Origin of the sequence: Pseudomonas sp. Pf153 (assembly GCF_001269775.1) — a bacterium.
Taxonomy (GTDB): Bacteria; Pseudomonadota; Gammaproteobacteria; order Pseudomonadales; family Pseudomonadaceae; genus Aquipseudomonas; species Aquipseudomonas uvaldensis.
The window spans coordinates 230,385-345,727 of the sequence record NZ_LHVL01000013.1 but is presented as its reverse complement, the minus strand read 5'-3'; the positions used below and the strand labels follow the sequence as shown (position 1 = coordinate 345,727).

Sequence of the window (115,343 nt, the reverse complement as noted above, 5' to 3'; positions counted from 1 at the left end):
TGGCGTTGGGCTTTTTACTTCCCGCTTTTCACTGCCTGCTAAAGAGTGCCGGATAGGATTACCGGCATTCTTTTTGTCTTTTCGGCAAGCGCTTGTTGGGCGGCGCGCAAGGCAATTCCGCCGAAGGACGCGCTGGGATCCACATAGCGCAACGCCGATTTCATGTCCTTCCAGCCCACATCTCCCATCAATCCCTTGATGTCCTCCCTTCGCAGACGCTCAGGTCGCAAATCCGCGCCACATCGAGTGACTGCTGTACAACTCCTCTGGCATTTCACCGCTGATGGCTTTCGTGTTCTCCACCACCAGCCTGGTCAGCTCATCGCCCCGAAAACCACGCTTGCCCTTCAAGCCAGGCGACCGCTTGCTCCGGGTGCTTGAGCAGTAGCGGGACGGCCTGTCTGACCTGTGCAGGGTTCACGGCCTTGAGGTCTTTGATCATTTGGCGGAATCACTCAAACAGTGTATGGTTCAACCATATCATTATGTACTTACATAATACGTAACACGGTACGAAATCGTAGGAGGTCCCATGGCTAGAGGCGGAATTAACAAAGCTGTAGTGCAAAAGGCACGTCAGGCGCTGCTGGCCAGGGGAGCCAACCCCAGTATCGACGCCGTGCGCGTAGAGCTCGGGAATACGGGGTCCAAGACGACGATTTCCCGCTACCTGAAGGAGCTTGAACCGTCCAATTCAGAGCCTGTGAGTTCACGTGAGCGCATGGGCGAAACGCTCAACGGTATGGTGCAAACGTTGCTGGATCAGTTGATGGAGGAGGGGCAGGACGTCATCTCCCAGGCGACGGCGGCTTTTGAGCAGCAGCGGATCGTGCTGGAAAACCAGATCATCGAGCTCAGGTCGGAACTGGCCAGTGCTCAACGGCAATTGGCCACCCAACAGGCCGCGATAGAGATGCAGAGCGCTGAACTCGCAACCACCCAGTCCTCGCTCCAGGCTGAGTTGACGCGCAACGCCCGCATCAGTCAGCGCTGTACCGACCTGGAATCCCTGGTCGCTGAAAAGGACAAACACCTCCAATCGCTGGAGGAAAAGCACGTTCAGGCTCGCGGAGCGCTAGAGCACTATCGAGAAGCGGTGAAGGAGCAACGCAATCAAGATCAACGCCGGCACGAGTCTCAACTGCATGAGATGCAGGTTGAGCAGCGCAAGTTGCGAGAAACCATCGCCGTAAAACAGGACGATCTGACGCGACTGAATCGCGACAATGAACGCCTCCTCGGTGAGACCAGGCAGCAAACCAAAGCCCTGCACACGCAGGAAGCCTTGGTTCAGTCGCTGAATACTCAAATTGAGGCGCTGCGCCAGGCTGAGGCGAAGACCGTTGGGGTGACTGAACACCTCATGAAGCAGATCTCGGCTCTGCATGGAGAGATAAAGGCGCTCCACAAGGCCGCCGCCGTAGCCGATCTGCGTGAGCAAGAAACATTGGCGCTGGTCGCGTCGCTTCAGAAAGAGAATGAACAACTTCGCCAGGCTGAGAAAGAAAAGTCAGTCTTGGAGGAGGGCGGCGATGCTGCCTCAGGGGCAGAGAAGAAACAACTCGCCGGGCACACCAAACCTTCGAAACGACCAAGGAGATAAAACATGGATCAGCTCACAGGAAATCCGCAGGGCCATGAAAGCTCGTCAGCTTGGCAATTCGCTCATCAGCGTCTCTCCCAGATGCTGATGGACAGGGTTGAGCCATTTGGCTCTTTGATTCCGATCATGAAGCTGGATGCCGCCGACAACAGGGAACACCGGTCGACATTCAACGTCACCGGGCGGCGAACCGGTTAAAAGCGTCCCAGCTTGAGGGGGTATTCGACCACGATGTAAACCCGGTCGATGTCATCGCCGCCCTGAGCGCTGTTGGCCCGATGGGTCACCTGGGACACCTGCACGGACAGATCCTTGGCCGGTCCCGATTGCACGGTGTAGTGCAGATCGATATCCCGCTCCCAATGACGTCCGCCGTTCCCCTGTTGCGGGACGAACTGACCGGTATCCGGGTCAAATGGGTTGTACGCCCCACCTTGAGGGGCATGGGTGCCGTCGATGCCGCGGCCGGTGACGTAGCGAGTCATGAATTTCAAGCCGGGGACGCCGAAAGCGCCCAGGTCGAGGTCGTAGCGGGCCTGCCAGGAGCGCTCGCCGGCGCCGTTGAAATCTGCATACTTGATGGAGTTGGCCAGATAGATCGAGTCGCCGCCCACAAAGTCGAATGGCGTGTCGCCGTGGATTTTCTGATAGGCCAGCGTGAATCCCTGGGCGCCGAGGGTGTACTTGCCGGACAGGCTGTACGCCGTGTTATCAATCCCGCCGGCCACGGCGTTGCCGTAATCCTGGGTGTGGTAAACGTTGCTGTCCAGGAAGAACCCGGATCGCTTCAGATGCAGGTTGGCATAGTACTGACGCCAGGTGTCGCTCAGCTCGGACGCGTACAGAGCACCGCCCAACGGCTGGTCTTCGAACAGTTGGGCTCCGAGAAAACTGATGTCGCCAGTGGCGGTGCTCACCCCATAGCCGCTGAAGTCCCCTTTGCTGGTCGAGGCATCTTGGTTCTTGAACGCAGTGAAGTGCCCGGCCTGCAAATGCACGTCGTCGAACTCCTGGCTGTCGAGCAGAAGGCCCGTGGCGTACTCCGGCTGCAGGCGTTTGTCGGCGGTGTCGAACACCGGGGTTTCCACGGTCATCTCACCGTAGGCCAAGGTGGTTCTGGACGTGCGCAGTTTCAGCGCGCCACCGGCGCTGGAGAAGTCGCTTTCACCGCGGCCATCCGCATCCAACGGCAGCAATCCAGTGCCGGAATGGCCCTTGCCGCCATCCAGTTTCAAACCGAAAAAACCATGGGCATCGACACCGAATCCGACATTGCCGGGGGTAAAGCCGGAGACAAATGTGGCGATGAAGCCTTGAGCCCATTCCTGCTTGTAGCTTTTGTTCGCCGGGGAGGGGGATCGGTAGTCATTCTGAAGGAAGAAATTGCGGCTCAGCACGTCAAGGGTTGAGCCGTCCATGAAGCCTAGCGCCGATGGCTCGGCAGCCTGGGCTGTGCTGCAGGTTCCGATTAGCAACATGGATAACCAGAGCTTGGAGCGTGGCCATGGTTGCGCGCGAGCTTTATTGCTGCAAAGGCTGCAGGGGTTCAGTGCTTGGGTTGCGGTGCGCATGCTGTAGCCAGTTCGGTGACGAGGGCCCGATTATTGGCCGCAGGGCTCTGGCTGGTGAGTTAAACGTTGTTAATTCTGCGTGGGTACGACTCATCAGGCTAAAGCTAGCGCAAGCTCGTATGGCATTGAACGCCTCGCAGCGCCTGTCCTCCAATCACTATCAGAAAGAAGAAGGAGAACCAGCATGCAGCCTAAGACTGAAGGACTTGAAGAGCAGGGCCCTAGCAGCGTGCCCTACATAAACGATCCAGATAAGCCGACTTCGCCGCCCTTGAACGATGCCGACGCCACTAATGGAGCTGAGGCGGAGGAAGATATTCAGGACGATGCTGAATCCATTTGAATGTGAGGAGCAAGGCAATGGAAAACTATCACCTGAGCCCTTCTGCGGATGGCTGGGAACTTAAGAAAGTCGGCGCAGAGCGCGCTTCCAAAAAAGCGGCCACTAAGCAGGAGTTGGTGAGTTCTCTGACAGATTTCTTTGATGGCAAAACCGCCTCGGTAAAGATTCACAAAGCCGACGGCACCATCGAGGAAGAACGCACCTATCCGCGTTCCGCTGACCCCAGGCGATCGAAGGGGTGACCCCAGTTTCTGCTGCCGACCTTGGTATTGAGATTGATGCTCGGAGCGGCCACGGAGTGTATCGGTGGCTGCTCGCCAGCTTTCTGATCGGTAAAAGGATTCGTTCCTCTGTCGCCGTCGAGGCGTACCGGAACCTGGTTGATCGATATGGCTTGGATACGCCTGCAAAGCTCGCCCGATGCTTACATCGGGATCTTGTCAGGTTCCTCGGGCAAGCGGGCTACGCACGATACGATGAATCCACGGCGCGACGACTGCACGAGCTTGGTGTGGGGCTGGATGCCGGACTGGAATCTCGGATGAATGCTTTGCAGAGTGGGTCAATGAAATCAGCTGAGTTTGAGCGATGGTTGCTCAGCTTCAATGGCATCGGGCCGAAGACGTTAGAGATCTTCAAGCGCGGAGTTGCCCTGGGAGACAAATGACGCGTGGTGTCGCACGTCTTCCCTACAACGATTGCTTACAGTGCGAGGTCAAGCCCGGTTTAGGGTACTGTCGATGTTCCCCGCAAACCGTTGGTGAAGTCCAAAGCATAGAGGCGGGTGCTCAAATTTAGTTTAATGCCGTGCACCTGCACACGACCGGCTGCTAGATAGGATTGAACATGTTGGTAAGGACGCTTTTGACCGTTGCGTTTTTGATAATGGCTACTGCAATCACTGGCTGCATCCCTTGGACGAGAGAACGCCCTGCTTACGCCGACCTCTGTGAAACAAAGTTTCAATTCAAGGTGCCCGGTCCGGATTCTGAAAGGACTATCGTTTTGCGCACCTATTTGTACGACTACGACGCGCAATGGTCCGATGAGCCGTTTGAGCAGCTGTACTCGGTGAAGTATCCCGGCAAGAAGTACCCCCAGCCTGAGTTTTATGTACAACTGATTGCATTCGAGAAAGGCAGCCAGGGGCTGTTCAGTTCCGAAACCTTGGAGACCCCGATCCTCTACGACAGCCGACAGGCTTATATAACGTTTGAGGATGGATCCCGGCTTGGCGCAAGGCCCGAAATCCACCTGGGTTCGTTGACGTACGATTACCCACTCGAAGATGAAAAGTACTCCCGCCAGTCGCCCTATAACATCAATAGCGATGAAGTACGACGCCGCATCCCCAAGATCACTAACGACAATCATCACGGGTCTGTCTATGTGATTTTCAAGACCAGCGCCTTCAATGCGAACTCCAGGTGGAAGATCAACCTGGGAACGTTGGAGGTCGAGAACCATAAGGTGGAAATTCCGCAGCTTGAGTTGTGTTATCACCCGGTCAAGAAGTGGATCGGTATCGAGCCGCTGATGCGTCCGTGACAAGCGCATCTGGAACCACTGCGCAAGCTCGACGAGCTAGTGGTCTCGCAGGGGCAAGGCTGCAAGCAACTGCAATCCTCCCGCAGGATATGCTCCAATGGCATCCTTCATTGATTACCGAGACCTCATCATGGCTGACGCCCCCGACCAAGCCTTCTACGACCGTGCAGACGCCCATATCGAGCTGTCAAACGAACAGCTCAAAACCTATGGAAATCTCGGTGGGGTCAGCGCATCCATGATGTTCGGCACCACGCGCTTCAACGCGTGGGCGAGCGCGCAAAACTTCAAGTCTGGTGCCGAAATGGCCGATGCGCGGGAAGCACTGTTGAAGTATTTCTGCGATCAGTACCGGATGATGCTTGAGGATAATCTGGATGATCACATCAACAATTTCAGTCAGTACATGCAGGTGAAATAGGTTCGGGTGCCGAGACATCCAAACCTGCTCGGCAGCGCACAGAATCCACTACCATCAGACCGCTTTCGATAGTCCAAGTCTCCGAAACGGCTAGGGCACCCCAATGGAACCAGGGAGAAATGGATGTACGTCAATCAAAAATCTGGTCGGTTTATCTTGCTGGCCGGCGCATTGCTGATCAGCGGTTGCACTTCGTTTTTACAGGGTAAGCAATATGTCGTTCCCGGCCCCGGCGATCCCGCTGCAACCGTTCGCCTCAAGGCTGGAGGAGGGGCGAGGCTGGATGCCATGACCTTCGGCGACAACGGATGTTATGCCGGTTATACGGTTCTGCCCTCTAACGGGGAATATATTGAATCCCGGGTTGCCGTGGACAAGGAGCTGATACTGACTTACTGGCAAGTCGCAGGCAGCAGCGCTTGCAAGATCCCGTTCTCATTCAAACCGCAGAATGGAGCCACCTATACCTTGACCTCGGGCTCTTGGACCGAGCCTAAGACAGGCATTCTTCCGATCTTCAACCGAGACGAGTCTTACTGCGGGGTGGCGGTCATCAAGAAAATCGGCGAGCAGGAGAGTGTCGAGCCCATCCAACAATTGCAGATCAAGACTGGGTTCGGGTGCCTTAGGTTCGTTAAATAAGGACATTTTCCGGGTTTCCTGGAGATCCTGGTCTTGCGCACTGAGCTCGCCATCGTTGAGGGTATAAGCGGTGGACATGTTCAACCTCCTTGAGCACAGGCATCCAGCGCTTGGGTGATGTCGGCCAGCAGGTCCGCGATGTCTTCAAGGCCCACCGACAAACGCACCAACCCCTCGGAAATCCCGTGGTGCGCACGCTCTTCAGGCGTGTAGGTGGAATGGGTCATACTGGCTGGATGCTGGGCCAGGGACTCGGCGTCTCCCAGGCTGACCGCGCGGGCGAACAATTCCAGTGCGTTCATGAAACGCCGGCCGGTGGTCAGGCCGCCTTTGAGTTCGAAGGCGATCATGCCCCCGGGCAACTTCATCTGCCTCGACGCCAGGTCGTACTGAGCAAAGGAGGGCAGGCCGGGGTAGGTGACCCATTCGACGGCCGGGTGCGCTTGTAAATACTCGGCGATCACCTGGGCGTTGCTGCAATGGCGCTCCATGCGCAGTGACAGGGTCTTGAGCCCGCGCATCAGCAGAAAAGCGTCCTGAGGCGACATGACCGCACCGGTCAGGTCCTTGAGGCCTTGCAGGCGAATGCGGCCCGCCAGTGTATGACTGGCAACCACGATGCCGGCCGTGATATCGCCATGGCCACTGAGGTACTTGGTGGCCGAATGCACGACTACATCCGCACCCATTTCCAAGGGGCGTTGCAGGTATGGAGTGCAGTAGGTGTTATCGACCACCAAGGTGACGTTCCGATGATGGTGGGCAATCTTGGCCACCGCGCAGATGTCGACCAGCTGCATGTTCGGATTGGCCGGGGATTCGAAGTAGATCATGCGCGTCGAAGGACTGATGGCATCGCGCAGTTCGGCCAGGTTGGACATGTCAACATGGCGCACCTTGACGCCAAACTCGCCGATACCGTGGTGCAGCAGGGCGAAGGTGCAACCGTACAACGTACGGCTGAGAATGATCTCGTCACCGGGGCGCAGCAGGGTCCAAAAGGTCGCGGCAATGGCTCCCATGCCGGAGCTGAAGGCCACCGCCGCCTCGCCGTTTTCCAAAGCCGCCATGCGTGACTCCAATAGAGCCAACGTGGGGTTGGAGATCCGCGTGTAAAAATGCCCGGATTCTTCGCCGGCGAAACAACCGGCGCCGTACTCGGCGGTAGGGAAGGCGAACGTGGAGGTCAGGTAGATCGGCGGGATCAGTGCGCCGTTGTTGTCCAGCGGGTTATAGCCGTGATGGATGGCGCGGGTGGAAAAGCCCAGTTCATTGTTTTTATTGTTCATGTTGAGCGCTCCTGTATTTCCTACAATGCTATGCTCAATTTCAACAAGAAAAATTCCAAATTGACCCAGGAATAACCAATCAATTGGAATAAACGCTCCGGAAAACACAGTTTGGAGGCAAGACATGCCCAGTGGTCTGGATCGTACCGACAAAGCCTTACTCGCGGCCCTGCAAGGCAACGCCCGGCTGACCATCGCCGAACTGGCCGAACATGTGGCCCTGACCACTTCGCCGTGTTGGCGACGGGTGAAAATTCTCGAAGAGAACGCAGTGATTACCGGCTACCAGGCGATTCTTTCACCCAAGGCGCTCGGCTACGGCGTCACCGCATTTGTCAGCGTGATGATGGAGTCCCACAGTCAAGAAATGGCCCGATCCTTCGAACAGCGCCTATTGGAAATCCCGGAGATCGTCGCCTGCCACAACGTTTCCGGACGCTATGATTTTCTGCTGGAAGTGGTGGCCAAGGACCTGGAGTCTTTCGGCGAGTTTGCGCGAGAGGTGCTGCAAACCTTGCCCGCGGTCAAAGAGATCTATTCAAGTTTTTCGTTCAAATCGGTCAAGCCCTCGCGAGTGATCCCGGTGCTGGGCTGAGCGCGGTATTACCTGGGGCAGAGGACTCAGACAAGTGAATAAACAGTGATACACACATTGTTTAACATAATATACATTATGCGTACCTTTGTATGGAGCTACCGGGCTTCCCCTGAGCTGGATCGTAATCAGCGTTGGTGATTTCAAGGGATTCAGCTCAAGAGCCTGAGCTATGGTGATTTTAATCCTGCATCGATCACGCAATTTTCATCCGTGCACGAAGCGCGACTGTTTGTTCTCTACAGGTAAGGTCTAACGCACGACAGCCGCTGCTAACTATGGCCTGCTATAACGCAGCGCATCTACGACTAGACTAAATGCCGGCGATGGCTGTCGGCGGCTTGGGTAGTACAGGTAGTAACCGGGAAAGAATGGGCACCAATCCTCCAGCACGCGTACCAACCTGCCTTCCTCTATATGGGGGGCGAATTCATCTTCGGGTAGCCAGGCGATTCCCAATCCGGCCAGCGCAGCCTCCACAATATTGGGCGAAGTGTTCAAGATCAGCTGTCCACCCACACGGACATTCAACTGTTTGCCCTTGCGTTGAAAATCCCAGACGTAAAGCCCTCCTCCAGACTGCATGCGCATATTGATGCAGTTGTGGCCGATCAGCTCACGAGGGTTCCTGGGTTTCGGGCGATTCGCAAAGTACGCCGGGGATGCCACCACCGCCATGCGCAACTGAGGCCCGATGGGAATGGCGATCATGTCCTTGTCGATGGTGTCACCCATGCGCACCCCGACATCGAAGCGATCAGCCACGATGTCGCGAAAGCCGTAGTTGATGTCGAACTCGACCTTGATGTCTGAATATTCCAGCAGCAAGGGCGTGAGCTTGGGCAGCAGCAAGGTGCGCTGGATGTGATCCCCACAGGTAATGCGCACCGTGCCGCTTGGTTTGTCGCGCAGGGCCGACAACTCGTCCAGTTCCGCCTCGATCTCGTCGAAGCGATTACCAATGGCGTTCAGCAGGCGTTCTCCCGCCGCAGTGGGCGAAACGCTACGCGTCGTTCGGGTGAGCAAGCGGATCTGCAGTCGTGCCTCCAAGCCGCTTATCGCCTGACTCAATGCCGACTGCGTCACGCCCAGTTGGGCGGCGGCGCGAGTGAAGGTGCCCTCGCGCGCGACGGTTACGAAGGACAGCAGGTCGTTGAGGTTACGTTTGATCATGGCCGAAGTTTCCCACGAATCATTGATTAGAAGAGCTTATAGCTCCTTTAAGTATTGATTAGCTAGTAACAACAAGTCGCATGCCCGAACATTCACTCCGAATAATCAGCTTTGTTCTCCTTGGGAGTAGCAATCCCTGACCTCTCCTCGCCGCCCTCGCCGCATCGGTGGTTTAAATCTCAGAAACCCAGGTTTGCATGACAGCCAACACAATCAATACCGTCAACGAAGTCCCCGAGCAGTCGGACTCCTGGAGTGGCGTCCTGGCCATTTCGGTTTGTGCCTTCGCGCTGGTCGCATCGGAGTTCCTGCCGGTCAGCCTACTGACGCCCATCGCCGATGACCTGGATGTTACCGAGGGTATGGCAGGCCAAGGCATTGCCATCTCGGGCGCCTTCGCCGTGCTCACCAGCCTGTTCATTTCCGCACTTGCCGGCAGCCTGAATCGCAAGACACTGTTGCTGGGACTGACTGCGACCATGGGCATATCCGGTGGCATCGTCGCCCTGGCGCCAAACTATGTAACCTACATGCTCGGTCGGGCACTGATCGGCGTGGTGGTAGGCGGTTTCTGGTCGATGTCGGCAGCCACGACGATACGCCTGGTGCCAAGCCGTGATGTGCCGCGGGCACTGGCACTGGTCAATGGGGGCAACGCATTGGCCACAGTGGTTGCCGCACCGCTGGGCGCTTGGCTCGGAACTTTCATCGGTTGGCGCGGTGCCTTTCTCTGCCTGGTGCCAATCGCCCTGCTCGCACTGGTCTGGCAATGGAAAGCGCTGCCATCCATGCAGGTCGCCGTGCGCAGTCCCGAGTTGGGCAGTGCGTTCAAGGTCTTCACCCTGCTCAAGCGCCCCACCGTCTTGATCGGCATGCTGGCCAGCAGCCTGTTCTTCATGGGCCAGTTCTCCTTGTTCACCTATGTGCGACCGTTCCTGGAGACGGTCACCGATGTGCATGGCACCAACATTTCACTCGTACTGCTAGTGATCGGTGCGGCGGGCTTCATCGGCACGCTGCTAATCGGGCGGGTGCTGCAGCGGCGCTTCTTTCAGACGCTGATAGTCATGCCATTGCTGATGGCTTTGATTGCCGTGGCCCTGACAGCCTTCGGTCATTGGGCTGCCATCGTTGTCGTCCTGCTGGGGCTGTGGGGGCTGATCGGTACCTCGGCCCCTGTCGGCTGGTGGTCCTGGATTGCCATGGTGTTTCCCAAGGATGCCGAAGCAGGTGGCGGCCTGTTCGTTGCTGTGGTGCAACTCTCCATCGCCCTGGGGTCGATCCTTGGCGGCCTGCTGTTCGACCATAGCGGCTATCAAGCCACCTTCTTTAGCAGTGCGGCCATGCTGGTGTTAGCAGCCTTTCTCTCTCTCCTCACCTCGCGCTCGCCGATGCGGCAAGCGAACTGAGCCCACTGCCACGTCCGGAGGGTCTATGACCGCGAGCCTCGTTATCTCCCATAGCAGCCACAGCCAAACGCAGATTGAAGGTCGCTCCGCACGAGGCGTGCGTGCCCTGCGCATGCTGGGCCTGCTGTCCAGCCTGTTCACCCTCGGCGGGAACGGAGAGGCGTTGGCCGGTCCCCGCGTCATCTCGACTCATGCAACAACGGCAACTGTTCAATCGGAGGAGTCTCGTATGTGGATGACCGTCGGCGAACGTCGCTTCGCCATTACCTTGGCCGACACCGAAGCTGCTCGCGCCTTTGTCGCCGTGCTGCCGCTCACGATCGACATGCCCGATCTGAACAGCAATGAGAAGCACGCCAAACTGCCGAAGGCGTTACCTACGAGCACCATTCGGCCCGGCACGGTCCACAACGGCGATCTCATGCTCTACGGGGCGCAGACGCTGGTTGTCTTTTACCTGACATTCGATTCGAGCTACTCGTACACGCGCCTGGGTCGTATAGACGACCCTACAGATCTGGCTCAGGTGCTTGGCAGGGGAACCGCGCGAATCACCTTCTCAAGGGATTAACTTTCCTGCAGCGACACAGTTTTTCATGAGCACCCGACACCCAATGCGACAGACCGGCAGCCAAGCGTTGGCCTACGAAATGAAAGCGAACAGTTCTGCGCATTTGCACCAATCATCAACTACGCGAAGGAAAACACGATGAACGAAGCAACCCTGAATCTGACGAGCATCAAATCGCGCAGGACTCTCCGGGATTTTTTCCATGGCTCCCTCCTTGTTGGCCTGGCTGCGGCCTTCGGAGGTGAGATGGCGCAGGCGCAAGCGTCCCCGACAATGGTCGAGATGGGCGGTCTGCAACTGACCCAAGAATGGGACAAGGTATTTGCCAAGAGCGAGAAGGTCGATCATCAGAAGGTAACCTTCAAGAACCGCTACGGTATTACCCTCGCAGGCGACCTGTATCTACCGAAAAATCGAGGCAACCAACGGTTGGCAGCGCTTGTCGTCGGCGGCCCCTTCGGTGCGGTGAAGGAGCAATCCTCGGGCCTTTACGCGCAAACCATGGCCGAGCGCGGCTTCGTCACGTTGGCTTTCGACGGTTCCTATACCGGAGAAAGCGGCGGTGAGCCGCGTAACGTCGCTTCGCCTGATATCAACACAGAAGACTTCATGGCCGCGGTAGATTTCATCGGCCTGCAATCCTACGTTGATCGTGAGCGCATAGGCGTCATCGGCATTTGCGGCTGGGGCGGTATGGCCTTGAACGCCGTGGCGGCCGACAAGCGTGTCAAGGCTGTCGTCGCCAGCACCATGTACGACATGACTCGCGTTATGTCCAAGGGGTACAACGACACTGTGACCGCCGAGCAGCGCGCTCAGACCCTGGAACAACTGAGTCGGCAACGCTGGGACGATGCGCAGAACGGCAAGCCAGCCTACCAGCCGGACTACAACAAGCTGAAGGGCGGCGAGCCGCAGTTCCTGGTCGACTATGCCGACTACTACATGACACCGCGGGGCTACCATCCGCGTGCGGTCAACTCGGGCAACGCCTGGACGATGACTACGCCACTGTCGTTCATGAACATGCCGATCCTGACCTACATCAAAGAGATTTCGCCGCGCCCCATCCTGTTCGTTCACGGTGGGAACGCTCATTCGCGTTATTTCGCCGAGACCGCCTATGCAGCTGCTGCAGAGCCCAAGGAACTGGTGATTGTTCCGGGGGCCAACCACGTCGACTTGTACGACCGCGTGGACAAGATTCCTTTCGAGAAGATGACAGCCTTCTTCAGCGAGCACCTGAAATCAGACGCAGGCAAGTAAATAGTCATCCATTCAAGCCACGGCCAGCGACGAGCAGTAAACCGGTTGCGGTGCAGGACTCTCCGTCTGTTCAAGATGACGGGCGAAGTACGAGCGCAACCAACGCTCGCGAGGATCTGCATGGCTGGTGCCACGCCATGCCATGGCGAGGTCAGGGCTCAAGAGCTGCAGTGGCGGATACTCGGCACGCAGGCCGTGGAGCCGTGCCATTGCCCGGGCGGCATAGTCGGGTACAACAGCGAGCATGTCGCTACCGGCCAGCAATGCCGGTAAGACGCTGAACTGAGGTACCGCCAGCACTACGCGGCGCTGCCGGTCGTGACGGGCCAGAACGCGGTCGACCTCGTCGCTGACTTTTCCCTGCGAGGACACTGCCACATGTGGTCTCCGGCAGAATTCATCGAGACTCATGGGGCCCGCAGCCGAGTCGGCGTACAGCAACATCGGCCGCACCGCGCGCAAACTTCGGCAATGGGCTCTGGCCGGCAGTTCCCGGACCTGAGCGACACCCAGGGAGATGTCCCCTGCAATGAGCAGCTGCGGCAGTTGCAGCGCATCCACGCGGTGTACTACCAGAGTGATATTTGGCGCCTCGCTTCTCAAATCCTGAATCAGCCCAGGCAGCAGCGCGTATTCCACTTCGTCGCAAAGCCCAACGTGAAAAGTCTCCTCGCTGGTGTACGGGTCGAACTCCTGTGCGCAACTGAGCGCCAGGGCAACCCCCTCCAGCGCGGGTCCAAGAAGGACGTGGATTTCTTCCGCGCGCGCGGTGGGCTCCATCACTCGACCGGTGCGAATGAACAGCGGGTCGTCGAACATTGTCCGTAGCCGGCTCAGCGCGCTGCTGACGGTGGCTTGGCCGAGGAACAAGCGTTCGCCCGTCCGAGTGACATTGCGCTCGCGCATCATGGTCTCAAAGATAACCAGTAAGTTGATATCGGCATGTCGCAGGTCATTTCTGTTCATTTTTTATCAGCCCGATGAAGTTATTTTCCAATACCTCGTTGTGCCCGGTTACTTGTGGTTTCGGTACGACTTGAAATTATTCACATCCCAAGCTGAGTGTCAGTTGTACATGGGTTCAATAGGATCGTCCGTTGGATATCCAGATTAATACTTATGTATTGCTTTACAGGCTCCGCCCCCCTGGATGAGGGCGCGCTACCCTCTTCCACTGAGCCCCATAAAGGCATGAAGCGGAACCGATCGACTAGATGCCAAAGTTGGCTGACCTATACATTTGTATAGTTTTCTACAACGGATGCGTAATTGTCATACACCCATGTAGAGATGTGCCTGGAAGCTTTTCTCCCTAGGATTGAGTTCACAACCGATGACAGTAAGACAAACTAACTGATTCATCTGAACCCGCACCTCAACGTAACAGGAGAAGACCATGGCCATGTACCTGAATAGCTTCGCCCAGCCCGATGGCGCCACGCCGGCTCAGGAGTTGGTGCCATCGCGCTACGCTCTGCGCTTGGGCGAGGTCGATATATTGGTGGTCAGCGACGGCGTGCTGCCGCTTCCGACCGAAACCATGTCAACCAACGCCGACCCCGCTGAGCGAGCGGCCTGGTTCAAGGACATGTACCTGGGGCCGGACATGTTCGACTGGGCGCTTAACGTGTTGGTAGTGCGCAGCGGAGAGCAAACCATTCTGGTCGATGCTGGCCTGGGCAACCAGTTCCCCGGCTTCCCTCGCGCCGGGCTGTTCCCCAAACGCCTGAAGGATGCAGGTATCGATCTGTCATCCATCACCGATATCGTGATCACCCATATGCACATGGACCATATTGGCGGGCTGTTGGTCGATTCGGTCAGAAAAAGCCTGAGGTCGGACGTGCGCATCCACGTCACCGCTACTGAAGTCGACTTCTGGAAAATTCCCGACTTCAGCCTGACCGAAATGCCGCAACCGGTGCCAGACGTACTGCGTCGAACCGCCAACGAGTTCATCGCGCACTATGAGGACTGTCTGCAGATCTTCGAGGACGAACATGAAGTAGCACCCGGCGTGGTTGCAAAGCTTACCGGCGGCCACACTCCTGGTCACTGCATCGTCTACGTGGACTCAGGTGGCGAACGCCTGACCTTCGCCGGAGACGCCCTGTTCCCGGTAGCCTTCGACCATCCGGAATGGCACAACGGCTTCGAGCACGATCCGCAAAAGTCAGTCGATGTGCGGGTACGGCTGTTACAGGAGGCAGCGGCAAGTGGTGAGTTGTTCGTCGCCACTCACCTGCCCTTCCCCTCGCTCGGACATGTAGCCGTAGACGGCGATGCATTCCGCTGGATTGCGGCCCACTGGGACTATTGAGTCGATGCTGTTGGCCTCTGCCTCTGTCGGTCACCTTGTGGGCGTCAGGACAGAGGCCTTTTTGGAAATATTGCCTGATACATCTTCTTCTATCTCTTTCGGGCATTACTGAAAGCCGCAAATCTGCCTGCCCATCACTTCAAACTCATCATCCTTTATGCGAGGGACAGATGAAACATGCACAATCGACTTCAAACACGATGGTTCTGAGAATTGGAGCTATTGCTCTTGCGGCGCTGTTCTTTGTCGTAGACACGTTGACCTCACTTGACGTCGCCATTGCGGTGCTCTACGTGGTGGTCATACTGATTTGTCTGCGACTGTTCTCCAAATGCGGCGTACGTATCATTTGTCTTTCCTGCATTTTCCTGACTGTGGCGGCGTTTTTTGTCTCACATGGCCTGAAGTTGGATTCAACAGCGTTCGTCCGTTGCCTGGTGAGCTTATCGGCTATCGTCATCACCTCCCTGCTTGCCTTGCAAATCAAGACCACCGATGACGAACTCCGGGAACAGGTTCGACTACTTGCGCAGACCCATGACGCTATTGTCGTGAGAGACATGGATGGACGAATTTCAACATGGAGCCCCGGAGCGGAAGCCTTGTATGGGTGGTCCCGTGAAGAGGCATTAGGGCGCGATTGCCAAGCCTTGCTTCATACTCAGCTTCCCATTACCCAGGAAGAGTTGATGTCAGTATTGTTAGCCAAGGGTAGTTGGGAAGGTGAGTTGACTGAACAGTGCCGCGATGGCAGGACAGTCATCGTGACCAGTCGATGTACGCTGGCTGTATCCAATGACGGCACTCCCATCTCGATTCTCGCTACCCATAATGACATTACCGCACGCAAACACGCCGCCGACGCACTGAGGCGCAGCGAGGCGTTTCTGGCTGGGGCTCAACGCGTCAGTCGAACCGGCAGTATTGGCTTGACGGTGCCCGGTGGTGAAATGTATTGGTCAGCGGAAGCCCTGAGAATCTTCGAATTTGAAGAAGGCACCCACCCTGCCCTCCAATGCATCCTGAATAGAACTCACCCGGACGACATCGAGCCCATCAAGGCGATCATCTCGAAAGCCTTTGAGCAAGTTCCCTATCTGAAAATTGAACACCGCCTGGTCATGCCGGATGGCCGAATCAAACACATTCATATGAATGCCGACTTAATGAAGGGGCATGCAGGCGAATGCGAGTATGTCGGGGCTGTCATGGACGTGACAGCAGCCAAGATGGCTGAAGAAGCCTTGCACCGCGCACAAACAGAATTGGCCTATGCGACTCGCCTGAGTGCGCTGGGAGAACTGGCCGCATCCATTGCCCATGAGGTCAACCAGCCATTGGCGGCAGTCACCACCTACGCTGAAGCCGGTTTGCGCTGGCTGGATAGGGATGTACCCCATATTTCGGAAACCCGTAGCGCCATGGAGCAGATACTGGGACAAGCTCGAAGAGCCAGCGAAGTGATCCGGCGAATTCGGAGAATGTCCAGGAACGTCGATCACTATCGAACGACACTCGATCTACGGGAGGTGCTGCTTGAGTCGCTCGAGCTGGTCAGACACGAAACCCGACGAAGCAAGGTTCGACTCGAATATCACTTCGACGACGCGCTTCCGGCCATTCATGCCGACAGGGTTCAACTGCAGCAGGTGATCATTAATCTGATGACAAACAGTGTCCAAGCCATGAGAGCAAATCGGACCAGAAACAGATTCATAAGAATGGAAGCAAGTCTCCAGGCCGCGGATACGATAAAAATTCTGATACAGGATTCAGGCCCGGGTATCTGCAAAAGTGCCATGTCGAAGTTATTCCTGCCATTATTCACCACCAAGATTGATGGAATGGGCATGGGACTTTCCATATGCCGATCAATTGTCGAGGCTCATGGTGGAAGTATCTGGGCCGATAACACACCAGATTCCGGCGCTGTGATTTATTTCACCCTGCCTGTAGCCAGGGTCATCGATAAACAAACCATCCACAACATTTGACTCAGGGCCATTGATATACCTGTGTATCATTTCCGTGAAAGAGTTTTGCATCTAGTCTATTGATATAGCTTGAGTTCCCTTGCTCACCGAGGTGCATTTGCGTGCCCATATCTATACCCCTGATCGCCGTCGTCGACGACGATGATGCACTTTTGGCCTCTATTGATAGTTTATTGCGATCCGTAGGCTACAAAGCACAACTATTTGCCTGTGCAGAGGATTTTCTGGCATCCGAGGACGTCGACAAAACCGACTGCCTGATGACTGATATCCATATGCCGGGCATCAGCGGCTTGGAACTACAGAATAAACTCACCAATCTTGGCTATACATTTCCAGTCATTTTCATGACGGCCCACGCTGAAGTATCAGTTCGCAATCAGGCTATTGATCGAGGGGCCATCGGCTTTCTCGTGAAGCCTTTCAACGGCCAGGCGATTCTCGACTGCGTCGAAGATGCGTTGGCCCGCTCAATCAAAAACGCCGATGGGTAGGCGGCCAACTTCCGGTCGCGCATAGAGATAGCCTTGCATCAACTCGACACCCAGGTTCAGAAGCGCGGCACTTTCCTCGCGGGTCTCGACACCTTCGGCTATCACAGTGATTCCCAGGCGCTTCGCAACCAGGATGATACCCTCGACGATGGCTTGCTTGACCTGATCCTGGTCGATGGTACGGGTCAGCGCCATGTCGATCTTCATGATGTGGGGTTGGAACATGGCCAACAGATTGAGGCCCGAATAGCCTGAACCGAAATCATCGATCGCAGTGGTGAAACCCTGGCGTGCGTATTCCGTGAAGATGGACTTGAGGTGTTCGGGATCGTCCACCCTCTCCCCCTCGGTCACTTCGAACATGAGCCTTTGCGGAGGGAAGTTGGTCAGCCGCGCAGCTTCCAGGGTGGCGCGAATACAGGTTTCGGCGCGATACACAGCGTTTGGCAGGAAGTTGATACTCAACAGGCAATCCGGAATATCCAGCATACCCAACCTGGCCGCCTCTTCGATGGCCTTGACGCGACACGCCTGGTCGAACCGGTACCGATTGCCGTCATTCACCCTGCTCAGAATATAGCCGGCCGATTCGCCATTAATCCCTCTCACCAGGGCTTCGTAGGCAAACGTTGCGCCGGTCCTGACATTGAAAATGGGCTGGAACGCCATGGTGAATTCAAACCCGAGCGCCCCATGGTCGCGGCATTCGGCGCAGCTGATGGATTTGAACGTTTGACTTGAGAAGTGCTCGGTCATGATTGAATTCCGTCGCGGTCGCGGGTCGTCCTTGCCGTTGCAAAGAACACTAGCCAACGCTTAGCGAATAGGCAAAGACCGGGTACTCTGAAATTTTGCCAGGATGTGTGCTCAGTGTTCCAAGAATGGTACCCATGCCCCTTTAACAGCGTCCGTGGCTGGATCGGACTCAATGCCTGACCTGATGTGGGCCGTATCCGGCTATTTCGGCCTGTTCTTCGCCGCCATGGGAGCCGCCACGCTGTTGCCCATGCAGTCCGAAGCGGTACTGGTCGGGTTGCTACTGACCGGCCAGTACGCGACCTGGGCACTGCTGGCGGTGGCTGTCACCGGCAACGTGCTAGGTTCGGTGCTCAATTGGCTGTTGGGCCGCTCTATCGAGCATTATCGGCACAAACGCTGGTTCCCGGTCAGCGAAGCCAAGCTGGAGAAAGCCCAGCGTGCCTATCAGCGCTATGGTCGCTGGTCACTGTTGCTCAGTTGGGCACCGATCATCGGCGATCCAATCACCATGATCGCCGGAGTCCTGCGCGAACCCTTCTGGCGCTTCATGTTGATCGTTACGCTGGCCAAGGCCAGTCGCTATCTCCTGCTCGCTGCGTTGACGCTTGGCTGGTTGGGTCAAGAATAATGGCTGTCGTTTCACGGATGTCCGGACCTCTTGGTCGAATCCCGAGTCCCACAACGACGGCGGCCCCATGTTCAACCCTCCCCGACCGGACGCATCACCCTGCAGCCCTCAGGCTTTTTTGCGAAGAGCCGCTCGGGCAGCAGGAAGTACGCCAGCGCAGGCAACAGGATCAGGGCGCCGAGCATGTTCACCAGGAACATGAACGCCAGCAGGATGCCCATGTCGGCCTGGAATTTGATCGGCGACCAGGCCCAGGTCGCCACTGCAATGGCCAGGGTGATGCCCGTCAACAGCACCACCTTGCCAGTGAACAGCAAGGCGCGGTAATAAGCCTCGGACAGCGAGGCGCCAGCGCGCATGTGGGCCAGGATGATGCTCAGCACGTAGAGTGCGTAGTCGACGCCGATTCCAACGCCGAGGGCGATCACCGGCAAGGTGGCGACCTTGACGCCCATGCCCAGGCCAACCATCAGCGCCTCACAGAGAATCGATGTGAGCACCAGCGGCAGCACCGCCGCCAGTACAGCCCGCCATGAACGGAAGGTCACCCAGCACAGCAGGATCACCGCGCCATAGACCCAGAACAGCATTTCGCGCATGGCCTTTTTCACCACGATGTTGGTGGCCGCCTCGATCCCGGCGCTGCCGGCCGCGAGCATGAACTTCACCTGCGGCAAGTGCTGTCTGGCGATGAAGGCTTCGCTGGCCTCGACCACCCGTTGCAACGTGTCGGCCTTGTGGTCGGCCAGGTACACGTAGAGCGAGAGCAGTGAGCATCCCTGGTTGAACAGCTCCCGTGGCGCACGGGTCTGCACCGCACCCAGGGCGCCATCGTTGGGAATCAGCTCGTACCACTTGAAGTTACCCTCGTTATAACCGGCGGCGGCTATCTTGCTCAGGGCCGCCATAGAGTTGGTGGATTCCACCCCGGGCAGTTGCTCCAGTTGCCAGGCCAGGGCGTCCACAGCGGCCAGGGTCGGATAACGGGTACACTGGTCCTCCGGGGTTTTCACCATGACCACGAAAATGTCCGAACTGGCCGCATAGTTTTGCGTCATGAAGGCGGCATCGCGGTTGTATCGCGAGTCAGGGCGCAACTCCGGGGCACCGGGATCGAGATCACCGACCTTCAGGTGCAGGCTGATGGCGAATCCGCCCGCCGCCAGTGCCAACGCCACCAGACAGGCGCCGCATGCCCAGGGGCGTCGGGTGAACAGATCCAGGAGACGCCAGAGCGGATGTTTGACGCTGGCGGTCAACGCGGCGGTTTCCGCCCGCAGGCTGCGTGCTGCGGCCTTGGCTCCTACACCGATGTAGCTAAGCAGGATCGGCAACAGGATCAGGTTGGTGAAAATCAGCACCGCCACGCCGATGCTGGCAGTGATCGCCAGATCCTGGATGACCTGAATCTTGATCACGATCAGCACGGCAAACCCCACCGCATCGCAGAGCAGCGCGGTCATGCCAGCGGCGAACAGGCGGCGGAAGGTATAACGGGCAGCGACCACCCGGTGCGTGCCGCGACCGATGTCCTGCATGATACCGTTCATCTTCTGCGCGCCATGGCTCATGCCGATGGCGAACACCAGAAAAGGCACCAGCGCCGAGTATGGGTCCAGGTCATAACCGAGGGTCGCCAGCAAACCGATCTGCCAGAGCACCGCCACCAGCGAACACAGCACTACCAATGCCGTGCTGCGGGCGCAACGGGTGTACCAGTAAAGCACCGCCACGGTGACCACCACTGCGATGACGAAGAACAGCATGACCTGCGCCAACCCGGCGATCAGGTCGCCAATGATTTTGGTGAAGCCGGTGATGTGGATCTGGATCCGCTCGTTCTGGTATTTGTCGCGCAGGGTCTCCAGTTGCCGGGAGAACTCGCCGGCGTCCAACGCCTTGCCGGTGGCCGGGTTGATCTCCAGCAGTGGCACGAAGATCACGCTGGACTGGAAGTTGCCAGCCACCAGCTGCCCGATCTCACCGGAACGCGCCACGTTGGTGCGCACCTCCTCCAGGCTGGCCGGCGAACCGTCGTAGGTATCCGGAATCACCGTGCCGCCATCGAGCCCCTCTTCAGTCACGGCTGTCCAGCGCGTGGTCGGCGTCCAAAGGGACTTCATGTAGGGTTTGTCGACCCCCGGCAGTAGATAGATTTCATCGTTGAGCCTGGCCAGGACATCCAGGTAGTCCTTGTCGAAAATGCTGCCGTCCTTGACGGCCACGGCAATACGAATCGAGGTGCCGAGGCCGCTCAGGTCACTGCGCTGCTCCAGGAAATTGGCAACGTAGGGATGGGAGGTCGGGATCGTCTTTTCGAAACTGGCATTGAGGCCGATCTTGCTGGCTTGGTAGCCCAACACCAGGGTGACCAGCAGGCACAACAGAATGACCCACGGTCTGTGATTGAAGATGGCGCGTTCACCCAGGTTGCCGGAGCGCGGATCGAAGTCTTCCAGGCGGGCGATCACGACTTGCTGTTCGAGGGAGAGATTAGGGATATTCACGTCATGCTCCGCATACGGCCCGCTAGGGCACAGGCAAGTGATTTCAGCGTTGCGCCGAGAAAAGATCGGGATTGAGGCGGATCACACCGCCCAGTCCGACGCAGATCAAGCTGCCGTCGGGGGCCGCCACCAGGCCGGCAATGGAGGTGCCGACCGGCGCGGACAGGGATCGAAAACGGCCTCCCCTGCCCGCGCTGAGCAACAGGTCTCCTGCCTGACTGGCCAGCACCAGCGCTCCGTCCGGCAAGGGCGTCGCGGCCGATAAAGCCACTTCCAGGCCGGTTTGCAGGGGGCGCCAACTGGCGCCCTGATCACCCGACCAGAAAACGTTGCCACGCAGACCGAACGCCACCAGCTCGCCGCGAGCATTGCCTTGCACGCCGAAGAAGCTGCCCGCATAGGGAGACTCGAGCGCCTGGAAACTGTGCCCGTTATCGTTGGAGCGCAGCAGCAAGCCCCGCTCGCCCACCATGAACAGCGCATTGCCGGCTGCGCGAATGCCGTACAGGTTCAGGTCCTCGGGGTTGTCCACCTGTTGCATCCAGGGCCGCCAGCTTTCGCCACCGTCCTCGGTGCGCAGGATCAGCCCATAGGCCCCCACGACGTAACCGTTACGAGGGTCGCTGAAATACAGGTCGAGAAATGGCTTGTCAGGGCCGTCGGCCACCAGCCGCTCGGCATCGCTCAGGCGCTTGGCGTCGCCGTCTTGTCGAGCCGACACCAGAGCCAGCTGCGCAGCGGCGTTGCCATCGAGTTGCTTGCTCCAGGTTTCGCCGCCGTCCGTACTGCGCAGCACCACGCCCATATGACCGACTGCCCACCCCTGTTGGGCCGAGACGAATTGCACAGCCGTCAGGCTGACGCTGACCGGCACCTGCGCCTGACGCCACGTCGTCCCGGAGTCGTCGGAGAGCAGAACGATGCCACGCTCGCCCACCGCCACCAGCCGTTCACCTGCGCGGGCCACCGCCAGCAACACGGCATGGCTGGCCTTGGCGCTCTGCATGGCTGGCTGGTCGAGCAAGGCAATCCGTGGATTGGCCGCGGCCCAGCCGGGCGCCAGCGAAAACATCAGCAACAGGGCCGCCGACAGTGCCCGTCTGAATGAAAAATTACCGATCATGCCCGCTCCAACCGCCCATGAATTGATCCATACCCAACGCGCCGATGCTCGTGCCCGGCGCGTGGTTCAACGTCTTAGCGCAGACTGTCGTTGGCCATCGCATCCGGCGTGAAGAACGACGCCGGCGGCCGCGGATAACTCTGGTATTGCACGTCCAGATCGTTGGCCGACGAGTTCAGGAAGTAGGCGCCGGTCTCCAGGTTGTAGCTGCCCCACTGCATTTGGGCGGTCAGCACCGGCATCTCGGGGGCCAGCAGTGTCAGCGAGTAGTTATGCCGTCCCAGCTTGCCTTGGGCGTCATAGCCATCGACCAGCAGCACTTGCCAGGAATCCTCATCCAGGTAATAGGTGCGCTTGGGCACCACGTGACGCTTGCCTTCGCGCAGAGTGGCATTCACCACCCAGACCCGGTGTTTTTCCCAGCGCACCAGATCGGGGTTCAGGAAGCCCGGCTTGACCAGGTCGTCGCTCTTGGCCGCCGCCGAACGGTTGTTGTTATAAGGCACCAGCAGCTCTTTCTTGCCTTCCAGCTTCAGGTCGTAGCGGTCGGTCGGGCCGAAGATCATGAACGCCTCGTCGAAAAAACCGACGCCGGAGGTGACGAAGTCCGGGGTGTCGTAGGCGATGTTTGGCGCGCGCCGTACCCGACGCTGGCCCACCAGGTACTGCCAGGCTGCACGTTTGCCTGGGTCCATATCCCAATGGGTCATCAGGCCTTCGCCGGCCTTGGAGGACGGCAGCTCGGTGGCCAGTTTGCCGATCAGGAATTTACCGTTGAACGTTTCCAGGCTCCCCTCTTTGAAATAGTAAGGATCCTGGTACCAGAACCGTGCCCGTGTAGCCTGGATTTTCTTGCCGCCAGCGGTCATCAGCCAAGTATCGAACGGCGCATAGAAGGTGTCGGCGCCCTGCCAGGACAAGCGATAGTTCCACAGCGCCTCGGTGCCGTTCTGCGGCAACGGGAACGGAATCCCGCCATAGGCGCCGCTGACTTTCTCGGTTTCCACCTCGACGGTGGCGCGGGTCGCGTTCTTCAGCGTGTTGTCATACACCCACTGCGGGGCAGCGGCACTGCGGTGGGTCGGGTAGACGTCCAGGCGATAGCCCGGATATTTCTGCATCAAGGCCTTGGTGCCATCGGCCAACAGGTCGGCATATTGCGCCATGTTCGCGGCGCTGACGGTGTACAGCGGCTTTTCGGCGGCGAACGGATCGGCGCGTTTGTCGCCGTTCTTGTAACCGGCGGGTACCTGGGTGTAGCCGCCCGTCCACGCCGGGATACTGCCGTCCTTGTTGGCCGCCCGCTCGGCGCCCAGGGGGGTAAGGTCTTTGTTCAGCCGTGCGGCCTGCTCGGGGGAAACCGCCGCGTGCACGAGGCCGGCACTCAACAAGGCAATGGCCAGGGCCGGGATACGCAAGGAAGATGGGTTTTGCATAGAGAATGAAACCTCTTATTAGAATGTGGTTTTCACGTACATGGAGACGAAATCGCGGTCGGCCAGGGATTGCGCATAGCTGAAATTGCCGTCCTCGCGCAGCCCCGCCCCGGTCTTGCCAAAGAAATTCACGTAGTTGATGCCGAAGTCCCAGCGCTGCAGGTAGGTGGCCTTGACGCCGATGCTCCAGTCACCGGCATGGGTATTGCCAAAGCCTGACTTGCTGACCGCCGATGAACGCCCGTCGAGAACCACGCCAAACCCCACCGGCACGCTGATGTCCAGCGCGTCAGCCACCTGGAAATAGGCCGGTTCGGCCAGCACTCGCAGTGCGGTGGCGTCGCGGGTGGTGTTGGAGTCCAGCGCAGCACGGTTCTCAGTGACGCTGAGGGTGCGGTTCCAGGCCAGCTCAGCGAGTACCGAGCCACCGTCCCACAAGGCGTTGGGCGGCAGCAGGTAAATGGTCGAAAGGTTGACGTGGGCGGTCTTGCCCTTGGCGTACAAGGCGTCCCCGCTGTTGTCCGCCGCCGTGCCGGGCGCGATCACTTGCAGGTTGCTGACCAGGGGCGCGTCCCACCGCACCGAGGTTTCGCCGGCGAAGTTGAACGGGCCGTAGGCGGTGGAGAAGCTGGCTCCGACGGTCTTGATGTCTTCGGCATAGACCTGGCGGTAGGCCCCCAGGATCGGCAGTCCCGTGGCAGCCGCCGCAGGCCCGTCCAGGTAGGCATACAGCGCACTCGGTGCCTTGTCGTGGTATTTGGCGGCGTAGAAGCCCAGCTCCAGCTCGGTGCCTTCCGGTTTGTAGCGCAATTGCATGCCGCCCTGCCCCGAGTTCCTGGCCTCGATATCGGAGGCATGCACGGTGGTGTTGCCGAACACCTCGGTCCAGTCGCCTGAACCCTTGCCGATACCGTCGTTGTCACTCAGGTAGCTGCCGGCGCCCGGAAGATTGGAACGCTCCCACTCGAACTGATAGTAGGCCCCCACCGATAACTGGGGGGTAATCTGCAGCTGCCCGGATACCTGATTGACCGGACGCAGGATCTCCTTGAACTGGGTGCCCGGTACGCTGAGCAACTTGACCACATCGGTGGGACCCTGGGCGGCGGCGATGCCGTTGCCCCCGTAGAACAGGCTTTCGCCATAGATCAGGCTGTGCCGACCGAGACGCACGGTTCCCTGGCTCGCATCGCCGACGTTACCGCGCAGGAACACGAAGGCATCCAGTATCTCGGCGTCACGCCCATGCAGCTCGCGGGTATCGTCGAGAAAGTGCGGGTTGGCGCTGTCGTCGGTGTCCTGGTTATAGACATCGTCATACCACGCTGCACCGCTGAGACGCAGGCCATAGTTTTCCTTGCTCAGGTCCATCTCACTGAACAGGTCCAGCCGGTTGGAAACCAGCCCGCGACTGAAATTTCTGTCGCCCTGGCTCTGGATCGAGGGGTACAGGCCGCCCGCCGTCGGCGCATTGGTCAGACGGTCGTCGGCCCCTTTCAACCGCCAGGCCTGGCTGTACTTGAGGGTGTTGTCCCAGCGCAGGCGCCAGTCACTGTCGCCCAGGTCGATCTGAGCGGCCTGGGCTTGGGAAGCCAGGCCGGCGAGGCAAGCCGAGAGAGCCAGGGCCGAACGTTTGAAGCCCGGATAGCGTCGAGAGTTGTGCATGGAGTTCCTCATTGTTCTTGTTGTCTGGAAACATGTTTTCTTGGAAAAAACGGCAATGAGCTGCACGCAATGCGCAGTCGGTGAACCCTCGTTCAGATGTAGGTGGAGGCCAGTCCCCCATCGACGGGCAGGTTGATACCATTGATCCAGCGCGATTCGTCCGCGCACAGGAACGCAATGGCGACAGCCACCTCATCGGCGTAGGCCGGGCGTTTCATGCGATGGGCGTCGGCCTCGACGCGCGACTGACCGAGCATGCTGACGAATTCGCCGAGGATGGGCGTGAACACCGGGCCCGGCGCCACGCTGTTCATACGCACCGAGTGTTCCATGAACCAGGGTTGCGCCTGCAGGTAGGTCCAGACGATCAGGGCTTCTTTGAAATACTGGTAGCAACTCTCCTTGGGCACCGGGTGCTGGGCCAGCCACGCTTGTCCCTGGAAGAAACCCTCGATACGCGCCAGTTCCTTGTGTAGATCCAGGCGTTGCGGCCACTGGGCCCCGAGGATCGACGCCACATTGACGATGCTGCCCCCCTCGGCGATGCGCGGCAGTACCGTCGTGCAGAGATGGCGCAGGCCCAGGTAATTGACGTAGGCAACCCGTTGCGGATCGGCAGTGCCCGGCACCCCGGCGATGTTGCACAGCCCATCGATACGCTCTGGCAACCGACGCACGGCGTCGTCGATCGCGTCGGGATGGCTGAGATCGGCCAGGACGAACCCATCCAGGCTTATGCTTGGCTCGTTGCGGTCCATGCCGATGACGAGGGCGCCACGGGCACGCAGGGCCCTTGCTGTCTCGGCGCCAATACCCGAGGAAACCCCGGTCACGACGATCTTCTTGTTGGTCAGCTTCATACGGGTCTTCCCGGTTGATGCTTGTGCAACCCCGCACAAGGGTCGCCAAGTCATATTATTATTGCCGAATAGTTAATATCGGTAACTAGTTGTAGCAAGCGATATGCCATCTCACGGAAAGGACAACCGGACCGCTCAAGCACGGGGTATACAGGGATTATTGGGTATTCAAGCTTTCACGCGGCGCGCTGCCACCTGAGAAAAAAGTGATGATTTCAGCAAATTCATGCTGCACTATGCGGAATATGATTACTCACATTAAGGGTTTCTCATGGCAAACAAGCTGATTTCCCTGGCCGAGCTTTCCGGCGAAGCCAAAAAGAAACCCGCCCGCGGTGCCAGTGAGCAATTGCCGCCAGGCGCCTCTCCCACGCTGCAAGACCTGACCGAATGCCTGATGTTCAGCCCCGGCGACGGTCGCATCTGGTTGAACGGCGCCCGCATGCTACTGATGCACAGCAGCGGAATCGGCGCATTACGGCGTGAGTTGATTGAAAGCATGGGACTGTCGCGCGCCCGAGGCATCATGTTGCGCACCGGCTACCATTGCGGCGCCCGCGACGCGGCGCTGATCAAGGAACGTTTCCCCGAGGCCGACTTCCTCGCCCTGTTCGCCGCCGGCCCGATCATCCATGCCATCGAAGGCGCGGTGAAGGTCGAGCCGGTGCACTTCGAATTCGATATGAACCTGGGCACCTATTACGGCGAATTTCTCTGGCACCATTCCAGCGAAGACGACGAACACATCGCCCAGTTCGGCATCGGCACCGAACCGGCCTGCTGGATGCAGACCGGCTATGCCACCGGATACACTTCTGCGATGGTCGGCCGGCTGATCCTCTATCGCGAAGTCGAATGCCGTTCCACCGGATCGAACATCTGCCGGCTGATCGGCAAGCCCGCCGAAGAATGGGACGATGCCGAAGGCGATCTGGCGGACCTCAACGCCGAACCTTTTGTCAGCACCAGCGGACGTAGCCCGAGCTCCCACGGCCGTGGCGACAAAGGTGCACTGCCGGCCGAGCTGCAAGCCGCTCACCAGCCCACCCAGGACAGTGACATGGTGGGTATTTCTTCAGCCTTCAACGCGGCTTGCCATATGCTGCGTCGGGTGGCTCCGACCCAGGCGACAGTGCTGTTCACCGGTGAGTCCGGGGTCGGCAAGGAAATGTTTGCGCGGATGCTGCACCGCATCAGTCCGCGCCATGACGCCCCCTTCGTCGCCATCAATTGCGCCGCCATCCCGGAGAACCTGATGGAGTCGGAGCTGTTTGGCGTCGAGCGCGGCGCTTTTACCGGCGCAACCCAGTCACGCGCCGGACGTTTCGAACGCGCCAACGGAGGCACCCTGTTTCTCGATGAGATCGGCACTCTCAGCCTGGTGGCTCAAGGCAAGCTGCTGCGCGTGCTGCAGGAAGGCGAAGTCGAACGGGTGGGCGGCAGCCGGACCCTCAAAGTCGACGTACGAGTGGTGGCCGCCACCAACGTCGACCTGCGTGCCGCCGCGCAACGAGGGGAGTTTCGCGAAGATCTGTTCTTCCGCCTGAACGTGTTCCCGATCCATTTGCCGCCGTTGCGTGAGCGCAAGGAAGACATCCCGCTGCTGATGACGCACTTCCTGCATCGCTTCACACGGCTGCATGGTCGCCAGATCAGCGGCTTCACTCCGCGCACCGCCGACACGCTGCTGGCCTACGACTTCCCAGGCAATATCCGCGAACTGCAGAACCTGGTGGAACGTGGCGTGATCAGCGCGCCGGATGGCGGTGCAATCGACCTGGCACACCTGTTCACCAGTGGCGAGCGACTGGCGCAGCCGATGTTCTCCATTGGAAATCGAGGGCAACTGGCAGCGTCGCCCCATGACCAGGCCCCGGCCTCCCGTACGGTGTCCGCGCACAAGGACACAAGCCACGAGGCGATCCAGGCGCTGTTTGGTGACAAAGACCTGAGTCGATTGTCGTTACAGGAGGTCGAGGACACCTTGATCGATCATTGCCTGCTCGAGGTCAAAGGCAATGTCTCGGAAGCAGCCCGTCGCCTGGGCCTGACTCGTGCCCAGTTGTCCTATCGGCTGTCACGGCGTGACAGTGGCGAATAACCGATAGCGATGGGCATCCCCTGCGGGAGCAAGCAGGCCCGCTCCCGCAAGGGTCATGAGTGATGTTGCGGATGGATAAAGCAGCGCCCGAACATCTCGAGGACGACATCGACTCGCTGGCCGATCTGTTCATCCGACCAGCACTGCTGGACGCCCAGGGTGAAGAGCTTGAGCGGCTGGCAGATCAACAGCGCGTCAATCAGCTCGACCGCCGGCTCGACATCCTCCTGGACAAGCAGCCCCTTGCCGGCGGCCTTGCCCAACCAACCGCGCAACAGGCTCAGGCAACGCTCGGCTCCTTCCTGATACCAGATCCTGGCAATGCCCGGCGCGCTCTCGCGTCCTTGCGCGGCCATCAGATAGAGGCCCAACGCCAATGGAGACAGTGTCAGGCGCGCCCACAGCGTCAGGTACATGCGCAATTCGCTGAGCAGGTCCCGCGCACAGTCGATGCCGCTTTCCAATAGCAACTCAAGCGTCGACAAGTCCCGGGCGACCAATTGCGACAGCAACGCTTCCTTGCTCCCCACCAGCAGGTAGACGGTTTTTTTCGAGATCCCCGCGGTTCGGGCGATGGCGTCCATGGTGACATTGGCAAAGTTGCCGCTGCCGACCGCCTCAGCCGCCGCGTCCAGCAACAGGCTCATCTGCTCCTGACGACTGCGCATCGGTGGACGGCCGCGACCGCGCCTGACAGGTTGCTCGGTGGTTTCAGGCATAAGCGCTCTCGCTATCGTTCTCCTCCCCCGCCCCGCTGCGGAATGCCTCGCGCAGGGCATCCTCAACGAATTGCCAGGCCTGCTGCGCCGAAGCATCCGGCCCCAGATGGGTGAACATATGGTCACAGCCAGGGAACATCTTCGCCTTCACCGAGACCCCGGCCTCGCGCAGTTTGTGCCCATAGGCTTCACCTTCGGCTCGAAGGATATCGTACTCGGCGGTGATGAGGGTCGCAGGCGGCATGCCCCGCAATGCCTCGACCGTCGCCAGCAGTGGCGAAACCAGCGGGTCCCGGGCCTGGGCCGGATCACTCAGATAGCAACTGTTGAAGAAACGCACCAGGCCCGAGCCGAGTAGCGGCTTATCGAGGGACGAGCGCTTGAGCGCCGGGTCCTGAAGCAGATCCAGAACCGGATAGTCGATGACTTGATGCACCACCCTGAGCCCCTGATGCCCCCGTGCCAGGTTGGCCACGCCAGTGGCCAGGTTGCCGCCGGCGCTGTGGCCGCCGACGGCGATGCGTTGGGGATCGATTCCCAGGGTCATCGCCTGCTCGGCCAGCCATTCGAGCACCCTGAAACTTTGGCGCAAACCGGCAGGAAACGGATGCTCGGGCGCCAGGACGTAGTCCAGGTTGACGACCAGGCACCCGAGGTTGTGCGCCAGCCGACGGCAATAGCTGTCGTCATGTTCGGGCACACCCGCCACGAAACCGCCGCCATGCAGGTTCAGGTACACCGGCAAAGGGCTTTTGGAAGTTGCAGCGGGCCAATAGAACAATGCCCGCGCTGGCCCCCAGGCCGTCGGGATGTCGATTTCGTCCACCGTGCGCAGCGGGGACTGCGCCGCGTCGTACGTAAACTTGGGTTTCATGCGTTTGGCCAGGGCGCGCAACAGCTTGGCCTTGACAGTCTTCAATACGCTCATGGTCAGGCTCCCGGGCGGCTCACTCGGCCGTCAACAATTGATCCAGCAAACCGTGAATCATCGCGCCGTAGGGCGCGCGCATCGCCAGGTTGGACTCCCCCGCCGGGCTCTGCACCACCACCGCCTTGGCATGGCTGAAGGTACGGAAGCCATAAACGCCATGATAGGCCCCCATGCCGGAGTGACCGACACCGCCGAATGGCAACGCCTCGAACAGCACATGGCTCATGACATCATTGATCACCACCGCGCCTGAGGTCGTGCGCTTGAGCACCTGCTGGCGCTCGTCGGCGTCCTCGCCGAAGTAGTAGGCTGCCAACGGCCTTGGCTGAGCATTGACGTAATCGATGGCGCTATTGAAGTCGCGGTAGGTCTTGACCGGCAGTAACGGGCCGAAAATTTCTTCACGCAGTACCTGCATTTGCTCGCGGGTTTCGAGCACCAGGGTTGGGGCGATCTTGCGGACTTCGCGATCGCTCAGGTCTTCCTGAGCCGGATTGATCTCGATCAGCCGCGCGCCCTTGGCACGGGCATCGGCGAGGTAACCTTGCAGACGGTCGAAATGGCGCGAGTCGATGATGGAAGTGTAATCCGGGTTGTCCCGCAGCGTCGGGTACAGCGTGCCGACAAAGCGCACCGCCTCTTCGACGAAGTCCGGGAGCCATTCTTCCGGCAACAGCACATAGTCCGGCGCCAGGCAGATCTGACCGGCGTTGAAGGTTTTCACGGTCAGCACCCGCTGAACCGCTGTGGTGAGATCGGCGCTGCGCGAGACCAGCACGGGCGACTTGCCGCCCAGTTCCAGCGTCACCGGTACCAGGTTCTCCGAGGCGGCCCGCATGATATGGCTAGCCACTGCCGTGCCGCCGGTGAAGATCAGGTGATCGAAGGGTTGCGCGCTGAACAGCGCCCCGACCTCGGCGTCGCCCAGTACCGTGCTCAACTCGTTTTCATGGAAGTAACGACCCACCAGCTCAGCGATCAGCGTCGAGGTGCGCGGAGTCAACTCCGAAGGCTTGAGCATGGCCCGGTTACCGGCGGCGAAAATACTCGCCAACGGTCCGAAGGCCAGCACGATAGGGAAATTCCACGGACTGATCACCCCTACCACGCCCAATGGCTGGTACTCGACCCTGGCCTGGCACCCGGGAAACGGGGCGGGATGGGACTGCGGCTGCATCCATTGGGCCAGGTACTCACGACAATGCTTGAGACTCGCCACCGAACCGGCGATATCGGACAGCAGCGTCTGCTCGCGACTGCGATGGCCGAAATCCGCGGACACCGCTGTGACGATCGCTTCACGGTTGTCCAGCAACAAGGCAATTGCCCGATCGAGGCGATCACGCCGCAGTTCAAGGCTCGCAGGCCCTTCGTCCAGGTGAGCCTGCTTCATGCGTGCGAGTGTTGCAGGGAGTTGTTCGGCGTGAGTCGCCGGGACTGAGTGACCGGGAATGCTCATGGTGTGGGTACCTGGTAATTGTTATTAGACAGTACTATTTATCGGAAAAGCAGCGACCTTCTGCCGCCTCGCAGGCTGAGTATGGCAAAAAAAACGGCAAAGAAAACCCCAGAGTTTCCTAATTTTCATTGTTGTAAAGGCAGAGAGATGCCCGAAAACAGGCGAAAAAGGTGAAGAAATATGGAACGCAGCCGTCAGGAACAAGCCTGGCGGTCCGGGATTGAAATTTTTAAAACAGGCGCCCTAAGCTGGCAATAAATTAATCAACATAACTATGCGAAAGCAACCGACTGGCACCGCGTCGATAAAAAAAGCCCCGTGACCAGGGCGGTACGGGGCAAAGGGATTTGGTTGGTTGCGGCCAACCAAAGGAGCACAAACAAAACGTTCGAACCGGTCAGATGCAATCCTGCGCGGCACGCTCAAAACTCGACGGCAAGAGGCTCGAAGCCAACAGCCGTCGTTCATAGATAAAAACCTTGCCGCCGTTTCCGGCCTTGTAGGCCTCCAGCACGTTGTCCGCCGCGACTTTGCTCGGCACGACGATCCGGTAGCTGCGTTGCGTCTGCGAGACGGTCGGGTTGAGTGTACTGCCCTGTAATTTCGGCACGACGCAATCGGCGTATTCGGCAGGGGTCTTGTCGGTCACCAAGGTCAGGGTCGGATCGTTTGGCGCGGACGCACAACCGGCGAGCAGTACAGAAGCCATCGCCAGGACCGGAATGAATAAAAGGCGCATCGGGCTTTCCTGAAAATAAAGAGCGGTTCGTTATGCGATGGTGGCGATTGTCCAATGCTCGGCAGCGAAGCAGAACTTGCTTTGCTTGATGATCACTATCACTTCAAGCAATAGTTATGGCATAGACCTTCCCAGCCGACTCCTATTCAATCGTGACGTTGGCCCTGCACGGTCATTGACCGTGCAGGGGCCGTTCACTTTTGCGGCTGCAGTGATTGCCGCGAGCAAACGCCGCAAGCAAACGCCGCAAGCAAACGAAAAGGAACGTCCCATGAATGAAACGTCCTACACGCCTCCAAAAGTCTGGAAACACGAAGCGCCCTCCGGCGGTGAATTCGCCAATATCAATCGCCCCGTCGCAGGTCCAACCCACGAAAAAAACCTGCCTGTCGGCAAGCATCCACTGCAGCTCTATTCCCTGGCCACACCCAACGGTGTGAAGGTGACCATCCTGCTCGAGGAACTGCTGGCACTCGGGCACACCGGCGCGGAGTACGATGCCTGGCTGATTCGCATCAACGACGGGGACCAGTTCTCCAGCGGTTTCGTCCAGATCAACCCGAACTCAAAAATCCCGGCCCTGGTGGACCGCAGTGTAGAACCGTCGATCCGTGTCTTCGAGTCCGGCTCGATCCTTTTGTACCTGGCAGAGAAATTCTCGGCGTTCCTGCCCTCCGATCTGGCCGGTCGCACCGAAACCCTGAACTGGCTGTTCTGGCAAATGGGTTCGGCCCCTTACCTGGGGGGAGGCTTCGGACATTTCTACGCGTACGCACCGGAAAAGTTCGAGTACCCGATCAATCGCTTCACCATGGAAGCCAAGCGCCAACTGGATGTCCTGGATCGTCGGCTTGCCGAAAGCCGATACCTGGCTGGTAACGATTACACCATCGCCGATATCGCGGTCTGGCCGTGGTATGGCCAGCTGGTTCGCAACAACGTGTATTCGGCTGCCGAGTTTCTCAGCGCGCACGAATACACCCATGTGCAGCGCTGGGCGGAAGAAATCGCCAAGCGGCCAGCCGTCATCCGCGGACAGCGCGTCAACCGGACGTGGGGGGATGAGGCCAACCAGGTGCCGGAGCGGCATGCGGCCCAGGATCTGGAATGATCGTGGAGACGGGCCTGCCTGACTGACTGTCCGGCCTTGAATTCAATTCAACAATCATGTGCCGCCCTTGCCGCTTATCCAGCTCAGGATGTCGATTGATACTGGCCCCATCAATCGACGCAAGAGGCTCCCATGAAACACCCATCCCTGCTCAAAAAAACCGTGTCCCTCGGCATCCTGTTGACTGCGCTGCAAGGTATACCCCAAGGCGCGATGGCGGCGAATGCCGGGCAATCCGCAGCCACGCCTGCGGTACCGGAGTTGATCAACCCAGGCCAATTCAAATGGCAGAAAACCATTCCCCAACTGGGGGATAGATCCCCTGAATACGCCATCCTGCACGCAGACACCGAAACCGGCCTGACAACGTTGATGTTCCGCACACCCGTGGCGGTGCACATCAAGCCACACACCCATGCCCGCGCAGAAACCCATGTGGTACTGGTGGGCGGCACTCATGTCTTTGCGTCTGAAGGCGTGCGCTATGACATCGAGAACGGTGGTTTCTTCCGTGCGCCCGGCGGAGTCGTACATGAAGCCTGGCTACCGGCCGGGTCACAGACGTTCAACATCCTGGAGAGTGGTTGGGTCGTGGACTGGATCAACGGCGGTCCGTCTGCCGAGGACGTTGACCAATACCCCCCGAAATCCACTGGTAAGCGTTGATCGGATCACGAGGAAATCACACATGTCTGAACCATTGATCATCATTGCCCGCGCACGGGCGCGACAGGGCCTGGAAGCGCAGATGGTTACCGCCCAGAAGGCACTGGTCGCCGCTACCCGTGGCGCTCCCGGCTGCATCAATTACGAACTGCACGTGTCCAACCATGAGCCCGGCCTGGTGACATTCTTCGAACGCTGGGCGTCCGTGCAAGCCTGGCAGCAACACATGCAAAGCGAGGCCGTACGGACATTCCGGGAAACAGCCGGACATTGCATCGGGGATTTCGAACTGGAAGAAATGCACCAGGTGGCATGACCCATCACTTCTGGCAAAGCCGCAGTCCGAACACTGCGGCTTTCGTCGTTCAGCCCATCCGCCCGATAGAACTGAGGAAGGGCCCGATCCGCTCCACCATGAAGTCAATGAACACCCGCACCCGCTGCGGCATGTAGCGCTGGTTGCTGAAGATCGCATGGATCTCTTCGGTGTCTCCGGGATTGTAGTCCCCGAGCAGCTCGACCAGGCGCCCCGCCGCCAGATCATGAGCGACGTGAAACAGGCCCAGGCGGCTGATGCCCAGCCCGTTGATTGTCAATTGGCGCATGGTTTCGCCATTGTTGGTCAGGACGTCACCGCGGACTGCCAAGTAGTGAGTGTGGCCTTCCATCCTGAACGGCCATTCATCCCGCGAGCGCCGGAAATTGAAATTGAAACAGCGATGGTTCACCAGATCTCCAGGGACCCGTGGTACGCCGTGACGCTCCAGATAAGCCGGTGAAGCGACCACGGCGCGGCGACTTTGGCCCAGGTTTCGCGCCCGGAAGCTGGCATCGTCCAGCGGGCCCATGCGGATCGCGACGTCGATACGTTCGCGCTTGAGGTCCACCAGCGCATCGGTCAGTGACAGATCGAGTGTGATGTCGGGATAGCGCTGGTTGAAATCACTGATGATCGGTAGCAACTGATGGGTGCCGAAGGGGACGGAGACGTTGATTCGCAACAATCCGCCGGGCATCACCGCTGTCCCCACGGCGTCCTGTTCCGCCTCCTCGATGTCATTGAGGATGCGTATGCAACTGTCGTAAAAACGTCCTCCCTCATTGCTGATGGTCAACTGCCGCGTGGAGCGCTCGAAGAGGACAACGCCCAAGCGCTCTTCCAGCCGCGTGATGAGCTTGCTCACGGCAGATGGCGTGATGTCCAGCAGCTTGCCGGCTGCTGAGAAGCTGCCGGTTTCGACCACTTTACTGAATACCAGCATTTCGCCGCTTCGGTTATCCATGCGTACTCTATCTATGAATTGATTTCCGCAATCATATTCCATTACACGGTCTTATCAACATAACAGCCGCTCCCCATACTTTCTCGCAAGCGAAACGATTCGCTCAACGACCTCGATCGCAGGAGAACAGAATGAACCTTGAGTTAAACGGCAAGACAGCGCTGGTCAGTGCTTCGACTTCAGGCATCGGCCTGGCTATCGCCACGCAGTTGCTGGAAGATGGCGCCCACGTCATCATCAACGGCCGCAACGGCGATACGGTCGCCCGGCAGGTCAGTGAACTGAATCAGCGCTTCGGCGGCGAACGCGCCCTGCCCCTGGTGGCGGACCTCAGCCAGCCTGGCGGTGAAAAACTGGCCGCCGCGGCCTACCCGCAGATCGATATTCTGGTCAACAATCTGGGCACCTACGAACTGAGCGACTTCTTCAGCACTCGCGACGAGGACTGGCAACGCATGTTCGAAACCAACGTCTGGAGCGGCGTACGGCTGGCGCGCACCTACATGCAGGGCATGCTGGAACGGGGCCGGGGCCGGGTCGTCTTCATTTCCAGTGAAGTGGCACTGACGCCAATGGCGTCCATGGCTCACTACAGTGCGAGCAAAGCCACCCAACTGTCGATTTCCCGTAGCCTGGCGGAGCTGACCAAGGGCACCGCCGTGACGGTCAATGCCGTGCTGCCAGGGCCGACCGAGACGGACAGTCTCAAAGGCTTCATCGAGTCGGTGAGCCCGGACCTGTCCTACGCCGAGGCCGAAAGGAAGTTCATGGCAGAAAATCGTCCTTCATCGTTGATCTACCGTCTGGCGAAACCGGCCGAAGTCGCCAACGTGGTGGCCTTCCTGGCCAGCGACCGCGCCGCGGTCATCAATGGCGCGGCGATTCGTGCAGAAGGAGGCACGGTCCAGACCATCGCCTGATCGCGCGCAATACCGCCACAGCGCCAGGGCGGCATGTCCCGCCCTGGTCCGACAGTAGCCAATACTCTATTGGCGCCCCTCACAGTTGACCATCCAGGCAACGCCGAAACGGTCTTCGAACATGGCGAAACGTTCCGCCCAAAAGGTTTTTGCCAATGGCATATGCACCCGGCCGCCTGCGCTCAAGCCCTGGAACAATCGCTCGGCCTCGTCCACGCTGTCGACGTTCAGGGATACCGATACGCCCTGCGGCTTCTGGAACGGCTGGCCCGGCGGGCAATCGGAGGCCATCAGGCTGAAGGCACCCACGGTCAGGCAGGTGTGCAGGATCAGGTTCGGATCCTTGGGCATGCCGGTCTCTTCAGGCGCCTCGGCAAACGACATGGAAAACAATTCGCCGCCCAGCACCTCCTTGTACAGGGTAAACGCTTGCTTACAGTTACCATTGAAAGTCAGGTAGGGAATGATTTTCATGGTGGAACCTCCTGTGATCGGTTTTCACGGTTGATGGGAGCTGCACGGGCCTTTGCTTTCTGCTCGCATGCCCATAATCGAATGGCCATGGACGAAATCGACAACCGTTCGAATTATCTTCGACAGATGGAACCGAACAGGGTCGGGCTTCGAATCCGGGCCCTGCTCTTGCGGCGCGTCTGATCCTCAGTCGTAGAACGGTTCAACCAGCGTGCGGCTGCCCACGAAGAAGCTGTCCGCCACCAATCGCAACGGCTGCAGGTCCAGGTCGCTGGTTCTGTCGGCGATCAATTGCTGGAAATGCCGATAAACCGCCGCATACTCGCCCTCCTCCGAAACCGCCTGGCGCACGCCGTCGATGCTCATCTGCGCTCCTCCATTGTCCAGCCGCAGGATGCCTTCGGCGCAGCGAATCTCGATGCTCCAGAGCTCCTCATGACCATGGTCGAAATCGAATTCGGCGCGGATGTCCAGATGGCGGGCATCCGACATGCGGATGCTGGCGGCAATGGGCGACTGGCAATTGTCGGGGACACGCAACTCGGCCGACTCGACGAACAGCGGCAAGGGCAACAAATGGGTGGCAATAGACAACGCGTTGATACCCGGATCGAAGACACCCAGGCCTCCGGGTTGCCAGATCCACGCCTGACCGGGATGCCATTTGCGCACATCTTCCTTCCAGTCGATCCGCACGCTTTGCACGGTCCGGGTGGCCAACCAGTCCCGAGCGGCCTCGATACCCGGCGCATAGCGCGAATGCCAGGCAAACAGCGCGCTGACGCCGTATCTGTCGGCCTGAACCACCAGCTCCATGGCTTCCCCCAGAGTGGCACACGGCGGTTTCTCCACCAGGACATGCTTGCCCGCGGCCAACGCCTGTTGCACCAACGCGAATCGACCCTGTGGCGGTGTACAGAACGCAATGGCGTCAACCTGCGGGCCGTTGTCGAGCAATTGGCCCAGGGACTGGAAGTTCTCCACGCCGGCGCAGGGTTTCCCCTGGGTGGCGACGGCCACCAGCTGGAACGCCGGGTTGGCGTGGATGGCGGGAACGTGTTGGTCCTGGGCAATCTTGCCATAGCCCACCAGACCGAGACGAATCGGTTGCATCTGGGACTCCTGATTTTTATACGCTGGTTTTTATGTAAGGGTCGGGCAGCAAACTAGACGTAATTGCCGTGGCAGACAATGGGCACGTTCGGGATGGGGATGGCCCGGTGTCCACAGGAAAGTGATACGTGTCACAGATCGGAGGGCCGCCGAGGCTGGCGATGCGGTATTTTGCCGCTTGAACGCTTATAAAGCGTGCAGTGCGAGCACAGGAAATCCGGAAGAACGACTCACCCCTCATGGACCCCAAAGGAGCTACAGAATGAGCAGCAGCGAGCAATTGCAAGCTACCGGTAAATACAGCGCCAAATGGCAGGAGCGTTTCAACTTCTTTGAAACCTACGGAGCGCCCAGCGATCCGCGCTACAAGGAAGCCATGAAGAAACTGCCTGACTTCAAGAAGAAGATCCTTATCAACGCCAACATCATCGCCTTCTTCTTCGGTCCCATCTATCTGTTCGTCCTGGGCCTGTGGAAGAAGAACCTGGCCATGATCGGCCTGATCATCGCGATCAACATCGCCTTGAGTGTCATTTTCGCGATCATGGGCATGGAGGTTCCAAGGCCCCTGAACACCGGCCTGAGCGTCGCGTTTTCCATGACCTACGCGATGATGACCAACTACGCCTACTACCTCAAGGAAGTGAAAGGCGAGCAAGGCTGGAACCCGTTCCAGGGTATGCGCTTCTGATTGCTCGCCCGGCTACTCAAGAGCCCGCGCCCCGTTACAGGGAGCGCGGGCTCTGCATTTTCGCATTCCGTATGGGCTCAGCCGATTTCCCCCGCCCATGTCCAATTGCACGATCATCCGGGCATCGGTGATGAAGCTGTAGCGCTTGTCCTGCCGGTACCGCCCAGCGGTCCTGCATCACTCGCGAGCGGCGGCCACAACATTGGAGATTCTGCTGAAAAAAGGCTCCAACCGTTCACGCGGTGCATCATGCTCCACCACCAGGGCCGTGACCTCTTCGCAGGAGGCTACCTGGTAGTGGGCAATGCTGGACAATTTCTGATTGGTCACCGCCACCACCACCTGACCACTCGCCGCAACCACTGCACGTTTGAATTCCGCGTCATCGAGACCGAATGCCGTGATGCCGTTGTCCGGATCGATGGCACAGGCGCCGAGAAAACACAGGTCGAAACTGAACTGCTGCAATTGCCGTACGGCGGTCAGCCCGATGACGCCGCCGGCCACGGGGTCCAATTGGCCGCCCAGCAAAATGACCTTGGCCCGAGGCAGCTTCATCAATTGCACCGCGATCAACGGCGAGTTGGTGCCTACGGTCAATGACAGTTTCGGGTCGATGGCGCTGGCGATGGCCAGGTTGGTCGAGCCGGCATCCATAAAGACATGTTGGCCTGCGCTCAACAGCGAAGCCGCTGCCTGGGCAAGGCGCCCCTTGCGCGCAGTGTCCTGACGTATCCGCACGTCCATCGGCCCTTCGGCCGCGGGCAACAGGATGGCGCCGCCGTAAACGCGCTTGCACAACCCCGCCGCCGCCAAGGCACTCAGGTCACGCCGTATCGAATGTTCGGACACCTTGAATTCGCTGGCCAGATCGGCTGCGATCACTCGGCCGTACAAGGCCAGGCGATCTCTGATCAGTTGCTGGCGTTCGCCGGGAAACGCTTCTGAGAATGTATTCATGAATAAACAAACCCGCATAAACAAGCGCAAACAATCATAAGCGAGCAATATGCCGATTATTCGGCAGGGCGTCAAAGCTGTTCATTTATCGAACTTCCGGGGACAACGACGCTTCAAAATAAAACCACCTGAGGGATTTGACGGTCGATAACCCTGCTCGTTAGGTGGTTTTACCGGGCCTATGGCATGATGCCCTAGTACTTACCCTGATGAGAGCCGTGTCTGTGTCAGTGATTCCCCTAGTGGTATGTGACGACTCCAACATGGCCCGTAAGCAAGTATTACGGGCGCTACCGGCGGACTGGCCAGTCTCCATCACCGAGGCCAGCCATGGTCGCGAGGCCATGGACGCCATACGCAAGGGGTTGGGCCAAGTGGTATTGCTCGACCTGACCATGCCCGAGATGGACGGCTATCAGGTGCTGAGCGCCTTGCGCACCGAAGGATTGAAGGCGCAAGTCATCGTGATCTCCGGCGACGTACAGGAAGAAGCGGTACGCCGTGTCCATGAACTGGGTGCCCTCGCCTTCCTGAAAAAACCCTTCGACGAAAACGAACTGCGCCAGACCCTAGGCCGCCTGGGGTTGCTGAACGGGCCGGGCCTGACCACGTCGCAAAATCGCTCGACCGCCAGCACCGCCATCAACTTCCACGATGCCTTCCGCGAAACGGTCAACGTGGCCATCGGCCGTGCAGCCGCGCTGATCGCCAAGGTACTGGGGGTCTTCGTGCAGTTGCCGGTGCCGAACGTGAATATCCTCGAAGTGGGCGAACTGCACATGGCGCTCGCCGATGCCGGCAGTTCCCGGCAACTGACCGCCATCTGCCAGGGATTCATCGGCAGTGGCATTGCCGGCGAAGCATTGCTGATATTCCACGATTCGGAGATCGCCGATATCGGCCAGTTGATGCAGCGCCAAAGCGACGACTATTCGGACCTGGAAATGCTCCTGGATCTTTCCAGCGTGCTGATCGGTGCGTGTCTGAGCAGCATCGCCGAACAGATCGATGTGGTGTTTTCCCAAGGCCATCCGCAAGTGCTCGGTCAGCACGCCGCCATCGAAGAGTTGATCCGGGCCAATCGCACCCACTGGAAAAAGACCCTGGCGGTGGAAATCAGCTATGGCCTCGAAGGCCAGGATATTCGCTTCGATCTGTTATTGCTGTTCACGGAAGATTCCATCGAGCGGTTGACCCACAAACTCGCCTACTTGATGAGTTGAGCCATGAACAATCCTGTCGATCTGAATGAATTTCACTGGTTGCTGGCGATTGTCCAGAGCATCGATGTCGGCGTGGTGGTGCTCGACCGCGAGTACCGGGTGCAAGTCTGGAACACCTTCATGGAGAACCGTTCCGGGATACAGCCCAAGGATGCCCACAACCAGCACTTCTTCAGCCTGTTCCCTGAAGTCGACCGTCAATGGTTCATTCGCAAGGTTGAAAGCGTCGCCACACTGGGCACGCCGGCGTTTACGGTCTGGGAGCAGCGCCCGTACCTGGTGCGGTTCAAGAGTTACCAGCCGATCACCGGCCAGGAAGAATTCATGTTTCAGAACACCACGCTGCTGCCGCTACGATCCCCCGACAGCCACATCAACCATATCTGCCTGGTGATCTACGACGTCACGGACGTTGCCACCAACCGGCATCAGCTCCAGGCCGCCAATGCACAGCTGCAGTTGCTCTCCAGCACCGACCGACTGACCGGCCTCTACAACCGGGGGCATTGGGAAGAAAACCTGAAGGCCGCCTATGCGCGCTACCAGCGCTATGGCAACACGTCCAGCCTGGTGATGTTCGACATCGATCATTTCAAGCGGATCAACGACACCTACGGGCACCAGGCCGGTGACAAAGTGCTCGAACAGATCGCTGCGATGGTTCGCGAGCACGTGCGCGAATCCGATGTGGCCGGGCGCTATGGCGGTGAAGAGTTCGGTGTGGTGCTCTCGGACACCGACAAGGTCGGTGCCGGGATGTTCGCCGAACGCCTGCGCAAGGCTGTTGAGGAAATGGACGTGCCTTACGGTGAGCAGGTCATCCGTTTCACCATCAGCCTCGGGGTGGCCGAGATGAACCAGCCACTGAACAACCACGCCGACCTGATCTCCCGGGCCGACCAGGCCTTGTATACCTCCAAGAAGACCGGGCGCAACCGAGTGACGGTGTACGAGTGATGCATGGAGGGACACCCCGGATCAGGGTGTCCGCCGCTCCTCAGGGCAACTGCAGCGCTACTCCACCGGGATGCTTGCTGACCAGGCTATAGGGCAGGACGCTCCATTCGACGCCACCACACGCCGCGGCGACATGGGGGAAGGAAGGCTCGATCATCAGACCTTTGTCCGTAAAGTACCAAGTTGGGAAGCGCCATGGATCCTCCTCGCTGTACGCGCACTCTGCGTCGCTGCTCATCGGGTTCGGATAAAGCTTGAGGAACTGCGCCACCAGCCAGGGCGCGAACTCGTTGGAACGGTAGGCGGAGAAGGCCTCGAATCCGTCGGCGGACGCGTCGCTCTGGCTGTCGAGTTCGTCGTAATGCAACGGCTTGCCTTCGCCGACCCAGAGCACGTCCTCGAGCACCAGGGACTGGCCGGTCTTCGCATCGAGATTGAGCGCAACGTTGTTGTGATCCGGATAAGGACCGCCACAACTGTACGCCGTGCCGATATTCACGCTGATGACCGAGGGCGTCATCAGCAGCGGCTTGATCGTTTGTTCGTAGGTGCTTGCCTCACCACCGGCCAGGCACCCGTAGTACCCCACCACCTCCTGCCACAGGCGCCCCAACAATTGCTGGTTGATCCGCTGCCGCTCTTCGACGCTGTAGCCCGACACCACTTCGAATAATGTCAACTTCGTCTGCGGCTCGATCCACCATTGCAACGAGTAGCCATTGAACGTCTCGGTCTTGCCCGGCTTGAGCGTCATGCCCTGCAGACGCAGGTATTCGTAGGGCGCGCTGTCGCGGAGTCGGGCGATATAGGGCAACGTTCCGCCCGGCACATCGGCCAGCCTGGCCGGCTCGAGTTCGACCTTCAGGACCTTGCCTTTGCCACTGCGCCATTCGCCGTCAAGACCGTTGGCCGTGGCCACCAGATGCAGCTGCGGCCCCGGCGCATCGCCGTCATGCCGACGTTGGCCTTCGTCCAGTACCAGCGTCTGGCCCTGTTTCTTGCCGCTGAGCAGCAGGTCCTTGCGGTACTTGCGATAGAAATAGCGGCCCTCGCCCGAGCTGGAATCGAGCTCCAGCACGATCGGTATGTCCCCCAGCGTACCGGTGTAGACACGGGCCTCCTTATCAGCCAACGGTGCGGTGGAAAAGCTTGAGCAGACCGCCATGACCAGGCCAGCCAGATAAACAGATCCTTTGGACATCGTGTCATCCTTGAAAATTTGCGCGTCGACTTGCTAGAAATTAGCACGGTTGCGAACAAACGGACGCCCGAATATCAGCGTGCACGCGACGCGGACGCGAAGTGTCCGGCCGATTGCTTTATCATGTGCGCCATTTCCTTTGCGACCCGATGGAACGATCATGACTTTCGATTTCGACCCCGTATTTGACCGCCACGGCACCGGCAGTACCAAGTGGAGTCGCTATCCGGCCGACGTGCTGCCGATGTGGGTGGCCGATATGGACTTCCCCGCCCCGCCGGTGGTCATCGATGCGCTGCGCAAACGCCTGGAACATCCGATGCTGGGTTACAGCGTGGCCCAGGACAACCTGCGGGCAGCCATCGTGGCGGACCTGTGGAATAAATATGCCTGGCGCGTGGAACCCCAGCAGATCGTTTTCCTGCCGGGAGTCGAGCCGGGCTTCAACATGGCGCTGCACGCCCTGGTGGAGGCGGACCAGAACGTGGTGGTGCAGGTGCCCAACTATCCGCCGCTGCGCAATGCCCCAGGCCACTGGAAGCTGAACAAGGTGGAGCTGCCGTTCAACGCGCTCAACGGTGAGTTCCACACGCCGCTGGCGGCGTTGCGCGAGGCACTGAACGGCGGCGGCGCGCTGTTGTTGAGCAATCCTCATAATCCGTTGGGCAAGGTATTTGCGCGAGAAGAGCTCAAGGCCGTGGCGGACATCTGCCTGGAACAGAATGCCTGGATCATCTCCGATGAAATTCATGCCGAACTCTGTTTCGATGGTCGCGTGCACATCCCCACTGCATCCCTGAGCCCGGAAATCGCCGAGCGCACCATCACCCTGATGTCCGCCAGCAAGGCTTTCAACATTGCCGGCCTGAAAACCTCATTCGCCATCATCCAGAACGCCAAGGTTCGCGAGCGGGTCAACAACGCCCGGGCCGGCATGGTCGACAGTGTCAACGCCCTGGGCCTGGAGGCGACGCGAGCGGCCTACAGCGAAGCCGGCCCCTGGCTTGACGCCTTGAAGGGGTATTTGCAAGCCAACCGCGATTACCTGGTCGAGGCCGTCAAGACCCGCCTGCCTGGCATCATCATGACCGTACCGCAGGGCACCTACCTGGCGTGGCTGAACTGCTCGGGACTGGGGCTGGAGGACCCACAGGCGTTCTTCCTCGACAAGGCCAGGGTGGGACTCAGCGCCGGCCTGGATTTTGGAGACGATGCCAGGCAATTCGTGCGCCTGAACTTTGGCTGTCCGCGGGCGCTGCTGGAGGAAGGCATCGCACGGATGGAACGCAGTTTGAAAGCCAGAGGCTGAGCGGTGGCAGTTGCGAGCGCCTTCGCTCACAACTGCCTGCTTCACTCATGCATGTCCGGCGTGTACACGAAACACAGCTTGTTTCCCTCCGGATCCCGGCAGTACGCCCCAAAATACCCTTCTGAATAACGCGGACGCAGCCCTGGAGGGCCTTCGTCGTGCCCCCCCATGGCGATCGCCAGCTCCCAGGCGGCGCGCACCGTTTGCGGTGAGTCGGCGGCGAAGCTGACTTGCATGCCGTTGCCCCAGGTCGCGGGCAGGCCATTGAACGGCAGTTGCACGAACACCTGAGGCCAGTGCTTTCCGGGTTGATGCCAGCCTTCTCCCGGCGGGCCCGAATCGTCTTCACTTTCCATGCGCACCAACCCCAGGCAGCCGAGGACTGCATCGTAGAAGGCGATCATTTTCGGCAGGTCGCGCGCGCCGATCTGTATGTGGCTGAACACGTCCATCTCCCGGTTGAATGCGCATGGCTGTTGGATGACGCCTGTTCCAAGGCGTTCCTTGTCGTAGATGAGCGGTCGCCGAAACGCTCCGCGCCACGCTCATCGACCGATGCGGTGATCCAACCGAACTCTGGCCGAAGGCAGGCAGTCCACCCTGCAACGCAACTTCAACCTGCCCTGGAGAACGACGATGGCCGACTACCCTTTCCCACCTTTTCCGAAACAGAGCCAACCGGTACCCGGCACTCAGTACAAGATGGACCCGTATCCGGACTGCGGCGAACAGAGCTACACCGGTTCCGGGCGCTTGGCGGACAAGATCGCTCTGATCACCGGGGCCGATAGCGGCATCGGTCGCGCCGTGGCGATTGCCTTTGCCCGCGAAGGCGCCGACGTGGCCATCGCCTATCTGGACGAACACGAAGACGCCAGGGAGACCGCCCGCTGGGTCGAGCAGGCCGGCCGCCAATGCCTGTTGCTGCCAGGGGACCTCGCGGACAAGGCGCAATGTCGCAAGACGGTTGACGAGACCGTGGCCCGCTTCGGGCATATCGACATCCTGGTGAACAACGCCGCCTTCCAGATGACCCACGAGAACCTGGAAGACATTCCAGATGAAGAATGGGTTCGCACCTTCGATATCAACATCACCGCGATGTTCAGGATCTGCCAGGCAGCCGTACCGCACATGAAGGCCGGTGGCTCGATCATCAACACCAGTTCGGTCAACTCCGACATGCCCAAGCCGACATTGCTGGCCTACGCCACGACCAAGGGCGCCATCGCCAACTTCACCGGTGGCCTGGCACAAATGCTCGGCCCCAAGGGCATCCGTGTGAACAGCGTGGCGCCAGGGCCGATCTGGACGCCGCTGATCGTCGCGACCATGCCCGAGGAAGAGGTGCAGAATTTCGGTTCCCAGACACCCCTGGGCCGTCCGGGCCAGCCGGTGGAAGTGGCGCCGATCTATGTGCTGCTGGCATCGGATGAGTCCAGCTACATTTCCGGGTCACGCTATGGCATTACCGGCGGCAAGCCGATGCTCTGAAGCTGCGGCGGCACGGGCGAGGGAGCTTTTCCCTCGCCCGTCAGGACGACTCCTTGGGGATCACCGATATTTTTCCGTTGCGCTCGATGATCGCGAACTTGATCTGCGCCAGGGTCTCGATGCCCTGGCTCGAACGCGCCGCTTCCATGATGTCTTCCTCTATCAACCGCGCATGCCGCATGCGCCCCCGCAGGAGCCGGCCATCCTCGACGATCACGGTCGGCCCGCCATCGATCAGCCGTGACACCCAACTTGAACGCTGTTTGAGCAGCGACAGCCCCACGTCGATGGCAATCAGCGTCACGATCACCATCAACGCATTGGTCAACGAGAAGTCATCCCCCAGCAGAGCCTGCTGAGTCGCCTCGCCGATGATCATCAGCAGCACGAAGTCGAAAGTGGTGATGTCCGCCAGGGAACGACGGCCGGCGATCTTGAACAGCACCATCAATGCCAGGTACATCACGGCGGCCCGCAGCACCGAATCCATACGTCACCTACGGAAAAATGAATTGATCGAAACTCACCGCCACGCCACCGGGCATGGCGATGCGGCTGTGGTACATGCCCAGCCCTTCGCTGAGCAGGGACAGGTGAAGACTCGCCTCGCCCCGGGCATCGGCCTGGACCCAGAGTTTCATACCCTGCCCCGCGCTTGCCGAACGTACAGGCTGGGGCTGCAGCGTCTGCACGTCGAACCCATCCATCCAGTCACCGCCCAGCTCCACCTCCAGCAGAGCATCCGGCTGGCCCTTGAGCTGCAGGACCATGGGATGGGTGGAGCCGTTGCGATGAAACAACTCGTAGCTGACCCTCAGCCGGCCATCACTGCTTTGTGCGTCACGGCTACTCAGGGGGCCACGGGAGAACAGCCCCGCCAGTGTCAGAATCACCAACAGCACCAGCACGTACCAACCCACTCGCTCGAAGCGCCAGACCTTGAGCTGGTAGGCCATGTCTTCGCGTACCGGAAATACCCGATTGTGGAAATCGTCGGGATCGGTGTTTTCGTTCATGCACGCCTCCTGCCTGCTACCTGCGCTCTCCCGCCAAGGCGCGCTGGTGGAAGTGTCGCAGCTGCAGGAGCGCATGCTCGGCAGCCCATAGCTGGACCTGGCTGCGCGTACCGAAAAAGCGCTCCCGGCGACTGAACAGCGCCCGTTGGCCCTGGATATCGAAGGCCCAGGCAAAACATACGGTGCCGGCGGGAATCCCATCCATGTCGTCGGGGCCGAGAATGCCGGTGGTGGCGACCGAAACATTGGCATTGGCGTCATGCAAGGCGCCCAAGGCCATTTCCTCGGCCACTTCACGACTGGTGAGGTTGAAGGTATCGATGGTGCGAGGGTTGACCCCCAGCAGCCGTTGTTTCGCCTCGGGGGAATAGACCACGTAGCCACTTTCGATCAGCGAACCGCTGCCCGGCACCTCGGCCAGCAGCGTGACGATCTGGCCGGCGGTACAGGACTCGGCAGTGGTCAGGCGCAGGTTATGGTCATGCAGATAAGCAACCAGTGAATGAGCGACAGTCATGACACATGGATCCTTCAAGAGATTCTGATGGGTTGACCGCCGTCGCCGTCATTCATTCCCTTTGATCGCATCGCCTCCTTGAAGCTGCAAATAAATGAAACCCCAGGGAAATCCCGCACCTCAAAACCACATGGGCCTCACGCAGAGGCTGTCTCGATAGGAGGTCGTCATGTCAGCACCCCTCGTCAAGCTGTTCACCCATCCGGAGTTCGCCTGGAAAGACATCCGCGAACAAGAACAGGCTCATCCGAGCCATTACCTCGCCCATTTGCTGTTGCTGGCCCTGATCCCGACGGTGTGTCTGTTCATCGGGACCACCTGGACCGGCTGGAGCCTGGCCGAGAATGAAACGGTACGCCTCAACAGTGCCAGCGCATTGCAGCTGTGCGTGCTGCTGTACCTGACCATCGTGGCGGGCGTGGTGCTCATGGGCGCGTTCATCCGCTGGATGTCGCGTACCTTCGAGGCTCGTCCCACGCTTAACCAGTGCATCGGTTTTGCGGCCTATACCGCCACGCCCTACTTTCTCGCCGGCTTGCTGGGCCTCTACCCCAACCGTTGGCTGGCGGCCATTGTGCTGTTGGCGGCGTCGGCCTACGCAACCTTCCTTCTGTTCGTTGGCCTGCCCAAGTTCATGAACCTGAAGAAGGAACAAGGCTTGCTGTATTCGGCCAGTGTCTGGGGCGTGGGGCTGCTGGTCCTGGTGACCATCCTGGTGGAGATGATCCTGTTCTGGTTCAACGTGCTGCAGCCTGAGTACCTGCGCTTCCCGGCGGGATGAGGGTCATTTACCCGCTTTCTTCATGCCGATCCGCCGACGCATGTCGGCGGTGATGCTTTGGCGGGTTTTCTTGAGCTCGGCCCAGGGTTCATGACCCACCTCGGCGAGGCGTTCATGAACGTTGTGGATGTTCCACAGGTTTGCCCCCTTGAGTTCGGCCACCTCTTCGCGATATATCGGCACGGACACCGGCAACCCTTCCCGGGTGCGGGCAGCGTAGGCACAGATGGTGGTAGCTCCCAGGCCGTTGCGCAGGTAATCGATGAAGATCCGCCCTACCCGGTTCTTCGGCCCGGACACCGCGGAGAAACGGTCCGGCAGCAACTTCGCCATGTGGCTGACGATGGCGTGGCTGAAGCCCTTCACCTCGTCCCAACCCGCTTTGCGCGTCAATGGCACCACCACATGGATGCCTTTGCCGCCGCTGGTCTTGAGGAATGCCTTCAGGCCCAGCTCATCAAGCACCGACAAGGTCAGCTGCGTGGCCTCCACCATGCTTTTCCAGGGCAGCGCCGGATCCGGGTCGAGGTCCAGGACGAAGCGATCAGGCTTGTCCAGGTCCACCGTCGTTGCGTTCCACGTGTGCAGTTCCACCGTGCTCATCTGCACCGCGCCGATCAGCGCCTCGGGATTGTTGATGATCATCACCGGGTGTCCGGTGACTGACTTGTCCAGGCTGGTGATGCCCGGAATGGCCAGGCGCTCGGCGTTCTTCTGGAAAAACAGTTCGCCGGCGATGCCATCCGGCGCCCGCACCAGTGCCACGGGACGCTCGGCCAATTCCGGCAGGATGAATTCGGCGACGCTGGCGTAATACTCGGCCAACTGCAGCTTGGTGGTGCCGCTGGTGGCATCGATGATCCGGTCCGGGTGGGTGATGCGCACCTTGCCATCCATGCCTTGGGCCACAGACGCCTTGGCCTTGCCTTTCGCCTTGGGTTTGTCTGGCGCACGGGCGGTCTCGGCGGTCTTGGCCTTCTTCGTATCGGCTGAATCTTTCACCGGCTTGGGCTTCTCCTGGGTGATGTCCTTGGCCGGCTTGTCGTTGCGCAAACCATGGAACACCGCGTGCCGCACCGAACCTTCCTTGGTCATCTCGGCGAATGCCACTTCGGCCAGCAAGCTGGGTTCGAGCCAATGCACGCCCTTGGCCTCGTAGCCGGTGGGCGGATTCACCACCGCGGCTTTTTTCTTCTCGAGGGGCAACAGCTGCTGATAGATGCTCTTGAGGGTGGTTTCGTTAAAGCCCGTGCCCACTTTGCCGGCGTAGCGCAACTCGCCGCTGTCGGCGTCATGCAGCCCCAGCAGCAGCGCACCGAAGGCGCTGCGTGCACCCTTGGGTTCGCTGAAGCCCACCACCACGAACTCTTGGCGATTCTTGCACTTGAGCTTGATCCAGTCGTTGCTGCGCCGGGACACGTAGGCGCTGCCCATTCGCTTGCCGATCAACCCTTCCATGCGCATCTGGCAGGCGCTGTTGAGCAGGGCTTCGGGTGTTTCCTCAAAGGCATCGGAAAAGTGCAGCAGCGGGTCCTCATTGCGTTCGAGCACCGCCGCCAGCGCCGCGCGCCGCTCTTGCACCGGCACTTTGCGCAAGTCCATGCCATTGAGATAAGGCAGGTCGAACAGGTAGTAGGCGATCTTGCCGCTGCTGCCCGCATCGAAGGCGTTCTGCAGGGCCTGGAAGTCCGGTACTCCATCCTCGTTGGCCACCACCATTTCCCCATCGAGCCAGGCCGACTCCAGCCCCAGCCCGGCCAGGGCTTCTGCCTGGCGTGGCAATTTATGGGTCCAGTCATGGCCGTTGCGGGTGATCAGGCGAACGTCACCGTCTTCGATACGGGCCATGACCCGGTAGCCGTCGAACTTGATCTCATACAGCCATTCGCCGTCGGGAGCGCTTTCCACCAACGTCGCCAGTTCCGGCTTGAGCATCTCCGGGATCGGCCCCGGCACCGCACCGCTGAGGGTGGTCCTGGAAGCTTTTTTCGACGGCTTTGGCGGGGAAGCTTTTTCCGGCTGTTTCACGGCCTTGGCCGCGGCGGCCTTGCCACGGCGCTTGGGTACGATGGTACGGTCGCTGAGCACGCTGTCGGGCTCGGCCTGGACCACGTCATATTCGCTTTCCGGGCGGGCCGCTTCGTCCTGATGCTTGATCAAGAACCACTGCTCCTGCTTGCCGGGCATGTGGGTGCGCACCAGGTTCCACAGCCCGGCGAGCTTCTCGCCTTGCAATTCGAACTTGAGCCGGCCCTTTTCGTAGGCCTCGTGGGGATCGCCCTGGGGAATCCAGACGCCCCGGTCCCAGACAATGACATCGCCAGCACCGTAGTGCCCTTCCGGAATGCTGCCCTCGAACGTCGCATAGTCCAGCGGGTGGTCTTCGACATGCACTGCCAGGCGCTTGGCCTTGGGGTCCAGGGACGGGCCCTTGGGTACCGCCCAGCTCTTGAGCGCACCGTCCAGTTCAAGCCGGAAGTCGTAATGCAGGCGCGTGGCGTCGTGCTTCTGGATACAGAACTGCAGGGCATGGGCCGCCTTTTTCGCTCGACGCGAGCGCTTCGCCGCCGGCTCCGGGGTGGCGGCGAAATCGCGCATGCGGTTGTAGTCGTCGAGGGTCTTGCTTGCCATCATGCACCTGCGGCCTGGGGCAATTGCGGGCTGGCAACAGGCAGCCCGGCGGTTTCGGAGAGCAGTTGATCAACAACCCGGCCCAAGGCCTGCTCGATGGAGTCTCCCAGCAACAGCCCCTGTTCGTAGAGCACCAACTGACGGTCGGCGCTGGTGCCTTCCTGGACGATCCGTCGAGCCTGCTTGAAAACGTCCTGGACCCCGAGTGCTGCTGCGGCGTCACCAAAGGTCTGCTCGGCCATGGTCAACCATTCACCGATGAGCACCGGTTGCTCCTGCCCTTCGATGATGAACTCCGCCAGGGTGCCGTGGCGCTTGGCCCGCAAGCGGTTTTCCTTGAGGATCCATTGGGACATCTGGCTGTACCGGGCACCTGGCTTGGGTTGGGCGACGGCATGGGCCACCATCAGGCGAAACAGCGAGACCAGGCAGAGCACATCCTCGACCCGGGGACAGGCATCGCAGATCCGCAGTTCCAGGGTCGGATAGCGGGACGAAGGCCGTATCACCCACCAGCAATCGCTGGCCTGACGAATCGAGCCGGTGCGCATGAGCAGGTCGACGTAGCTGGCGAAAGCCGATTCGTTCTCGAAATATTCCGGCACCCCCATCCGTGGCCACTCATCGCAGGCGACCTGACGATAGCTGCTGAAGCCACTGTAGGCCCCATTCCAGAACGGTGACGATGCGCTCAAGGCCAGGAACATCGGCAGCCAGGGCAGGACCTCGTTCATCACCTTGACCCGGTCCCGGTCGGCCGGCACCTCCACGTGCACATGCAAGCCCGACAGCACGCTGCGCCGCGCCACCCGCTGGTAGTCGTCGAACAATTGCTGGAAATGCAGCTCATCGGTGGGCTGCAAATCCTGGGTCGCCATGGGGTGCGAACCGGCGCTGAGCAGCCCCAGCCCATAAGGTGCCAGGCGTTGGGTCAACCCGGCACGCACCTGTATCAGAAAATCGGCGGCCTCGGGCAGGCTGCGAAAGATGGGCGACGCCATCTCGATCTGGCTCTGGAACATCTCATGGGCGAAATGCTTGCCCAACTCGGTCCGGCAAGCCGCGACGGCGGCCGCCGACGGTTGTCCGGGCATGCTGCGGGTTTGCAGGTCGGTGAGGAAATATTCCTCTTCAATGCCGAACTTCAGACGCCTGTTCATCGATGATCCCTCCGGTTCCCGCGCCAATGCGGGTTGCAACCAACGCCACCACGGCGATCCTTTCCACGTCCTGATAACCCGGTGTCAGCAACTCCTCGCCAAAGACATCCGGGTCCAATTCCTTGTAGGTCCAGCCAAACTCAGGTGAATCGCGCCATGCGCCCAACGCCTCCAGGAAAGGGTCACGACCGTCGACCATTGCCACGCCGGTGTAGAGCACCAGCGAGCCGCCGGGCGTAAGCCGGGGCAAGGCCTGCTCGACGATGCGCAGCGACAGCCCGGCACCCAGGGTTCCGCCACCGTGGCGATAGGCACGCTCGGCCGGATCAGCCATGTACGGCGGGTTGGCGACGATCAGGTCGAACTGGCCTTCCACGTTCTGGAGCAGATCGCTGTGGGTGATCTCGACATTGCTCACCTCCGCTAACGCGGCGTTGACCGCGCTCAGGCGCAAGGCCAATGGGTTGATATCCAGGGCCAGCACCTGGGCCTCGCGTCGGGCACGGGCAATCACGATTGCCCCGACACCGGCGCCGCAGCCGATGTCTACGGCCCTATGCACGGCGGTGAAATTCTCTTGCAGATGGGCATGGATCAGTTGGGCGAAGCGGTAGGTGTCCGGTCCGAAAAACACCGCGTCGGCGGCTTGGGTGGGAAACCGTGAATGAGCGAACAGCAGGCCGTCCAGGCTCGACCAGCGTACCCGGCTGCTGAGCAGGCCATCGCGCTCCTCCAACACCTCGGCCTCTTGCAACTGGCGTTGCTCGTCGGCGGAGATCAGTCCTGGCGCAAACGGACGCGACCAGCCGAACACGTCCCGCAACGTCCTGGACCGTTCGTTGCCAGGGCGCGCGTTGACCCGCTCATGGGTCAAGGGCGTCGGGGTGACGAAGCGATAACCGTCGGCTTGCAGACGACGGCCCAGCTGCAACAGCGCCAGGTCGGGTTCGGACAGGCGTTCTTCCTGATTCATGCAGGGCTCCTAGCGAAGTACGGATTTGAGTTCGATGAACCGACGGGTGGCCAGCAACCCGGCCGGATGGCTGTGGCAGCGGGCCGAGAGCCAGGGGATAAGAATCCGCATCTGTTCATCGGGGACCTTGCCACGCAGGGCCTGTTGCAGATTGCGGACATCGGGATCCTCCATCGGCATCCGAGGCTCGCAGGCGGCCCCTTGATTGCGCCGCGGCGCGCTGCGGCTGCGCTCGTTCAGCCAATCCCCGGCGATCCAGTCGTGCAGCAACTGCTTTTCGTAAGGGCTGAACACCCCGAACATAGCAGCGCCCGCTCCTTCGATCAGGGTCCAGAAGCGACTGTTCTGCGGGTCTTCGTGGCGCTTGATCCAACCTTTGTCCTGCAGCGCCTGGAGGAAACCTTCCAGTTGACCGGGCTCGGCCAGCCACTGGTTGACGGTCTTGCCCTGGAACTTGCAGTAGTCTGAATGCATGTGCTGGCCGAACGGACGTTTGCGTTCGAGCATGTCGAGCACTTCGCGATCCAGGTCGAATGCCTCGATGATCGCCCGGCTGCCCTGCCCCAGGTCATTGAGGCGATAACCCAGGGTGACCCGCCGCCAGAAGGCCTCGCGGTCGGCTTCCATCGGCATCAATTGCAGCAGCGACTGCACGGCCTTGTGAGCGTGGCCGGTGCTGGCGTTGTCAATGGTGACGTGCAAGGTGAAGTAGTACGGGTCGATGGCCAGTTCGCTCAACTCATAGGCGCTGATCAGCAGGTGCAAGGGCAGTTGTTCATAGCCCAGGTTGTAACCGATCACCTCGGGCAAGTATTCATCGCCGGCATACCCCAGAGCCAGTTGCACCGTGCCTTGCAGGTAACGCTCGTCATCGATGTCCGGAGCGTCCGGCAGGCCATGCTCGGCGAGCAACTTGCGATAGATCACCACATGGTTCTGCGCCGGATTACCGTCCCCCAGTTCTTCCAGGTAGGTGCACAGCAGCCCTTCGAAGCGATGGTCGTGCCAGTGCTTGAGCACGCCGTACAACCAGGCACCGTCGACCAGTTTGGTCGGTGCGACGGCTTGCAGGAAGTACAGCGCATGGGCTTTGCTGCTGAAAAACTCTCGGGGCCCGCCGCTTTTGCGACGTTCCAGATACTCGGCATACTGCCGGGCCACACCGGCGCTGTGCTCTTCGACCCAGGCTTGCAGCGTTGCCGGGTCATCGGGGATTTCCTGGGGCAAGGCAGCGGCTTTTTCCAGACACGACTGGAGAAACGCCTGGGCCATGGCTTGTTTGTCGGTATCGTCAGGGCCCTGGAGCAGTCGCTCGTAGCATTGGCGCACGGTACCGGCCTCGGTGAACGGTGCATCTGTAAACGGTCCCGCGGTGGCAGGCTGGTGCAGGGATGTCAGCGCAGTCATAAGGGCCTCTTCAGTTCTCGGCAGGACGCTGAACAACACGTCTCTTCCATTGCAGAGCCCTGCGCGGGAAGAAAAATTCCCTCGAATCGAATGGCAGCCGGATAAACGGAACCGTATCGACTCGCCATGCCTCGAACGAATAACCAGATGCAAAATCCCCTCGCCATCTGGATCAAGGAGCACCGATGACTTTTTCAGTGTGGGTAGCCGTGCTCGGTGCCGTGTTATTGACCCTGGCTCTGACCTCGTCTTACCTGCGCTGGATGCCGGTAACCACATCGGCCGTGTGCCTGGTGCTGGGTGTCGTCATCGGCCCGTTGGGGCTCGACTTGCTGAGACTGGACATCGGCGATTCTTCGGTATGGATGGAGCACCTCACCGAAATCGCGGTGGTGTTTTCGTTGTTCGTCAGCGGCCTCAAGTTGCGTCTGCCTTTCAAGAATCGCACCTGGCGCGTGGCCTATGGGTTGGCCGGTCCCGTGATGATACTGACCATCGCCGGCCTGTGCCTGACACTGCATTATCTGTTCGGCCTCGGATGGGGTGTTTCGCTACTGATCGGCGCGATGCTGGCGCCCACTGATCCAGTGCTGGCGGCGCTGGTGCAAGTCAACGATGCCCGTGATGACGACCGGGTGCGCTTTGGCCTGTCCGGCGAGGCAGGGTTGAACGACGGTACGGCATTTCCGTTCGTGATCCTGGGTTTGCTGATGCTGCGCGAGGACGGCAGCGGTTTCCTCCTGCAGTGGACTTTGCTCAATGTCTTGTGGGCTGTTCCGGCCGGCTTGCTGGTGGGCTATTGGATGGGACGCGGGATCGGCAAGCTCACCTTGTCGATGCGCATCAGAAATGCCGATAGCACCCTCTCCCCCAACGATTACCTGGCCCTGGCGCTGATCGCGCTGGCCTATGTCGCCGCCGAGTCGATCCAGGGCTATGGCTTTCTCTCGGTGTTCGCCGCCGGGCTGGGCCTGCGGCAGGCCGAGGTCGCCTCCACCGACAAGGATGCACCGCCCGCCGAGCACCTGGTACAACCGGTGGTGGGCCATGAGACCGTCGCGCCGCCCGAGGCGCTGGTGGGCGACACGCAATCCCTGGATGAAGGACAGGTGGCCGCTGGCGTCATGATGGGCGACATGCTGGCCTTCGGCAGTCTGGTGGAGCGCGCCATGGAGGTGTTTTTGGTGACCCTGCTGGGGGTGGTGCTGGTCAACCATTGGGATTGGCGCGCCGTCGTCATCGGTGCCCTGCTGTTTGCCGTGATTCGCCCCCTGAGCGTCCTGGCGATCCCTTGGGGGCCATTGTTGGACGGACATCAGCGACTGCTGATTGGCTGGTTCGGCATACGGGGCATCGGCAGCCTGTTCTATCTGTTTTTTGCCTTGAACCATCAGTTACAACCACACGTGGCGCAACTGGGTATCGACCTCACGTTGTCGGTGGTGGCCCTGAGCATCCTGGTTCACGGCCTGAGCACCCAACCCATCCTGGCCTGGTATGAGCGTCACCAACAGCGAGAACAGGCTAGCCCCCGGGATCGGTCACTTGGATAAAGATCGAATAGCCTCCCAGCAGTACCCAGAACGTAGCGAAGATCCAGGGCGTGCGCAGGGAAAACAGCAGCGACTTGCGGTAGCCCTTGTGGGTCGATTCCCGCTCGCTGAACAGCGGCGACTCGTCATAGACCAGTCCCATCATCGGCTCGGCGCGCAGCAGCTCGCTTTGCTTGAAATGCCAGTGATCGATGATCTCGTAGGCCGCGCGGATGCCCGGCCACGCATTGAGGGAGCTCAAGAACCCCAGCAGCGCCAGGAACGGTGGAACCACCAGGGTGAACAACTTGCCCCACTCCGGGTTCAGGTTGGCCATGCATGAGGCGAAGGCGATCACCAGGAAGGATTGAGCGGCCAGGTAGGCGTCGGTTCGATTGGCCAGGATGCTGGTTTCGTACTGGATCTCCCGTCGATAGAAATCCAGCCGCTCCTTGGGAGAGCCGAACAGCTTGGCCTTGTGTTCCGTCAGTTCTTCTTCCTGGGTCTGGCTGGTCAGAATACGGGGCATTACGCAGGTCATTCCTCGATGATGATTCAGCTTCGTTGGAGGAACGCGTCATCGGGCAAGTTCAAGTCGATGGACCGCCGGTCCAACGAAACGCCGGGCCGCCGCCTGCGGTCTGTAGATCATCGGAAGCACGAGGAGCAAGCGGTGGATTATGTAGGATGGGTGCAATGGCCCGCGATGGTGGTGACGGTACTGGCGGCCTGGCTGATCGGCTCGCGCCAGCCACGCCGGCGCGTGGCTGGGTTCAGTTGTTTCATCGCGAGCAATATCCTGTGGGTGATCTGGGGTCTGCACACGGATGCCTACGCACTGATCGTGTTGCAGTTCTGTCTGTGTGCCATGAACCTGCGGGGGTTCAGGAAGAACACCACATAGTGCTACGAACCGGGCCCCCTGCGTTCATTTCATCGTCTGCCCGATGGCCTTCACCAGATCGATCTGCTTGAACGGCTTGGTCAGGCGCGGCAATTGCGTGGCGAAACCTTCCAGGCGTTCGGCATAACCAGTGGCCAGGACGATGGGCAAGGTGGGCTGCCGGTCACGAAGCAGCTTCGCCAACTGCGCGCCATCCATCTGCGGCATGGCCATGTCGGTGATCACCAAGTCGATGTCCTGGTTGGATTCGTACAACTCCAGGGCCTGGGCCCCGGAAGAAGCGCAAAGGACCCGGTGTCCCAGGTCTTCGATCAGCAGCCGGGTACTGGTCAGCACCAGGCTGTCATCGTCCACCACCAGCACCAGCAACTCCTGGGTCATCAGTGAAGCCGACTCCTGCACCTGGGTCTTCTCCGATACCTGGGCTTGCGCCACCGGCAGCCACAGCTCAGCGGTGGTGCCCACGCCCTTTTCGCTGAGCAGCAGCAGGCGGCCGCCCAGCTGTTCCGCCAGGCCATGGACCATGGACAGTCCCAGGCCGGTGCCCTTGCCCACCCCCTTGGTGGTGAAAAACGGCTCGACGGCCGAGGCCAGGGTCGCTTCATCCATGCCCTCGCCCTCGTCGATGATCGACAGGCATACATAGCGCCCGGGCTTCATGGCGGCCTGTGGCAAGGCCGGGGTATCCCGTCGCTCATCGGCCGCGATCAGGATGCGCCCGCCGTTGGGCATGGCATCACGGGCGTTGGTCGCCAGGTTGAGGATCGCCAGTTCCAGTTGGTTGACGTCCGCCAGCACGGGAGAAAGGCCAGGGGCAAAGGAGGTCTGGATGTGGAACGATGGGCCCAGGGAGCTTTGCAGCAAACCGCTGATGCCCTGTACCAGGGCCGGCAGTTGGACCGATTCGGACGTCAGTTTCTGCCGACGGGCGAACGCCAGCATCCGCTGGGTCAGCGAAACGCCACGCAACGCGCCCTGGGTCGCGTTGTCCAGCAGTTGGGCAAGCTTGGGGTCGCCAGGCATGCGCTTGCGAACGATCTCCAGGTTGCCGAGGATCACCGTCAGCAAGTTATTGAAATCATGGGCGATACCGCCAGTCAGTTGACCGATGGCTTGCAGTTTCTGGGACTGGAACAATGCTTCTCGGGCTTGCTCCAAGGCCAACTGCGCCTGGGTGACATCCGTGATGTCGCGGGTGATCTTGGCAAAGCCCAGCAGTACGCCGGTGTCGCTGCGGATCGCGTCGATGACCACATGGGCCATGAACTGCGTGCCGTCCTTGCGCACCCGCCAGCCTTCGCCTTCGAAGCGACCCTCCCGGGCGGCGGTACTCAGCGCCCGCTGCGGCAGGCCGGCAGCACGGTCCTTTTCGGTGTAGAAGCGGGAAAAGTGCTGGCCGATGATTTCCGCTTCCTCATAGCCCTTGAAGCGTCGGGCTCCAGAATTCCAGCTGATGATGATGCCCGTGGGATCGGTCATGTAGATGGCGTAGTCGACCACGGCATCGATGAGCAGGCGAAAACGCTGTTCTTCGTTAATGAGGATGGGCTTGTTGTCGTTATCGGGCATGTTGGCCAAGGCATCCGTGGAGGCGTTTCGCGAAATATGGGGCAAGTCTGCTCTCAGGAAAAAGCACCAGGCAAGCCCGACGGAACATTCGGGTGAGCAATCTGCTGGTATTCCTCCGTCACTGACCACCAACGCGGCAACAAGTGCCGCACCCTGGCCTCGCCGAAACGGTCGTCGATCAGCATGACCACACCACGGTCCTGCTGGGTACGAATGACCCTTCCCGCTGCCTGAACGACTTTCTGCAAGCCCGGATACAGATAGGTGTAGTCATAACCGTCGCCGAAGATGGCGGTCATGCGCTGCTTGATCTGCTCGTTGACCGGGTTGAATTGCGCCAGGCCCAGGGTGGCGATGAACGCTCCGATCAGGCGCGAGCCCGGCAAGTCGATGCCCTCACCGAACGCTCCGCCCAGTACCGCAAACCCGATGCCCTGGCTGTGCGCCTGGAAGCGCTCGATAAACGCTTGCCGGGGCACTTCCCCCATGCCTCGCGATTGTGCCCAGGTGGCAATGTCCGGGTGTCGCTCGGCAAACAGTCCGGCCACCTGCTGCAAGTAATCGAAACTGCTGAAGAACGCCAGGTAGTTGCCCGGCCGTTCGCGGAACTGACGGGCCATCAAGGTGACGATCGGTTCCAGGGAGGCCTGGCGATGGGCAAAACGGGTGGAGATCCGACTGATCACATGAACGTCCAGCTGTTCGGCCTGGAACGGCGACTCGACATCGATCCATACCGTGTCCGTCGGGGTGCCCAGCAGATCGGCGTAATAGTGCCGGGGGCTCAGGGTCGCAGAGAACAGCACGCTGCTACGAGACGCGGTGAACCTTGGCCGCAGGAAGTCGGCCGGTACCACGTTGCGCAGGCACAGGGTGGACCGGCTGCGCGTGCTTTGCGGCTCACGCTTGTGAATGTCGAACAGGAAATGCTCATCGAACGACTCCGCTACCCGGCCAAACTGCAACGCATCGAAGTAGAACGCCTGCAATCCGCTGTCCAGGCCCTGGGGATGGTCGTTGAGATAGTCGCCGATAGCGCCGGTGCATTGCGCCAACGCCTGGAGGAGCTTGTCCGGCGCCTGGTCATAAGCCTGGTAGACCGCCACTTGCGGCCCATGCAAGGCGTTCCATTGCCGATTGACCCGCTGCAGGGCTTTCTTCAAGGGCTCAGGAGCGGTTTTGCGCACGGCGGCCAGGGTCGACTGGTCGAGGGTCGCGCTGTACATCTGCCGGCCCCGCTCCACCAGGTTATGGGCTTCGTCCACCAGGGTCGCGACGGTCCAGCCATTGGCCTGGGCCAGGCCGAACAGCAAGGCACTGAAATCGAAGTAATAGTTATAGTCGGCCACCACCACATCGGCCCAACGGGCCATTTCCTGGCTGAGGTAGTACGGGCACACCTGGTGGGCCAGCGCAATCTCTCGCAACGCGGCCTGGTCCAGCAGCGTGACTTGGCTCGCGGCCTGGCGGGCAGCCGGCAGGCGATCATAGAACCCACGGGCCAGCGGGCAGGACTCGCCGTGGCAGGCTTTATCCGGATGCTCGCAAGCCTTGTCCCGGGCGATCATCTCCAATACCCGCAACGGCATCGACGGCGCGCTGCGGGTCAGCACCCGTGCCGCATCCAGGGCCAGTTTGCGACCCGGGGTCTTCGCCGTGAGAAAGAACACCTTGTCCAGTTTCTGCGGCGCCAGGGCCTTGAGCATCGGAAACAGGGTACCGACGGTCTTGCCAATGCCGGTGGGCGCCTGGGCCATCAGGCATCGACCGGTGCTGACGGCCTTGAACACCGACTCGGCCAGGTGCCGCTGGCCCGGCCTGAAATCGGCATGCGGAAAGGCCAGGGCCTGTGCGCCGTCATTACGCGCCTGCCGATGGGCAACCTCCTGCCCGGCCCAGGCCAGGAACAACGTGCATTGTTCCTCGAAAAAGGTCTGGAGTTGTGGCGCCTCGAAGCTTTGCGTCAGGAGGGTTTCCTTTTCGCTGACGATGTCGAAATACACCAACGCCACGTCGATGCGCGGCAGTTGCAACCTGTCGCACATCAGCCAGCCATAGATTTTCGCCTGGGCCCAATGCAACTGACGGTGATTGGCCGGTTGCCGCGACAGGTCGCCCCGGTAGGTCTTCACTTCCACGATGCAATTGCGCTGCGGGTCATAACCGTCGGCCCGGCCCCTGACCTTCACCCCACGGTAGCTACCTTCCAGGCTGACTTCGACCTGATACCCCTCACTGCGCCGTGACGCCACGGTGCGGTGGCCGACGATGCCCTCCAGGGCCGTGGGCGATGGGGTGAACCGCAGGTCCAGATCGCCTGTCTTGGCGGTGAACTCGCAGAGTGCCCGCACGGCGATGCTGTACACCGGCTCCTGGCTCATGCGCCCTGCTCCATCCATTGCACGTAGCACACGGCGACCGGCATCCGGTGCTCATGGCAGAACTCCAGCCAGCGCAACTGATTGTCTTGCAGGCGGTCGCCGGGGCCTTTGACTTCGATCATCCGGTAGGTCTTGTGCTGCGGCCAGAACTGGATCAGGTCCGGCATGCCGGCGCGGTTGGCCTTGATGTCCAGCAGCAGGCGGTTGAACCAGTGTTTGAGGTGCTCGGCCGGCAGGCAGTCCAGCGCCTGGTTCAACAATTCTTCGGACAAGGCGCCCCAGAACACGAACGGCGACTGGATGCCCCGCTTTTCCACGTAGCGCCGGATGATGGTGTGGCGATAGCGGCCGTCGTCCAGCTCGGCGAAGCAGGCCGCGAACAACTCGGCGCGACGGGCATGGAAATCTTCGTTGAGCAGGTCCACCGGACCACGCTGGAACGGGTGGAAAAACGCCCCGGGCAACGGCGCGAATATCGCCGGCCAGCACAGCAGCCCGAACAGCGAGTTGATCAGGCTGTTCTCGACGTAATGCACCGGAGCGGCTTCGTCGTGCAGATGGACCTGGACGTGATACTCCACCGACAGGGTCGGGTCGATGCGCGGCAGTTGCAAGTCCAGTCGCTCCACTTCCCGGGCCAGCAGGCGCGGCACCGGCGGCCCGCCGAGCTTGCGCCGCAGGCGGGGCACGATCCTGAGCAGGGCCTGGGCCTCGGCCGCATCCTGGGGCGCCCGTGCAGCCTCTTCGCTCAATGCCAGGGCCAGGTCGTACTCGCCGATGCGCTCCAGCACACGGATCATCCGCAAACGGGCGCCAGGGTAGGTGCAATCGCGATAGATACCCAGTGCCAGGGCAAAATCGGCGATGCGCTCGCCGTATTGGCCGATCTGGAACAACAGTTTGCCCCGACGCCGCTCCAGCCACGGATTGTCCAGTTCCAGGGCATTGACCTGGGCGACAACGTCTTGCGGCGGCTCACCGGCCTCCAGGCGTTGCTGGCATTCGTACAGGAAAACGCAGGCATCCACGTCCCGACGGCTGCGTAAGCCTCGTGATTCGGCGCTGAACGCCACGGTTTCATAGGTAAAAATGCCCAGGTCCGCCAGCACGAATTCCGACCAGTCCTGATAGAGGTTGCCGAAGAACATCAGCCGCAGACGGTCGCAGATGCCCATGATGGTCAAGCTGTACAGCCGATCCTCAAGTTGCGGGCACCAGGCGTGGAACGGCTGCGGCTCGTTGAACTGCTCGCCCAAGGCCTGGAGCCACTCGGTCTTCTTCGCCTTGGGCCGCTCGATCAGGTGCCCCAGGCACAGGAGGATTTCCGGTTTGAGCAGTACGTCGAACAAGTCGGTGAGGCTTACGGGAGCCTGTTCGGCGACCCAACCCAGGGCCAGCAGCGGTTCCACGGCGGTGGCAATGTCACCGATTTCCGAGTAGTTCAACTTGCTGTGCCGAAAGCGCAGCCCCTTGCGCATCACCATCCGCACCAGCAGCCCCTGGGACGGACGAGGAACCGCTGCGAACTCATCGATGAAGCGCTGTTCCTCGGGGCTGAGCACATCGGCATAACGTTGCGTCAACCAGGCGAGTACCTGCTGGAAGTTGTTCAGGTAGTAGAACGGGTCGTCAAGGGGGTTGGCGGTCACGGAAAGATGCGTCACGAATACTGGTTATGCGTACAGATATCAGCAACGAAGGGCACAGGCAACTGCAAAAGATGAGCGGTCTCCTATATTTAAAGGTGAAATCCTGCGGCCAGCGATGAACTTTCCTACAACAAGCGAGACCAATGGCGGTTAACTACAGTAGTGGCGCGGTCGAATCAGCCTGACCGCGCCTTTGATCGAGAGGTTATGGATATGAACATCAGATTTCTGGGCCTGCCGTTGGCCGCTGCCGCGTTCCTGGCGTTGGCCGGTTGCTCGACGCCGACCGTGGTGACCCTGCAGAACGGCACCCAGTATTTGACCCAGGACACCCCCAACACCCGAACCTCCGATGGCTTCTATGAATTCGAAGACATCTCGGGCAAAAAAGTCCGGGTTCGCGCCGATGAAGTGGCGACGATCCGCAAGGAAGACTGATCCTCTCCAGGCCCTCTGCCCCCTGGGGGCCGCTCTCGCTCAGTGGAACTGATCGACATCCATTTCCAGGGCCAGGCCGCCCTCGTCGCAACTGATGGTAGCCCCCGTCCTTCGTAAGGACTGTTCCTGCATGCGCAGGCAATGCTCGTATTCCTGCCGGTTGGAACGATCGATGCTGATGTTTCCGGTGATGCCCGGCCTCTTCGCCGCCTCGATGTCCACCCCGATCCAGGGCCTGGGCATCTGCAGCTCGAAACGCGGCAGGTGCGAAGGCGCATCTGCGCGGTGGTCATCCTCGGCCGTGGGCAACTGGTCGGCAGAGATGCCATACCGGGTCAGGATCGATTGATCCGGTAGATCCGCCAGCACGCCAACCGAAACCATTGCCCCCATCAGACCGATGAACAACCCTTGTCTAACCTTCACTGCAGTACTTCTCCTCATACGTGACAAGGGGACATGACCTCATACGGTGCCGAGGCCATGACGGCCCGGTTTCCCTCCTGGTCAGTGCCCCCTCTCTCGTCTTCCTCGAATCAAATCAATCAGGCGAACACAAGGCTGTCGCCTCCTACCTGGGCCAGTCCGACACCCACCAGGGTCACGGAGCTGTCGCCTACCTTGAGCAAGGTATCATTGCCCACCTGCGACAGGTGCTGGCTATAGTCGTAACCCGCGCCGGCGCCTTGGACGCCCAGGAACACCAGTGTGTCGCCAGCATCATACCCGCTGATGCGGTCCTGGCCGAACGCGCGATTGAAGACAAACGTGTCCTGGCCGCCACCGGACTGCATCACGTCGTTGCCCGAGCCGCCCACGAAGGTGTCGCTCCCCGCCCCGCCTACCAGTACATCGTGACCGTCCAGGCCGAACAGCCAGTCGCCTGTCGCCCGCGCCACCAGGGTATCGTTGGCCGCACCGCCCTTGACCGCTGAGGCATATGCCGTGACATGCCCCTCGCTGACCAGGCCGTTCGCGGTGACGCTGTGGCTCACCTCGTCCTTGAGCAGCCCCCAGAACGCGCCGGACTCCCTGCTCACCAGCGTACCGATATCGCGGGTCACGCTGATCCCGCCATGAGCGTCACGCACGTACAGCGTTCCCGCCCCGTCATGGGCGAAGCTGAAATCCTTCACCGACTGTTGCAACTGCAGGGTGTTGCTGCCCTGACCGCCCAGGATCACGTTGTAACCGCCACTGTCGCGAAAGGTGTCGTTGCCGGCGCGTCCTTCCAGGTAATCGCTGCCCTGGCCGCCCTGGATCAGGTCATCCTTGTCGCTGCCGATGATAAAGGTGCTGCCCGTGTGAGGCTCGGCGTTGCGATTGAGATCCTGCACCCATGTGTTGCTGCGTGCCGGGTCCGACAGGTTGGCGACCACGATGGTGGAGTCTTTGCCGGTGAGGTCATAGAACGCGGAGTCCATTATCCGCCCCATGCCGTCGCCGTACCCCGTGGGCAGGTGGGAAATCCAGGTGGGGATGTTGAGGATGGAAAACGGCAGCACGTTCCATGCCGCCGAGGCGTAATGGTCGTTGAAGCTGACGATGTTGTTGGTCGCCGAGTCCTGGTGCGCGTCGTGCACGCCCACCGACGACAGGTTGAACGTCGAGCCGTCCAGTGCCCGGAACACCGGGTCGTTCTCGTAACCGATGTTCAAGACTTTGTCGCTGGCGCTTTGGGTCGGCGAAGCGTAGGCGATGTAGTTGGCATCGCTGTAGAAGCCTCCCCACTTGTCGCCGCTCAGGTCCGCCAGGCTGTTGACCGCCAGCCCGCCCAGGCTGTGGCCGCTGACCAGCACGTCCGCGCCAGTCAGGCCATGGGCCCGGGCAAATGCCGCGACATCGCCGAGCAGGTTGCCGAAGGCTTCGCCGACGTAGTTCCTGGCGAAGTCCTTGGGGCCCAACGCGGCCATCACATCATGGATCACATCGCCGATGGAGTCGCTGATCAGGTTTTCACGGGGGCCGCTGGTGCCGCGAAAGGAAATCCCTATTTCCTTGAGTTGCCCGTCGGCATCGTACTTGCCGAGGATTTCCACCTGGGCGGTGGTATAGCCGGCTTTCTCGCCGAAGAATGTTCCCCGGCCGTCCACCTTGCCGGCATAACCCAGTTGCGCCGCGCTGATGGGCGTCCAGCCGGCCTTTTGCACCGCCTCCAGGGCCAGCCTTTCCGAATCGGGATTCCACGGCACGCCGGGAATCACCCCTTGGGAGTCGGTGCCACCCAGCAAGGCTGTCACCAGGGTCGCCGGCAGCCCGGTACCGAAGCCGTTCTGCTGGTACCCGGCAGCAAAACCGTGATCGAGGTTGTGATAGGAATAGAGCATGATCGCCATCGCATCGCTGACCAGCGCCTTGGATTCCGTGGTGCCGAAGTGCTTGTAGTCGTAGATTCCCATGGTTGTTGCACTCTTTTTGTTGTTGGAATGAGTGGATATGCCTTGCCCGACGCGCTCGCACAGCAGCGGCCGGGCAACGTTTCAGAAACGCCAGTCCAGCGTCAGGCCGACGCCATGGTTTTTGTCCCGGGAACCGAGCAGGCCGTTGTAATCCAGGTTGAGCTGGACATCCCTGGCCACCGCCAGCCCGGCACGGGCCCCCACCACCGCCGCGTTGCGGTCCATGGACACGCTCTGCACCGCGAAGGTGCTGCCACCGCCGACGAACGCCAGGTCCTGCTCGGAACGGGTGTCACTCAGGTTGTGCTGCCAGCCGAGGGTGCCGGACAGCTGCAACTGCTGCGTCTTGGACAACGCCAGGGTATGTCCGGCACGCACGCCCAGTGTCGACAGCACCGCGTCGCGACGGTCGTCACCGGCACGCAAGGCTGCGGAGTCGCCCTTCTCATGGAAGCTGTCGCTGTCCAGGTGCACATAGGCCAGGTTGGCGAACGGCTCCAGTGCCACGGGTTCAAGGTCAAGGCGATACGCCGCCTCTGTGAAGAGCTGGGCGGTCCGGGCATCACGCTTGGTTTTCTCCCGGCCGTTCACATCGTCGAATTGCAGGTCGCGCTGGACATCGATGCGATTCCAGGCGTAGGCACCACCCACCGTCAGGCGCAGGGCATCGATCTCATGCCCCAGATACGCCCCCAGGTGATAGCTGTCTGCCTTGGCTGACGAGTGGGTGCCATCTCCCATGCTCAATGAACTGTCGCTGTACCCGGTGACGAAGCCCAGCCGCGTCCCCTCGGCGATCAGACCGTCCACACCGGCCAGCAGCCCGCCGATGGAGCTGGTGGAACTGGCGTTTTCGTTACCGCCGTCGCTTTTGCCCCAGGCTCCCAGGACCTTGACCCAGGCATTGCTATTGGCATCGGTTGGAGCGGCAGCGTCGTACAGCGCGTCCTGGCGCAGCCGATCAACCACGGCGTCGCGCAGGTAACGGCTGTCATTGATCAGCAGCGTGCCAATGGCGGGATGGATCTCGCCGGACAGTTGTTGGAATGCCTGTTGCGCCACCGCGGCGCTGGGGGACAGCAACAACGCTTCATACAAGGCGTTGCCCGCCCCCAATTGCTCGGCTGCGCTCGCCACGGCGCGCTGGTTCGGCGTCAGGCCAAGGCTGCTGAAGGAGGTCGCGTTGCGCGCCACCGCCAACTGGATGCCACTGGCGGAGTACGCCAGGTCACCTCCCAGGAACGCATAGTCGGGTAACACCTGACCGAAGCGCCCTTCAATGCCGCCGGTCGCCTGCAGGATGTTGAATTGCCGGCCCAGCAGGCTTTTCACTTCACCGGCGGTGAGCAGTGTCGGGCTGTTTTCCAGGGACAGGGATACCGTCGCCCCGTCGATGATGGCCTTGCCACCGGCCACGATCAGATCGCTGGAGGTGGGAGAGAGTTCGACCGCGTAGTTGGAGCCGGGTTGGAACGTCACGTCCCCTGCTACCTGCAGGGTTCCGATGGAATTGCCCGGTGCCACACTGGCGCCGCGGTTCGCCGTCAGGCTGGCGATGCGACCGTTGCCGCCGAGAATACCGCCGTCGTTCACGGTCACGGCCGAGGCCAGGGAGCCGGTGACCGCCAGCCGCCCTTCGTTGACCAGGGTCGGTCCGCTGTAAGTGTTGTTACCGGTGAGCACCAGGGTGCCGATGCCCTCCTTGGTCAGGCCGCCATGCCCGGAAATATCGTTGCGCCAGACATCCAGGCCGCACTGGATCCCACTGCACAGCCGCTGCGTGGGCTTGCCTGCGTCGATGACCGCGCCGATACCCGGCAGGTCCGCGACGAACTGACCGGAGCCATAAGCGCCATCGACACGAAAGGCTTGCGGTATATCTTCTGCGGTGACCAGCATCGACGGCCCGTCGATGGCCTTGCCCAGGTTGATCATGCCCCAGCCGTACAACGAGTCGACACCTGGCGCGCCCATGTCCGTGGCCGTGGTGCGCAAGACGCTGGCCACCTGGGCACCGGTCATGTAGGGGAAACGCTCCATCAACACCGCCACGCTGCCGGCCACATGAGGCGCGGCCATGGACGTACCGCTCTTGTTGGCGTAGCCGACGGTCAGGTCGTCGAGGCTGGTGCCGCCGATCACGGCGCTGTAGACCCGGGTGCCCGGCGCCGAGACGCAGAAACTGGCGGTGTAGCCACAGCGCGAAGAGAAGGTGCTGATGGTGTATGGGTCAGGGCTGCTGGTGTCAGGGTTGATCTGCAAGGCCGCCACCGTCAGCCAGTTCGGTGCGATGTCCGGCACGAAATACGCCAGGCCTGCGATAGCATCGGGGTTGTTGAGGTTGTAATCGTTGCCGGCGGCGAAGATCGTGACGATTCCGCTGCGGGCGGCGGCGATGGCCCCTTCGTAGGCTCCACCGGCCCGGGTGCCCAGCAGCGGTTCGATCTGGTCGAACTGCACCTGCGCATCCTGAACCGTGAAGTGCGGGAACGCCGGATCGCGACCGCCCTGGTCGAAGCGATCGGTGATGCCGATGCCCCAACTGTTGTTGATGATCCGAGCCCCGCTGGCGATCAACGCATCCCAACCGGCCTTGTACACCGCGCCATCGTTGCCCCGGATGATGCCGTCCTCGGGACCGGGGTCACCGTTGTCGGCGCTGATGATCTGCGCATCGAACGCCACGCCGTGCATCGGCCCGCCGTCGCGACTGCCGGCGGCAATCCCGCCGACGTGGGTACCATGGGAACCGAGCTTGCCATCGGAGCCCACCGTGGGGGAGCCGTCATAGCGGAACGGGTCTCCTGCCTTCACCGGAATGTAGGGGTCGGTATACTCGCGGATCCCGCTGGTGACCAGGGTCACGACCTTGTCGGTGCCGGAGAACTCCGGATGGGCCGCGTAGACTGGCTGATCGAAAATGCCCAACTTGACGCCCTTGCCGGTGTAGCCCGCCGCGTAGGCTTGCTGGGCATTGATCGCCCCCAGCCCCCACTCAGCGTCGAATTCGGCGCTGCGCCAACTGCCCGGATCGCCGGGCTTGCCGCTCTCGACGTAAGGCGCGGCCTGGGCCGTCCCCAGGGTCGCCAGTGCGCAGAGCACCGCACGGTTGAGCATCGTGGGCAGGAAGCGGTGCCCCGTCATCGAGGGGTGTTTCTTGTTATCGCTCTTCATCACGAACCATCCTTAGTTGCTACGGAAATCCTTGATTGCCCAGGCTGGCTATTGCCCCTGCATCACGAAGGCCTCGTCCACCTTCGCCAGGTCCTGTTCCCCCAGGGTACCGGCGTAGTAGTGCAATTTGGTCCAGGCCATGAGGTAGTCATAGCGGGCCTTGGCCAGGTCGCGGCGCGTGGTGTAAAGCTGTTGTTCGGCATTGAGGGCATCGAGGTTGACCCGTTCGCCACCCAGGATGCTCTGCCGGGTGGAGACCACTAGCGCTTCGGCGGAGCTCAGGGCTTTCTGATAGGCCCGCAGCTTGTTCATCCCCGATACGCAAGCGCTGAACTGGCGACGCAGTTCGATCAGGGTTTCGCGGGTCTTGGCATCCAGCTCGTATTCGGCCTGTTCCATGGTGCGGCTGGCCTGGCGGGTTGCAGCCGACACGCCGCCTCCGGCGTACAACGGCACGCTGACTTCCAGGCCGACGGTGTTGGTGTCGTAGCGCTGGTTATAGGTGTTGCCGCTTTCCGACTCGTTCTGGCGCATCGTTGCGTAGGCGCTGACCTTGGGCAGGTGCCCGGCGCGGTTGCGCTCCACTTCGTAGCGGGCTACCTCCACGGCCTGGCGCTGGGAGGCCAGGTTCGGGTTGTTGCTCACGGCCAGCCCGTGCCAACTGTCGAAATTGGCCGGTTGCAGCGTGAACGCCTGGAAGGTCGCGCTCAGTGGCGCCAGGTCGCCAATGTCCAGCGCCGGAACGCCGATCAGTGCGCCGAGCTCTCGCAAGGCAGCGTCCTGCTCGTCACGGGCTTCGATTTCTTCGGCAACCGCCAGTTCGTAACGCGACTCGGCTTCCAGAATGTCGGTACGCGTGCCTTCGCCCTGACGAAACAGGTGTTCGTTCTGCCGGAACTGTTGTTCGAACGCCCGTTTCTTGGCCTGGGCGATGTCGATCTGATCCTGGGCAAACCGCGCCTGAGTGTAATGGCTCAGCACCCGCACCAGGAGCTCCTGGCTCTTGCTGCGGAAACTTTCATCGGCAAACAACGCCTGCGCCACGCCCTTGCGATACGCCGCATAGGCCTCGTAGTCCAGCAGCGGCTGTTGCAACGTCAGACTTGAGCCGTAGCTGCTGTAATTGCGATCGTCATGCTGGCTGGCGCCGTGGTCATTGAGGTACGTGACCTTGGATTTGTTACGGCCTTTGTTGTAGCTGTAGCCCAGGTGAGGCAGCAGACCTGCCCGGCCGATGGCGCGGTTCTCCAAGCCCGCGTCGCGCTCCTTGATCGCCCCGAGATAGACCGGGTCGTTGCGCAGGGCCTGTTCATAGATCTCGAAGGGCCCCATGGCCCAAACGTTATTGCAGACGGAAACGGCCAGCACCATCAACCAACGGAAAGACTTCATGCCACCGGACATCCTTATTCTTCGGTCAACGCAGAGCCGGCTCGGTCGAGCAGCGGTTTGAACAGGTAATTGAGCAGCGAGCGCTCACCCGTGCGCACGAACATCTGCGCCGGCATGCCGGGCTTGATCACCAGGCCGTTGAGCTTTTCCAGCGCCTCGTCGCCCACGTTGCTGCGCAGCACGTAATACGGCTCAGCGGTTTTCTCGTCGATCATCTGGTCGGCCGAAACCAGGCTGACTTCGCCTGAAACCCGAGGTGTGCGGTTCTGGTTGAACGCCGTGAAGAGGATGTCCACCGGCAAGTGAGGAGCGACCTTGTCGACCAGGTTGACCGGTAAACGCCCTTCCACTTCCAGCCGCGTGCCCTGGGGCACGATTTCCAGCAAGGTGTCGCCCTGGCGCACCACCGCTCCTTCAGTGTGCACGCCCAGATTGACGGCAATGCCGTCCGCGGTGGCGACGATCTCGCTGTGCTGCAGCTCGAACCCGGCGGATTTCAGCTGTTGTTGCAGGGTTTCGCTTTTGAGCTGGGCGTCGGCCAATTGGCTGCGCACTTCCTTCTGGTACTCCTCGCCATGCTGCTGCAGCTTCAGGCGCGATTCGAGAATGCCCTGCTCGACCCGGCCGCTTTCGCCACTGTTCTGGGCCAGTTCCTGCTGAACCTGTGACAGCTGCCGCTGGTATTCCAGCAAGCGATTGCGCGGAATATAACCGTTGTCCGCGAGCGGTTGCAGGTTGCTCAGCTGCGACCTCAACGAGTCAGCCTGGGCGCTCAAGTCACTGCGGGCCCGGCGCATGCCCGCCAGTTGCGCCATGGCGCCATCGATGCTGGCGCGCAAGGCAGCCTGCTCCCGGGCAAAGGCTTCGCGGCGGCTGCTGAATAGCTGGCGCTGGCCTTCAAGCACCAACGCCAGGCCAGGGTCGAGGTCGTCGTTCAGCTCTTTCGGAAAACTCAGCTGCGCCAGGTTGTCCCGCTCGCTTTGCCAGCGCGCCAGACTGGCCCGGGCCATGCGGTACTGGGCTTGCAGCGACTGCACATCGGCGGCGGCCTGGGTCTGGTCGAGCCGAAACAGCGCCTGGCCCTGAGTGACCGCCTCGCCTTCACGCACCAGGATCCGGCTGACCACGCCGCTGCTCATCGACTGCACGGCCTTGCGTTTGCCCGAGACGACTACGGTGCCCTGCACTGCGATACCCTGGTCCAGCGGCGCAAGGCTGGCCCAGGCGAAGAAACTGCCCGCACCGATGAGCGCCAGTGCCCAGCCCATGCGCGTGAAGAAACGGGCATCGCGTTCGGGGCGTTCGAGAGGCTGCCCCAGGGATGGAGAATATTCGGGGTTCATATCGCGATCCTTGCTTATACGCCGCCGGGCTGTCGGGTGGTGTGATACTGGCGACTCATACTCAGTCCACTGGGCGCTGCCTGGGATTTTTCCCGCGGGCCCTGGGGCTGTCCGGATAATTCCCGCAGCACGTCCTGGCTCGGACCGAACGCCTGGAGGCGGCCTTCGTTGAGCACCAACAGCTTGTCGGCCTGGGCCAGCGCCGAAGAACGATGGGTCACCAGAACGACAGTGGTGCCCTGCCCCTTCATGAGCGCGATGGCGCTGGCCAGGGCGGCCTCGCCAACCGTATCGAGGTTGGAGTTGGGCTCGTCGAGCACCACCAGGTTCGGCCGGTCGTACATCGCCCGGGCCAGAGCCACCCGTTGTTTCTGGCCGCCCGACAAACCGCCACCGTCTTCTCCAAGCAGGGTGTCGTAGCCTTGGGGCATGCGCAGGATCAGCTCATGCACGCCGGCCTGCTGCGCGGCGGCGACGACCTTCTGCGGATCGGCCTCGCGAAACCGGGCGATATTCTCGGCGATGGTGCCGCTGAACAGCTCGATGTCCTGGGGCAAATAACCGATGTACGGACCGAGCTGGTCGCGGCTCCAGCGATGGACATCGGCCCCGTCCAGCCGCACCGTGCCTCCCAGGAGCGGCCATACCCCCACCAGCGCCCGGGCCAGGGTGGACTTGCCGGACCCCGAGGCACCCAGCACCCCGAGCACTTCTCCGGCACCGAGGTTGAAGCTGACGTGATGCAGCGTCGCCTGGCGCTGTCCAGGAGGCCCTGCGCTGACCTGTTCGAAGCTCACCTGACCCTTGGGCGCTGGCAATGGCATCGTGTCGTCCTGTGGCGGGTACGCGCAAAGCAGCGCATCGAGACGGCGATAAGCCAGCTTGGCACCGCTCCACTGTTTCCATACGGCGATCAACTGATCGATGGGGCTCAGCACCCGGCCCATCAGGATCGAGCCGGCGATCATCATGCCGGCCGTCATATCGCCCTTGATCACCAGCACCGCGCCCAACCCCAGCGCCAACGATTGCAGGCACAGGCGCAAGGTCTTGCTGAGGGCACCGATCACCGCGCCGGTATCGCTGGCCTGGTTCTGCAAGCCAAGGAAACGCGAGTGCACAGCAAACCAACGGTTGCGCAGCGCGTCGAGCATGCCCATCGCCTGGATGGACTCGGCATTGTGCAGGTGGCTGGTCGCCAATTGGCTGGACCGTTGCGAGTAACCGCTGGCCTGCCCCAAGGGCTCCCGGGTCATGGCCTCGTTCAGGCAGGCCAGGCCGATGAGCAGCAACGTCCCAACGGTGGCGAAAATACCGAGCCAGACGTTGAACAGGTAAATCACCAGCAGATAGATCGGGAACCACGGCGCATCGAAGAAGGCGAACAACGCCGGGCCGGTGACGAACTGACGCACATGGGTCAGGTCGCCCAGGGATTGGCCGGCATTGCCCTCGCCCCTGAACAGGTTGCGCTCGAACGCAGCCTTGTAGACCTGGAGATTAAAGCGTCGCTCCAGTTGGCTGCCAATGCGGATGACGATGAAACTGCGGACCATTTCCAACAGGCCGATGAAAACGAAGAATCCCACTACCATCAGCGACAGCATGGCCAACGTGGTTTCGTTTTGCGACGACAGTCCGCGGTCATATACCTGGAGCATATAGATGGAAGGTGCCAGCATCAGAACGTTTATCAACGCGGTAAAACAACCGACACTCAACAGAATATTCTTATAATCGCCCAGCGCTTTAATCAGCGGCACCGTGGAAGCGTTCCTTGCCATGCTCATCGACTTTCCTTGCTGTTGGCCGGGCCAGTTAGTTAGGCTCTGTACGAAAAGCCTTGATACTCGTTCATGCTGCGTTGAAAACAGCCTCGCAATGCTCATGTACTACAGTACACTGCGCTTGCTCGGCTGTTTTCGCCTTGCCTGACCTTCGTCTCAAGACTTTTCATACAGAGCCTAGCGCCCCTGCAACTTGTCCATCTTTCAACTTCAATCGGCGCACACCGAAGCACGCACCTGTTTAAACAAGTGCGTGCCTGTAGCAAATGTTGAGTAAATGCTTAACGTGCGTTTTCCTGGATGTCCCGTTCAAGCAGAAGCCTCAATCCGGATTCCAGCGTCATCTGATAGCGGTCCGTCTCATGTCGCCCCAAATGTGTCCTGGCATTTTGTTTGCCGATCAATGAAAGACCGTCGGGCTCGGGAAACCAGTGGACCGGTTCATCACCGAGCCAGCGGCCCAGGCAATCGGTTTGTCCGCCCAGGCTCTGGTCGGCCTTGAGCTCGATGACGCAGATGTTGGACGGCTTGTCCTGCAGCGCCTGGGTGTGTGCATTTTCCTGCGGGCCTGCCAAAACGGCTCGCCAGACACCTGCCAGCTGTGAGGGTTCTGCTAACAATAGGCTGCGCGCCATGGCGGCTTCTCCAAAAGAACACATCGATGTAGCGAGTAACCAGGCGATTGCCGGGGTGCTACGGTGCATGAACGCTTTAATCATTTTCCTTCATTCCAGCGCCCTCTCCGGGCCCTGGCACCCGTCGTGATCTTTCGAACACGACGGGTGCCAGAACTCAGGGTGGCGATATCAGGCCACGATGTCCGAGACCGCTGCCTGGCCGACAGTGCTCACCAGGAAATCAGCCACGCCATGGCCCGAGAAGTCCACCGACAGCACGCTGTTACCGCCAGACGTCGACAGCACCGCATCGCCCGCCGTACCGGTGAAGGCATTGACGAAATGCAGCCCCGCGCCTTTGGTAATCCCTGTCAGGTCGATCTTGTCCAGGCCGCTGACGAAATCGAGGATCTGGTCGGTCGCACCCGGACGCGAGTCGGAACTGGCCGCGAACACGAAGGTGTCCGAGCCGGAACCTCCCCACAGTTTGTCTGCCCCGCCCGCGCCCCACAGGATGTCGTTACCCGCACCGCCCTTGAGATCGTTGGCCACTTCGTTGCCGATCAGCAGATCGCTGCCCGAGCCGCCAATGGCATTTTCAATGGTCGCACCCTGGGCGATGGAGACGTTGCCCACCATCCCGCCAACATCGGAAAACGAGGCGTCATTGAGGTTGATTTTCTGGTTCTGGGTGAAACCGGAGAAGTCCAGCGTATCCCGCCCGCCCGCGTCCCATACCGAGAACACCACTTTGTCTGAGGAGGAAGAGGCGCTGAGGAAGTCGCGGCCGGCGTTGGAGTTGAAACCGTAGGTCGTGTCACCGGTGCGGGTGCTGGTGTTGGCGCCGTAGAGTTTCTGGATGGCGGCGATGTCGTCCATCAGCGGACCCGAGGCATAGGCCTCGACCCCGCCCTTGCTGAAGTTCTGGTCGGTATTGCTTTCGCTCCAGTAGCTCATGAGGCTGTAGCCGCGGGTGTCTTCCGCGTACGTGGCGTCATTGTAGGTCGGGCTGCCTTCGCCGGCGTTGTAGTCGCCAGGGTGAGCCAGGCCAAGGGTGTGGCCGATCTCGTGGGTCAGGGTCTGGCGACCGTAATTGTTCAGGTCCGGGTTCTTGTTCTGGGTGTAGCTGCTGTTGATCAGGTACCAGGACGTGCCGTCATATCCCGCGCCGGTCCCTGGCAGGTAAGCGAAGGCCGCCGCCCCATCCTGACCGCTGCTGTAGTTGCCAAAGGTCATGTGACCGTCACCGCCACTGGCCTTCTCGGTGAACGTGACATTGGCGACGTCCGCCCAGGATTGCATGGCCAGGACCGCTTGGCCTTTCTGTTGTGCGCTGAACTGACTGAAGCCACTGATCCCATGTTTGTTCATGGTGCTTGTGGAGGCGGAGGTCAGGAAGGTATAGGTCAGTTCGATCTTGCCGCTACCGTCTCGATCCTGATACGCCGCGCCGTCACGCAGCAATTGAGTGGCCGCCTCGTCCACCGAGTAAGAGGGCTTGCCATTGATGGTCAGGTCCCCGCCCCGGTCGTACTGATGGCTGAAATTATTGATCTGGTTAAAGGCATTGCTGGGAGCGGCCAGGGCTTGTGGTGCCCACAGCAGTTGATCGGCAGCATCAATAACACCGGATTTGATTTTCGACATAAACACACTTCCTTGTTTGCAATGGAACAGTTTTTGTCAGACAGACAATCTCTGGCGAGATCGTCCAATCACTCGCCCAATTGAGGACGCAAGAAAACTGACACAATTCGAAATCAAACGTCTAGCGAATTTTTTCAAGGCCGAAAGACGCGCTATCCACTAACTAAGCCGAGTCGCTGGCTTCACCCCGCTAATACGGGAGTTTGTCGAAATCAGTTTAAGATTGTCGGACAAAACTCTATTTAAATATTAAATAACGTTAAACAGCCCGCTGCGAATCAGGTCGCACTTTCGCCAACTAAGTGCCAGCGAAACGCTATTAATTAATATCTACTAACCCTGAATGTAAGGGGAGACATTCGCTGCGCAGACTTCCCGCAGGCAACCTCGGAGCCAGCGATGCGCGGGGTCTGCGTCCATGCGTGGATGCCAGAGCATGGCGATCGTGAACGACGGCACGGCAAACGGCAGTACAAAGCTGTGCAAGCCAGCGCGAAGCCGCTCGGTGTAGCGTTCGGGGACGGTGGCGATCAGGTCACTGGCGCGTGCCAGTCCCAGGGCCGTGGAAAAACCCGGGACGGTGATGGCGATGCTGCGCGACAGATTCAACGGCGCCAACGCCCGATCAATGGGGCCGTGATCGAGGTCACGCAAGGAAACCCCGAGATGGCTTCCCGCCGCGTAGCCGGCTGTGGTGACCTCGCCCTGGCTCAGCGGATGCCCCAGGCGCACGACGCCGACGAACCGGTCAGTGAACAACGCCTGGGTCCGCAGCTCGGGGCCGGTGTCCTGGTCGACGACGGCAGTTTCCAGGTCCACGGTGCCTTCACGCAATGCCGTGCTGTCCTTGTTTGCCTTATCCACGAAGCGCAGCCGGACGCCGGGCGCCTCCACGGCGATGCGGGCCATCAGGTCAATTGCGAAGTTTTCCACGAATCCTTCTCGGGTGCGCAGTGTAAAGACCCGACTCAAACGGCGCAGATCCGGAACCTGCACGGGACGCAGCACCGCCTGGGCTTCCTGAACCAATTGACCCACCTGCTCACGGAGCTGCAGTGCGCGTGGAGTGGGAACCAGCCCGCGCCCGGCCCGCACCAGCAACGGGTCGCCCAACGTGTCCCGTAATCGTGCCAATGCGCGGCTCATCGCCGAAGGGCTGAGCCGAAGCCGTTGGGCGGCACGGGCCACGCTGCTCTCCGACAGCAATACGTCAAGGGTGATCAGCAGATTGAGGTCAGGCTGTGACATGGGCAATCCTGCGGTGAGAGATGGCGTTACATGCAGCTATAAAGTGCAAATGCTGCGTCTTCCGCCATGTTAAGACCAAGCGTAGCGTTGGGACAGCTCCGTTTCCAGGAGCCGCAGACGGAGCCAACGCCATGCAACCAGCCAATACGGAACCATGCCCGCCCATGAACATCCCTCCACGAACAACCAGTACCACTCGCTGGGCACTGACCAGTCTCTCACTCGCAACACTCCTGGCCTCGTTGGGCGCCAGCGTCGCCACGGTCGGCCTGCCGGCACTGGCCCAGGGGCTCAATGCTTCGTTCCAGGCGGTGCAATGGGTGGTGCTGGCCTATCTGCTCGCGATCACCACTTTGATCGTCAGCGTCGGACGTCTGGGGGACCTGCTGGGGCGACGTCCCCTGCTGCTGGCCGGCATTCTACTGTTCACCTTGGCATCGGGCATGTGCGGCTTGGCACCTTCGCTTGGGTGGTTGATCGCAGGACGCGCCCTGCAAGGCCTTGGGGCCGCCATCATGATGACGCTGACCCTCGCGCTGGTGGGCGAAACGGTGGTCAAGGAAAAGACCGGCAGCGCTATGGGTCTGTTGGGCACGCTTTCGGCGGTAGGCACGGCCCTGGGCCCTTCACTGGGGGGCACGCTGCTGGGCGCGTTCGGCTGGCAGGCGATCTTTCTGGTGAACGTCCCTTTTGGATTGCTGACGCTGATACTGGCCTGGCGTTCCCTGCCTGTGCGCCTGGCTACGATGAAAGCCGGGAAAATCCGATTCGACGGGCCAGGCACGCTCTTGCTGGCGGCGGCCCTCGGAGCTTATGCGCTGGCCATGACCCAAGGCCACGGCAGCTTCGGTGGGTCCAACTTCGCCCTGTTGGCATTGGCTGCCCTCTGCACAGGCCTGTTTGTCCTGGTCCAGACCCGTGCCGTTTCACCATTGATCCCCTTGGGCCTGTTCCGGGATCGGCTGTTGGTTGCGGGCCTGACCACCCATGCGTTGGTCGCCACGGTGATGATGGCGACTCTGCTGGTGGGCCCCTTCTACCTGTCCATCGCCCTCGGGCTGCCGGCGCCCCTGGTGGGCTTGACCCTGGCCGTGGGTCCCGTCACGGCGGCGTTGACCGGTGTGCCTGCCGGACGCCTCGCGGACCGCTTTGGCGCGCTACCCCTGCGGCGCGTCGGGCTGGCGGTCATGCTGCTCGGCTGCACGACGCTGGCGATGCTGTCACCCGCATTCGGGACGCTTGGCTATGTCGCGGCGATCATGGTGACGACTCTGGGTTATGCCCTGTTCCAGACCGCCAACAACACAGCGGTAATGGCGGACATCCCCACCGGCAGTCGCGGCGTCATCTCCGGACTGCTCAACCTGTCGCGCAATCTGGGGTTCTTTACCGGTGCTTCAGTGCTCGGCGCAGTTTTCGCCGCCGCATTACCAACGAGCGGTATCAATGCCGCCGCCCCGGAAACGGTGGCGAACGGCTTGAATATCACCTTCATCGCGGCATCATTGCTCATCTTTATGGCGCTGCTTATCGTCCAGCTAAATCCCGTGCCAGAGCCATCGGACGAGTGCCAGGCGCCCCCTCGCCAAGGATGATGGCACTGTGGGCCCTGCCGTTTAAGTCGTGATCCAAATCAAAAAAAATGAACCAATCGCCAAACGGACTGAAAAAAGCCACGTGAGATTCATTTCCAGGTGCTATTTTTAGTTCTCACTGGTAGAGCCATGATGGCTCTTCCTTCCTGATATGAGCAAAAGGAAGCGCTTGATGAAGAGGGCGGGCAACAGATGAATAGAGGATCTTCCAGCAAGGTAACGTTTCCCAACGCCTGCCAATTGATGCGCTGGCATTTTCATCCCATGGGTTTCGAGGCCAGTATGGATGCCCCGGGCAGCATGGTCGCCCGACTGTTCGATCGCGCCAGTGGCGAAACCATGATTGCGATCGCGGGCATTCCCTGTGCGACCGTGATGAATGCCCCCGACGTGGAGCGAATCATCGAGGCGGTGGAAGCCGAGCTGGAGGCCTTTGTCCCCCCCACGGGTTTGACGCGATTTGCTTGCTGACTAAAAAAGCCCACTCAGTGGGCTTTTTTGTGGGCGCTTACTCGCCGAAGCAGTCCCCTCAGTTGATCCGAGCGCGGCGCAGGTCGGCAAAAAATGGCTTGCCCGTTGCGATGCGATCCGAGGCCTTGGGCGCGTTGGCGGCCTGGCCCTCCTGACTGTCGACGTACCAATAGCAATGCTGCACCGCACGAGTGATTCCCACATAGGCCAGACGCAGGATCTCGTCTTTCTGCGCCGTGTCGTACGGCTCGACATCCCCATCCTGCCCCAGTCCGGCCATCCGGTAGACCTGATTCTTGTAAGGCGAACGGGTCAGGTGCTGACAGTCGCCGAGCAGGAATACCGCGTCGGCCTGGAGCCCCTTGGCGCTGTGGTAGGTCATCAATCTCAGACGTCGGGCTTCATAGGGCAAGCTAGAATCCACATTAAGTATTGGATGAATATACTTTTCTATCAGTGACTTATCGCTACTTTTTCGATACAACATCAAGATCGTATCACCCTGGCGATAATGCTCATCCAACCGGCGAGCCAGTTCCTCCTCGTCGCGATCCAGTACGGTGACCGGGCTTGGCGTCACCGGCTTGCCGCTGGCCTTGGCTTTCTTACCGGGGATCGCGGCTGTTGCCCGGACGATGTGCTCAGCCGCATCGATGATGTGCTGATGACTACGGTAGTTATCGGTAAGCATCACCCGGGTATTCGCCGGCGACGGGAAGTGCTTGGCGAATGCCATGAAGTAGCTGGGTGAACTGCCACGCCAGCCATAGATGGATTGCCAATCATCGCCCACGCACAATAAGGACGAGCGTTGCGCGGCGCACCCCACATGCAGCGCGGGACCACGACTGCGCACCTCTCGAAGGCAGGCGCGGAGCCAGGAAACGATCTGCGGTGAAACGTCCTGGAACTCGTCGATCATCACGTGGGACAAAGGCCGCAGAAGCTCATCCCCAAGTAGCTTGAAGTTCTCAGGGGAATGCTCGCTGAACAGCGCGAACATCCGATTGTAGGTCATGACAGGCGGCGACTGGTCCAGCAGATGGTCTTCAAAGGCTCGCCAGTAGCGGCTCAGCGCTTCAAAGAAATACCGATCCGGATCGTCCTGGGCGAAACACATCCGCCCCACCGCATCCGGCACATCCAGCCCAAGGTTTTCGATGAACCCGGCGGCGGCCACGAAACAATCCAGCAACGGCGCCGCCGCCAATTCGCCCTTGACCTTGTAGTCGAAGCCGGGTCCGGCACTGGCATCCCCGGCCAGCGTGCTCAGCAGGCGCTTGGACGACTCATAGTTTTCCAGCCATATCAAAGGCTTATTACAGAAAGCTTGAAAAAGGGTTCGCTTGACCGCCCACTCCGCCCGGATACTCAACCGTGCGCCCGGACGGCTGAGCCGGGCATCCTCCTGCGGATCGAAGCCGAGCATTACCCAGCTATCCAGCGAGGCGATGTAGCCATGGCAATGGAATGTCGAGCCGTTGATCTCGAAGGCTTGGCGCCTGGGCTCGATACCTTTGATGGGCCAGGCACCGGCGCCAAACCAAAGGTCTTCGATGGCATCGCATAATTCTTCATCGCGCTGTGCGGCAAGTTCGGTCACGGCGACGCGTTTTTGTACATCGGGGTGGTCGCGCTCCAACGCTTTCAGTTGCAAGGCGTGCCGGGACAACTGGCCGACCAGTTCCCGGAATCGGCCATCGCGCTGATAAAGGTGGTGATAACAGGCATTGAGTTGCTGGCGTTGAGCCTCATTGATGCGCAAATCGAAGGGATTGCCCGGCTCCTGCTCATCACCGGTTGCGGCGCGATGGCTCAGGGTTTCGAAAGCCTGGAGCCGCTCGAAGCCGGGCAGGCTGCGAACCATCGGCAGGATGCGCGAATGGAAGGTCCGCACCAGGTCACGGGCTTCCTTGAGGCTGACCGTACGCCCCCACAAGGCAAGGACGTCGATCAGTTTGCGGATGAAATCCTTGCGCGACTCACGGGTGAACGTCACTACGGTCATTGAATCCAGCTCGAACCCCAGGTATTGGGACAGCACCACGATACGCAATACCAGGGTCGTGGACTTGCCCGCGCCAGCGCCGGCAACCACCGATGTCGAAGGTGTATCGCTGAATATCATTTTCCACTGGGCGGCACTGGGTTGTGCGTGGGCAGGCAGCAACCGGGCGACGTCCGCCTTGACGCGCTTTTTCAGCTCGGCTGTCAAAGGCAGGCGCCAGTCATCGAATAACAGATCATCGACTTTCGGTGCCGGGTGCTCCGTGCTGCGCGAGTCACGTATCAACAGGACCTGACGTCCCGCCTCCAGTCCCTCGGCCTTGCCTTCCCGATAGCCGTAATCGAAGCCGGCGGTATGCCCGCTACGAAAGCCATCCGCCTGACCGTGCAGCCAGGACGCCCGATGCTGGGCTCGCAGCCGCGTCAGGCCCTGCCCCAGTAGACGCACCGCCAGACGCTTGAGCAGCGACATCCGGGCCAGGGGTAGAAGTTCGGGAGGAAGGTCGGGAGAGTGTTGCGCCACGCTAAAGACTCCGGTGTTCTGAACCAGGGGCGTCTATGGTGGCTGTATTTACCGCCGAGTGCCACTCAAAAGCTTTCAAGTCATGGGGTTAGGCGATGAAGTGAAAGTGCCTTCGTAGCGCCACTATTGCGGGCTTGCCTGCGAGTCAGTTGTGCCGGATTCGAAAAATCGGCCGCTCGCCACACCCAGGGTTCGACCAGTCGACGGACATCGAGACGATCCGTTATTGTGCCGTTCCGCTACCTCGTCCCCCTGCCCTGGGCAATCATCATGAACCAGATGAACCATGACCTCGCTGTCGCCAGCGATATGACCTGCCAGCCACGCAACCTGGTGTTCCTGGCATACCCCAGGATGGGATTACTGGACCTGACCGGCGCCCAGACAGTTTTCTGGGCAGCCACCAAGGCCATGACCGAGCGCGGCCTGCCCGGCTACGCGATGCACACGGCTAGCCTGGACGGCGGCCTGATGCCGACCGCCGAAGGCCTCGCCGTGGAGACCAGCCCCCTGCAGCGGTTGGACGGGGTGGCTATCGATACGCTGATCGTGCCCGGCGCCCCCGATATCCGCCAGGCGATGATCGACTGCGTCGACCTGGTGGCCTGGCTGCGCGCTGCGGCGACCAAGGCCAGGCGCACGGCATCGGTGTGCAGCGGAACGTTTCTGATGGCCCAGGCCGGGTTGCTCGACGGACGGCGAGCCGCTACCCATTGGGCCATGTGCGACATGCTCAAGAACGGTTTCCCGGCGATTGAAGTCGATCTGGATGCGATTTTCATCCAACAGGACCGCATATGGACCTCGGCGGGCGTGAGTGCCGGCATCGACATGGCCCTGGCGCTGGTCGAAGCCGACTGCGGTCGCGAGGTGGCGCTGCAGGTGGCCCGGGAACTGGTTGTGTTTCTCAAGCGGCCCGGTGGACAAGCGCAGTTCAGCCAGCTCTTGCAATTGCAGACACAAGACAGCGCCGGATTCGACGAATTGCACGTGTGGATTGCCGAGCACCTGAGCGACGACTTGACCATTGAACGATTGGCCCGTCAGGCCCGCATGAGCCCCCGCAATTTTGCGAGGGTCTACAAGCGCCGCACCGGACACACCCCGGCCAAGGCCGTCGAGATGTTCCGTCTGGAGGCCGCGCGGCGGTTGCTGGAAGACTCCCTGCGCAACATCGACCAGATCGCCCGATCATGTGGCTTCGGCGATGAGGAGCGGATGCGCCATACCTTCCAGCGCCACCTCGCCATTTCTCCCCGGGATTACCGTCAGCGGTTTTCCCGCTGACGCCCGCCAACAGGACCCTGTGGCAGGATTTCAGGGTTTTCTGTCCTACCTGCAAAAACGCGGCACTTTTAAGATACGAAACCGATGCCCTGTCTTTCCCGACTATCCGGAACCGGTCTCCAATAACAAAAGGTCTGCCAGCGTGCCCACACCCGCCACGATGTTCAGGAACATCTATGACAGCCTCCGGTATAACCCTTGCCAGATCGCGTCGCGACCGTCGATGGGGATCAGTCCCAACCCGATGGTCAACACGTTGGGCTGGGCGGTCGGTTTGTTGGTGGCCTGCGGCATCGTCATCATCAACTCCGAGACCCGGTCCGATCTGGCCCCCACGCTGCTGTACATCACATTACTGTTGATGGCGGCCAATCTGTTCTCCATCAACCTGGTCATCACCGTCGCACTGATGTGCATGTTTCTGCTCACGGCGATGTTCCTGTACAACGGCGGCTATCACCGCTGGGATTCCACTACCGGTTTTTTCAGGTGCCTGACAGCCTTGTCGGCCATCGCCTTCCTGGCGTTGCGCAGCAAGCAGGCATCCGACAGCCTGCGCCACAACGAGGCGTACCTGGTCGGCGCCCAGCGTCTGAGCCAGACCGGAAGTTTCGGTTTTCGGGGCGACCGCTCGGACCTGTCCTGGTCGGAGGAGTCGGCACGGATCTTCGAATACCCCTGCGGCAAGCCCCCCACGGTTTCAATGGTGCTGGAGCGCACTCATCCCGAAGACCTGGAACGGCTACTGGACATGTTCGGGCAGGCGGCACGTCGCGAACCTCAGATCGAGGTGGAGCTGCGCCTGCTGATGCCAGACGGTCGCGTCAAACACATCCATATGATTGCCAGCCTCCTGCCTGCCTCCCAGGGTCGTTGCCAGTATCTGGGGGCGTTGATGGACATGACCGCCAGCAAGGAGGCCGAAGCAGCACTGTTTCGTGCCCAGGCCCAACTGGCCCACGTCACCCGCCTGACCTCCCTGGGGGAAATGGCCGCTTCCATTGCCCACGAAGTCAACCAGCCGCTCACCGCCATTACCAGCAGCGCGCAGGCCTGTCGGCGCTGGCTGGAGCGTCCGGAACCCAATATGAAGGAAGCCCTCGACTCCCTCGAGCGGATCGTCGCCAGCTCGCGTCGCGCCAGCGAGGTCATCGACCGCATCCGAGCGCTGTCGCGAAAATGCGATCCACGGCGCCAGGCCGAGTCCCTGGATGAAGTGGTCCACGAGACATTGAACCTGGTCCAGCAGCAACTGGTGCTTCATAAGGTCACTGTGAAAGCCGATCTGGCCAGCCCCGCGGCCCGGGTCAGTGCCGATCGGGTGCAATTGCAGCAGGTGATCATCAATCTGGTCATCAATGCCTGTCATGCCATGGACGGTGTTGCGGTGAGTGAGCGGGTTCTGCAGATACGCACCTGGATCGCGGATAACGAGGCCATCCTGGACGTGACCGACCAAGGCACAGGCATCGCTGAAGACATCCTGCCGTCGCTGTTCACCCCGTTTTTCACCACGAGGCAAAACGGCCTCGGAATGGGGCTCGCCATCTGCCGTTCCATCATCGAGTTCCATGACGGCAGGATCTGGGCCACCAGCGAAGCCGGTCGAGGGACTTCGTTCAGATTCGCGCTACCGCTCCTTCCCTAAACCCTGATTGTCGGACACGCCAATGACTTCCGATCACGCCACTCGCCAGGTCACTCTCCAGGAACCGATCGTCTACATCGTCGACGACGATGAGCCACTGCGCGAAGCCCTGGGCAGTCTGTTGCGGTCCATCGACCTGCACGTCGAAACCTTCGGCTCGGTGGCGCAGTTCATGCAACATCCCCGTCCCGCCGTACCCAGTTGTCTGGTGTTGGATGTCCGTTTGCGGGGCACCAGCGGCCTGGATTTCCAGCAGGAGTTGGCAGCGGCCAACATCCACCTGCCGATCGTGTTCATGACCGGGTATGGCGACATCCCCATGACCGTCCGGGCCATGAAGGCCGGCGCGGTGGACTTTTTGAGCAAGCCTTTCCGGGAGCAGGATCTGATCGACGCGGTCTCCGCCGCTCATCAGCGGGACCGGGTGCGCCGCGAGTCCGACCATGCCCGCCAGGCGCTGGAAGAACGCTACGCCGCCCTGACGCCACGGGAGAAGCAGGTCATGGCGCTGGCCGTCTCGGGTCTGATGAACAAGCAGATCGCCGGAGAAATCGGCCTGAGCGAAATCACGGTCAAGATCCACCGCGGCCAAGCCATGCGCAAAATGTGCGCGCGCTCGTTCGCCGACCTGGTCCGCATGGGCCAGGCATTGGATATCCGCCGCCCCGGCTGAATCTTCATACCCACGTATACTAGGCGCGGACCATGGACAGCGTATCTTGCAGTGACAACGGCGCCGTTATGGCGACCTGATATCGCTGCCGGGTATCGCAATGTCCAACACCGCAATCATTTCAGTTGTCGATGACGATGAATCCGTTCGAAAAGCACTGGACGGCCTGTTACGTTCCATCGGGTACACGGTGCGTACTTACGCCAGTGCCCCGGACTTCCTTTCCGGCAGCGGCCCCGAACACACCGATTGCGTGATATCGGACATCAAGATGCCTGGCATGAGCGGCATCGAAATGTGCAACGAACTGGCCGCCCGGAACATCCACATACCGATCATTATCATCAGCGGCCATCCCGGCACCCCGCCCCGGGTCAAGGCCGGCGTGACCGAGCCGGTGGCATTCTTCCCCAAGCCGTTCGGCTGCGCGGAACTGATCACCTGCATCGAATCCGTGCTCAAGCGCACCATTTGATAAGCCAGCCGCGCTAACACCTTCGTATAGGTCCTTCATACCCACACATATTCCCGCTGACCTTATGTAGAAGTGTTGGACGCCCCGCCGACGCATAACATTTCCCTGGCGGACCGAAGCTGGAGGCGTAAGCCAGGCACCTTCGGGGTACTCGCGGCGCGGTCACAATGAAATGGGCTGAACCCTTCAACGATTTTGTCTTCGGGAGCAAATCATGAAACAGCATATTCTGGTGGTGGGCGCAGGGTTCGGCGGGCTCTGGAGCGCGTTGAGCGCCGCCCGGCTTGTAGACATGCACAAGCGCAACGATGTGCAGATCACGGTCCTGGCGCCCCAGGCCGAGCTGCGGATCCGGCCTCGTTTCTACGAGCCCGATGTGCATACCATGGCGGCACCGCTTCATGGATTGTTCGATGCGGTCGGTGTGAATTTCGTCCAGGGCTCGGCCCACCGCATCGACCCCGTCAACAAAGAGGTCGGCTACCACGACGCCTCCGGCACCCAGGCCACGCTGAACTATGACCGCCTGGTCCTCGCCACGGGCAGCAAACTGGTCCGTCCGGACCTTGAAGGCATGCTCGAGCATGCCTTCGACGTCGATGAAATCGAACAGGCGACGCGCCTCGAAGCCCACCTCAAATCCCTCAAGCGCCTGCCAGACAGTCCGGCTCGCAACACCGTGGTGGTTGCCGGCGGAGGCTTTACCGGTATCGAGACCGCAACCGAAATGCCCGCCCGCCTTCGAGCGATCCTCGGCGACGACGCGAAAATCCGGGTGATCGTTGTGGATCGCGGCCCGCGGATCGGCGCCTCCCTGGGCGAAGGCATTAGTCCGTCGATCATAGAAGCCTCCGGGCACCTGGGTGTCGAATGGATCCTCAACGCCTCGGTCGAGTCAGTGGATGCCGGCGGCGTCACTCTGTCGGACGGCCAGCGCATCGAGTCCAACACTGTCATCTGGACCGTGGGTTTCCACGCCAGTCCGCTGACCCAACAAGTGCCCGGCACTCGGGACCGTCAGGGTCGCCTGCATGTCGACGGCAATCTGAAAGTGCTGGGCCAGAACGACATCTTCGCCGCCGGTGACGTGGCCTATGCCGCTACCGACACCTTGGGCAACTACGCAGCCATGTCCTGCCAGCACGCCATCGCCCTGGGTCGCTATGCCGGCAACAACGTGGCGGCCGATCTGCTGGGCGTGGCACCGATCGCCTACAGCCAGCCCAAGTACGTCACGTGCCTGGACCTGGGGGCCTGGGGCGCAGTATTCACGGAAGGCTGGGATCGCCAGCTCAAACTGGTGGGACAGGAAGCCAAAGAGCTCAAGACCCAGATCAACACAGTTTGGATCTACCCACCTGCTGCCGATCGTGCGGCAGCCCTGGCGGCAGCCGATCCGATGATTCCGGTGGCGTGACGCCCACTCCCTGCTCCGGCCAGTGCTCTCCTTTCTGAGTCGGCTTTTCCCGGACGCCCGCCAATGCCATTTGGGCGGGCGTTTTTTTTGCTGGTAACACAGGTGTAGCCTTCAAGAGTTCCAACCTTACAATTGTGTCATCTGCCCCTCAGCGCCCTGTCAGCTCCTATCCCCTACTCTGTTATCCTTTCTTCCAAATCGCACTCCACGAGGCAGCCTCCATGTCCAAACCCTTGCATCTGCTCGCCCTGAGCGCCCTGTTCATCACCACCCTGGCCCAGGCTGCCGAGCCGCTCACCATCGACGTGCACCGCGACGCCAACTGCGGCTGCTGCAAGAAATGGATCTCGCACCTGCAGGAGAATGGCTTCAAGGTCAACGACCATGTCGAAGCCGACATGGACGCGGTAAAGCAGCGCCTGGGCGTGGCACCGAACCTGCGTTCTTGCCACACCGCTGAAATCAACGGCAAGTTTGTCGAAGGTCACGTACCGGCGGACCAGGTGATGGCTTTGAGCAAACGCGAGGATCTGCTCGGCGTGGCTGCGCCTGGCATGCCCATGGGTTCGCCCGGTATGGAAATGGAGGGCATGAGCGATGCCTATCAGGTGATCGGCCAGAAAAAAGACGGGGCTCAAACCGTCGTAGCGGACTATCCGGCCCATTGATAAGCACTGCGTGGAACGTTCGGGCCGTTCGATTGCCTGTGGTTAATGTCGCCATAATCGGGTCGCCCCAGGATCGGTCGGCTGCCCCAAAGGAGATTGACCATGTCGCGTTCCACTGCCCGCTGGTTGCCCAGCCTCTTGCTGACTGCCGCCCTGCCTCTGCTGGCCCACGCCGCGAGCCCGCCTGAAGGCCCGGCCTACGGGCCGCAGCTCGAGGGGTTCGAATACCCCTACACGCTCAAGCATTTCGCCTTTCAGTCTCAGGGCCAGTCATTGCAGATGGGCTACATGGACGTCCCGGCCCAGGGCAAAGTCAATGGCCGCAGCGTGGTGTTGATGCACGGCAAGAACTTCTGCGCCGCCACCTGGGGCGATTCGATCAAGACCCTCAGCGAAGCCGGGTATCGAGTGATCGCGCCGGACCAGATCGGCTTTTGCACTTCCAGCAAGCCTGATCGCTACCAATACAGCTTCCACCAACTGGCCATCAACACCCAGGCCCTGCTCAAGGCCCTTGGTGTGCAGAAATCCATCGTCCTGGGCCACTCCACCGGCGGCATGCTCGCCACCCGCTACGCCTTGCAGTTTCCCGATCAGGTCGAGCGACTGGCGATGGTCAACCCTATCGGCCTGGAAGACTGGAAAGCCCTCGGTGTGCCTTACCGCACCGTGGACCAATGGTACGAACGCGAGCTGAAACTCAACGCCGACGGAATTCGTAATTACGAGCGCACCACTTACTATGGCGGTCGCTGGAAGCCCGAATTCGAGCGCTGGGTAGGCATGCTCGCGGGCTTGAACAAAGGCCCCGGGCACACCCAGGTCGCATGGAACTCGGCGTTGATCTACGACATGATCTTCACCCAGCCGGTCTACTACGAATTCAAGGACCTGAAGATGCCGACGCTGCTGCTGATCGGCACGTCCGATACCACCGCCATTGGCAGCGACATCGCGCCGCCGGCGGTGAAGGCCAGGTTGGGTCGCTATGACGTACTGGGCAAACAGGTCGCCCAGCTCATCCCGCGCTCGACTCTGGTGGAATTCGACCATCTGGGACACGCGCCGCAGATGGAGGAGCCGGAACGGTTCCATGAAGCATTGCTGAGCTGGCTGAACAAACCCATTCCCTGACGAGGTGTTCCATGGCGGTGCAGATAGCAGTCATCGACGATTGGCAAAACGTGGCGCGGGACGTCGTGGACTGGTCGGTGCTGCACGGCATCGGTCAGGTGACATTCCTGCATGACTTCCCCGCCGACCGCGATACCCTCGCCAAACGCCTCGAGCCTTTCGAAGTGATCTGCGTGATGCGCGAACGGACCTCATTCGACGAAGGCCTTCTGCGTCGCCTGCCCAGGCTCAAGCTGTTGCTCACCGGAGGCATGCGCAATGCCGCTCTGGATCTCAAGGCCGCTGCCGAGCTGGGCATCCAGATTTGCGGCACCGAAAGCTACAAGCACGCCGCCCCTGAACTGACCTGGGCGTTGATCATGGCCCTGAGCCGAAACCTGCTCCAGGAAGCCAACGCCCTGCGCGCAGGACTGTGGCAGCAAGGCTTGGGAGGCGACCTCCACGGCAAGACCCTGGCGATCCTGGGGTTGGGCAGCATCGGCAAGCGAGTGGCGCAGTTCGGCCAGGTGTTTGGCATGCGCGTGATTGCCTGGAGCCAGAACCTCACCGCCGAGCAGGCCGCCGAAGCGGGAGTGACCTATGTGGGTAAGCAGCAACTGTTCGAGCAGGCTGACATCCTCTCGATCCACCTGGTGCTTGGGGAGCGTTCCCGTGGGCTGGTCGATGCCCAGGCGCTGGGCTGGATGAAGCCCGAAGCGCTGCTGGTCAACACCGCCCGTGGTCCGATTGTCGACGAAGGCGCCCTGATCGACGCCCTGCAAAACAGACGCCTGGCCGGCGCCGCCCTGGACGTTTTCGCCGAGGAACCCCTACCCCCCGATCATCCGTTCCGCACGCTCGACAATGTACTGGCCACGCCGCACGTGGGTTACGTCAGCCGACAGAATTACCGGCAGTTCTATTCCCAGATGATCGAAGACCTGCAAGCCTGGGCGACCGGCAAGCCGATCCGCCTGTTGACGCCGACTACCTGATTCCCTGTTGGGAGCGAAGGGAGCGAAGCGGCGAATCAGCCGCCCCAAAGTTGGCCGTACTGACGCATTCGCGAGTAAGCCCGCTCCCACAGGTCCGCTGTTGATCAACGTTTAGCAGGCTTCAAAAGCCATCAAAACGCCTCCCTTTTTCCCCTGCCCCCTAATGGTGCATCACGCCATTTCAGCGCGCACATCGATGAAACGCGATGTTCCCGCTACACCAAACACATGACAGAAACCTGCACTTCGTCGGTGCGTATTTCTCGTTGTCGTGTAAGACATTGCCGACAAAAGACGTGATTGTCCGACAATTCGACGAAGCGCACCGTACCGCTCTAGGTTCCGGCCTAGACTGCAAATCCGGGGAAAAACCGACCGGTCATCTCGACGAAAAAAAGTCGAAACTTTTCGCAACGGCGACAGGTCAGGTTAGAGGTAGGGCAATAGCGGCTGGTGCAGTCCTTGCAACAGCCCTCTCACCTGATTCGCTTCGCCGCATTGGGCAGCGCTTTGCTCTCCTTGCGTAGCGCTTGTGCGCCTGGCCGCAGGATTCGGCCAATGAAACAACAGCTCTGGCGCTAGCCGGAAACAGATCGAGAAACAGGAGAAATTTATGATCAGTGCTGCCTTGGAACCACAACACGTTCGCTCACAACTACCGCCGGCGAGTGAATCGCCGACGGCACCGGTGCTGTCCACCGGAGGCAAGGCACTGCTCCCCGTCGTTCGACAAAACCCCAACCGCAAGAAGATCCTGTTCGTGACCTCGGAAATCGCCGACCTGGTCAAGACTGGCGGCCTGGGCGACGTCTCGTCCGCCCTGCCCCGGGCCATGGCCGGCGTGCATGATGTCCGGGTGCTGATCCCCGGATACCCGCAGGTGATGAACAGTGGCAATCCGATCCACATTATCGGCGAACTGGGCGGCCATGCGGCGCTGCCGCCTTGCAAGATCGGACGCATGGACATGGCCGATGGCCTGGTGATCTATGTGCTGATCTGTCCCGAGCTGTATGCGCGCGATGGCTCGCCCTATGGCGCCAACAACGGCCGCGACTGGCCCGATAACCACATTCGTTTCGCTCGCCTGGGCCTCGCGGCGGCGGACATCGCGGCCAACCTCGCACAGATCCACTGGTGCCCCGATCTGGTCCACGCCCACGACTGGCCTGCCGGACTGGCACCGGCCTATATGCATTGGCGCGGCCAGCGCACCCCGACGTTGTTCACCATTCACAACCTGGCGTACCAGGGCGTAGTCAGCCTGGCGTCCTGCCCTGAACTGGGCATTCCTGAACATGCGCTGCAACAGGAAGGCATGGAGTTCTACGGCAAGTTGTCGTTCCTCAAGGCCGGCATGGCCTATTCCAGCCACATCACCACCGTCAGCGCCACCTATGCCCAGGAAATCACCACGCCTGCGTTCGGTTGCGGGCTCGACGGCTTCCTCGCGGCCAAGACGCAACAGGGCCTGCTCAGCGGCATTCCCAACGGCATCGATGAAAGCTGGGATTCGGCCACCGACACCCACCTGTACCGCCAGTTCGCCATCGGCGAATGGGAGGGTAAGGCGGCGAATGCTGCCCATGTACGCGAACTCTTCGGCCTGGACGACTCCAAGGGCCCACTGTTCGCCGTGGTGTCCCGCCTGGTGTATCAGAAAGGCCTGGACCTGACCGAAGCCGTGGCTGAGTTCATCGTCGAATCCGGAGGTCAGATCGCAATAATCGGTCGTGGTGAACCGGAGGAAGAACAAGCCATGCGCGAACTGGCCCTGCGCTTCCCGGGACGGATCGGCGTACGCATCGGCTTCAACGAAACCGACGCACGGCGCATGTTCGCGGGCAGCGATTTCCTGCTGATGCCGTCCCGCTACGAGCCCTGCGGCCTGAGCCAGATGTATGCCCAACGCTTCGGCTCGCTGCCGGTGGCACGCAATACCGGTGGGCTGGCCGACACCATCGAGGATGGCATCACCGGCTTCCTGTTCAATGAATCCACCGTGGACAGCTATAAACAGGCATTGAGCCGGGCCTTCAAGGTCTTCTCGTTCCCCGAGCTGCTCAATGCCATGCGGTGCCGGGCGATGTCGGCGCCTTTCAACTGGTGCAAGGCGGTCGAACCCTACGCCGAACTCTATGAACAACTGGTGGCGAAATCGCTGGGCAAATCGACAAGACAATGAGGTGATCGATGCCGTCAAGGACGCCTGAAACCTGGACTCACGGCGCGATCATGCTTGATACCGAGCACACTCGTTTCGCCCTGTGGGCCCCGGATGCGTTTTACGTCAGTGTCGAACTCGACACTGGAGAATCAATACCCCTGCTGCCCCAGGCCAACGGCTGGTTCATGATCCAGACCCGTTGCCCCGCCGGCACCCGTTATCGCTTCAACATCGACGGCGAACTGGAGGTGCCCGACCCCGCCTCCCGTGCCCAGGCCGGCGACATCGATCGCCAGAGCGTGGTGGTCGATCCCCACGCGTACCAGTGGCGGCACACCAATTGGTCCGGTCGTCCCTGGTACGAAGCGGTGATTTACGAACTGCATGTCGGCGCCCTCGGAGGGTTCGAAGGCGTCGAACAGCAACTGGCACGTCTGGCCGGGCTGGGCGTGACCGCCATCGAACTGATGCCGCTTGCGCAGTTTCCAGGCGACCGCAACTGGGGCTATGACGGTGTCCTGCCGTACGCGCCCCAGGCTTCCTATGGCACGCCGGAACAACTCAAGCACCTGATCGACAGCGCCCATGGACACGGACTCGCCGTCATCCTGGATGTGGTCTACAACCACTTCGGGCCCGATGGCAATTATCTGCACCGCTATGCCAAGGGTTTCTTCCGCGAAGACAAGCACACCCCCTGGGGTGCGGCCATTGATTTCAGGCGCCGCGAAGTGCGGGATTTCTTCATCGACAATGCGCTCATGTGGGTACTGGAATACCGTTTCGACGGCCTGCGCCTGGATGCCGTGCACGCCATCGAAGACCCGGACTTTCTGCAGGAGCTGGCCGCCAGGGTCCGCCAGCAGGTCGATCCGACGCGGCATGTCTGGCTGACCGTCGAGAACGAACACAACCAGGCCAGCCTCCTGGAACAAGGCTACGACGCCCAATGGAACGACGATGGCCATAACGCCTTGCATGTCTTGCTGACCGGCGAGACCGACGCCTATTACGCCGACTATGCCGAACAACCCACGGAGAAGCTGGCGCGCTGTCTCAGCCAGGGTTTCGTCTTCCAGGGGCATATCAACCGCCATGGGGAACCCCGGGGAGAACCCAGCGGCCATTTACCGGCCAATGCCTTCGTGCTGTTCCTGCAGAACCACGACCAGATCGGTAACCGGGCCCTGGGCGAGCGCCTGCATCAACTGGCGCATCCCCAGGCGTTGCAGGCGGCAACGGTCCTGTTGCTGCTGTCGCCGATGATCCCGTTGCTGTTTATGGGCGACGAAGTGAAAGCCGGACAGCCGTTCCTGTTCTTTACCAGCCATCACGGCGAGCTGGCGGAACTGGTACGCGAAGGTCGGCGCAACGAATTCAAGGCCTTCAGCGCCTTCGCCGACCCGCAAAAGCGCGAGCGGATTCCAGATCCCAACGCAGTCGAGACTTTCGAAGCTTCACGCCCTGACCTGGAGAGCCTTCAGCCGGAGCAACTGGCCAACGAGACCCTGTATCGCCAGTTGCTGAAAATCCGCCGTGAAGAAATCGTGCCGCGCCTGCCCGCCATCCAGGCCCTCGGAGCCGATGTGCTGGGCCAGGGCGCGATCAGCGCCCGCTGGCGAATGGAAGATGGCAGCGTGTTGCGCATCGACCTGAACCTCAGTGAGCAATCGGTCGAACATACCGCCGCGGAGGATGGACGCATTCTTTTCGAACATCCGCCGCAAGCCATGGGTCTGTTGCAAAAGGGCGTTCTTGCGCCCTATTGCGCGCTGGTCACCCTGACTCAAGCGGTTAAGTTACCTGACATCACTGGAGAGCGCCTATGAGCGATGCGCAACTGGAGATCCTCGCCGGGCGAGCGGGCCTGGCTGTGGACTGGATCGACGCCAACGGCCGGCCCCAGAAAGTTTCTCCCGCCGTCTTGCGTTCGGTCCTGACCGGCCTCGGCCATCCAGCCGGCAGTGCTCAGGAAATCGACGCCAGTCTGTTGCAATTGCAAGAAGACCAGCAAAACCATCGCCTGCCACCGCTGATTACCGCCGACGCCGGAGTCAGCGTAGACCTGAGCCGCTATTTCGAAGGATCGACTCCGTGCGAAATCCGACTCGAGGATGGCGCGATTCTGCACCTGAAACTCGACGCCGATGCCAGGCTACCGGGCATGGTCCCGGTGGGGTATCAGCACGTCAGCATCCAGGACCAGCACTTTACCCTCGCCGTGGCGCCGGCTCGTTGCTACAGCGTTGCCGATGCGGTGGACGACCCGACGCCCAGGGCCTGGGGCTTGAGTGCACAGTTGTATGCATTGCGTCGCCCTGGCGATGGCGGTTTCGGCGATACACAGGCATTGGAAGAACTGGCCCGCATGGCGGGCGAACGCGGCGCCGACGCCCTGGCGATCAGCCCGATCCATGCGATGTTCAGCAGCGACACCGGTCGCTACAGCCCGTACTCGCCCTCCAGTCGACTGTTTCTCAACAGCCTGTACGCCGCACCCGGCACGATCCTCGGCGAACGGCCGTTACGCACGGCCATCGATGCCACGGGCCTGACCAATCAACTGCGCCATCTGGAGGAACAGCCGCTGGTCGACTGGCCTGTGGCGGCCGAAGCCAAGCAGAAGATCCTGCGCGCCCTGTATGACGGTTTCAACCAGGGGCAACATCCGCTGCACGAAGATTTCGGCAGCTTCCGCCACAGCGGTGGCGAAGCCCTGGAGAACCACTGTCGCTTCGAAGCCTTGCAAGCCGAACGCGCCGCCCGGGGCGAGAGCCTCGACTGGCGCCAATGGCCCGAGGAGTGGCGTAACCCACGCAGCCCGACGCTGGCGCGTTTCGCTGAAGAAAATGCCGATGAAATCGGCTTCCATGCTTTTTGCCAGTGGTTGATCGCCCGATGCCTGGAGCGCGCCCAGAGTGCTGCCAGATCCAGCGGCATGGGCATCGGCCTGATCGCCGACCTGGCCGTGGGGGCCGATGGTGCCGGCAGCCAGGCCTGGAGCCGGCAGGACGAATTGCTGGCGTCGCTGACCGTGGGAGCGCCACCGGACATCCTCAACCGTTCCGGCCAGGGCTGGGGAATCTCCGCATTTTCACCGGAAGGCCTGGTGCGCAACGGTTTTCGCGCCTTCATCGAAATGCTGCGAGCCAACTTCGCCCACGCCGGCGGCTTGCGCATCGATCACGTCATGGGTCTGCAACGCCTGTGGGTGATCCCCAACGGCGCACCGCCCACCGATGGTGCCTACCTTTATTACCCGTTGGACGATTTACTACGCCTGCTGGCCCTGGAATCCCACCGCCACCAGGCCATCGTACTGGGCGAGGACCTCGGCACCGTGCCCGACGGCCTGCGGGAAAAACTCAGCGCACGGTCGATCCTCGGCATGCGCGTGCTGTTGTTCGAACAGGACAACACCCGTTTCAAGCCTATCCTCGATTGGCCGGACAACGCGCTGGCGACCACCAGCACCCATGACCTGCCGACGCTGAACGGTTGGTGGCATGGCCACGACATCGACTGGAATGCCCGATTGGACCTGATCGACTCTCACACGGAAATGGATTGGCGCAGACACCGTGAGCGTGAACGCGAAGGCCTGCGCCAGGTATTGAACCAGGATCCGCAGAATTTCCGCGAGGAACATCGCGAAACCGACCAGGTGCTGGATGCCAGCGTTCGCTTCCTGGGCCACACCCGTGCGCCGCTGGTGCTGTTACCGCTCGAAGATGCCCTGGGCATCGAAGAGCAGGCCAACCTGCCGGGCACTATCGATACTCACCCCAATTGGCGCAGGCGCCTGCCTTGCGAGAGCCAGGCGCTGCTGGATGGCCCGGACGCCGCCCGGCGTCTGGAAATTCTCGCCTGCGCGAGGCTTCAGGCGAACGAGCGTGACCGATGAAACAGACGCCGATCCAACCGTTGCAGGCCACCTTGCGCCTGCAGTTCCACAAAAGTTTTACCCTGGACGACGCGATCCCCCAGGTGCCGTACTTCGCCTCGCTGGGCATCAGCCATGTCTATGCATCGCCGTTGCTCAAGGCGCGAGCCGGATCGATGCACGGCTATGACGTGGTCGATCCGACTCAGGTCAACCCCGAGCTGGGCGGTGAAGCGGCGCTCAAGCGTCTCGTCGCGAAGCTGCGCGAGCATCGGATGGGCCTGATCCTCGACATTGTCTCCAATCACATGGCCGTTGGCGGCAACGACAACCCCTGGTGGCTGGACTTGCTGGAATGGGGGCGCCTGAGTCCCTATGGTCAGTTCTTCGATATCCAGTGGCATTCCCCTGACCCGTTGATGGAAGGCCAGTTGCTGCTGCCGTTCCTGGGCAGCGACTACGGCGTGGCGTTGCAGGAAGGTACGCTGCAACTGCGCTTCGATCCGAGTCGCGGCAGCTTTTACGCTGAACATTACGAGCACCACTTTCCCATCTGCCCGATGCAGTATGGCGAACTGCTCAAGCCCGCGGAAAACCTGCCAGCCGAACAGGCCGAACCGCTCAAGACCCTCGCCGAGCGATTCACTACCCTGAACTACCAGACCGATGCCCATACCCTCGCCCGCCCACTGCAGGCCGAATTGAGCGAGCTGGCAACGCGCCCCGACATCCTGGCCGCTATCGAAGACAATTTGCAGGGCTATGACGCCACACAGCCCCAGGGCTTCGAAAAGCTGCATGAACTGCTCGAACGCCAAAGCTATCGACTGGCCAGTTGGCGCACAGCGGCGGATGACATCAACTGGCGGCGTTTTTTCGATGTCAATGAACTGGGTGGGCTGCGGGTCGAACGCCCCGCCGTGTTCGAAGCGACCCATGCGAAAATTTTCGAACTGATCGCCGAGGGCCTGGTGGATGGACTGCGTATCGATCACATCGATGGCCTGGCCGATCCTCGCGGCTACTGCCGCAAGCTGCGCAGGCGCGTCGATGCCTTGTCGCCCTCGCGACACTTGCCCATCTTTGTCGAGAAAATCCTTGGCGATGGCGAAACCCTGCGCCAGGACTGGAAGGTCGACGGCAGCACCGGCTATGAGTTCATGAACCAGGTTTCACTGTTGCAGCATGATCCGAGCGGTGCCGATGCCCTCGCCGAGTTCTGGAGCCGAAACAGCGAGCGGCCGGCGCACTTTATCGAAGAGGCCCGCCTGGCCCGCCAGCAGATTCTCAATGGCTCTCTGGCCAGTGATTTCGAAAGCGTCGCCCAAGCCCTGCTCCAGGTGGCCCGGGACGATGTCATGACCCGGGACCTGACCCTGGGCGCGATCAGGCGAGCCTTGCAAGAGCTGATCGTGCATTTCCCGGTATACCGCACCTACATCAGCGCCCTCGGTCGCAGCGCCGAAGACGATGTGTTTTTCCAGAAAGCGCTGGAGGGCGCCCGGCAAAACCTCAGCGAAGCCGACTGGCCCGTGCTCGACTGCCTGGCCACTTGGCTCGGCGGCATGGCGTGGCGACAGCGTCCACGTGGCAGCCAGCGCAAACGCCTGCGTCATGCCTGCGTACGTTTCCAGCAACTGACCTCACCCGCCGCCGCCAAAGCCGTGGAAGATACGGCCCTCTACCGCTCGGCGGTGCTGCTGTCGCGCAACGACGTGGGCTACAACACCGAGCGCTTCAGCGCCCCGCCGCAGGAGTTCCATGATGCCTGCCTGGCGCGACTCGAACATTTCCCCGACAACCTGATCACCACCGCTACCCACGACCACAAGCGTGGCGAAGATACGCGGGCCCGGCTGGCGGTACTCAGCGAACGTGCCGACTGGTACACCTCGTGCGTGGAGCAATGGCGCATCCTTGCTCCGTCGCTGCACAGCGACCCTTCGGCGCCTTCGACCGGCGATGAACTGATCCTGTATCAGGCGCTGCTCGGCAGTTGGCCGCTGGACCTCGATCTCCAGGACCAGCAGGCGCTCGCCGGCTACAACGAGCGTTTATGGCAATGGCAGCGCAAGGCCCTGCGCGAAGCCAAGTTGCAGAGCAGTTGGGCGTCCGTCAATGACGCCTATGAGCAGGCGACCCAGATGTTCCTCGAACGGTTGCTGCTCGGTGATGAAGGGCTGCCGCTACGCAGCGCCATCGCCGATGCGGTGCAGGCCATCGCCCCGGCGGGCGCCCTCAACGGTTTGGCGCAAACCTTGCTGCGCATGACGGTACCCGGCGTACCCGATCTGTATCAGGGCAATGAATTCTGGGATTTCAGTCTGGTAGACCCGGACAACCGTCGGCCCGTGGACTTCGATGCACGCCGCAACGCGCTGCAGGCCGACAGTGCTCCAGCCACGCTCGTGCGCGACTGGCGCGATGGCCGGATCAAGCAGGCCCTGATCGCCAGGACATTGGCCTTGCGGGGGATGTACCCACAAGTGTTCCACCAGGGACGCTACCAACCGCTGCAGGTACTCGGTGAGCATGCCGACCGGATCCTGGCCTTCATGCGCGAGTACGAGCAGCAGCGAGCGATCGTGGTGGTACCGGTCCATGCGGCCCGGCTGCTGGAAAACAGTGCCGAGCCACAGGTGGCTGCGTCGGTTTGGAGCGATACCCGCGTGTCGTTACCGTTCGCCGCCGAGGATGGAAAACTGAAGGGACTTTTTGCAAGCGCAGCAGTCACACCCCAAGGGGAGCTGATGGTCAGCGCCGCGCTGGGGGATTTCCCGGTCAACATCTTTATCCAATCAGGAGCATCGTGATGAGCACCGACGATAAACGCATCCGTGAGTTTGCCTATCAGATCTGGGAATCCGAGGGTAAACCCACAGGACAGGAAAAACGCCACTGGGAGATGGCCCGCAAGCTCGCCGAGGCCGAAGCATTGGCCCCAAGCAAGCCACCCAAAGCCGACAAGCCCGCGGCGGCGAAAGCAGATGGCGCCAAATCTGCGGCGGCCAAGAGCGCTACCGCCAAGGCCGTTGTGAAAAGCACCGCGCCCAAGGCCAAGCCGGCAGCCAAACCCTCTGCAAGCGCAGCCGTGGTGCCCTCGGCAGCCAAGTCGGCAGAAAAAAAACCACGAGCGGCGCGCAAGCCTCCAGCGGTCTGATCATCGGTCTGTAGCCATGCATCTACGGGCGTTGTACGTCGCGCTTGTGGCGAGAGGAGCCGTCCCCGCCTGGTGCGCAGCAGTCGTCGCATGAAAGGACAGCTGTGCGCCTTCAGGGCGCCTCCCCTGCCAGGACCGGGCATCGGGATCCACATGAAATCATCGCATTCAGAGTCGACAGCCTTGTATCCGGCTGTCTTTTGCAGGAGCAAACATGACCCGTCCAAAAAAAAACACGCCGCCGCCCGTCATTGAGGCTTCGCGGATTCGTGAAGGGCTGCCTTTTCCCCTCGGCGCGACCTGGGACGGCCTGGGGGTCAACTTCGCGCTGTTTTCAGCCAATGCCACCAAGGTCGAACTGTGTATCTTCGATGACACCGGCGAGGTCGAGCTCGAGCGCATCGAGCTGCCTGAGTACACCGATGAGATCTACCACGGTTACCTGCCAGACGCTCATCCGGGATTGATCTATGGGTATCGGGTCTACGGTCCGTACGATCCTGAAAACGGCCATCGCTTCAACCCCAACAAGTTGCTGATCGATCCCTACGCCAAGCAACTGGTGGGCGAACTCAAGTGGTCCGAAGCCCTGTTCGGCTACACCATCGGCCACCCCGACGGCGACCTGAGCTTCGATGAACGCGACAGCGCCCCGTTCGTGCCCAAATGCAAGGTCATCGACCCGGCCCACACCTGGGGGCACGACCATCGCGTCAGCGTGCCGTGGGAAAAGACCATCCTGTACGAAACCCACGTGCGCGGCTTCAGCATGCGTCATCCCTCGGTACCCGAGCACCTGCGCGGCACATTCGCCGGGCTGATGGTGGACGATGTGATCGATCACATCCGCAAACTGGGTGTCTCGTCGGTGGAACTGTTGCCCATCCACGCATTCGTCAACGACCAACACCTGCTGCACAAAGGCATGACCAATTACTGGGGCTACAACAGCATCGCGTTCTTCGCCCCGGATCCGCGCTACCTGGCCAGCGGCAAGATCGCCGAGTTCAAGGAAATGGTCGCCCACCTGCATGAGGCCAACCTCGAGGTCATCCTCGACGTGGTCTACAACCACACCGCGGAAGGCAACGAGCAAGGCCCTACCCTGTCCATGCGAGGCATCGACAACGCCTCCTATTACCGGCTGATGCCCGACGACAAGCGCTATTACATCAACGACTCGGGAACCGGCAACACCCTGGACTTGAGCCATCCCTGCGTGTTGCAAATGGTCACCGACTCCCTGCGCTACTGGGCCACGGAAATGCACGTGGATGGCTTCCGTTTCGATCTTGCGACCATTCTGGGGCGCTATCACGACGGCTTCGACGAGCGTCACAGCTTCCTCGTCGCCTGCCGCCAGGACCCGGTGCTGCGCCAGGTGAAGCTGATCGCCGAGCCCTGGGACTGTGGCCCCGGTGGGTATCAGGTGGGCCGTTTTCCGCCGGGCTGGGTCGAGTGGAACGACAAGTTCCGCGACACGGTTCGAGCCTTCTGGAAAGGTGACGATGGCCAACTCGCCGATTTCGCCAGCCGCATGACGGCCTCGGGGGAGATGTTCAATCAGCGCGGGCGGCGCCCCTACGCTTCGGTGAACTTCGTCACCGCCCATGATGGGTTTACGCTGCACGACCTGGTGTCGTACAACGACAAGCACAACGAGGCCAACGACGAAAACAACCAGGACGGAAGCAACAATAACCTGTCCTGGAACCATGGCGTCGAAGGCCCGACGGATGATCCGCAGATCAATGCACTGCGCCATCGCCAGATGCGCAACTTCTTCGCGACCCTGCTGTTGGCCCAGGGCACGCCGATGATCGTCGCCGGTGACGAATTCGCCCGGACCCAGCATGGCAACAATAACGCCTATTGCCAGGACAGCGAGATCGGTTGGGTCAATTGGGACCTGAGCGAGGACGGCGCCGCGCTGTTGCAGTTCGTCAAGCGCCTGATCAAGCTGCGCCTGGCCTATCCGATCCTGCGGCGTGGACGCTTCCTGGTGGGTAATTACAACGAGGATATCGGCGTCAAGGACGTCACCTGGCTGGCACCGGATGGCAGTGAAATGACCGTCGAGCAGTGGCAGGACAGCCATGGTCGCTGCCTGGGCATGCTGATGGACGGCCGTGCCCAGGAAACCGGTATCCGACGCAAGGGCGGTGACGCGACGTTGCTTTTGGTGGTCAACGCACACCATGACATTGTCAACTTCCGTCTGCCGGAGGTGCCCGAAGGCAGCTTCTGGACCTGTATGGTGGACACTAACCAGCCAACCATCCGAGGCCAGGAGCGTTTCGACTTCGATACCGAGTACTCCGTGACAGGACGCTCGCTGCTGCTGTTCGAACTGCAACGGGAGGAGGAATAGCAGCGCTGACGATAAGAAAAGTTACAGAGGCCAAGCACACCGCAAGGACGCGGTGTTGTGGGCTCCTGCAGTCCAGGTCCGACGAAAAACTGCAGTTCAGATACATAAGTGACGCGACGAATCGACCGTCATGGTCAATACTTCATATGCGGTCGATTCCAGGATCGGAGTTCCGCGGATCGCAGCCTGGCCGTTAGCGGCATCATCGCGCAGTGAGTTCGATGCATGGCTGAAAGATTGAACATAACAAGGATGTCCTCATGAAACTTGCCTCTCGCTTGCAAGGCCGGCAACACCCGCAGATTTGGAACAGCGCGCCCCAACTGGCCGACATTCCCATCATCAGTACCCAGACACTGGTCCCCGCAGGTGCCCGCGCCGTCATCCTCGCACCCCATCCCGGCGATGAGATCGGAGCCTGCGGCGGATTGCTCCAGCTTCTGAGCAATCTGGACCAGCCCCTGCTGCTGATCTCGGTCACCGACGGTGAGTTCAGCCATCCAGGATCCTCTTTGTGGACCGATGAACGTCTGCGCATCTACCGCCCCCATCCCCAGGAAAGCGTGGACGCCCTGCATCGTCTGGGCATCTCGGTCCAGGGCCTGCAGTGGGTACGCGGCGGCTTCACGGAAAAGACCCTTTGCGAACATGAGGCGCAGTTGACTGCCTTCATCGGTCATTACCTGAGGCCGGGCGACGTGGTGTTCAGCACCTGGCGCCAGGACGGCGACAGCGACCACGACACCGTTGGCCGCGCCGGGGCGCTGGCGGCTGAAAGCGTCGGGGCGACGTTCAACGAGCTGCCTGTATGGGCCTGGCACTGGCCCGTTCGCGAACAGGGCAGGATTCCCTGGCACCGGGCACGCAAGCTGCGACTGGACGTCTGGACCACCGCCCGCAAGCGCCACGCCATGCATGCCTACGCCAGCCAGCTCAACGGCGAACCGGCCATCGGTATTTCTCCGCTGGTACCCCGGGTCATTCTGGATCGCATGGGGTTGCCCTATGAAATTGTCTTTATCTGAAGCCATCACCTGAAAATCGGAACTGCCGCAGCCACCATCAGTCGCATGAACAGGCACCTCTGATTCAGGAGTGAACGTGACTCGAGATCCCGACTGGCGGGCTGTCGAATCGGTGCCGTTGGACACGCCCGTGGCGGTCCATCGGCTACGGGTTCTTACCGTCAATACCCACAAGGGTTTCACCGCCCTCAACCGTCGCTTCATCCTGCCTGAGCTGCGCGAAGCAGTGCGCAGCACTGGCGCAGACCTGGTGTTCCTGCAGGAGGTGCTTGGCGAGCATGACCGCCATGCGTCGCGCTATGACAACTGGCCCCAGACCTCCCAGTACGAGTTCCTCGCCGACAGCATGTGGAACGACTTCGCCTATGGCCGCAATGCGGTGTACCCCGATGGTCATCATGGCAATGCATTGCTGTCGAAATACCCGATCCGCCAATTCCGTAACCTGGACGTCTCCATCACCGGCCCGGAACGACGCGGGCTGCTGCATTGTGTGCTGGACGTGCCAGGCCATGCCGAGGTCCACGGAATCTGCGTGCACCTGAGCCTGCTGGAAAGCCACCGGCAACTTCAGCTCAAGCTCCTCTGTCAATTGCTTGAATCGTTGCCCGAGCATGCGCCGGTGATTATCGCGGGGGATTTCAATGACTGGCAGCTTCGCGGCAATACCGCCCTTGCCCGTCGTCAGTACCTGCATGAAGCCTTCGAGCACCACCATGGCCGTCCGGCCAGGACCTATCCGGCCCGTTTTCCCCTGCTGCGCCTGGACCGCATCTACTTGCGCAACGCTACCAGCCACGCCCCACAGATCCTGGGCAACAAGCCCTGGACGCATTTGAGCGATCACCTGCCGCTTTCAGTGGAAGTGCATCTGTAGTTTCGGACGTTATTCGGATTCATCGCGCTTGACCTGTAAGTTCTGACAGTAGCGGCGGCAATTGATCGTTGCTAGGGTGCCAGTCCATACAGCGCGCGTTGCCAGGCCATGAGTGCCAGCTGTTGTGCAGCCAATGCTGATACCGGCATTCCAGGAATGCCGATGCAGAGGGATAGCACATGAGCCTGCGCGATCATGGATTCAATCGGCTGTTCTACATCCTGGGGATCTCGACACCGTTCCTGTTCCCCGTTCCGAGTGCCCTGGCTGCCTGCACATTGGCGCCAACGGCAGGCGACGACACCTACGTCTGCGACAGTGGGACCAGCCCCGGCCTGACCGATCTTTCCGGCAACAACCGCCTGACGATGCCCGCCAGCGGCAGTGGCCTGATCCAGGGCGACGTGACCTTTGACGACGGCGAGGATCACATCGAAATCCACGCCAACGGTGTGATCGACGGCGACGTGAGCCAAGGCTCGGGAACCGACGACTTTCTCATGACAGGCGGTCGGATCCTGTCCCTGTCCCAGGGCGATGGCCTCGACACGTTCTCGATGACTGGCGGCACCATCGTCGATGCCTTCGAAGACGGCGACATTGCCCGCATGAGTGGCGGCACCATAGGCCGGGTCGACATGAAACTCGACGATAACCTTTTCGATATGTCGGGCGGCCAGATCATCGGCAATCTGGTGACCGGCTTCGGCCAGGACACCATCATCCTCTCTGCGGGACGCATTGGCGGCAATGTCAGCGTCAGCGGTGGCAACGACAGCATCACCGTGAGCGGCGGCGAAATTATCGGCCAGGTTCGGGCCAGTGCCGGCGATGACCGGCTGGAGTGGAGCGGCGGGCTGATCCACTCGGCCATCCTGATGGGTGATGGCAGCGATACGGCGCTGCTGCGTCGACTTGATGAAACAGGACTCGCGGTCACGCCCAATCTTGACGGCGGCCTGGGGCAGGATGCGCTGACGTTTGAGAACACGACCTCCGCCACTGGCGCGCGCTACCTCAATTGGGAAGATGTCAATCTCACCCAGGGCTCACGCCTGGACCTGGGGGACACCCTGGTATTGGGCGACAGCACCACGGGCCTGGGGACACTCAACATTGATGCCAGCAGTGTGCTGACTTCCGCCGAGGGCAGTCTCGCGCCTTTTACCGCCGGCCAGCGGGTAACCCTCAACAACGCCGGGACGGTGGATCTCACCCAGGGCAATACTCGTACCGGCGATACGCTGACCGTCCAAGGCAACTATGTGGGCAATAACGGACAATTGCGCTTGCAGACAAGGGTCGGCGCGGACGACTCACCCAGCGACAAACTGGTGGTCAATGGCGGGACGCTCACTGGCAATACCGCTATCGCCGTTGTGAACCTCGAAGGCGCAGGCGCATTGACCACCCTGAACGGCATCGAACTGGTACAGGCCCAAGGCGGGGCGGTCAGCGACAGCGGTGCGTTTTCGCTGGCGAACTCGGTGTCGGCCGGTGCGTTCGACTACCGCCTGTTCAAGGGTGGCGTGACCGGCGAGGGAAATAGCTGGTATCTGCGCTCGACCGTGGTAGCAGGACCGGTGCCCGCACCCAGCCCCGGCCTGCCTGCCTTGCCCATACCCGCGCCTGGGGCCGCGCCGATTCCTTTGTATCGCCCGGAGGTCCCCACCTGGTCAGTCTTGCCGCCGGCGGCAGCGCAACTGACCCTGATGGCCCTGGGTACTTTCCATGACCGCCAGGGAGACCAGCGCCTGCTCACCGAGACCGGCGCGTTCGGCGCGGGTTGGGGACGTGTCTATGGCAAGGATCTGGATCAGACCTGGGCCGGCACGGTCACCCCTCGGTTCGATGGGTCGATCAAAGGCTTCCAGGTGGGCAACGACCTCTATAGCGCACCGCTGTCCGGTGGACAGACCCATCGCATCGGCTTCTTCGTTGGCCATACCGAACTGAACGGTAACGTCGATGGCTTCAATCAAGGGTTCAAGGGGCGGCGTGCCGGCAAGATCGAACTCGACGGCGACAGTTATGGGCTTTACTGGACCCTCACCGCCCCCACCGGTGGCTACGTCGATGCAGTCGTGATGGGCACGCGCCTCAACGGCGATAACCGCTCCGAACGCGGTCTGAAGATCGACAATCGCGGACATGCGCTGACCCTGTCGGCAGAGGCCGGCTATCCCTTCGCCGTAACCGCCGACTGGGTGCTCGAACCCCAGGTCCAGCTCATTCACCAGAAGGTGTCCCTCGACACTCAGGATGACGGAATATCCAGGGTGGAGTTCGATTCGGACAGCGCCTGGACGGGCCGTCTCGGGGCTCGGCTCAAGGGTCGCTATCAAGTCAGCGGCCTGCCAGTGGAACCGTATCTGCGTGCCAACCTGTGGCACACGTTCTCTGGCTCCGACTCGGTCACATTCGACAACGCCGAACGGATCGAGACCCAGCAGCGCGCCTCTACCGGCGACCTGGGCGTGGGCGTCATCGTCGGCCTCGCGCCCTCGGTCAGCGTCTACGCCAGCGCAAACTACAGCAATAACTTCGATAGCAATCAGCAGCGCAGTATGGCGGGAAACCTCGGTCTGCGGGTCAGCTGGTGAGGAGAAGAATGCGTTCGCACGGTAATTTTTTGACGCCTGACTAATGTCTGTTATCACGATGTAAATCAGCCAGTTACAAAACTTGATTTCATATTGCCACTCGTCGTTCAGTTTCTTGACGCGACGGCTTAGGTCTTCTTGACTACACCGTACTACCCCCGGAAACACAGTCAGGGGCAGGCCTCTGGAACCCGCTAGGCTCTGTACAAAATGTCTTGAGACGAAGGTCAGGCTGTTTTCAACGCAGCATGAACGAGTAACAAGGCTTTTCGTACAGAGCCTAGGACGGGACGCCCGAGCCTTGCCTCACTCCATTCGGTCGCCCCTCATTCGGGGTAGGAGAGACGCCAGGCGAGAAATGCATGCAATTGCAAGGCAGACCCCCCATGAAAACCTCCCACCGCCCACAAGAGATCGCCACCACCTTCTACACCGTATCGACGTCGCTGCTGCTGTGTTCATCCATGGAAGTACTGGCCTGGCCTGACGAGCAATCAGCACCAACCTGGTATGACCGAACAAGCCCCGGCAGCCCGAATGCCGCGCTCATCAACACCGATCCCGCCTCCCACAAGAGCCCTCCGCTGTTCACTCTGCGTAACGACAGCGGCCATACCCAACGCATGGGACTGATCAGCGAACAGCACTCGATCATAGGCAATGCCACAGGTACATGGGTGACACCCGCCATGGCCAGACAGGGCAAAGACACCTTGCACCTGCAAGGGACGAACCTGGGTGCCTATTGGAGCCTGACCGGCCCCGCCGGCTGGCACGTCGACCTGAGCGCCAGCGGCGGCCGGGTCAGCGGTTATAGCCGCAACGAACAAGGCTTGCGACAGGCCGCCGAAGGCGACGCCGTCACGTTGTCGGTCGAAGGTGGCTTTCCCATCGGCATCAGCGAGAACTGGGTGGTCGAACCCCAGGCGCAACTGATCAATCGACGCATCACCCTCGACACCGCGCACGCCGCAGACAATAGCGGTAATGAGCTGAGCACCTGGAGCGGTCGCGTCGGCGCGCGCCTCAAGGGGCGCTATCAAGTCAACGGCCTGGGCGTGGAACCTTACGTGCGGACCAACCTGTGGCATACCGTCCAGAGCGCAGACACCTTGACCCTGGATAAAGTCGACAAGATCAGCAGCAGCCGTAAATCCTCGACCGTCGAAGTCGGCCTCGGCCTGGTCGCCCGGGTCACCCCCGTGGTGAGCCTGTATGTCAGCGCCGACTACAGCAGCGACGTCGATGACAACGACCTCAATGGCGTCATCACCAGCCTGGGTGTGCGGATGCGTTGGTAAAACGACGTGCCGAGGGCCGGTGGGACGAACAGCGCCGCCAGCCCTCTGCGCCACAATTGCATCTTGCCCCCTTAAAAACTCCCTCCAATAAGGCGTATAACCCTGTATTGATCATTGCCATCAGCCCATGGCTCATTTCAATCAGGGAGTAACGACATGGACACAGCCAACCTTCTCGCCAACCTGTTTCCCGGTGCCGTAGACATTCCCCAGGCCTACCGCCTCGAAGGGCGGATCGAGCAACGCGAATACCTGGTCGATGGCGTCCTGAAAACCTGGCAAGGGCCGCTGGCCGTGGTGCGCAGCCCCGTGTATCTGGCCGGCGAACAAGGTGACGAGCAGGTGATACTCGGCAGCACTCCGCTGCTGGATGCCGAAACCGCTCTCACGGCTCTGGACGCGGCTGTCCGCGCTTATGATCGTGGCCAGGGACAGTGGCCGACAATGCGCGTTGCCGAACGAATCCGTCACGTGGAAAGTTTCCTGGCACGCATGCGCGAACAACGCGAAACAGTGGTGAAGTTGTTGATGTGGGAGATCGGCAAAAACCTCAAGGACTCCCAGAAGGAATTCGATCGCACCTGTGACTACATCGTCGACACCATAAACGCCCTCAAGGAACTGGACCGTCGCTCCAGCCGCTTCGAACTGGAACAGGACACCCTCGGCCAGATCCGCCGCGTCCCCCTGGGCGTGGCGTTGTGCATGGGCCCCTACAATTACCCGCTGAACGAGACCTTCACCACGTTGATCCCTGCCCTGATCATGGGCAACACAGTGGTGTTCAAGCCGGCCAAGCTCGGTGTATTGCTCGTGCGCCCGCTGCTGGAAGCTTTCCGCGACAGTTTCCCGGCGGGGGTGATCAACGTGATCTACGGCAGCGGCCGGGAAACCGTCAGTGCATTGATGGCCAGCGGCAAGATCGACATCTTTGCTTTCATCGGGACCAACAAGGCGGCCAGCGACCTGAAAAAACTGCACCCGCGTCCGCACCGTTTGCGTGCCGCGCTGGGCCTGGATGCGAAGAACCCCGGCCTGGTCCTACCGGAAGTCGACCTGGACAACGCTGTCAGCGAGGCGCTGACCGGCTCGCTGTCGTTCAACGGCCAGCGCTGCACTGCATTGAAGATCCTGTTCGTCCACGAAGACATCGCACCGGCTTTCATCGAAAAATTCAACGCCAGGCTCGCCGCCTTGAAACCGGGCATGCCGTGGGAAGAGGGTGTGGCGTTGACGCCGCTGCCGGAGACAGGCAAGGTCGATTACTTGCACTCGCTCGTGGCTGACGCCGTGGCCAAAGGCGCCGCCGTAATGAACCCCCACGGCGGCGAGTCCCGCAGCTCATTCTTCTACCCGGCGGTGCTCTACCCGGTGAATACCGCGATGCGGGTCTACCACGAGGAGCAATTCGGCCCGGTCGTCCCCATCGTGCCGTACCGCGACCTCGATACCGTGGTCGACTATGTGCTTGAGTCCGACTTCGGCCAGCAACTGAGCATCTTCGGCACCAACCCAGCCCAAGTTGGCAGGCTGGTAGACACCTTCGCCAATCAGGTCGGGCGCATCAACATCAACGCCCAGTGTCAGCGTGGCCCGGACACCTTCCCGTTCAACGGTCGGAAAAACTCGGCCGAAGGCACGCTGTCCGTTCACGACGCACTGCGCACCTTCTCGATCCGTACCCTGGTGGCGACCAAATTCCAGGAGAGCAACAAGGCGCTGATCAGCGACATCATTCGGGAGCGGGATTCGAACTTCCTCACCACCGATTACATCTTCTGATCCGCGCCAACGGTGCGTGACTGCAGGGCCGGGCGGCGAGTCTTGAAGCCCCAGCCCTGCTGCATGCCGGCAGCCGCCAGCAGGATCGCTGCCACACCCAGCCATTGCAAAGGTTCAAGGCGATGGCCGAAGGCGAACCAATCCACGAAGATCGCCGCAATGGGATAAATGAAAGACAGCGCGCCGGTGATGGCGGTCGGCAGTCGCTGGATCGCGCTGTACAACAACACATACATCACACCGGTGTGAACCATGCCAAGTGTCACCAGGCTGGCCCAAGCCTCGAGCTGTTGCGGCATGGCCGAGAAGTTAGCCCAGGGTGCCAGCAGCAATACACCGGTACTGACCTGGATCAGCGCGATCAGATGCGGTGGCGTACCGCTCAGGCGCTTGATGATCAGCGCGGCGATGGCATACAGCAACGCCGCACCGAGCGCCAGGGCGATACCTGCCAGATAATCGTCACCGCCCTGCCCTTGCTCACCATGGGCGCTGACGATTGCCAGCATTCCAAGAAACGACACTGCCAGCCAGAACAGCTTTTGCGCAGTAATCTTTTCTCCCAAAAACAGGGCGGCCAGGCCCACCAGCATGAACGGTTGTACGTTATACACCGCCGTGCCGATGGCAATCGAAGCGCGGGAATAGGACGCGAACAACAGCACCCAGTTGCCAACGATTGCCACGCCGCTGAGCACCGCCAGCAGGAAAGCCGTGCGGCTCAGGATGTCCCGACGCAGGAATCCAAAACCGGCGCAAATCATCAACAAGGTTGCGGCGCCGAACACGCAACGCCAGAACACCACATCCAGCACCGGCAGGCCGGAAACCAGCACGAACCAGCCGATGGTTCCGGAAATCAACATGGCGGCGGTCATTTCCAGCGAACCGCGACGTAAGGTCTTGTCCATCTTCAGGCTCCTTCAGCAAGTGAGGCACAGTATGCCGGGCCATCCGTAGGCTTCTCCATAGCGTGAAAAAGGCTAAACTGCCTTTTGACCTTTTTTATCAAGGCAGAAATGAGCATTCGCCTAACGGAGCCTGTATGACCGACGACATCGACCAGATCCTCATCGCTGCCTTGATGGAAGACTCCCGCCTCTCCCTCAAGGCCCTGGCGAACCTGAGCGGCCTGTCTTCCCCCAGCGTCGCCGAGCGCCTTCGCCGACTCGAAGAGCGTGGTGTACTCAGGGGATACACCGTTGAGGTTGACCCGAAAAGCTTCGGCTACCAGCTCCAGGCGATTGTGCGCATACGCCCGCTGCCGGGGCAGTTGCAGGAGGTGGAACGGCAAATCCAGGCCATCGCTGAATTCACCGAGTGCGACAAGGTGACCGGCGATGATTGCTTCATCGCCCGGCTCCACGTCCGTTCCATGGAGCAACTCGATACCCTCCTGGATAAGCTCAATGTGCTGGCCGAAACCAACACTGCCATCGTCAAGAAGACACCGGTCAAGCGACGCTTGCCACCGATGAACTGAGCGCAATCGCAGGTTCCGTGGGCAAAAAAAAGCCCGCCGAAAGGCGGGCTTCCAATGTGACAGAGCGATCAGTCGTCGCGGCCCATCAGACCAAACAACTGCAGCAGGCTGACGAACAGGTTGTAGATCGATACATACAGGCTGACGGTGGCCATGATGTAGTTGCGCTCGCCGCCGTGGATGATGGCGCTGGTCTGGTACAGGATGCAGACCGACGAGAACAGGACGAAACCGGCGCTGATCGCCAGCTGCAGGCCGCTGATCTGGAAGAAGAAGCTGGCCAGCATCGCGCCCAGCAATACAAAGAAGCCAGCGGTGATGAAACCGCTCAGGAAACTCATGTCCTTGCGGGAAACCAGCACGTAGGCCGACAGCCCACCGAACACCAGTGCGGTCATGGCAAACGCCGCGCTGACCAGCTCGGCCCCACCCTGCATCTGCAGGTAGCGGTTGAGGATCGGGCCAAGCAGAAAGCCCATGAAACCGGTCAGCGCAAACGCCGACACCAGGCCCCAACCCGAATCACGGAGCTTGTTGGTCAGGAAGAAAAGGCCGTAGAAGCCGATCAGCACCACGAAGATGTTCGGGTAGCCGACACGCATCTGTTGGGCGACATAGGCCATCACACCGCTGAAAGCCAGCGTCAGTGCCAGCAGGCCATAAGTGTTGCGCAGGACACGGCTAACCTCTAGCTGCTCGGCCTGCACGCTGTTGTTCACTACGTAATCCTGTTCGCGCATGGCGACACTCCTCCGGTTTTGAAACATTCAGTGGCAAGGATCATAACAGACGCTCTGTAACAAGCTACGTAGAGAGTTTGACAGTGTGTTTCATTCGGGTATTATGGCGCCCGCAATGCAATACGGAGGTGTGGCCGAGTGGTTTAAGGCAACGGTCTTGAAAACCGTCGACTGTAACAGGTCCATGAGTTCGAATCCCATCGCCTCCGCCATATTCATACGTTAGAGCCCTGATTATTCAGGGCTTTTTCGTGTCTGACGCTCGGAAAAAGATCGCAGTCTTCGGCAACCCTACAAGGAAAGAAAAAGTGACCAGCAAGACCATCAGCTCCCTCGTTGCGGCCATCATGGGTTTCATCCTGTTATTCGTAGTCTTCGGTAGTTGGTACACGGTCGACGAAACCGAGCGCGGTGTATTGCTGCGCAACGGTGCGCTGGTCGGGGTGGTGGAACCCGGACTGTCGTTCAAGATGCCCATGATCGAATCCGTCCGTCTGATCAGCATCCAGAGCCAGGTCACCTCCTATGACGACCTCCAGGCCTACAGCAAGGATCAGCAATCCGCCGAGCTCAAGGTCTCGGTGTCCTGGCACATCGCGCCTTCCGATGTCGCGAAGGTCTACACCCAATTCAAGGATCTCGAAGGCATCCGGGACCGGATGATCAGCCGCCAGGTGCCTACGCAGGTGGAAAACGTCTTCGGCAAGTTCAACGCCGTCGCCGCCGTGCAGAACCGCGTCCAACTCGTCAACGACATCTCCACCGCCATCAAATCGACCATTACCGGGCCCGTGATCATCGACAGCGTCCAGGTGGAAAACATCGACTTCAGTGACGCCTACGAAAAGGCCATCGAAGCGCGCATGGCGGCTGAAGTCCAGGTCAAGACCCGCGAGCAACAACTCGCCACCGAACAGGTCCAGGCTCAAATCCGCGTCACCCAGGCCCAGGCGGAAGCCGATTCGCAAGTCGCCCAGGCCAAGGCAGACGCCCTGGCTACCGAGCTTCGCGGCAAGGCAGAAGCCGAAGCGATCAAGGCCCGGGCCCAGGCCCTGGCCAGCAACCAGAACCTGGTGGAGCTGACCAAGGCCGAACGCTGGAATGGCGTGCTGCCGACCACCGTCCTGCCCAGCGGTGCCCTGCCCTTCATCGACACCCGGGCCGACAACCGATGACCCCGGCGGCGCGGCCTGCCCTGGCCGCGCCCCTCGTTTCGACCTGCTCCCGGCCAACACGGCCGTCCGCTTCGTTAGCGCTACACTGGCTTGAGTGACGATCCGAATCCAGCGTCAGCAGGGAGCTCAACGTGTACCCAGGCCAAGACCGACCAACGCGACAATTACCCCATCAATACCGCCTCACCCCATCGCATCAAGCCCCCGAGAACCTGCCCGCCCCAGGTACCTGTCGCCTTTTCCGACCACAGCCCTGAACAGGAGCCCCCTGTGACGATACTGATTCAGAAATACAAGTGGCCTGCCCTTCTGGCTGTCGCGCTGCTGATTTTTTCGGCGTTGATGTTTTTCCTGATCAAGTCCTACACCTACGACACAACGACTTACTTCGAGTCCCGTGATTTCGTCCGGCAGCTCAAACAATCCGACGCCAACTGGAACGTCAAGATCCTGAAAAAGAAAATCGGGGTCAACAACGATCTGTCGTTGAGCCCCCCACCTGACCTGGACCATAGATGGCAGCAGTTGGAGCAACTCAACAGCACCGGTCCGCTGGCAATGCTCTGGGCATCCAGGCGCCAGGGTTATGTCGACGCGGTGAAGAACAAGACCGTGCTGGTAGATGAGTTCGAGCAGCACAACACAAGCTTGCGCGCAGCCCTGGACGCGTTGCCGACCGCGGAAGACGAGATTCAGAACCTGCTGGGCGAAATGAACGGCCCAGCCGCCTCGAAGCGCTTGGCTGCAGCCAACATCGTCCTCGATCTAACGCTGACGACCTTGGAATATGCGCTTTATGTCACGGCGGACAAAGCTCAGGAGTTACAAGGTCAGCTAACCGAACTGGACAACTACATCCATCAGTTGCCCGCCGCACAGCAGTCGCCCTTCATCACACTTACGCGGCATGTCAGGACCATCCTCCAGGAACAGCCCATCGTCAACGATCTGCTCGAGCGTATCAGTGTCATTCCCGTCGCCCAGGGACTGGATAACATCAATGAGCTATTGAACGAGACACAACGCAGGACCGCCGCAACGGACCAGCAATATCATATTTATCTTGCTGTATGCGCCAGCCTGATGGCGTTGCTGATGATCTATCTTGCCGTGCGACTGGTTCGCAGCTACGCCGTCATCAACCAGATCAACCATCAGTTGCAATTGTCCAACGACCGGCTGGAGGAGCGCGTGGCAGAGCGCACCCGCGAGCTCATGGAAGCCGAACGTGAACTGGTGGAGGCCGCTCGAATGGCCGGCATGGCGGAGATCGCCACGAATGTCTTGCACAACGTCGGGAACGTCCTCAACAGCGTGAATATTTCAGCGGAGCTGGTGACGCGCAAGCTCAAGAACAGCAGGACGCAGGGACTGGGAAAAGCGGTCAGGATGATGAATGAACATGCCGAGGATCTTGGCCAATTCATGACGCACGACGAAAAAGGCAAGTTGCTGCCCCGCTACTTCAACGAGTTGGTCGAATCCATAGCCGCCGAGCAGTCACTGCTCATCGAGGAACTGGCGCAACTGACCAAAAGCGTCGATCACATCAAGGAAATCGTCACCACTCAGCAGACCTATGCCGGAGCTGCGCGACTGATCGAACCGGTTAACATCGGTGATCTGTTCGAAGACGCGTTGCGTATGAACGCTGGAGCGCTGAGCCGGCACCATGTGGCCGTCATCAAGGATTACCAGGACGCCCCGACGATCATGGGCGACAAACACCGTTTGCTGCTGATCCTGATCAACCTGATCAGCAACGCCAAGTTCGCCATGTCCAAGGTCAGCGACCATCCACGGGAGATAACCCTGGGGATACGAATCGTCGATGACACCACGCTATGTCTGAGCGTCAAGGATCGCGGTGAAGGCATTGCGCCTGAAAACCTGGCCCGCATTTTCAACCACGGCTTCACCACCCGCAAGGATGGTCATGGGTTCGGTCTGCACAGTTGCGCGCTGGCAGCCGTTGAAATGAACGGCCGTCTCCTTGTCCATAGCGATGGACCAGGGCAAGGTGCCTTGTTCACATTGGAGATTCCGCTGGAGTTGGTGGAAGCCTGAGCCTCGGGGGCGGATGACAATGGTCATCGCGGACAAGCCAGGCTCCCACGGGGACCAGCGGGCTATTTATCGTTCACTGTCCGAACGCGGCGGCTTTTCCTGGCCGGCAACGCGGCGGCATATGCCAGCGCCTCTTCACGCGAAGCGAATGAACCCAACCGATCAGCCTGAGTACACACTCTCCAGGGTCCACTGTTCACGCTGAGAACGTCATAGCCGTTGATGTGCATTTTCGTCAGCATCGCGGTACTCATCGTCACCTCCTCGGATAAACCAGGGTTACGTCCAACGTAGAGTTACGTCGCCTACCTTACACTCAGTTCGCACCGGGATGCCAACCGGGCGTCGTAACATCTCTTGATGCCGAAGCCTGGTCAGTGAGCGTTCGAGTCCCATATCCAGTTCCACAGGCCCGGCAGGCGCACAGGCTGGCCCGCTTCCCGTACCGTACGGGCCATGGCCGCTCGTTCAAGCGCTTGGCGATCGTCATAAAAGGGCTTGGCATCGGTTCTCACGCCAGTGGCGCGGGCGCTGTCGAGGAGGATTTGCAGGTACTCACGAGCATGTCGAGCGGTATAGCGATTCAGGTCATGGAACGTCACCACCACCGGAATCACCCCGTCCACCACCGGCATCTGGCCGGCGGCGATGCGCTCACGTACTTCAGAAAGCTGGCGCACCATGTTAATTCGCCGCCGTGGACTGGCGGTGAATCCCCAGACCTTGCCGTCGTTGGCACTCAAGTCAGTCAGCAGCACGTGCATGCCATGTCGCTGATAGGCCGCGAAGGTTCGCCTGTCGTAACTCCAGAATGGCGGTCGTACCAGCGTCGGAGCGGAGCCGGTAATCGCAGCGATATCGGCCCCACCGTTGACAAGGGATTGCTCCAGCTCGTCGGGATCCAGGAATCGGTGATTGGTATGCCAATGGGTGGCCGTATGGAAGCCCAGTACGTGACCTTCACGCTGTTCGCGGTGCATGACCGAGCGCCCGATGTCGCTGTCGCCGGCACGTGGGGCACGGGTCTGTACGAAAAATACTGCCTTGATTCCAGGCTGCACCGGGTTATGTGCCAAGGCGTCCAACACATCCAGGCTCGGGTTCCAGAAGGACGATGCACTGGGTCCGTCATCGAACGTCAGCAGGAAACGGACCGGGGGTTGCGCACGCAGGCGTTGTTCGGTTTGGGGCGTCAACTCGATGGGCGCCCCGATGCAGCCCGACAAACCGCAAGCAAGCACCGCAATGACCAGCGCCCAGGCGATATTCCTCATGTTTTACCTTCTTATTAACACTGCATAGCCTCGCCTTCGATCCCTGGCCCGGGGTGCCGAAGCCCACCTTGGAGAAGGTTAACCGTGTTTGGTTCCACACAGCGAACGCTATCGGTGCGCTCCGCTTGCCGCCGCTCAATCCCGCCCTTTTCCGACCGCCTGGAAATCCGATGGAATTTTCCGGACGCCTCCGCATCCATCCGTATAGGACTAAATTAGGGAGGATTTATGGGCGGGCCATCGCTTTACATCATCGACTACATGCTCCATGGCGAACCGAAGTCATTCATCATTCGCGCCGAAGTGATGAATAACTCCGAGGCTTGGCATTGGGCCAGTTGCGACGCGGGTGTCGGGCGCATCCCCAAATTCGGGAGAGAAAAGGTCAAACGGGTCACCAAACCCCTTGCAGAGAAATATGGCATCACGG

100 protein-coding genes and 1 tRNA gene (1 of these 101 only partly in view) are annotated in these 115,343 nt (G+C 60.6%); 56 read left to right on the top strand and 45 right to left on the bottom strand.

The window, feature by feature from the left end; translation table 11 throughout:
- The first annotated feature begins 532 nt into the window (after nucleotides 1-532).
- Entirely contained in the window at nucleotides 533-1,603 is a 1,071-nt protein-coding gene (locus AD666_RS10445; protein ID WP_053151239.1) for a DNA-binding protein, read from the top strand.
- A 3-nt stretch (nucleotides 1,604-1,606) separates the two neighbouring features.
- Nucleotides 1,607-1,801 carry a hypothetical protein gene (locus AD666_RS10440; RefSeq protein ID WP_053151238.1) on the top strand — a complete coding sequence of 65 codons (195 nt, stop codon included), beginning with the start codon at nucleotides 1,607-1,609 and terminating at the stop codon, nucleotides 1,799-1,801.
- Here AD666_RS10440 and AD666_RS10435 read toward each other — a convergent pair.
- Nucleotides 1,798-3,081: an OprD family porin gene (locus AD666_RS10435; RefSeq protein ID WP_053151235.1), complete on the bottom strand. Its 1,284-nt coding sequence runs from the start codon at nucleotides 3,079-3,081 to the stop codon at nucleotides 1,798-1,800. The two genes, AD666_RS10440 and AD666_RS10435, sit on opposite strands and share 4 nt — an antisense overlap.
- A 277-nt stretch (nucleotides 3,082-3,358) precedes the next feature.
- On the opposite strand from AD666_RS10435, the gene AD666_RS26615 reads away from it, so the two are divergent.
- The 6 genes from AD666_RS26615 (at nucleotide 3,359) to AD666_RS10410 (ending at nucleotide 6,128) form a co-directional block, all read left to right on the top strand.
- Entirely contained in the window at nucleotides 3,359-3,517 is a 159-nt protein-coding gene (locus AD666_RS26615; protein ID WP_172679612.1) for a hypothetical protein, read from the top strand.
- Between the two features lie 17 nt (nucleotides 3,518-3,534).
- Nucleotides 3,535-3,759, top strand: a complete 225-nt coding sequence (locus tag AD666_RS10430) for a DUF2188 domain-containing protein (RefSeq protein ID WP_053151232.1) — start codon at nucleotides 3,535-3,537, stop codon at nucleotides 3,757-3,759.
- The gene (locus AD666_RS10425) at nucleotides 3,756-4,184 is read left to right on the top strand and encodes a DNA methylase (protein ID WP_053151229.1); all 429 of its coding nucleotides are present in this window, start codon (nucleotides 3,756-3,758) and stop codon (nucleotides 4,182-4,184) included. The genes AD666_RS10430 and AD666_RS10425 overlap by 4 nt, the downstream gene beginning before the upstream one ends.
- A gap of 338 nt (nucleotides 4,185-4,522) precedes the next feature.
- Nucleotides 4,523-5,065, top strand: coding sequence for a hypothetical protein (locus AD666_RS10420; protein WP_256222588.1), 543 nt, complete (start codon nucleotides 4,523-4,525; stop codon nucleotides 5,063-5,065).
- 130 nt (nucleotides 5,066-5,195) lie between these two features.
- Nucleotides 5,196-5,486, top strand: coding sequence for a DUF3144 domain-containing protein (locus AD666_RS10415; RefSeq protein ID WP_053151306.1), 291 nt, complete (start codon nucleotides 5,196-5,198; stop codon nucleotides 5,484-5,486).
- A gap of 123 nt (nucleotides 5,487-5,609) precedes the next feature.
- The gene (locus tag AD666_RS10410; RefSeq protein ID WP_053151224.1) at nucleotides 5,610-6,128 is read left to right on the top strand and encodes a hypothetical protein; all 519 of its coding nucleotides are present in this window, start codon (nucleotides 5,610-5,612) and stop codon (nucleotides 6,126-6,128) included.
- Nucleotides 6,129-6,208: 80 nt separating this feature from the next.
- On the opposite strand, the gene AD666_RS10405 is transcribed toward AD666_RS10410, so the two are convergent.
- Nucleotides 6,209-7,417 (bottom strand): methionine gamma-lyase, encoded by a 1,209-nt coding sequence (locus tag AD666_RS10405; protein WP_053151222.1) that lies wholly within the window; start codon nucleotides 7,415-7,417, stop codon nucleotides 6,209-6,211.
- Nucleotides 7,418-7,541: 124 nt separating this feature from the next.
- On the opposite strand from AD666_RS10405, the gene AD666_RS10400 reads away from it, so the two are divergent.
- Nucleotides 7,542-8,012: an Lrp/AsnC family transcriptional regulator gene (locus AD666_RS10400; protein ID WP_053151219.1), complete on the top strand. Its 471-nt coding sequence runs from the start codon at nucleotides 7,542-7,544 to the stop codon at nucleotides 8,010-8,012.
- 276 nt (nucleotides 8,013-8,288) lie between these two features.
- On the opposite strand, the gene AD666_RS10395 is transcribed toward AD666_RS10400, so the two are convergent.
- Nucleotides 8,289-9,185, bottom strand: a complete 897-nt coding sequence (locus tag AD666_RS10395; protein ID WP_053151217.1) for a LysR family transcriptional regulator — start codon at nucleotides 9,183-9,185, stop codon at nucleotides 8,289-8,291.
- Between the two features lie 197 nt (nucleotides 9,186-9,382).
- Between AD666_RS10395 and AD666_RS10390 the strand changes: the two genes are divergently transcribed.
- From AD666_RS10390 to AD666_RS10380, 3 genes are all read left to right on the top strand, one after another.
- On the top strand, nucleotides 9,383-10,594 hold the full coding sequence (locus tag AD666_RS10390; RefSeq protein ID WP_053151214.1) for an MFS transporter: 1,212 nt from the start codon (nucleotides 9,383-9,385) through the stop codon (nucleotides 10,592-10,594).
- A gap of 25 nt (nucleotides 10,595-10,619) precedes the next feature.
- Nucleotides 10,620-11,165, top strand: a complete 546-nt coding sequence (locus AD666_RS10385; RefSeq protein WP_256222587.1) for a cyclophilin-like fold protein — start codon at nucleotides 10,620-10,622, stop codon at nucleotides 11,163-11,165.
- A gap of 246 nt (nucleotides 11,166-11,411) precedes the next feature.
- Nucleotides 11,412-12,431: an alpha/beta hydrolase gene (locus tag AD666_RS10380; RefSeq protein WP_156315936.1), complete on the top strand. Its 1,020-nt coding sequence runs from the start codon at nucleotides 11,412-11,414 to the stop codon at nucleotides 12,429-12,431.
- Nucleotides 12,432-12,443: 12 nt separating this feature from the next.
- Here AD666_RS10380 and AD666_RS10375 read toward each other — a convergent pair whose 3' ends face one another.
- A complete protein-coding gene (locus AD666_RS10375) occupies nucleotides 12,444-13,397 on the bottom strand; it encodes a LysR substrate-binding domain-containing protein (protein ID WP_053151208.1) in 954 nt (317 codons plus the stop codon).
- 430 nt (nucleotides 13,398-13,827) lie between these two features.
- On the opposite strand from AD666_RS10375, the gene AD666_RS10370 reads away from it, so the two are divergent.
- The 3 genes from AD666_RS10370 (at nucleotide 13,828) to AD666_RS10360 (ending at nucleotide 17,239) form a co-directional block, all read left to right on the top strand.
- On the top strand, nucleotides 13,828-14,751 hold the full coding sequence (locus AD666_RS10370; RefSeq protein ID WP_053151204.1) for an MBL fold metallo-hydrolase: 924 nt from the start codon (nucleotides 13,828-13,830) through the stop codon (nucleotides 14,749-14,751).
- Between the two features lie 170 nt (nucleotides 14,752-14,921).
- The gene (locus tag AD666_RS10365; RefSeq protein ID WP_256222586.1) at nucleotides 14,922-16,745 is read left to right on the top strand and encodes a PAS domain S-box protein; all 1,824 of its coding nucleotides are present in this window, start codon (nucleotides 14,922-14,924) and stop codon (nucleotides 16,743-16,745) included.
- Nucleotides 16,746-16,846: 101 nt separating this feature from the next.
- On the top strand, nucleotides 16,847-17,239 hold the full coding sequence (locus tag AD666_RS10360; RefSeq protein ID WP_053151198.1) for a response regulator transcription factor: 393 nt from the start codon (nucleotides 16,847-16,849) through the stop codon (nucleotides 17,237-17,239).
- Here AD666_RS10360 and AD666_RS10355 read toward each other — a convergent pair.
- Nucleotides 17,216-17,995 carry an EAL domain-containing protein gene (locus AD666_RS10355; protein WP_053151195.1) on the bottom strand — a complete coding sequence of 260 codons (780 nt, stop codon included), beginning with the start codon at nucleotides 17,993-17,995 and terminating at the stop codon, nucleotides 17,216-17,218. The two genes, AD666_RS10360 and AD666_RS10355, sit on opposite strands and share 24 nt — an antisense overlap.
- Nucleotides 17,996-18,179: 184 nt before the next feature.
- Between AD666_RS10355 and AD666_RS10350 the strand changes: the two genes are divergently transcribed.
- Nucleotides 18,180-18,626, top strand: a complete 447-nt coding sequence (locus AD666_RS10350) for a YqaA family protein (RefSeq protein ID WP_053151299.1) — start codon at nucleotides 18,180-18,182, stop codon at nucleotides 18,624-18,626.
- Nucleotides 18,627-18,697: 71 nt separating this feature from the next.
- Here AD666_RS10350 and AD666_RS10345 read toward each other — a convergent pair whose 3' ends face one another.
- The 5 genes from AD666_RS10345 to AD666_RS10325 all read right to left on the bottom strand — a co-directional run bounded on the left by AD666_RS10345 (nucleotide 18,698) and on the right by AD666_RS10325 (nucleotide 26,217).
- The gene (locus AD666_RS10345; protein WP_256222583.1) at nucleotides 18,698-21,133 is read right to left on the bottom strand and encodes an RND family transporter; all 2,436 of its coding nucleotides are present in this window, start codon (nucleotides 21,131-21,133) and stop codon (nucleotides 18,698-18,700) included.
- A 43-nt stretch (nucleotides 21,134-21,176) separates the two neighbouring features.
- Nucleotides 21,177-22,256 (bottom strand): YCF48-related protein, encoded by a 1,080-nt coding sequence (locus AD666_RS10340; protein ID WP_053151192.1) that lies wholly within the window; start codon nucleotides 22,254-22,256, stop codon nucleotides 21,177-21,179.
- Between the two features lie 74 nt (nucleotides 22,257-22,330).
- Nucleotides 22,331-23,692: a DUF1329 domain-containing protein gene (locus AD666_RS10335; RefSeq protein ID WP_053151190.1), complete on the bottom strand. Its 1,362-nt coding sequence runs from the start codon at nucleotides 23,690-23,692 to the stop codon at nucleotides 22,331-22,333.
- Nucleotides 23,693-23,710: 18 nt separating this feature from the next.
- Nucleotides 23,711-25,357: a DUF1302 domain-containing protein gene (locus AD666_RS10330; protein ID WP_053151188.1), complete on the bottom strand. Its 1,647-nt coding sequence runs from the start codon at nucleotides 25,355-25,357 to the stop codon at nucleotides 23,711-23,713.
- A 92-nt stretch (nucleotides 25,358-25,449) separates the two neighbouring features.
- Nucleotides 25,450-26,217, bottom strand: a complete 768-nt coding sequence (locus AD666_RS10325; RefSeq protein WP_053151186.1) for a coniferyl-alcohol dehydrogenase — start codon at nucleotides 26,215-26,217, stop codon at nucleotides 25,450-25,452.
- A gap of 271 nt (nucleotides 26,218-26,488) precedes the next feature.
- On the opposite strand from AD666_RS10325, the gene AD666_RS10320 reads away from it, so the two are divergent.
- Complete coding sequence (locus AD666_RS10320; protein ID WP_053151184.1) at nucleotides 26,489-28,318, top strand: sigma-54-dependent Fis family transcriptional regulator; 1,830 nt, start codon at nucleotides 26,489-26,491, stop codon at nucleotides 28,316-28,318.
- Nucleotides 28,319-28,371: 53 nt separating this feature from the next.
- Here the strand turns inward: AD666_RS10320 and AD666_RS10315 are convergent, their stop codons facing one another.
- The 4 genes from AD666_RS10315 to AD666_RS10300 form a co-directional block, all read right to left on the bottom strand.
- Nucleotides 28,372-29,037, bottom strand: a complete 666-nt coding sequence (locus tag AD666_RS10315) for a TetR/AcrR family transcriptional regulator (protein WP_053151180.1) — start codon at nucleotides 29,035-29,037, stop codon at nucleotides 28,372-28,374.
- Nucleotides 29,030-29,965 (bottom strand): alpha/beta hydrolase, encoded by a 936-nt coding sequence (locus AD666_RS10310; protein ID WP_053151178.1) that lies wholly within the window; start codon nucleotides 29,963-29,965, stop codon nucleotides 29,030-29,032. Before AD666_RS10310 ends, AD666_RS10315 begins: the two co-directional genes overlap by 8 nt.
- A 19-nt stretch (nucleotides 29,966-29,984) precedes the next feature.
- Nucleotides 29,985-31,427 (bottom strand): coniferyl aldehyde dehydrogenase, encoded by a 1,443-nt coding sequence (locus AD666_RS10305; protein WP_053151175.1) that lies wholly within the window; start codon nucleotides 31,425-31,427, stop codon nucleotides 29,985-29,987.
- A 397-nt stretch (nucleotides 31,428-31,824) separates the two neighbouring features.
- On the bottom strand, nucleotides 31,825-32,166 hold the full coding sequence (locus tag AD666_RS10300; RefSeq protein WP_053151172.1) for a hypothetical protein: 342 nt from the start codon (nucleotides 32,164-32,166) through the stop codon (nucleotides 31,825-31,827).
- A gap of 271 nt (nucleotides 32,167-32,437) precedes the next feature.
- On the opposite strand from AD666_RS10300, the gene yghU reads away from it, so the two are divergent.
- From yghU to AD666_RS26605, 3 genes are all read left to right on the top strand, one after another.
- Nucleotides 32,438-33,277 carry a glutathione-dependent disulfide-bond oxidoreductase gene (gene yghU / locus AD666_RS10295; RefSeq protein ID WP_053151168.1) on the top strand — a complete coding sequence of 280 codons (840 nt, stop codon included), beginning with the start codon at nucleotides 32,438-32,440 and terminating at the stop codon, nucleotides 33,275-33,277.
- Nucleotides 33,278-33,409: 132 nt separating this feature from the next.
- The gene (locus AD666_RS26610) at nucleotides 33,410-33,943 is read left to right on the top strand and encodes a cupin domain-containing protein (RefSeq protein WP_053151165.1); all 534 of its coding nucleotides are present in this window, start codon (nucleotides 33,410-33,412) and stop codon (nucleotides 33,941-33,943) included.
- A 22-nt stretch (nucleotides 33,944-33,965) separates the two neighbouring features.
- The gene (locus AD666_RS26605) at nucleotides 33,966-34,259 is read left to right on the top strand and encodes a putative quinol monooxygenase (RefSeq protein WP_053151162.1); all 294 of its coding nucleotides are present in this window, start codon (nucleotides 33,966-33,968) and stop codon (nucleotides 34,257-34,259) included.
- 49 nt (nucleotides 34,260-34,308) lie between these two features.
- Here the strand turns inward: AD666_RS26605 and AD666_RS10280 are convergent, their stop codons facing one another.
- Nucleotides 34,309-35,226: a LysR family transcriptional regulator gene (locus AD666_RS10280; protein WP_053151159.1), complete on the bottom strand. Its 918-nt coding sequence runs from the start codon at nucleotides 35,224-35,226 to the stop codon at nucleotides 34,309-34,311.
- A gap of 131 nt (nucleotides 35,227-35,357) precedes the next feature.
- On the opposite strand from AD666_RS10280, the gene AD666_RS10275 reads away from it, so the two are divergent.
- The gene (locus tag AD666_RS10275) at nucleotides 35,358-36,146 is read left to right on the top strand and encodes an SDR family NAD(P)-dependent oxidoreductase (protein WP_053151158.1); all 789 of its coding nucleotides are present in this window, start codon (nucleotides 35,358-35,360) and stop codon (nucleotides 36,144-36,146) included.
- A gap of 66 nt (nucleotides 36,147-36,212) precedes the next feature.
- On the opposite strand, the gene AD666_RS10270 is transcribed toward AD666_RS10275, so the two are convergent.
- The gene (locus tag AD666_RS10270; RefSeq protein ID WP_053151154.1) at nucleotides 36,213-36,620 is read right to left on the bottom strand and encodes a VOC family protein; all 408 of its coding nucleotides are present in this window, start codon (nucleotides 36,618-36,620) and stop codon (nucleotides 36,213-36,215) included.
- Between the two features lie 186 nt (nucleotides 36,621-36,806).
- Nucleotides 36,807-37,733: a Gfo/Idh/MocA family protein gene (locus tag AD666_RS10265; RefSeq protein ID WP_053151150.1), complete on the bottom strand. Its 927-nt coding sequence runs from the start codon at nucleotides 37,731-37,733 to the stop codon at nucleotides 36,807-36,809.
- A gap of 262 nt (nucleotides 37,734-37,995) precedes the next feature.
- Here AD666_RS10265 and AD666_RS10260 point away from each other — a divergent pair, with 262 nt between their 5' ends.
- Entirely contained in the window at nucleotides 37,996-38,424 is a 429-nt protein-coding gene (locus AD666_RS10260; RefSeq protein WP_053151147.1) for a DUF2628 domain-containing protein, read from the top strand.
- A 177-nt stretch (nucleotides 38,425-38,601) separates the two neighbouring features.
- Here AD666_RS10260 and AD666_RS10255 read toward each other — a convergent pair whose 3' ends face one another.
- Nucleotides 38,602-39,384: a DeoR/GlpR family DNA-binding transcription regulator gene (locus AD666_RS10255; protein WP_053151146.1), complete on the bottom strand. Its 783-nt coding sequence runs from the start codon at nucleotides 39,382-39,384 to the stop codon at nucleotides 38,602-38,604.
- Nucleotides 39,385-39,593: 209 nt separating this feature from the next.
- Between AD666_RS10255 and AD666_RS10250 the strand changes: the two genes are divergently transcribed.
- Together AD666_RS10250 and AD666_RS10245 are read left to right on the top strand one after the other, a co-directional pair.
- Entirely contained in the window at nucleotides 39,594-40,607 is a 1,014-nt protein-coding gene (locus AD666_RS10250; protein WP_053151143.1) for a response regulator, read from the top strand.
- 3 nt (nucleotides 40,608-40,610) lie between these two features.
- Nucleotides 40,611-41,564, top strand: coding sequence for a sensor domain-containing diguanylate cyclase (locus AD666_RS10245; protein WP_053151139.1), 954 nt, complete (start codon nucleotides 40,611-40,613; stop codon nucleotides 41,562-41,564).
- Between the two features lie 40 nt (nucleotides 41,565-41,604).
- Here the strand turns inward: AD666_RS10245 and AD666_RS10240 are convergent, their stop codons facing one another.
- Nucleotides 41,605-42,765 (bottom strand): hypothetical protein, encoded by a 1,161-nt coding sequence (locus AD666_RS10240; protein WP_053151135.1) that lies wholly within the window; start codon nucleotides 42,763-42,765, stop codon nucleotides 41,605-41,607.
- A 160-nt stretch (nucleotides 42,766-42,925) separates the two neighbouring features.
- On the opposite strand from AD666_RS10240, the gene AD666_RS10235 reads away from it, so the two are divergent.
- Entirely contained in the window at nucleotides 42,926-44,074 is a 1,149-nt protein-coding gene (locus AD666_RS10235; RefSeq protein WP_053151132.1) for a MalY/PatB family protein, read from the top strand.
- Nucleotides 44,075-44,115: 41 nt separating this feature from the next.
- Here AD666_RS10235 and AD666_RS10230 read toward each other — a convergent pair whose 3' ends face one another.
- On the bottom strand, nucleotides 44,116-44,520 hold the full coding sequence (locus AD666_RS10230) for a VOC family protein (RefSeq protein WP_053151295.1): 405 nt from the start codon (nucleotides 44,518-44,520) through the stop codon (nucleotides 44,116-44,118).
- 190 nt (nucleotides 44,521-44,710) lie between these two features.
- Between AD666_RS10230 and AD666_RS10225 the strand changes: the two genes are divergently transcribed.
- The gene (locus tag AD666_RS10225) at nucleotides 44,711-45,568 is read left to right on the top strand and encodes an SDR family oxidoreductase (RefSeq protein ID WP_053151129.1); all 858 of its coding nucleotides are present in this window, start codon (nucleotides 44,711-44,713) and stop codon (nucleotides 45,566-45,568) included.
- Between the two features lie 40 nt (nucleotides 45,569-45,608).
- On the opposite strand, the gene AD666_RS10220 is transcribed toward AD666_RS10225, so the two are convergent.
- From AD666_RS10220 to AD666_RS10210, 3 genes are read right to left on the bottom strand one after another with little or no spacing between them, the layout of a single operon-like run.
- On the bottom strand, nucleotides 45,609-46,058 hold the full coding sequence (locus AD666_RS10220) for a DUF421 domain-containing protein (RefSeq protein WP_053151126.1): 450 nt from the start codon (nucleotides 46,056-46,058) through the stop codon (nucleotides 45,609-45,611).
- A gap of 7 nt (nucleotides 46,059-46,065) precedes the next feature.
- A complete protein-coding gene (locus AD666_RS10215) occupies nucleotides 46,066-46,584 on the bottom strand; it encodes a hypothetical protein (protein ID WP_053151124.1) in 519 nt (172 codons plus the stop codon).
- Nucleotides 46,585-46,600: 16 nt separating this feature from the next.
- Nucleotides 46,601-47,101 (bottom strand): CinA family protein, encoded by a 501-nt coding sequence (locus tag AD666_RS10210; protein WP_053151121.1) that lies wholly within the window; start codon nucleotides 47,099-47,101, stop codon nucleotides 46,601-46,603.
- A 169-nt stretch (nucleotides 47,102-47,270) separates the two neighbouring features.
- On the opposite strand from AD666_RS10210, the gene AD666_RS10205 reads away from it, so the two are divergent.
- Nucleotides 47,271-47,882: a Yip1 family protein gene (locus tag AD666_RS10205; RefSeq protein WP_053151118.1), complete on the top strand. Its 612-nt coding sequence runs from the start codon at nucleotides 47,271-47,273 to the stop codon at nucleotides 47,880-47,882.
- A gap of 3 nt (nucleotides 47,883-47,885) precedes the next feature.
- Here AD666_RS10205 and ligD read toward each other — a convergent pair whose 3' ends face one another.
- Genes ligD through AD666_RS10185 form a run of 4 tightly spaced genes read right to left on the bottom strand, consistent with a single transcriptional unit; the run spans nucleotide 47,886 to nucleotide 54,053 of the window.
- Entirely contained in the window at nucleotides 47,886-50,513 is a 2,628-nt protein-coding gene (gene ligD, locus AD666_RS10200) for a DNA ligase D (RefSeq protein WP_053151115.1), read from the bottom strand.
- The gene (locus tag AD666_RS10195) at nucleotides 50,513-51,673 is read right to left on the bottom strand and encodes a carboxylate-amine ligase (protein ID WP_053151114.1); all 1,161 of its coding nucleotides are present in this window, start codon (nucleotides 51,671-51,673) and stop codon (nucleotides 50,513-50,515) included. The genes ligD and AD666_RS10195 overlap by 1 nt, the downstream gene beginning before the upstream one ends.
- Nucleotides 51,645-52,646, bottom strand: a complete 1,002-nt coding sequence (locus tag AD666_RS10190) for a class I SAM-dependent methyltransferase (protein WP_053151111.1) — start codon at nucleotides 52,644-52,646, stop codon at nucleotides 51,645-51,647. The genes AD666_RS10195 and AD666_RS10190 overlap by 29 nt, the downstream gene beginning before the upstream one ends.
- Before the next feature lie 9 nt (nucleotides 52,647-52,655).
- Entirely contained in the window at nucleotides 52,656-54,053 is a 1,398-nt protein-coding gene (locus AD666_RS10185) for an iron-containing redox enzyme family protein (protein ID WP_053151108.1), read from the bottom strand.
- A 185-nt stretch (nucleotides 54,054-54,238) separates the two neighbouring features.
- On the opposite strand from AD666_RS10185, the gene AD666_RS10180 reads away from it, so the two are divergent.
- Nucleotides 54,239-55,606 (top strand): sodium:proton antiporter, encoded by a 1,368-nt coding sequence (locus AD666_RS10180; protein WP_053151106.1) that lies wholly within the window; start codon nucleotides 54,239-54,241, stop codon nucleotides 55,604-55,606.
- Here the strand turns inward: AD666_RS10180 and AD666_RS10175 are convergent.
- Nucleotides 55,578-56,114, bottom strand: a complete 537-nt coding sequence (locus AD666_RS10175) for a hypothetical protein (protein ID WP_053151103.1) — start codon at nucleotides 56,112-56,114, stop codon at nucleotides 55,578-55,580. The two genes, AD666_RS10180 and AD666_RS10175, sit on opposite strands and share 29 nt — an antisense overlap.
- A 144-nt stretch (nucleotides 56,115-56,258) precedes the next feature.
- On the opposite strand from AD666_RS10175, the gene AD666_RS10170 reads away from it, so the two are divergent.
- The gene (locus AD666_RS10170; protein ID WP_053151292.1) at nucleotides 56,259-56,489 is read left to right on the top strand and encodes a hypothetical protein; all 231 of its coding nucleotides are present in this window, start codon (nucleotides 56,259-56,261) and stop codon (nucleotides 56,487-56,489) included.
- A 24-nt stretch (nucleotides 56,490-56,513) separates the two neighbouring features.
- Here the strand turns inward: AD666_RS10170 and AD666_RS10165 are convergent, their stop codons facing one another.
- The 3 genes from AD666_RS10165 to AD666_RS10155 are packed head-to-tail and all read right to left on the bottom strand — an operon-like array spanning nucleotide 56,514 to nucleotide 62,088.
- Complete coding sequence (locus tag AD666_RS10165) at nucleotides 56,514-58,058, bottom strand: response regulator (protein ID WP_053151289.1); 1,545 nt, start codon at nucleotides 58,056-58,058, stop codon at nucleotides 56,514-56,516.
- Nucleotides 58,059-58,111: 53 nt separating this feature from the next.
- Complete coding sequence (locus AD666_RS10160; RefSeq protein WP_053151099.1) at nucleotides 58,112-60,439, bottom strand: ATP-dependent DNA helicase; 2,328 nt, start codon at nucleotides 60,437-60,439, stop codon at nucleotides 58,112-58,114.
- Nucleotides 60,436-62,088, bottom strand: a complete 1,653-nt coding sequence (locus tag AD666_RS10155) for a VRR-NUC domain-containing protein (protein ID WP_053151096.1) — start codon at nucleotides 62,086-62,088, stop codon at nucleotides 60,436-60,438. Before AD666_RS10155 ends, AD666_RS10160 begins: the two co-directional genes overlap by 4 nt.
- A gap of 213 nt (nucleotides 62,089-62,301) precedes the next feature.
- Between AD666_RS10155 and AD666_RS10150 the strand changes: the two genes are divergently transcribed.
- On the top strand, nucleotides 62,302-62,526 hold the full coding sequence (locus tag AD666_RS10150; protein ID WP_053151286.1) for a YgdI/YgdR family lipoprotein: 225 nt from the start codon (nucleotides 62,302-62,304) through the stop codon (nucleotides 62,524-62,526).
- Between the two features lie 39 nt (nucleotides 62,527-62,565).
- Here AD666_RS10150 and AD666_RS10145 read toward each other — a convergent pair whose 3' ends face one another.
- The 9 genes from AD666_RS10145 to AD666_RS10105 all read right to left on the bottom strand — a co-directional run bounded on the left by AD666_RS10145 (nucleotide 62,566) and on the right by AD666_RS10105 (nucleotide 76,133).
- Nucleotides 62,566-62,952: a hypothetical protein gene (locus AD666_RS10145; RefSeq protein WP_256222573.1), complete on the bottom strand. Its 387-nt coding sequence runs from the start codon at nucleotides 62,950-62,952 to the stop codon at nucleotides 62,566-62,568.
- A 119-nt stretch (nucleotides 62,953-63,071) separates the two neighbouring features.
- Nucleotides 63,072-64,925, bottom strand: a complete 1,854-nt coding sequence (locus AD666_RS10140; RefSeq protein WP_053151090.1) for a polyurethanase — start codon at nucleotides 64,923-64,925, stop codon at nucleotides 63,072-63,074.
- Between the two features lie 81 nt (nucleotides 64,926-65,006).
- Nucleotides 65,007-68,069, bottom strand: a complete 3,063-nt coding sequence (locus AD666_RS10135; protein WP_371259577.1) for an autotransporter domain-containing protein — start codon at nucleotides 68,067-68,069, stop codon at nucleotides 65,007-65,009.
- A gap of 78 nt (nucleotides 68,070-68,147) precedes the next feature.
- Nucleotides 68,148-69,491 (bottom strand): TolC family outer membrane protein, encoded by a 1,344-nt coding sequence (locus AD666_RS10130; protein ID WP_053151280.1) that lies wholly within the window; start codon nucleotides 69,489-69,491, stop codon nucleotides 68,148-68,150.
- 14 nt (nucleotides 69,492-69,505) lie between these two features.
- A complete protein-coding gene (locus AD666_RS10125; protein WP_053151086.1) occupies nucleotides 69,506-70,834 on the bottom strand; it encodes an HlyD family type I secretion periplasmic adaptor subunit in 1,329 nt (442 codons plus the stop codon).
- A gap of 14 nt (nucleotides 70,835-70,848) precedes the next feature.
- Nucleotides 70,849-72,624 carry a type I secretion system permease/ATPase gene (locus AD666_RS10120; protein ID WP_053151083.1) on the bottom strand — a complete coding sequence of 592 codons (1,776 nt, stop codon included), beginning with the start codon at nucleotides 72,622-72,624 and terminating at the stop codon, nucleotides 70,849-70,851.
- 278 nt (nucleotides 72,625-72,902) lie between these two features.
- Nucleotides 72,903-73,340 (bottom strand): AprI/Inh family metalloprotease inhibitor, encoded by a 438-nt coding sequence (locus AD666_RS10115; RefSeq protein ID WP_172679611.1) that lies wholly within the window; start codon nucleotides 73,338-73,340, stop codon nucleotides 72,903-72,905.
- 87 nt (nucleotides 73,341-73,427) lie between these two features.
- Complete coding sequence (locus AD666_RS10110) at nucleotides 73,428-74,885, bottom strand: serralysin family metalloprotease (protein WP_053151078.1); 1,458 nt, start codon at nucleotides 74,883-74,885, stop codon at nucleotides 73,428-73,430.
- Between the two features lie 333 nt (nucleotides 74,886-75,218).
- Nucleotides 75,219-76,133 carry a LysR family transcriptional regulator gene (locus AD666_RS10105; protein WP_053151075.1) on the bottom strand — a complete coding sequence of 305 codons (915 nt, stop codon included), beginning with the start codon at nucleotides 76,131-76,133 and terminating at the stop codon, nucleotides 75,219-75,221.
- A gap of 131 nt (nucleotides 76,134-76,264) precedes the next feature.
- Between AD666_RS10105 and AD666_RS10100 the strand changes: the two genes are divergently transcribed.
- Nucleotides 76,265-77,728: an MFS transporter gene (locus AD666_RS10100; RefSeq protein ID WP_053151072.1), complete on the top strand. Its 1,464-nt coding sequence runs from the start codon at nucleotides 76,265-76,267 to the stop codon at nucleotides 77,726-77,728.
- A 192-nt stretch (nucleotides 77,729-77,920) separates the two neighbouring features.
- Nucleotides 77,921-78,199 carry a DUF1652 domain-containing protein gene (locus tag AD666_RS10095; RefSeq protein WP_053151069.1) on the top strand — a complete coding sequence of 93 codons (279 nt, stop codon included), beginning with the start codon at nucleotides 77,921-77,923 and terminating at the stop codon, nucleotides 78,197-78,199.
- A gap of 58 nt (nucleotides 78,200-78,257) precedes the next feature.
- Here AD666_RS10095 and AD666_RS10090 read toward each other — a convergent pair whose 3' ends face one another.
- Nucleotides 78,258-80,729, bottom strand: a complete 2,472-nt coding sequence (locus AD666_RS10090; protein ID WP_053151066.1) for a UvrD-helicase domain-containing protein — start codon at nucleotides 80,727-80,729, stop codon at nucleotides 78,258-78,260.
- Between the two features lie 270 nt (nucleotides 80,730-80,999).
- Between AD666_RS10090 and AD666_RS10085 the strand changes: the two genes are divergently transcribed.
- From AD666_RS10085 to AD666_RS09995, 19 genes are all read left to right on the top strand, one after another.
- On the top strand, nucleotides 81,000-82,016 hold the full coding sequence (locus AD666_RS10085; protein ID WP_053151275.1) for a GlxA family transcriptional regulator: 1,017 nt from the start codon (nucleotides 81,000-81,002) through the stop codon (nucleotides 82,014-82,016).
- Nucleotides 82,017-82,239: 223 nt separating this feature from the next.
- Nucleotides 82,240-83,664: an ATP-binding protein gene (locus tag AD666_RS10080; protein WP_053151062.1), complete on the top strand. Its 1,425-nt coding sequence runs from the start codon at nucleotides 82,240-82,242 to the stop codon at nucleotides 83,662-83,664.
- Nucleotides 83,665-83,686: 22 nt separating this feature from the next.
- A complete protein-coding gene (locus tag AD666_RS10075) occupies nucleotides 83,687-84,337 on the top strand; it encodes a response regulator transcription factor (protein WP_053151060.1) in 651 nt (216 codons plus the stop codon).
- A 100-nt stretch (nucleotides 84,338-84,437) separates the two neighbouring features.
- The gene (locus AD666_RS10070; protein WP_053151058.1) at nucleotides 84,438-84,812 is read left to right on the top strand and encodes a response regulator transcription factor; all 375 of its coding nucleotides are present in this window, start codon (nucleotides 84,438-84,440) and stop codon (nucleotides 84,810-84,812) included.
- A gap of 214 nt (nucleotides 84,813-85,026) precedes the next feature.
- On the top strand, nucleotides 85,027-86,229 hold the full coding sequence (locus AD666_RS10065) for an NAD(P)/FAD-dependent oxidoreductase (protein WP_053151054.1): 1,203 nt from the start codon (nucleotides 85,027-85,029) through the stop codon (nucleotides 86,227-86,229).
- Between the two features lie 221 nt (nucleotides 86,230-86,450).
- A complete protein-coding gene (locus AD666_RS10060) occupies nucleotides 86,451-86,897 on the top strand; it encodes a DUF411 domain-containing protein (protein WP_053151052.1) in 447 nt (148 codons plus the stop codon).
- A 102-nt stretch (nucleotides 86,898-86,999) separates the two neighbouring features.
- Complete coding sequence (locus AD666_RS10055) at nucleotides 87,000-88,031, top strand: alpha/beta fold hydrolase (RefSeq protein WP_053151049.1); 1,032 nt, start codon at nucleotides 87,000-87,002, stop codon at nucleotides 88,029-88,031.
- Nucleotides 88,032-88,042: 11 nt separating this feature from the next.
- Nucleotides 88,043-89,005 (top strand): D-2-hydroxyacid dehydrogenase family protein, encoded by a 963-nt coding sequence (locus AD666_RS10050; RefSeq protein ID WP_053151046.1) that lies wholly within the window; start codon nucleotides 88,043-88,045, stop codon nucleotides 89,003-89,005.
- 613 nt (nucleotides 89,006-89,618) lie between these two features.
- Nucleotides 89,619-91,190, top strand: coding sequence for a glycogen synthase GlgA (gene glgA / locus AD666_RS10045; RefSeq protein WP_053151043.1), 1,572 nt, complete (start codon nucleotides 89,619-89,621; stop codon nucleotides 91,188-91,190).
- Nucleotides 91,191-91,198: 8 nt separating this feature from the next.
- Nucleotides 91,199-93,001, top strand: a complete 1,803-nt coding sequence (gene treZ, locus AD666_RS10040; RefSeq protein WP_053151040.1) for a malto-oligosyltrehalose trehalohydrolase — start codon at nucleotides 91,199-91,201, stop codon at nucleotides 92,999-93,001.
- Entirely contained in the window at nucleotides 92,998-95,076 is a 2,079-nt protein-coding gene (gene malQ / locus AD666_RS10035) for a 4-alpha-glucanotransferase (RefSeq protein WP_053151037.1), read from the top strand. Before treZ ends, malQ begins: the two co-directional genes overlap by 4 nt.
- A complete protein-coding gene (locus tag AD666_RS10030; protein WP_053151034.1) occupies nucleotides 95,073-97,868 on the top strand; it encodes a malto-oligosyltrehalose synthase in 2,796 nt (931 codons plus the stop codon). The genes malQ and AD666_RS10030 overlap by 4 nt, the downstream gene beginning before the upstream one ends.
- The gene (locus AD666_RS10025) at nucleotides 97,868-98,215 is read left to right on the top strand and encodes a DUF2934 domain-containing protein (protein WP_053151030.1); all 348 of its coding nucleotides are present in this window, start codon (nucleotides 97,868-97,870) and stop codon (nucleotides 98,213-98,215) included. Before AD666_RS10030 ends, AD666_RS10025 begins: the two co-directional genes overlap by 1 nt.
- A 214-nt stretch (nucleotides 98,216-98,429) precedes the next feature.
- Nucleotides 98,430-100,586 carry a glycogen debranching protein GlgX gene (gene glgX, locus AD666_RS10020; RefSeq protein WP_053151026.1) on the top strand — a complete coding sequence of 719 codons (2,157 nt, stop codon included), beginning with the start codon at nucleotides 98,430-98,432 and terminating at the stop codon, nucleotides 100,584-100,586.
- A gap of 260 nt (nucleotides 100,587-100,846) precedes the next feature.
- Nucleotides 100,847-101,611 carry a PIG-L deacetylase family protein gene (locus AD666_RS10015; protein WP_053151023.1) on the top strand — a complete coding sequence of 255 codons (765 nt, stop codon included), beginning with the start codon at nucleotides 100,847-100,849 and terminating at the stop codon, nucleotides 101,609-101,611.
- A gap of 76 nt (nucleotides 101,612-101,687) precedes the next feature.
- Complete coding sequence (locus tag AD666_RS10010) at nucleotides 101,688-102,488, top strand: endonuclease/exonuclease/phosphatase family protein (RefSeq protein ID WP_053151020.1); 801 nt, start codon at nucleotides 101,688-101,690, stop codon at nucleotides 102,486-102,488.
- Between the two features lie 179 nt (nucleotides 102,489-102,667).
- Nucleotides 102,668-105,091 (top strand): autotransporter outer membrane beta-barrel domain-containing protein, encoded by a 2,424-nt coding sequence (locus AD666_RS10005; protein WP_053151017.1) that lies wholly within the window; start codon nucleotides 102,668-102,670, stop codon nucleotides 105,089-105,091.
- 386 nt (nucleotides 105,092-105,477) lie between these two features.
- Nucleotides 105,478-106,392: an autotransporter outer membrane beta-barrel domain-containing protein gene (locus tag AD666_RS10000; RefSeq protein ID WP_053151014.1), complete on the top strand. Its 915-nt coding sequence runs from the start codon at nucleotides 105,478-105,480 to the stop codon at nucleotides 106,390-106,392.
- A 156-nt stretch (nucleotides 106,393-106,548) separates the two neighbouring features.
- Nucleotides 106,549-108,174 carry an NADP-dependent glyceraldehyde-3-phosphate dehydrogenase gene (locus AD666_RS09995; RefSeq protein ID WP_053151010.1) on the top strand — a complete coding sequence of 542 codons (1,626 nt, stop codon included), beginning with the start codon at nucleotides 106,549-106,551 and terminating at the stop codon, nucleotides 108,172-108,174.
- On the opposite strand, the gene AD666_RS09990 is transcribed toward AD666_RS09995, so the two are convergent.
- On the bottom strand, nucleotides 108,162-109,085 hold the full coding sequence (locus AD666_RS09990) for a DMT family transporter (protein ID WP_053151008.1): 924 nt from the start codon (nucleotides 109,083-109,085) through the stop codon (nucleotides 108,162-108,164). The genes AD666_RS09995 and AD666_RS09990 overlap by 13 nt on opposite strands.
- Nucleotides 109,086-109,219: 134 nt before the next feature.
- On the opposite strand from AD666_RS09990, the gene AD666_RS09985 reads away from it, so the two are divergent.
- Nucleotides 109,220-109,657, top strand: a complete 438-nt coding sequence (locus AD666_RS09985; RefSeq protein ID WP_053151006.1) for an Lrp/AsnC family transcriptional regulator — start codon at nucleotides 109,220-109,222, stop codon at nucleotides 109,655-109,657.
- 68 nt (nucleotides 109,658-109,725) lie between these two features.
- Here the strand turns inward: AD666_RS09985 and AD666_RS09980 are convergent, their stop codons facing one another.
- On the bottom strand, nucleotides 109,726-110,397 hold the full coding sequence (locus tag AD666_RS09980) for a Bax inhibitor-1/YccA family protein (RefSeq protein WP_053151005.1): 672 nt from the start codon (nucleotides 110,395-110,397) through the stop codon (nucleotides 109,726-109,728).
- Between the two features lie 124 nt (nucleotides 110,398-110,521).
- On the opposite strand from AD666_RS09980, the gene AD666_RS09975 reads away from it, so the two are divergent.
- From AD666_RS09975 to AD666_RS09965, 3 genes are all read left to right on the top strand, one after another.
- Nucleotides 110,522-110,609: transfer RNA gene (locus tag AD666_RS09975), tRNA-Ser, on the top strand.
- 96 nt (nucleotides 110,610-110,705) lie between these two features.
- The gene (locus tag AD666_RS09970) at nucleotides 110,706-111,572 is read left to right on the top strand and encodes an SPFH domain-containing protein (protein WP_082339728.1); all 867 of its coding nucleotides are present in this window, start codon (nucleotides 110,706-110,708) and stop codon (nucleotides 111,570-111,572) included.
- A gap of 270 nt (nucleotides 111,573-111,842) precedes the next feature.
- Nucleotides 111,843-113,639 (top strand): DAHL domain-containing protein, encoded by a 1,797-nt coding sequence (locus tag AD666_RS09965; protein WP_053151002.1) that lies wholly within the window; start codon nucleotides 111,843-111,845, stop codon nucleotides 113,637-113,639.
- Between the two features lie 62 nt (nucleotides 113,640-113,701).
- Here AD666_RS09965 and AD666_RS26780 read toward each other — a convergent pair whose 3' ends face one another.
- Both AD666_RS26780 and AD666_RS09955 read right to left on the bottom strand, forming a co-directional pair.
- Nucleotides 113,702-113,893: a hypothetical protein gene (locus AD666_RS26780; RefSeq protein WP_053151000.1), complete on the bottom strand. Its 192-nt coding sequence runs from the start codon at nucleotides 113,891-113,893 to the stop codon at nucleotides 113,702-113,704.
- Nucleotides 113,894-114,013: 120 nt separating this feature from the next.
- A complete protein-coding gene (locus tag AD666_RS09955; protein WP_053150997.1) occupies nucleotides 114,014-114,913 on the bottom strand; it encodes a polysaccharide deacetylase family protein in 900 nt (299 codons plus the stop codon).
- 228 nt (nucleotides 114,914-115,141) lie between these two features.
- Between AD666_RS09955 and AD666_RS09950 the strand changes: the two genes are divergently transcribed.
- Nucleotides 115,142-115,343: the 5' portion of a DUF6555 family protein gene (locus AD666_RS09950; protein ID WP_041022040.1), read on the top strand. The gene runs 53 nt beyond the window's last position; the window shows 202 of its 255 coding nt (coding positions 1-202); its start codon is at nucleotides 115,142-115,144; its stop codon lies off the right edge, out of view.

Coding starts and splice junctions, on each gene's coding strand:
- AD666_RS10445 (WP_053151239.1), top strand. CDS start 533: ATGGCTAGAGGCGGAATTAACAAAGCTGTAGTGCAAAAGGCACGTCAG.
- AD666_RS10440 (WP_053151238.1), top strand. CDS start 1,607: ATGGATCAGCTCACAGGAAATCCGCAGGGCCATGAAAGCTCGTCAGCT.
- AD666_RS10435 (WP_053151235.1), bottom strand. CDS start 3,081: ATGTTGCTAATCGGAACCTGCAGCACAGCCCAGGCTGCCGAGCCATCG.
- AD666_RS26615 (WP_172679612.1), top strand. CDS start 3,359: ATGCAGCCTAAGACTGAAGGACTTGAAGAGCAGGGCCCTAGCAGCGTG.
- AD666_RS10430 (WP_053151232.1), top strand. CDS start 3,535: ATGGAAAACTATCACCTGAGCCCTTCTGCGGATGGCTGGGAACTTAAG.
- AD666_RS10415 (WP_053151306.1), top strand. CDS start 5,196: ATGGCTGACGCCCCCGACCAAGCCTTCTACGACCGTGCAGACGCCCAT.
- AD666_RS10410 (WP_053151224.1), top strand. CDS start 5,610: ATGTACGTCAATCAAAAATCTGGTCGGTTTATCTTGCTGGCCGGCGCA.
- AD666_RS10405 (WP_053151222.1), bottom strand. CDS start 7,417: ATGAACAATAAAAACAATGAACTGGGCTTTTCCACCCGCGCCATCCAT.
- AD666_RS10400 (WP_053151219.1), top strand. CDS start 7,542: ATGCCCAGTGGTCTGGATCGTACCGACAAAGCCTTACTCGCGGCCCTG.
- AD666_RS10395 (WP_053151217.1), bottom strand. CDS start 9,185: ATGATCAAACGTAACCTCAACGACCTGCTGTCCTTCGTAACCGTCGCG.
- AD666_RS10390 (WP_053151214.1), top strand. CDS start 9,383: ATGACAGCCAACACAATCAATACCGTCAACGAAGTCCCCGAGCAGTCG.
- AD666_RS10385 (WP_256222587.1), top strand. CDS start 10,620: ATGACCGCGAGCCTCGTTATCTCCCATAGCAGCCACAGCCAAACGCAG.
- AD666_RS10380 (WP_156315936.1), top strand. CDS start 11,412: ATGGCGCAGGCGCAAGCGTCCCCGACAATGGTCGAGATGGGCGGTCTG.
- AD666_RS10375 (WP_053151208.1), bottom strand. CDS start 13,397: ATGAACAGAAATGACCTGCGACATGCCGATATCAACTTACTGGTTATC.
- AD666_RS10370 (WP_053151204.1), top strand. CDS start 13,828: ATGGCCATGTACCTGAATAGCTTCGCCCAGCCCGATGGCGCCACGCCG.
- AD666_RS10365 (WP_256222586.1), top strand. CDS start 14,922: ATGAAACATGCACAATCGACTTCAAACACGATGGTTCTGAGAATTGGA.
- AD666_RS10355 (WP_053151195.1), bottom strand. CDS start 17,995: ATGACCGAGCACTTCTCAAGTCAAACGTTCAAATCCATCAGCTGCGCC.
- AD666_RS10350 (WP_053151299.1), top strand. CDS start 18,180: ATGTGGGCCGTATCCGGCTATTTCGGCCTGTTCTTCGCCGCCATGGGA.
- AD666_RS10340 (WP_053151192.1), bottom strand. CDS start 22,256: ATGATCGGTAATTTTTCATTCAGACGGGCACTGTCGGCGGCCCTGTTG.
- AD666_RS10335 (WP_053151190.1), bottom strand. CDS start 23,692: ATGCAAAACCCATCTTCCTTGCGTATCCCGGCCCTGGCCATTGCCTTG.
- AD666_RS10330 (WP_053151188.1), bottom strand. CDS start 25,357: ATGCACAACTCTCGACGCTATCCGGGCTTCAAACGTTCGGCCCTGGCT.
- AD666_RS10325 (WP_053151186.1), bottom strand. CDS start 26,217: ATGAAGCTGACCAACAAGAAGATCGTCGTGACCGGGGTTTCCTCGGGT.
- AD666_RS10320 (WP_053151184.1), top strand. CDS start 26,489: ATGGCAAACAAGCTGATTTCCCTGGCCGAGCTTTCCGGCGAAGCCAAA.
- AD666_RS10315 (WP_053151180.1), bottom strand. CDS start 29,037: ATGCCTGAAACCACCGAGCAACCTGTCAGGCGCGGTCGCGGCCGTCCA.
- AD666_RS10310 (WP_053151178.1), bottom strand. CDS start 29,965: ATGAGCGTATTGAAGACTGTCAAGGCCAAGCTGTTGCGCGCCCTGGCC.
- AD666_RS10305 (WP_053151175.1), bottom strand. CDS start 31,427: ATGAGCATTCCCGGTCACTCAGTCCCGGCGACTCACGCCGAACAACTC.
- AD666_RS10300 (WP_053151172.1), bottom strand. CDS start 32,166: ATGCGCCTTTTATTCATTCCGGTCCTGGCGATGGCTTCTGTACTGCTC.
- yghU (WP_053151168.1), top strand. CDS start 32,438: ATGAATGAAACGTCCTACACGCCTCCAAAAGTCTGGAAACACGAAGCG.
- AD666_RS26610 (WP_053151165.1), top strand. CDS start 33,410: ATGAAACACCCATCCCTGCTCAAAAAAACCGTGTCCCTCGGCATCCTG.
- AD666_RS26605 (WP_053151162.1), top strand. CDS start 33,966: ATGTCTGAACCATTGATCATCATTGCCCGCGCACGGGCGCGACAGGGC.
- AD666_RS10280 (WP_053151159.1), bottom strand. CDS start 35,226: ATGGATAACCGAAGCGGCGAAATGCTGGTATTCAGTAAAGTGGTCGAA.
- AD666_RS10275 (WP_053151158.1), top strand. CDS start 35,358: ATGAACCTTGAGTTAAACGGCAAGACAGCGCTGGTCAGTGCTTCGACT.
- AD666_RS10270 (WP_053151154.1), bottom strand. CDS start 36,620: ATGAAAATCATTCCCTACCTGACTTTCAATGGTAACTGTAAGCAAGCG.
- AD666_RS10265 (WP_053151150.1), bottom strand. CDS start 37,733: ATGCAACCGATTCGTCTCGGTCTGGTGGGCTATGGCAAGATTGCCCAG.
- AD666_RS10260 (WP_053151147.1), top strand. CDS start 37,996: ATGAGCAGCAGCGAGCAATTGCAAGCTACCGGTAAATACAGCGCCAAA.
- AD666_RS10255 (WP_053151146.1), bottom strand. CDS start 39,384: ATGAATACATTCTCAGAAGCGTTTCCCGGCGAACGCCAGCAACTGATC.
- AD666_RS10250 (WP_053151143.1), top strand. CDS start 39,594: ATGAGAGCCGTGTCTGTGTCAGTGATTCCCCTAGTGGTATGTGACGAC.
- AD666_RS10245 (WP_053151139.1), top strand. CDS start 40,611: ATGAACAATCCTGTCGATCTGAATGAATTTCACTGGTTGCTGGCGATT.
- AD666_RS10240 (WP_053151135.1), bottom strand. CDS start 42,765: ATGTCCAAAGGATCTGTTTATCTGGCTGGCCTGGTCATGGCGGTCTGC.
- AD666_RS10235 (WP_053151132.1), top strand. CDS start 42,926: ATGACTTTCGATTTCGACCCCGTATTTGACCGCCACGGCACCGGCAGT.
- AD666_RS10225 (WP_053151129.1), top strand. CDS start 44,711: ATGGCCGACTACCCTTTCCCACCTTTTCCGAAACAGAGCCAACCGGTA.
- AD666_RS10220 (WP_053151126.1), bottom strand. CDS start 46,058: ATGGATTCGGTGCTGCGGGCCGCCGTGATGTACCTGGCATTGATGGTG.
- AD666_RS10215 (WP_053151124.1), bottom strand. CDS start 46,584: ATGAACGAAAACACCGATCCCGACGATTTCCACAATCGGGTATTTCCG.
- AD666_RS10210 (WP_053151121.1), bottom strand. CDS start 47,101: ATGACTGTCGCTCATTCACTGGTTGCTTATCTGCATGACCATAACCTG.
- AD666_RS10205 (WP_053151118.1), top strand. CDS start 47,271: ATGTCAGCACCCCTCGTCAAGCTGTTCACCCATCCGGAGTTCGCCTGG.
- ligD (WP_053151115.1), bottom strand. CDS start 50,513: ATGGCAAGCAAGACCCTCGACGACTACAACCGCATGCGCGATTTCGCC.
- AD666_RS10195 (WP_053151114.1), bottom strand. CDS start 51,673: ATGAACAGGCGTCTGAAGTTCGGCATTGAAGAGGAATATTTCCTCACC.
- AD666_RS10190 (WP_053151111.1), bottom strand. CDS start 52,646: ATGAATCAGGAAGAACGCCTGTCCGAACCCGACCTGGCGCTGTTGCAG.
- AD666_RS10185 (WP_053151108.1), bottom strand. CDS start 54,053: ATGACTGCGCTGACATCCCTGCACCAGCCTGCCACCGCGGGACCGTTT.
- AD666_RS10180 (WP_053151106.1), top strand. CDS start 54,239: ATGACTTTTTCAGTGTGGGTAGCCGTGCTCGGTGCCGTGTTATTGACC.
- AD666_RS10175 (WP_053151103.1), bottom strand. CDS start 56,114: ATGCCCCGTATTCTGACCAGCCAGACCCAGGAAGAAGAACTGACGGAA.
- AD666_RS10165 (WP_053151289.1), bottom strand. CDS start 58,058: ATGCCCGATAACGACAACAAGCCCATCCTCATTAACGAAGAACAGCGT.
- AD666_RS10160 (WP_053151099.1), bottom strand. CDS start 60,439: ATGAGCCAGGAGCCGGTGTACAGCATCGCCGTGCGGGCACTCTGCGAG.
- AD666_RS10150 (WP_053151286.1), top strand. CDS start 62,302: ATGAACATCAGATTTCTGGGCCTGCCGTTGGCCGCTGCCGCGTTCCTG.
- AD666_RS10140 (WP_053151090.1), bottom strand. CDS start 64,925: ATGGGAATCTACGACTACAAGCACTTCGGCACCACGGAATCCAAGGCG.
- AD666_RS10135 (WP_371259577.1), bottom strand. CDS start 68,069: ATGACGGGGCACCGCTTCCTGCCCACGATGCTCAACCGTGCGGTGCTC.
- AD666_RS10130 (WP_053151280.1), bottom strand. CDS start 69,491: ATGAAGTCTTTCCGTTGGTTGATGGTGCTGGCCGTTTCCGTCTGCAAT.
- AD666_RS10125 (WP_053151086.1), bottom strand. CDS start 70,834: ATGAACCCCGAATATTCTCCATCCCTGGGGCAGCCTCTCGAACGCCCC.
- AD666_RS10120 (WP_053151083.1), bottom strand. CDS start 72,624: ATGAGCATGGCAAGGAACGCTTCCACGGTGCCGCTGATTAAAGCGCTG.
- AD666_RS10115 (WP_172679611.1), bottom strand. CDS start 73,340: ATGATTAAAGCGTTCATGCACCGTAGCACCCCGGCAATCGCCTGGTTA.
- AD666_RS10110 (WP_053151078.1), bottom strand. CDS start 74,885: ATGTCGAAAATCAAATCCGGTGTTATTGATGCTGCCGATCAACTGCTG.
- AD666_RS10105 (WP_053151075.1), bottom strand. CDS start 76,133: ATGTCACAGCCTGACCTCAATCTGCTGATCACCCTTGACGTATTGCTG.
- AD666_RS10100 (WP_053151072.1), top strand. CDS start 76,265: ATGCAACCAGCCAATACGGAACCATGCCCGCCCATGAACATCCCTCCA.
- AD666_RS10095 (WP_053151069.1), top strand. CDS start 77,921: ATGAATAGAGGATCTTCCAGCAAGGTAACGTTTCCCAACGCCTGCCAA.
- AD666_RS10085 (WP_053151275.1), top strand. CDS start 81,000: ATGAACCAGATGAACCATGACCTCGCTGTCGCCAGCGATATGACCTGC.
- AD666_RS10080 (WP_053151062.1), top strand. CDS start 82,240: ATGGGGATCAGTCCCAACCCGATGGTCAACACGTTGGGCTGGGCGGTC.
- AD666_RS10075 (WP_053151060.1), top strand. CDS start 83,687: ATGACTTCCGATCACGCCACTCGCCAGGTCACTCTCCAGGAACCGATC.
- AD666_RS10070 (WP_053151058.1), top strand. CDS start 84,438: ATGTCCAACACCGCAATCATTTCAGTTGTCGATGACGATGAATCCGTT.
- AD666_RS10065 (WP_053151054.1), top strand. CDS start 85,027: ATGAAACAGCATATTCTGGTGGTGGGCGCAGGGTTCGGCGGGCTCTGG.
- AD666_RS10060 (WP_053151052.1), top strand. CDS start 86,451: ATGTCCAAACCCTTGCATCTGCTCGCCCTGAGCGCCCTGTTCATCACC.
- AD666_RS10055 (WP_053151049.1), top strand. CDS start 87,000: ATGTCGCGTTCCACTGCCCGCTGGTTGCCCAGCCTCTTGCTGACTGCC.
- AD666_RS10050 (WP_053151046.1), top strand. CDS start 88,043: ATGGCGGTGCAGATAGCAGTCATCGACGATTGGCAAAACGTGGCGCGG.
- glgA (WP_053151043.1), top strand. CDS start 89,619: ATGATCAGTGCTGCCTTGGAACCACAACACGTTCGCTCACAACTACCG.
- treZ (WP_053151040.1), top strand. CDS start 91,199: ATGCCGTCAAGGACGCCTGAAACCTGGACTCACGGCGCGATCATGCTT.
- malQ (WP_053151037.1), top strand. CDS start 92,998: ATGAGCGATGCGCAACTGGAGATCCTCGCCGGGCGAGCGGGCCTGGCT.
- AD666_RS10030 (WP_053151034.1), top strand. CDS start 95,073: ATGAAACAGACGCCGATCCAACCGTTGCAGGCCACCTTGCGCCTGCAG.
- AD666_RS10025 (WP_053151030.1), top strand. CDS start 97,868: ATGAGCACCGACGATAAACGCATCCGTGAGTTTGCCTATCAGATCTGG.
- glgX (WP_053151026.1), top strand. CDS start 98,430: ATGACCCGTCCAAAAAAAAACACGCCGCCGCCCGTCATTGAGGCTTCG.
- AD666_RS10015 (WP_053151023.1), top strand. CDS start 100,847: ATGAAACTTGCCTCTCGCTTGCAAGGCCGGCAACACCCGCAGATTTGG.
- AD666_RS10005 (WP_053151017.1), top strand. CDS start 102,668: ATGAGCCTGCGCGATCATGGATTCAATCGGCTGTTCTACATCCTGGGG.
- AD666_RS10000 (WP_053151014.1), top strand. CDS start 105,478: ATGAAAACCTCCCACCGCCCACAAGAGATCGCCACCACCTTCTACACC.
- AD666_RS09995 (WP_053151010.1), top strand. CDS start 106,549: ATGGACACAGCCAACCTTCTCGCCAACCTGTTTCCCGGTGCCGTAGAC.
- AD666_RS09990 (WP_053151008.1), bottom strand. CDS start 109,085: ATGGACAAGACCTTACGTCGCGGTTCGCTGGAAATGACCGCCGCCATG.
- AD666_RS09985 (WP_053151006.1), top strand. CDS start 109,220: ATGACCGACGACATCGACCAGATCCTCATCGCTGCCTTGATGGAAGAC.
- AD666_RS09980 (WP_053151005.1), bottom strand. CDS start 110,397: ATGCGCGAACAGGATTACGTAGTGAACAACAGCGTGCAGGCCGAGCAG.
- AD666_RS26780 (WP_053151000.1), bottom strand. CDS start 113,893: ATGAGTACCGCGATGCTGACGAAAATGCACATCAACGGCTATGACGTT.
- AD666_RS09955 (WP_053150997.1), bottom strand. CDS start 114,913: ATGAGGAATATCGCCTGGGCGCTGGTCATTGCGGTGCTTGCTTGCGGT.